The organism is Streptomyces sp. NBC_00984, from assembly GCF_045162475.1.
In the GTDB taxonomy this organism is placed as follows: Bacteria; Actinomycetota; Actinomycetes; order Streptomycetales; family Streptomycetaceae; genus Streptomyces.
Map to the genome: position 1 here is coordinate 4347438 of NZ_CP108734.1, position 114868 is coordinate 4462305.

101 protein-coding genes, 3 tRNA genes, 5 pseudogenes and 2 CRISPR repeat arrays (2 of these 111 only partly in view) are annotated in these 114868 nt (G+C 70.9%); of the genes and pseudogenes, 62 read left to right on the plus strand and 47 right to left on the minus strand.

Going from position 1 to position 114868, the window contains the following annotated elements; all coding sequences use genetic code 11:
• Positions 1-133, minus strand: the 5' portion of a protein-coding gene (locus OG520_RS19270) for a hypothetical protein (RefSeq protein WP_406013978.1). Its footprint begins 110 nt before the window's first position; 133 of the gene's 243 nt are visible here — the first part of the coding sequence; it begins with the start codon at positions 131-133; the stop codon falls past the left edge of the window.
• Positions 134-146: 13 nt separating this feature from the next.
• Between OG520_RS19270 and OG520_RS19275 the strand changes: the two genes are divergently transcribed.
• Complete coding sequence (locus OG520_RS19275) at positions 147-1439, plus strand: IS256 family transposase (RefSeq protein WP_331737304.1); 1293 nt, start codon at positions 147-149, stop codon at positions 1437-1439.
• A 331-nt stretch (positions 1440-1770) separates the two neighbouring features.
• On the opposite strand, the gene OG520_RS19280 is transcribed toward OG520_RS19275, so the two are convergent.
• On the minus strand, positions 1771-3102 hold the full coding sequence (locus tag OG520_RS19280; RefSeq protein ID WP_406013979.1) for a helicase-associated domain-containing protein: 1332 nt from the start codon (positions 3100-3102) through the stop codon (positions 1771-1773).
• Positions 3103-3141: 39 nt separating this feature from the next.
• Entirely contained in the window at positions 3142-3864 is a 723-nt protein-coding gene (locus OG520_RS19285) for a hypothetical protein (RefSeq protein WP_406013980.1), read from the minus strand.
• A 119-nt stretch (positions 3865-3983) separates the two neighbouring features.
• Here OG520_RS19285 and OG520_RS19290 point away from each other — a divergent pair, with 119 nt between their 5' ends.
• On the plus strand, positions 3984-5228 hold the full coding sequence (locus tag OG520_RS19290; RefSeq protein WP_406013981.1) for a plasmid pRiA4b ORF-3 family protein: 1245 nt from the start codon (positions 3984-3986) through the stop codon (positions 5226-5228).
• A 134-nt stretch (positions 5229-5362) separates the two neighbouring features.
• On the opposite strand, the pseudogene OG520_RS19295 reads toward OG520_RS19290, so the two are convergent.
• The 4 genes and pseudogenes from OG520_RS19295 to OG520_RS19310 all read right to left on the minus strand — a co-directional run.
• Positions 5363-5536: pseudogene (locus tag OG520_RS19295) on the minus strand (DNA-binding protein); the annotation flags it as partial.
• Between the two features lie 39 nt (positions 5537-5575).
• The gene (locus tag OG520_RS19300) at positions 5576-5782 is read right to left on the minus strand and encodes a hypothetical protein (protein WP_399332153.1); all 207 of its coding nucleotides are present in this window, start codon (positions 5780-5782) and stop codon (positions 5576-5578) included.
• 309 nt (positions 5783-6091) lie between these two features.
• Positions 6092-7267 (minus strand): serine hydrolase domain-containing protein, encoded by a 1176-nt coding sequence (locus tag OG520_RS19305; protein ID WP_406013982.1) that lies wholly within the window; start codon positions 7265-7267, stop codon positions 6092-6094.
• A gap of 62 nt (positions 7268-7329) precedes the next feature.
• A complete protein-coding gene (locus OG520_RS19310; protein WP_406013983.1) occupies positions 7330-8508 on the minus strand; it encodes a serine hydrolase domain-containing protein in 1179 nt (392 codons plus the stop codon).
• A gap of 140 nt (positions 8509-8648) precedes the next feature.
• Between OG520_RS19310 and OG520_RS19315 the strand changes: the two genes are divergently transcribed.
• Entirely contained in the window at positions 8649-9890 is a 1242-nt protein-coding gene (locus OG520_RS19315) for a sensor histidine kinase (RefSeq protein ID WP_406013984.1), read from the plus strand.
• 23 nt (positions 9891-9913) lie between these two features.
• On the plus strand, positions 9914-10594 hold the full coding sequence (locus OG520_RS19320; RefSeq protein WP_399332298.1) for a response regulator: 681 nt from the start codon (positions 9914-9916) through the stop codon (positions 10592-10594).
• Positions 10595-10790: 196 nt separating this feature from the next.
• Here OG520_RS19320 and OG520_RS19325 read toward each other — a convergent pair.
• Positions 10791-11230: pseudogene (locus OG520_RS19325) on the minus strand (transposase); the annotation flags it as partial.
• A gap of 132 nt (positions 11231-11362) precedes the next feature.
• On the opposite strand from OG520_RS19325, the gene OG520_RS19330 reads away from it, so the two are divergent.
• Positions 11363-12124 (plus strand): maleylpyruvate isomerase family mycothiol-dependent enzyme, encoded by a 762-nt coding sequence (locus OG520_RS19330; protein ID WP_406013985.1) that lies wholly within the window; start codon positions 11363-11365, stop codon positions 12122-12124.
• 4 nt (positions 12125-12128) lie between these two features.
• On the opposite strand, the gene OG520_RS19335 is transcribed toward OG520_RS19330, so the two are convergent.
• Positions 12129-12254 carry a hypothetical protein gene (locus OG520_RS19335; RefSeq protein ID WP_406013986.1) on the minus strand — a complete coding sequence of 42 codons (126 nt, stop codon included), beginning with the start codon at positions 12252-12254 and terminating at the stop codon, positions 12129-12131.
• Between the two features lie 359 nt (positions 12255-12613).
• On the opposite strand from OG520_RS19335, the gene OG520_RS19340 reads away from it, so the two are divergent.
• The 14 genes from OG520_RS19340 (at position 12614) to OG520_RS19405 (ending at position 28151) form a co-directional block, all read left to right on the plus strand.
• The gene (locus OG520_RS19340; RefSeq protein ID WP_406013987.1) at positions 12614-13507 is read left to right on the plus strand and encodes a phosphorothioated DNA-binding restriction endonuclease; all 894 of its coding nucleotides are present in this window, start codon (positions 12614-12616) and stop codon (positions 13505-13507) included.
• Positions 13508-13694: 187 nt separating this feature from the next.
• The gene (locus OG520_RS19345) at positions 13695-14381 is read left to right on the plus strand and encodes a Crp/Fnr family transcriptional regulator (protein ID WP_406013988.1); all 687 of its coding nucleotides are present in this window, start codon (positions 13695-13697) and stop codon (positions 14379-14381) included.
• A gap of 150 nt (positions 14382-14531) precedes the next feature.
• A complete protein-coding gene (locus tag OG520_RS19350) occupies positions 14532-15440 on the plus strand; it encodes a hypothetical protein (RefSeq protein ID WP_406013989.1) in 909 nt (302 codons plus the stop codon).
• Positions 15437-17491 carry a hypothetical protein gene (locus OG520_RS19355; protein WP_406013990.1) on the plus strand — a complete coding sequence of 685 codons (2055 nt, stop codon included), beginning with the start codon at positions 15437-15439 and terminating at the stop codon, positions 17489-17491. Before OG520_RS19350 ends, OG520_RS19355 begins: the two co-directional genes overlap by 4 nt.
• On the plus strand, positions 17488-18399 hold the full coding sequence (locus OG520_RS19360) for a hypothetical protein (protein ID WP_406013991.1): 912 nt from the start codon (positions 17488-17490) through the stop codon (positions 18397-18399). Before OG520_RS19355 ends, OG520_RS19360 begins: the two co-directional genes overlap by 4 nt.
• Positions 18400-18832: 433 nt before the next feature.
• Positions 18833-19330, plus strand: a complete 498-nt coding sequence (locus OG520_RS19365) for a SigE family RNA polymerase sigma factor (RefSeq protein ID WP_399332172.1) — start codon at positions 18833-18835, stop codon at positions 19328-19330.
• A complete protein-coding gene (locus tag OG520_RS19370; RefSeq protein ID WP_406013992.1) occupies positions 19323-19751 on the plus strand; it encodes a hypothetical protein in 429 nt (142 codons plus the stop codon). Before OG520_RS19365 ends, OG520_RS19370 begins: the two co-directional genes overlap by 8 nt.
• Before the next feature lie 182 nt (positions 19752-19933).
• Positions 19934-21124: a mannosyltransferase family protein gene (locus OG520_RS19375; RefSeq protein ID WP_406016519.1), complete on the plus strand. Its 1191-nt coding sequence runs from the start codon at positions 19934-19936 to the stop codon at positions 21122-21124.
• A gap of 132 nt (positions 21125-21256) precedes the next feature.
• The gene (locus tag OG520_RS19380; protein WP_399332176.1) at positions 21257-21916 is read left to right on the plus strand and encodes a hypothetical protein; all 660 of its coding nucleotides are present in this window, start codon (positions 21257-21259) and stop codon (positions 21914-21916) included.
• Positions 21917-22007: 91 nt separating this feature from the next.
• Complete coding sequence (locus OG520_RS19385) at positions 22008-22244, plus strand: ferredoxin (protein WP_399332178.1); 237 nt, start codon at positions 22008-22010, stop codon at positions 22242-22244.
• On the plus strand, positions 22234-23628 hold the full coding sequence (locus OG520_RS19390) for an NAD(P)/FAD-dependent oxidoreductase (RefSeq protein WP_406013993.1): 1395 nt from the start codon (positions 22234-22236) through the stop codon (positions 23626-23628). Before OG520_RS19385 ends, OG520_RS19390 begins: the two co-directional genes overlap by 11 nt.
• A gap of 22 nt (positions 23629-23650) precedes the next feature.
• A complete protein-coding gene (locus OG520_RS19395) occupies positions 23651-24907 on the plus strand; it encodes a cytochrome P450 (RefSeq protein ID WP_406013994.1) in 1257 nt (418 codons plus the stop codon).
• Between the two features lie 7 nt (positions 24908-24914).
• Complete coding sequence (locus tag OG520_RS19400; RefSeq protein WP_406013995.1) at positions 24915-26624, plus strand: PucR family transcriptional regulator; 1710 nt, start codon at positions 24915-24917, stop codon at positions 26622-26624.
• A gap of 180 nt (positions 26625-26804) precedes the next feature.
• The gene (locus OG520_RS19405; protein ID WP_406013996.1) at positions 26805-28151 is read left to right on the plus strand and encodes a diaminopimelate decarboxylase; all 1347 of its coding nucleotides are present in this window, start codon (positions 26805-26807) and stop codon (positions 28149-28151) included.
• A gap of 7 nt (positions 28152-28158) precedes the next feature.
• Here OG520_RS19405 and OG520_RS19410 read toward each other — a convergent pair whose 3' ends face one another.
• From OG520_RS19410 to OG520_RS19470, 13 genes are all read right to left on the minus strand, one after another.
• On the minus strand, positions 28159-28746 hold the full coding sequence (locus tag OG520_RS19410) for a discoidin domain-containing protein (RefSeq protein WP_406013997.1): 588 nt from the start codon (positions 28744-28746) through the stop codon (positions 28159-28161).
• 509 nt (positions 28747-29255) lie between these two features.
• Positions 29256-29789 carry a phage tail protein gene (locus tag OG520_RS19415; RefSeq protein ID WP_399332190.1) on the minus strand — a complete coding sequence of 178 codons (534 nt, stop codon included), beginning with the start codon at positions 29787-29789 and terminating at the stop codon, positions 29256-29258.
• Between the two features lie 5 nt (positions 29790-29794).
• A complete protein-coding gene (locus OG520_RS19420; protein ID WP_399332192.1) occupies positions 29795-31753 on the minus strand; it encodes a putative baseplate assembly protein in 1959 nt (652 codons plus the stop codon).
• Positions 31750-32163 carry a GPW/gp25 family protein gene (locus tag OG520_RS19425; protein WP_072488546.1) on the minus strand — a complete coding sequence of 138 codons (414 nt, stop codon included), beginning with the start codon at positions 32161-32163 and terminating at the stop codon, positions 31750-31752. Before OG520_RS19425 ends, OG520_RS19420 begins: the two co-directional genes overlap by 4 nt.
• A gap of 6 nt (positions 32164-32169) precedes the next feature.
• Positions 32170-32463 carry a PAAR domain-containing protein gene (locus tag OG520_RS19430; RefSeq protein WP_399332194.1) on the minus strand — a complete coding sequence of 98 codons (294 nt, stop codon included), beginning with the start codon at positions 32461-32463 and terminating at the stop codon, positions 32170-32172.
• Between the two features lie 36 nt (positions 32464-32499).
• Complete coding sequence (locus OG520_RS19435; RefSeq protein ID WP_406013998.1) at positions 32500-34503, minus strand: VgrG-related protein; 2004 nt, start codon at positions 34501-34503, stop codon at positions 32500-32502.
• On the minus strand, positions 34503-35306 hold the full coding sequence (locus OG520_RS19440) for a peptidase M23 (protein ID WP_399332198.1): 804 nt from the start codon (positions 35304-35306) through the stop codon (positions 34503-34505). The genes OG520_RS19435 and OG520_RS19440 overlap by 1 nt, the downstream gene beginning before the upstream one ends.
• A 5-nt stretch (positions 35307-35311) precedes the next feature.
• The gene (locus OG520_RS19445) at positions 35312-35749 is read right to left on the minus strand and encodes a phage tail protein (RefSeq protein WP_093549687.1); all 438 of its coding nucleotides are present in this window, start codon (positions 35747-35749) and stop codon (positions 35312-35314) included.
• Between the two features lie 75 nt (positions 35750-35824).
• Positions 35825-37594, minus strand: a complete 1770-nt coding sequence (locus OG520_RS19450; RefSeq protein ID WP_406013999.1) for a hypothetical protein — start codon at positions 37592-37594, stop codon at positions 35825-35827.
• Positions 37595-37623: 29 nt separating this feature from the next.
• Positions 37624-37767 carry a DUF6760 family protein gene (locus OG520_RS19455; protein ID WP_093896703.1) on the minus strand — a complete coding sequence of 48 codons (144 nt, stop codon included), beginning with the start codon at positions 37765-37767 and terminating at the stop codon, positions 37624-37626.
• Positions 37764-38222, minus strand: a complete 459-nt coding sequence (locus tag OG520_RS19460) for a hypothetical protein (RefSeq protein ID WP_406014000.1) — start codon at positions 38220-38222, stop codon at positions 37764-37766. The genes OG520_RS19455 and OG520_RS19460 overlap by 4 nt, the downstream gene beginning before the upstream one ends.
• Positions 38222-38665: a phage tail protein gene (locus OG520_RS19465; protein ID WP_072488539.1), complete on the minus strand. Its 444-nt coding sequence runs from the start codon at positions 38663-38665 to the stop codon at positions 38222-38224. Before OG520_RS19465 ends, OG520_RS19460 begins: the two co-directional genes overlap by 1 nt.
• Positions 38666-38742: 77 nt before the next feature.
• The gene (locus OG520_RS19470; protein WP_406014001.1) at positions 38743-40293 is read right to left on the minus strand and encodes a phage tail sheath family protein; all 1551 of its coding nucleotides are present in this window, start codon (positions 40291-40293) and stop codon (positions 38743-38745) included.
• Positions 40294-40525: 232 nt separating this feature from the next.
• Between OG520_RS19470 and OG520_RS19475 the strand changes: the two genes are divergently transcribed.
• The gene (locus OG520_RS19475; RefSeq protein WP_406014002.1) at positions 40526-43882 is read left to right on the plus strand and encodes a hypothetical protein; all 3357 of its coding nucleotides are present in this window, start codon (positions 40526-40528) and stop codon (positions 43880-43882) included.
• 59 nt (positions 43883-43941) lie between these two features.
• Here OG520_RS19475 and OG520_RS19480 read toward each other — a convergent pair whose 3' ends face one another.
• From OG520_RS19480 to OG520_RS19490, 3 genes are all read right to left on the minus strand, one after another.
• Positions 43942-44373, minus strand: a complete 432-nt coding sequence (locus tag OG520_RS19480; RefSeq protein ID WP_406014003.1) for a hypothetical protein — start codon at positions 44371-44373, stop codon at positions 43942-43944.
• A gap of 338 nt (positions 44374-44711) precedes the next feature.
• The gene (locus tag OG520_RS19485) at positions 44712-45971 is read right to left on the minus strand and encodes a cytochrome P450 (protein ID WP_406014004.1); all 1260 of its coding nucleotides are present in this window, start codon (positions 45969-45971) and stop codon (positions 44712-44714) included.
• Positions 45968-46780 carry an alpha/beta fold hydrolase gene (locus OG520_RS19490; protein WP_406014005.1) on the minus strand — a complete coding sequence of 271 codons (813 nt, stop codon included), beginning with the start codon at positions 46778-46780 and terminating at the stop codon, positions 45968-45970. The genes OG520_RS19485 and OG520_RS19490 overlap by 4 nt, the downstream gene beginning before the upstream one ends.
• A gap of 433 nt (positions 46781-47213) precedes the next feature.
• On the opposite strand from OG520_RS19490, the gene OG520_RS19495 reads away from it, so the two are divergent.
• Together OG520_RS19495 and OG520_RS19500 are read left to right on the plus strand one after the other, a co-directional pair.
• The gene (locus OG520_RS19495) at positions 47214-47579 is read left to right on the plus strand and encodes a type II toxin-antitoxin system RelE/ParE family toxin (protein ID WP_406014006.1); all 366 of its coding nucleotides are present in this window, start codon (positions 47214-47216) and stop codon (positions 47577-47579) included.
• Positions 47576-47893: a helix-turn-helix domain-containing protein gene (locus OG520_RS19500; protein ID WP_383765750.1), complete on the plus strand. Its 318-nt coding sequence runs from the start codon at positions 47576-47578 to the stop codon at positions 47891-47893. Before OG520_RS19495 ends, OG520_RS19500 begins: the two co-directional genes overlap by 4 nt.
• A gap of 69 nt (positions 47894-47962) precedes the next feature.
• Here OG520_RS19500 and OG520_RS19505 read toward each other — a convergent pair whose 3' ends face one another.
• From OG520_RS19505 to OG520_RS19520, 4 genes are all read right to left on the minus strand, one after another.
• On the minus strand, positions 47963-50011 hold the full coding sequence (locus OG520_RS19505) for an ATP-binding protein (protein WP_406014007.1): 2049 nt from the start codon (positions 50009-50011) through the stop codon (positions 47963-47965).
• The gene (locus OG520_RS19510; protein WP_406014008.1) at positions 50008-50820 is read right to left on the minus strand and encodes a DUF4255 domain-containing protein; all 813 of its coding nucleotides are present in this window, start codon (positions 50818-50820) and stop codon (positions 50008-50010) included. Before OG520_RS19510 ends, OG520_RS19505 begins: the two co-directional genes overlap by 4 nt.
• A gap of 28 nt (positions 50821-50848) precedes the next feature.
• Entirely contained in the window at positions 50849-52939 is a 2091-nt protein-coding gene (locus OG520_RS19515) for a VWA domain-containing protein (RefSeq protein ID WP_406014009.1), read from the minus strand.
• A 193-nt stretch (positions 52940-53132) separates the two neighbouring features.
• The gene (locus tag OG520_RS19520) at positions 53133-53759 is read right to left on the minus strand and encodes a response regulator transcription factor (RefSeq protein WP_266416590.1); all 627 of its coding nucleotides are present in this window, start codon (positions 53757-53759) and stop codon (positions 53133-53135) included.
• A 210-nt stretch (positions 53760-53969) separates the two neighbouring features.
• Here OG520_RS19520 and OG520_RS19525 point away from each other — a divergent pair, with 210 nt between their 5' ends.
• Entirely contained in the window at positions 53970-55292 is a 1323-nt protein-coding gene (locus OG520_RS19525) for a hypothetical protein (protein ID WP_406014010.1), read from the plus strand.
• A gap of 131 nt (positions 55293-55423) precedes the next feature.
• Here OG520_RS19525 and OG520_RS19530 read toward each other — a convergent pair whose 3' ends face one another.
• The gene (locus tag OG520_RS19530; RefSeq protein ID WP_399332232.1) at positions 55424-56233 is read right to left on the minus strand and encodes a DUF4157 domain-containing protein; all 810 of its coding nucleotides are present in this window, start codon (positions 56231-56233) and stop codon (positions 55424-55426) included.
• A 210-nt stretch (positions 56234-56443) separates the two neighbouring features.
• Here OG520_RS19530 and OG520_RS19535 point away from each other — a divergent pair, with 210 nt between their 5' ends.
• Positions 56444-57061: an HhH-GPD-type base excision DNA repair protein gene (locus OG520_RS19535; protein WP_399332234.1), complete on the plus strand. Its 618-nt coding sequence runs from the start codon at positions 56444-56446 to the stop codon at positions 57059-57061.
• Between the two features lie 40 nt (positions 57062-57101).
• Here the strand turns inward: OG520_RS19535 and OG520_RS19540 are convergent, their stop codons facing one another.
• Positions 57102-58928, minus strand: a complete 1827-nt coding sequence (locus tag OG520_RS19540) for a helicase HerA-like domain-containing protein (RefSeq protein ID WP_406014011.1) — start codon at positions 58926-58928, stop codon at positions 57102-57104.
• A 102-nt stretch (positions 58929-59030) separates the two neighbouring features.
• On the opposite strand from OG520_RS19540, the gene OG520_RS19545 reads away from it, so the two are divergent.
• Positions 59031-59327, plus strand: coding sequence for a type II toxin-antitoxin system VapB family antitoxin (locus OG520_RS19545; RefSeq protein WP_072488263.1), 297 nt, complete (start codon positions 59031-59033; stop codon positions 59325-59327).
• 213 nt (positions 59328-59540) lie between these two features.
• Entirely contained in the window at positions 59541-60137 is a 597-nt protein-coding gene (locus OG520_RS19550; RefSeq protein ID WP_406016520.1) for a LytR C-terminal domain-containing protein, read from the plus strand.
• A 73-nt stretch (positions 60138-60210) separates the two neighbouring features.
• Here the strand turns inward: OG520_RS19550 and upp are convergent, their stop codons facing one another.
• Positions 60211-60846: a uracil phosphoribosyltransferase gene (upp, locus tag OG520_RS19555; protein ID WP_266416595.1), complete on the minus strand. Its 636-nt coding sequence runs from the start codon at positions 60844-60846 to the stop codon at positions 60211-60213.
• Positions 60847-60919: 73 nt separating this feature from the next.
• Between upp and OG520_RS19560 the strand changes: the two genes are divergently transcribed.
• The 5 genes and pseudogenes from OG520_RS19560 to OG520_RS19580 form a co-directional block, all read left to right on the plus strand.
• The gene (locus tag OG520_RS19560; RefSeq protein WP_406014012.1) at positions 60920-61177 is read left to right on the plus strand and encodes a hypothetical protein; all 258 of its coding nucleotides are present in this window, start codon (positions 60920-60922) and stop codon (positions 61175-61177) included.
• Positions 61178-61372: 195 nt separating this feature from the next.
• Positions 61373-61951, plus strand: coding sequence for a hypothetical protein (locus OG520_RS19565; protein ID WP_406016521.1), 579 nt, complete (start codon positions 61373-61375; stop codon positions 61949-61951).
• A gap of 81 nt (positions 61952-62032) precedes the next feature.
• Positions 62033-62461, plus strand: coding sequence for a tRNA adenosine(34) deaminase TadA (gene tadA / locus OG520_RS19570; protein WP_406016522.1), 429 nt, complete (start codon positions 62033-62035; stop codon positions 62459-62461).
• Positions 62462-62506: 45 nt separating this feature from the next.
• Positions 62507-62594 (plus strand) — tRNA-Ser (locus OG520_RS19575).
• 604 nt (positions 62595-63198) lie between these two features.
• Positions 63199-63626: pseudogene (locus tag OG520_RS19580) on the plus strand (transposase); the annotation flags it as partial.
• Positions 63627-63886: 260 nt separating this feature from the next.
• Here OG520_RS19580 and OG520_RS19585 read toward each other — a convergent pair.
• Positions 63887-64186 carry a 4a-hydroxytetrahydrobiopterin dehydratase gene (locus tag OG520_RS19585; protein WP_399332307.1) on the minus strand — a complete coding sequence of 100 codons (300 nt, stop codon included), beginning with the start codon at positions 64184-64186 and terminating at the stop codon, positions 63887-63889.
• A gap of 23 nt (positions 64187-64209) precedes the next feature.
• Positions 64210-65385: a Twin-arginine translocation pathway signal gene (locus OG520_RS19590; protein WP_406014013.1), complete on the minus strand. Its 1176-nt coding sequence runs from the start codon at positions 65383-65385 to the stop codon at positions 64210-64212.
• Positions 65386-66145: 760 nt separating this feature from the next.
• Here OG520_RS19590 and OG520_RS19595 point away from each other — a divergent pair.
• From OG520_RS19595 to OG520_RS19660, 14 genes are all read left to right on the plus strand, one after another.
• Complete coding sequence (locus tag OG520_RS19595; RefSeq protein WP_406014014.1) at positions 66146-66349, plus strand: hypothetical protein; 204 nt, start codon at positions 66146-66148, stop codon at positions 66347-66349.
• A 26-nt stretch (positions 66350-66375) separates the two neighbouring features.
• Complete coding sequence (locus OG520_RS19600; RefSeq protein ID WP_406014015.1) at positions 66376-66594, plus strand: DUF397 domain-containing protein; 219 nt, start codon at positions 66376-66378, stop codon at positions 66592-66594.
• A 113-nt stretch (positions 66595-66707) separates the two neighbouring features.
• A CRISPR array of direct repeats spans positions 66708-69552; the repeat unit is 29 nt; unit sequence GTGGTCCCCGCGCATGCGGGGTTGGTCCC.
• A gap of 229 nt (positions 69553-69781) precedes the next feature.
• On the plus strand, positions 69782-74449 hold the full coding sequence (gene casA, locus OG520_RS19605; RefSeq protein ID WP_406014016.1) for a type I-E CRISPR-associated protein Cse1/CasA: 4668 nt from the start codon (positions 69782-69784) through the stop codon (positions 74447-74449).
• Positions 74446-75201: a type I-E CRISPR-associated protein Cse2/CasB gene (casB, locus tag OG520_RS19610; RefSeq protein ID WP_406014017.1), complete on the plus strand. Its 756-nt coding sequence runs from the start codon at positions 74446-74448 to the stop codon at positions 75199-75201. Before casA ends, casB begins: the two co-directional genes overlap by 4 nt.
• 90 nt (positions 75202-75291) lie before the next feature.
• A complete protein-coding gene (gene cas7e, locus OG520_RS19615) occupies positions 75292-76539 on the plus strand; it encodes a type I-E CRISPR-associated protein Cas7/Cse4/CasC (protein ID WP_406014018.1) in 1248 nt (415 codons plus the stop codon).
• Positions 76536-77267 carry a type I-E CRISPR-associated protein Cas5/CasD gene (gene cas5e / locus OG520_RS19620; RefSeq protein ID WP_406014019.1) on the plus strand — a complete coding sequence of 244 codons (732 nt, stop codon included), beginning with the start codon at positions 76536-76538 and terminating at the stop codon, positions 77265-77267. Before cas7e ends, cas5e begins: the two co-directional genes overlap by 4 nt.
• Positions 77267-77995 (plus strand): type I-E CRISPR-associated protein Cas6/Cse3/CasE, encoded by a 729-nt coding sequence (cas6e, locus tag OG520_RS19625; protein ID WP_406014020.1) that lies wholly within the window; start codon positions 77267-77269, stop codon positions 77993-77995. Before cas5e ends, cas6e begins: the two co-directional genes overlap by 1 nt.
• Complete coding sequence (gene cas1e, locus OG520_RS19630; RefSeq protein WP_406014021.1) at positions 77992-78951, plus strand: type I-E CRISPR-associated endonuclease Cas1e; 960 nt, start codon at positions 77992-77994, stop codon at positions 78949-78951. The genes cas6e and cas1e overlap by 4 nt, the downstream gene beginning before the upstream one ends.
• Positions 78948-79310, plus strand: a complete 363-nt coding sequence (cas2e, locus tag OG520_RS19635; RefSeq protein WP_406014022.1) for a type I-E CRISPR-associated endoribonuclease Cas2e — start codon at positions 78948-78950, stop codon at positions 79308-79310. Before cas1e ends, cas2e begins: the two co-directional genes overlap by 4 nt.
• 140 nt (positions 79311-79450) lie before the next feature.
• Positions 79451-80455: a CRISPR direct-repeat array (repeat unit 29 nt; unit sequence GTGGTCCCCGCGTGCGCGGGGTTGGTCCC).
• 527 nt (positions 80456-80982) lie between these two features.
• Positions 80983-81147: a hypothetical protein gene (locus OG520_RS19640; RefSeq protein ID WP_176729265.1), complete on the plus strand. Its 165-nt coding sequence runs from the start codon at positions 80983-80985 to the stop codon at positions 81145-81147.
• Between the two features lie 9 nt (positions 81148-81156).
• Complete coding sequence (locus tag OG520_RS19645) at positions 81157-81450, plus strand: Dabb family protein (protein WP_385331171.1); 294 nt, start codon at positions 81157-81159, stop codon at positions 81448-81450.
• A gap of 204 nt (positions 81451-81654) precedes the next feature.
• Positions 81655-82536 carry an RNA polymerase sigma factor SigF gene (locus OG520_RS19650; RefSeq protein ID WP_399332257.1) on the plus strand — a complete coding sequence of 294 codons (882 nt, stop codon included), beginning with the start codon at positions 81655-81657 and terminating at the stop codon, positions 82534-82536.
• A 235-nt stretch (positions 82537-82771) separates the two neighbouring features.
• Positions 82772-83638, plus strand: coding sequence for an RNA polymerase sigma factor SigF (locus tag OG520_RS19655; protein ID WP_399332259.1), 867 nt, complete (start codon positions 82772-82774; stop codon positions 83636-83638).
• Between the two features lie 66 nt (positions 83639-83704).
• A complete protein-coding gene (locus OG520_RS19660; protein WP_406014023.1) occupies positions 83705-84520 on the plus strand; it encodes a hypothetical protein in 816 nt (271 codons plus the stop codon).
• Between the two features lie 41 nt (positions 84521-84561).
• Here the strand turns inward: OG520_RS19660 and OG520_RS19665 are convergent, their stop codons facing one another.
• Complete coding sequence (locus OG520_RS19665) at positions 84562-84771, minus strand: hypothetical protein (protein ID WP_148837043.1); 210 nt, start codon at positions 84769-84771, stop codon at positions 84562-84564.
• A gap of 546 nt (positions 84772-85317) precedes the next feature.
• Here OG520_RS19665 and OG520_RS19670 point away from each other — a divergent pair.
• The 4 genes from OG520_RS19670 to OG520_RS19685 all read left to right on the plus strand — a co-directional run bounded on the left by OG520_RS19670 (position 85318) and on the right by OG520_RS19685 (position 89827).
• Positions 85318-85839 carry a MarR family winged helix-turn-helix transcriptional regulator gene (locus OG520_RS19670; RefSeq protein ID WP_385331161.1) on the plus strand — a complete coding sequence of 174 codons (522 nt, stop codon included), beginning with the start codon at positions 85318-85320 and terminating at the stop codon, positions 85837-85839.
• Between the two features lie 23 nt (positions 85840-85862).
• Entirely contained in the window at positions 85863-88349 is a 2487-nt protein-coding gene (locus OG520_RS19675) for an MFS transporter (protein ID WP_406014024.1), read from the plus strand.
• A gap of 150 nt (positions 88350-88499) precedes the next feature.
• Positions 88500-89315, plus strand: coding sequence for a YceI family protein (locus tag OG520_RS19680; RefSeq protein ID WP_399332266.1), 816 nt, complete (start codon positions 88500-88502; stop codon positions 89313-89315).
• Positions 89316-89356: 41 nt separating this feature from the next.
• A complete protein-coding gene (locus tag OG520_RS19685) occupies positions 89357-89827 on the plus strand; it encodes a PPOX class F420-dependent oxidoreductase (protein ID WP_399332268.1) in 471 nt (156 codons plus the stop codon).
• 39 nt (positions 89828-89866) lie between these two features.
• Here the strand turns inward: OG520_RS19685 and OG520_RS19690 are convergent, their stop codons facing one another.
• Positions 89867-90625 (minus strand): TetR/AcrR family transcriptional regulator, encoded by a 759-nt coding sequence (locus OG520_RS19690; protein ID WP_406014025.1) that lies wholly within the window; start codon positions 90623-90625, stop codon positions 89867-89869.
• Positions 90626-90725: 100 nt separating this feature from the next.
• Entirely contained in the window at positions 90726-92255 is a 1530-nt protein-coding gene (locus OG520_RS19695) for an MFS transporter (protein WP_406014026.1), read from the minus strand.
• Between the two features lie 138 nt (positions 92256-92393).
• Here OG520_RS19695 and OG520_RS19700 point away from each other — a divergent pair, with 138 nt between their 5' ends.
• On the plus strand, positions 92394-93263 hold the full coding sequence (locus OG520_RS19700; protein WP_406014027.1) for an endonuclease/exonuclease/phosphatase family protein: 870 nt from the start codon (positions 92394-92396) through the stop codon (positions 93261-93263).
• A gap of 60 nt (positions 93264-93323) precedes the next feature.
• Here OG520_RS19700 and OG520_RS19705 read toward each other — a convergent pair whose 3' ends face one another.
• The 6 genes from OG520_RS19705 to OG520_RS19730 all read right to left on the minus strand — a co-directional run bounded on the left by OG520_RS19705 (position 93324) and on the right by OG520_RS19730 (position 101183).
• Positions 93324-95498 (minus strand): ArnT family glycosyltransferase, encoded by a 2175-nt coding sequence (locus OG520_RS19705; RefSeq protein ID WP_406014028.1) that lies wholly within the window; start codon positions 95496-95498, stop codon positions 93324-93326.
• Positions 95495-96835, minus strand: a complete 1341-nt coding sequence (locus tag OG520_RS19710) for a glycosyltransferase (RefSeq protein WP_406014029.1) — start codon at positions 96833-96835, stop codon at positions 95495-95497. Before OG520_RS19710 ends, OG520_RS19705 begins: the two co-directional genes overlap by 4 nt.
• Before the next feature lie 26 nt (positions 96836-96861).
• Positions 96862-98568 carry a sensor histidine kinase gene (locus OG520_RS19715; RefSeq protein ID WP_406014030.1) on the minus strand — a complete coding sequence of 569 codons (1707 nt, stop codon included), beginning with the start codon at positions 98566-98568 and terminating at the stop codon, positions 96862-96864.
• Positions 98561-99304, minus strand: coding sequence for a response regulator transcription factor (locus tag OG520_RS19720; protein WP_399332282.1), 744 nt, complete (start codon positions 99302-99304; stop codon positions 98561-98563). Before OG520_RS19720 ends, OG520_RS19715 begins: the two co-directional genes overlap by 8 nt.
• An 83-nt stretch (positions 99305-99387) precedes the next feature.
• Complete coding sequence (locus tag OG520_RS19725; RefSeq protein ID WP_406014031.1) at positions 99388-100266, minus strand: amidohydrolase family protein; 879 nt, start codon at positions 100264-100266, stop codon at positions 99388-99390.
• Between the two features lie 38 nt (positions 100267-100304).
• On the minus strand, positions 100305-101183 hold the full coding sequence (locus OG520_RS19730; protein WP_406014032.1) for a DUF2797 domain-containing protein: 879 nt from the start codon (positions 101181-101183) through the stop codon (positions 100305-100307).
• Between the two features lie 148 nt (positions 101184-101331).
• On the opposite strand from OG520_RS19730, the gene OG520_RS19735 reads away from it, so the two are divergent.
• Positions 101332-101874 (plus strand): hypothetical protein, encoded by a 543-nt coding sequence (locus tag OG520_RS19735; RefSeq protein ID WP_399332288.1) that lies wholly within the window; start codon positions 101332-101334, stop codon positions 101872-101874.
• A gap of 33 nt (positions 101875-101907) precedes the next feature.
• On the opposite strand, the gene OG520_RS19740 is transcribed toward OG520_RS19735, so the two are convergent.
• Complete coding sequence (locus tag OG520_RS19740) at positions 101908-102327, minus strand: MarR family winged helix-turn-helix transcriptional regulator (RefSeq protein ID WP_406014033.1); 420 nt, start codon at positions 102325-102327, stop codon at positions 101908-101910.
• A 503-nt stretch (positions 102328-102830) separates the two neighbouring features.
• Between OG520_RS19740 and OG520_RS19745 the strand changes: the two genes are divergently transcribed.
• On the plus strand, positions 102831-103364 hold the full coding sequence (locus tag OG520_RS19745) for an NUDIX hydrolase (protein ID WP_406014034.1): 534 nt from the start codon (positions 102831-102833) through the stop codon (positions 103362-103364).
• Here OG520_RS19745 and OG520_RS19750 read toward each other — a convergent pair.
• On the minus strand, positions 103342-104688 hold the full coding sequence (locus tag OG520_RS19750) for a hypothetical protein (protein WP_406014035.1): 1347 nt from the start codon (positions 104686-104688) through the stop codon (positions 103342-103344). The genes OG520_RS19745 and OG520_RS19750 overlap by 23 nt on opposite strands.
• Before the next feature lie 123 nt (positions 104689-104811).
• Here OG520_RS19750 and OG520_RS19755 point away from each other — a divergent pair, with 123 nt between their 5' ends.
• The 6 genes and pseudogenes from OG520_RS19755 (at position 104812) to OG520_RS19780 (ending at position 107504) form a co-directional block, all read left to right on the plus strand.
• A complete protein-coding gene (locus tag OG520_RS19755; RefSeq protein WP_406014036.1) occupies positions 104812-105012 on the plus strand; it encodes a hypothetical protein in 201 nt (66 codons plus the stop codon).
• Positions 105013-105032: 20 nt separating this feature from the next.
• Positions 105033-105338, plus strand: a complete 306-nt coding sequence (locus OG520_RS19760; protein ID WP_406014037.1) for a hypothetical protein — start codon at positions 105033-105035, stop codon at positions 105336-105338.
• Between the two features lie 179 nt (positions 105339-105517).
• A pseudogene (locus tag OG520_RS19765) lies at positions 105518-105754 on the plus strand (4Fe-4S cluster-binding domain-containing protein); the annotation flags it as partial.
• A gap of 109 nt (positions 105755-105863) precedes the next feature.
• The gene (locus OG520_RS19770; protein ID WP_406014038.1) at positions 105864-106445 is read left to right on the plus strand and encodes a hypothetical protein; all 582 of its coding nucleotides are present in this window, start codon (positions 105864-105866) and stop codon (positions 106443-106445) included.
• Positions 106442-106579 (plus strand): hypothetical protein, encoded by a 138-nt coding sequence (locus tag OG520_RS19775; RefSeq protein WP_406016523.1) that lies wholly within the window; start codon positions 106442-106444, stop codon positions 106577-106579. Before OG520_RS19770 ends, OG520_RS19775 begins: the two co-directional genes overlap by 4 nt.
• 103 nt (positions 106580-106682) lie before the next feature.
• On the plus strand, positions 106683-107504 hold the full coding sequence (locus OG520_RS19780) for an aminoglycoside phosphotransferase (protein WP_406014039.1): 822 nt from the start codon (positions 106683-106685) through the stop codon (positions 107502-107504).
• Between the two features lie 130 nt (positions 107505-107634).
• Here OG520_RS19780 and OG520_RS19785 read toward each other — a convergent pair.
• Positions 107635-107707 (minus strand) — tRNA-Arg (locus OG520_RS19785).
• Between the two features lie 757 nt (positions 107708-108464).
• Between OG520_RS19785 and OG520_RS19790 the strand changes: the two are divergent.
• Positions 108465-108893, plus strand: a pseudogene (locus OG520_RS19790) (DUF11 domain-containing protein); the annotation flags it as partial.
• A gap of 85 nt (positions 108894-108978) precedes the next feature.
• On the opposite strand, the gene OG520_RS19795 reads toward OG520_RS19790, so the two are convergent.
• Positions 108979-109069: transfer RNA gene (locus tag OG520_RS19795), tRNA-Ser, on the minus strand.
• 228 nt (positions 109070-109297) lie between these two features.
• Here OG520_RS19795 and OG520_RS19800 point away from each other — a divergent pair.
• From OG520_RS19800 to OG520_RS19810, 3 genes are all read left to right on the plus strand, one after another.
• Positions 109298-109753 (plus strand): SSI family serine proteinase inhibitor, encoded by a 456-nt coding sequence (locus OG520_RS19800; RefSeq protein ID WP_399328756.1) that lies wholly within the window; start codon positions 109298-109300, stop codon positions 109751-109753.
• A 180-nt stretch (positions 109754-109933) separates the two neighbouring features.
• Positions 109934-113881 carry a PAS domain-containing protein gene (locus tag OG520_RS19805; protein WP_406014040.1) on the plus strand — a complete coding sequence of 1316 codons (3948 nt, stop codon included), beginning with the start codon at positions 109934-109936 and terminating at the stop codon, positions 113879-113881.
• Positions 113882-114024: 143 nt separating this feature from the next.
• Positions 114025-114868: the 5' portion of an IS1182 family transposase gene (locus OG520_RS19810; RefSeq protein WP_266815641.1), read on the plus strand. It continues 743 nt past the right edge of the window; only the first 844 of its 1587 coding nucleotides appear in the window; it begins with the start codon at positions 114025-114027; the stop codon falls past the right edge of the window.

Genomic DNA, 114868 nt, shown 5'->3' on the forward strand with positions numbered 1-114868 from the left:
GGGCGCTGTTCCGGAGCTTGGCGGCCTCGGAGAGGAGACGCTGCACCTCCTCGATGTCGTACGGCTCCACCTCCTCTTCCTCAATCCTCGGCGGAACCGGGACTGTAAAACGTTCGGTGTAACTCCCGATCATGGAAGATGCATCGATGACCAGCAATAACGTGACCGAGGCCGAGTCCGTCGAGCCGTCTGAGACGGTGCCGGCGAAGTCTGTGGACGACCGGCTGATCGATGAATTGGTGGGACGGGCTCAGGCCGAGGGCCTTCAGCTGACCGGCGAGGGCGGGCTGCTCCAGCAGCTGACCAAGCGGCTCCTGGAGTCCGCTCTCGAGGGCGAGATCACCGACCACCTCGGCTATGACAAGCATGATCCGGCCGGGAAGAACGGCGGTAACTCACGCAACGGCACCCGGGCCAAGACCGTGCTGACCGATGTCGGCCCGGTCGAGATAGTCGTGCCCCGAGACCGGGAAGGCAGCTTCGAGCCGAAGATTGTCAAGAAGCGGCAGAAGCGTCTGTCCGGCGTGGACGAGATGGTCATCTCGCTCGCGGCCAAGGGCCTGACGACCGGTGAGGTTCAGGCCCACCTGGCCGAGGTCTATGGCGCCGACGTATCGCGCCAGACGATCTCCACGATCACCGACAAGGTCCTCGAGAGCATGGCAGAGTGGCAGAACCGGCCCCTCGACGCCGTCTATCCCATGATCTTCATCGACGCCATCCACGTGAAGATCCGCGACGGCGCGGTCGCCAACCGGCCCATTTACGTGGCCCTGGCGGTCACGACCGAAGGCCGGCGGGACATCCTCGGCCTGTGGGCCGGCGACGGCGGCGAGGGCGCCAAACACTGGATGCACATCCTCACCGAGATCAAGAACCGCGGCGTGAACGACGTCCTCATGCTCGTCTGCGACGGGCTCAAGGGCCTGCCCGACGCCGTTGAGAACGTCTGGCCCCGCACGGTCGTGCAGACCTGCGTGGTCCACCTGCTGCGGAACTCCTTCCGCTATGCCGCCCGCCAGGACTGGGACAAGATCGCCAAACTCCTCAAGCCCGTCTACACCGCGGCGACTGAGGAGGCCGCCCTCGAGCGGTTCGCCGAGTTCGCCGACGCCTGGGGCCGGAAGTATCCGGCGATCGTGCGGCTCTGGGAGAACGCGTGGGAAGAGTTCACCCCGTTCCTCCGCTTCGACACCGAGATCCGCCGCATCGTGTGCACGACGAACGCGATCGAGTCCGTGAACGCCAGGATCCGCCGGGCGGTCAAGGCCCGCGGCCACTTCCCCAACGAGCAGGCCGCGTTGAAGTGCGTCTACATGGCGATCATGTCCCTGGACCCCACCGGCAAGGGCCAGGCCCGCTGGACCATGCGCTGGAAGACCGCACTCAACGCCTTCGACATCACCTTCGACGGCCGCCTCTCCGCAGCCCGTCAGTAACTCCAACAACCTGAGTTACACCGTTCCTTTGACAGACCCCGCTCACGAACAGCCACTCGCACAGTTGGAAAGCGTGTTGGGGGCAACCCCTCACGAGTTCGAATCTCGTATCCTCCGCCATTGCTCTCACCGGGCAATACGTTGAAGGGCCCCACCGTTCGCGGTGGGGCCCTTCGACGTTGGTGGTCTCAGTCTTGGTCTCGGTTATTTCCGACATTCAAGACATTTAACCCATACGGCGAACGCGCCCTCTGCCGACAATCAGTGGTCACTCAACGACGTGCGGCCCGGCCTCGGCCAGAGGGGCCCCGAAGCGGCTCTCCTCGTGCCATCAGGCCAGCGGGTAGCCCAGGGCCAGGGCGGCCTTGCGGAACGCCGGCAGACGGTCGGGGGAGACCGCAAGGTGGCGCTCGCCGATTCGGGTACACAGCACGCGCAGGCGGCGGTCGCTGACGACGAGGGCTGCCAGTGTCTCGTCCGCGCATTCGATGAGATGGGTCTGACCTGCATCGCGGAGTCGGCCGGTGCGACGGCCAGTGTCATCGAGCAGGGTGGTGACGGTCTGGGGCACGGGGTGCGAGGCGGCCTGGTCCAGGTAGCCACGGAGCTCGTCGAGGGTGTGCCCGCGGTCGAGGGCGTGCAGAAGAGAAGCGGTGGTGAGCGTCCAGACCCGTTCGGTTTTCCGGTCGGAGAAGGCGTCCAGGAGAAGTGTGTCGGCGGAGGGCAGCCCGTCGAGGGCGACGATGTCGAAGTTCGCCAGGACGGTGACGCTGCCCGTCGGGACGGCCGAGCCGGGGTCTTGGGCAGGGGCGTAGTCGCCCGTGAGGCCGGCGGCGTGGGCGCCCAGGGGATTGAGGCGGAGTGCGGACAGGCCGTCGTAGCGGCTGAGCTGGTCGAGGTAGTCGCCACCCCAGTTGTCCCGGTAGTCATCGCGGGCGCCCGCCGGGGGGACGTACTCGATGTCGATGAGGCCGAGCGTGGCGGCGTACTCGAAGAGCACCGCCAGGGTGTACCGGCCCTGGAGGAGGGACCAGCCGTGGTGGCCGTCGTAGCCGAGGCTGCCGTATTGCGGATCCTCCAGGTACAGCTTCCACAGGGCGCGTTCACTGCGGTGGACGGCTGGATCCAGTCCGGCCGCGCGCATGTCTGTGAACAGGCCGTCGATGGACATCCACTCGCCCGGGGTGAGGCCGGCCAGCGCTTGGCCGACGAGCTTGCGGCGCGGTTTGGCGGCGCTCAGGACGTTCGCCGAGCGCTGTCCCTTGATCTCCTCGACGCGGGAGAACTCGTCCAGGAGGCTGTTGTTCAGCCAGCGTTGCCACAGCTGAGGAATGGTCAGGTGCGGTGGCCGGGTCAGCGCGGCCCGTCCGCGCGTGGTCAGCACGAGCCGACCGCCGGTGAGCTGGGCGAGGCCGCCTGCCTGGAGCAGCATCGGCCAGGCGAAGGCGGCGATGGCGTCGTGCGGATAGAAGTCGCCGCCGTCCAGGACGTCGGCGACCGCCGAGACGGTGGCGGTGCTGGGGCGGCGGGTCTTTTCGCTGCACCGCAGCTTCTGCGTCATACACAGGCGCAGCACCGCCAGCAGGTTGACCTGCGCCTCGTGCTCGGTGCGCCGGACCCGTGGAGCGCCGCTGGGCTCCTTTTGCTGTTCGACCGGTATCACTGCTCGTGCTCCCCGCTTCGTGCCGCTCGCGTCCCGTTCCTACAGATGGGCAACGTAGTCGTAGTTGCCCGGACCGCAGGTGCGCTCGAGGGTCTGGACCATCTCGCGCGGGTTGTCGTAGGGGCCGGAGCAGTAGAACGGCTTGCCGTCCCTGCCGAAGCCGATGACGGGCCGGTCGCCGGGCGGGGCACCCAGGTGCACTGCTGCGTCCGCGAAGCCGCCCGCGGGCTCGAAGCCAAGACCGCGGGCGTAGGCGACCGCATCGTGCACGATCGTCTGCGCCTGCTCCACGTCGATCGGCAGCGGCCGATGATCGAAGGCCGAGTAGTACATCGGTACGTAGGTGGTCAGGGATCCGGTCCCCATCGCCTCGGGGTCGGTGACGTTCTTGACTCCCAGGCAGTAGACGTCCACCAGGAACCCGGTGACTGTCACCCTGCTGGCACGTTCCTGGCGGGCCAGGAGAATCTGGGCGAAGCCGCCCGTTCCCGGGTCCGGCTCCTGGCCGAGGGGGTCGGCCGCCGCCCAGTCCGGGGCTTTGGCCATGTCCAGTCCCGCGCTCCAGCCCGCGTTGACCCAGCAGCCCACCACCGGCCGCTCATCCGGCGCGATATTCGCCAGTGCCGCCTCGGCGACCCGTCTGACCAGCGCGGTGGCCTGGGCCGGACGCAGCCACAGCGCCTTCGCGATCTGCTTCGGACCGCTGCCGCGTTCCCTCATCTCCCGGACCCGGGCCAGCAGTTCCTCGTCGCGTGTTGTCACCGTCACAGTCTGGCACCTCCGTGTCGCCCCATGCGAAGCACAGGGTGCGCCGGCGGTGCTGCCATCCTGGGTTCGGGTGATACGGGATACGGGATACGAACCGGAAAAGGCAGGTCGGCGTGGGTGAGACAGTGGGCGGGACCGTCGAGCAGGTGCGAGCGCTGGTCGGTTGGGTCGGCGCGGGCCGCAAGCTGACCCAGACCGGCCGTGTGACGCTTGCCGACGCGCGAGCACTGGTGGAGGTTCTGGACACCGGCGACCGGATGGACCCGGTGATCGGGGACCGTACGTTCAAGACGAAAACCAGCGAGGAGCTGTACCACCTCACACTGCTGGTCGAGTGGGCGAAGGCAGCACGACTGCTGCGGACCGCGGGCGGGCGCCTGCTGCCGGTGAAGAAGAACGCCAGGCTGCTGGACCGCCCCGACGAGCTGCGTGGCACGCTGTTCGCCGCACTGCCGCGCATCGGCCCGGCTGTGACGGTCTCCGGCTGGCTGGAATCCCTACTCTCGCACGAGTACGGCCGGGGTCTGCGGGCGTTGCTGCAGCGGCTGTACGCGACCACCGTCCCGGTGCCACTCAGCGACCTGTACAAGGTGGTGTGGCAGGCGGTCAGCCCGCTGTACGTGCTCGACGACCTGTCTCCCGACCGTCTGGGGCATCTGCGTACCGCCAACGACCACGACATCCAACGGGTCCTGAAGGCCCTGGTCTCCCTGGGCGCTGTCCATCTCGCCGATGAATGCGCCGAGTTGACGGCGGACGGCCGTACCGAGACGGCCCGGATGCGCGGCGAGCCCGAGCCCGGCGACGCGGTGTTGCGGATCCTCGTCGAGCTCGCCGACGTGGACGACCCCCCGGTTTGGCGGCAGTTGCTGGTGCCCGCCGCGATCCGCCTGGACCGGCTTCATTCCGTGATCCAGGACGCGATGGGCTGGCAGAACTGCCACATGCACGCGTTCACCATCGACGGTGTCCAGTACGGCTGTCCCGGCGGCGAACTCGGATTCCGCGACGAGCGCACCGCCACACTGGCCGCCCTGCTCAAACCGGGCGCCCACTTCGTGTACACGTACGACTTCGGGGACTCCTGGAAGCACCTCATCACCGTGGAGCAGGTCCAGACAGCCTCAGCCGGGCTTCACTATCCGTACTGCATGGACGGTGCCGGGACGTGCCCGCCCGAGGACTGCGGCGGCACCCCCGGCTACAGCGATCTCAAAGTGATCCTCGCCGACCCGGCACATGAGGAACACCACGCCATGCTGGTGCGGCTCGGACTTCGGTCCGCCACGGAATTCGCCCCGGACCGTTTCGCACCGGACGAGGCCAACGCGCGGCTGCTGCGCCTCACGGCACCATGAAGGACGAGCCGTCCGGCCACGCCACCGCTCGCGGCCCTGGACACTACCGGCTGGTCCACCGAGCCGGCTACGCCGCGCCGAGACAAGACGTACGGGCCGACCTTGCATCCTGACGTTCAGGTCTTGGGCATCGACTACACGGCGACGAGGCGCACTCTGTCGCCGCACAGCTTCGTCATGTCGTCAATGTCCGAGGTGAGCATGACGACCGGGCGGCGCTGCCGCAGCGCCATCTCGGCCACGGCAGCGTCGATGGCGTATTTGTGACCATGAAGCCCAGCATTGATCAGCATGGCTGACGCAGCTTGCTGTGGGGCCCTTCGACGTTCGTGGTCTCAGTTTCCGTCTCAGTTGGGGTCTGCGGCCCGCTCTGCGGGGTCCGAGCCGGTGTCGGGGCCTGCCTCCTCGGTTGCGTCACCGGCCTGCTTGGCAACGTTCTTCAGCATGGGACCGGTGACGTGCAGGTACCCGGCGCGCATCCGCGCCGAGCCGCCGGGCTCCCAGCCCGTGATCGCGTCGACCACCACATCGGGGACTCCCAGCAGCAGGAGCATGGTCCCGGCGCTGTGGCGTGCGTCATGAAGACGGCCGTCCCGCACGCCCGCGTCGTCCAGAGCTTCTTCCAGTACTGGTAGTCGGTATTCGGAATGAGCGGGCCCCAGTTGGCTGCGCGAAGACGCACCCCTTGTCCTCCCACTCGTCCCCGGCTTGCTTCCGCTCCCACGCCTGGGCGTCCTGGTGCTCCCGGAGGAGCTTGATGATCGGGTCCCGAAGCCCGATGCTGCGGCGGCCGGCACGCGACTTGGTGTTCTTGAACTCGCGGCGTCGGTCGTTCTGCTTCACGGAACGCCCTCGGCGGGGTTTCAGCGGCACAAGGCGGTGTCCACGGCGCGTTCGAGATTCCTCCGGCCCGCCTCGTCGGTGAGCTGCATGGTGACCGCGACGTTGATGGCGCGGCCGTCGTCGGTGGCGCCGCCCCGGGTCTCGTACCCCGGGAAGCTGCCGCCGTGGCCCCAGGAGAGGCCGCCGCACGGCAACGGCCTGCTGACAAGTCCAAGTCCGTAGCGGGCACCGGGGCCGAAGGTCGCTTCGGCGGGGACGGTGGAGCGCATCTGGGCCAGCTGGGCCGAGGGCAGGAGGCGACCGGCCAGGAGTGCGCTGAAGAAGCGGTTGAGGTCGGAGCCGGTGGAGACCATCTGGCCTGCCGCCCAGCCCCAGGAGGGGTCGATCTCCGTGATGTCGCGCAGCGGCGCGTCCGCCGACTCCCGGTAGTAGCCGTGGGGGTGGGGCTCCCGGATGCTCGCGTCACCGGGGGCGGGGAAGTAGGTGTGGCGCAGCCCGGCGCGTCGGACGACGCGCCGGTCGATCTCCTCGGCCAGGGGGCGGCCGGTGACCTTCTGGACGATCAGGCCGGCGAGCACGTAGTTGGTGTTGCTGTACTTCCAACTCGTCCCGGGGGCGAAGTCGGCCGGGTGCTGGAGGGCTGTGGCGAGCAGTTCTCGGGGGGCGTAGTACCGGACGTCGTCCCCGAGGTAATTGCTGTAGTTGGGAAGTCCGCTGGTCTGCTGGAGGAGCTGGCGGACGGTGATGCGCCGTCCGTCGATCCCCTCCCCGCGGACGAGGCCGGGCAGGTAGGTGTCGACGGAGGCGTCCAGGTCCACCCTCCGCTCCGCGACGAGCTGGAGGACGACGACCGCGACGAAGGTCTTGGTGTTGCTGCCGATCCGCACCTGCCCGTCGACAGGTACCGGTGCGCCGGTGGCCAGGTCGCCGAGCCCTGCGGTGTAGGTCCGGGTGCGGCCGTCACGGTCCTTGACGCTCGCCAGCGCGGCGGGCATCCCGTCGTCGCGCACCAGCGCGTTCAGGCTCTGCTGGACGGCGTCCGGCCTGGCGGCGGCAGCAGCGGAGGCGGCGGGCGGGGCGAGGGCACCCAGCGTCATGACGCCGATGGCCACCGCGACCGCGGCGGGCAGGGCCCGTCGCCGCGTGCCCTGCTGCCGGCCCGGCGAGCGAAGCCCTTGCCGTGTCTGTCCACGCATGAGTCAACTCCTGAGGAATCGTTGGATCGTCGTTCGGGTTGCCGGGTTGCCGGGCGCGTGATTCAGCCGCACAGGGCCCTGTCCACGGCGTCCTTCACGTGCTGCGTGGCCGCCTCGTCCGTCGGGATGCTGGTGACCGCGACGTTGGCGGCGCGGCCGTCGTCGGTGACACCGCCCCGGGTCTCGTACCCCGCGATGTCGCCGCCGTGGCCCCAGTAGACGCCGCCGCACGACAGCGGCCTGCTCGTGAGCCCCAGCCCGTAGCGGAGGCCGGAGGTCCCGGCGGGGACGGTCGTGCGCATCTCGGCGAGCTGGGCCGCCGGGAGGAGGCGGCCGCCGAGGAGCGCGGTGAAGAAGCGGTTGAGGTCGGAGTTGGTGGAGATCAACTGGCCTGCGGCCCAGCCTGCGGAGGGGTCCATCTCCGTGAAGTCGCGCAGCGGTCCGTCCGCCGGGTTGCGGTGGTAGCCCTGGGGGTGCGGCTCTCGGATGGTCATCTCGCCGGGGGCGGGGAAGTAGGTGTGGCGCAGACCGATGCGCTTGATGATGCGCCGGTCCATCTCCTCGGCGAGGGGGCGGCCGGTGACCTTCTGGACGATCAGGCCGGCCAGGACATAGTTGGTGTTGCTGTACCCCCACGTCGTCCCCGGAGCCGCGTCGGCCTTGTACCGGAGGGCGATGTCGAGCAGCTCGCGGGGCTCGAAGTACCGGTTCCTGATCTCGTCGTCGTCGACGTGGATGCCGTACTCGGGGAGTCCGCTGGTGTGCTGAAGGAGCTGGCGGACGGTGATGCGGCGCCCGTCGATTCCCTCTCCGCGTACGAGGCCGGGCAGGTAGGTGTCGACGGTGGCGTCGAGGCCGATCTTCCCTTCGCCGACCAGCTGCAGGACCACGACCGCCGTGAACGCCTTGGTGTTGCTGCCGATCCGTACCTGGCCGTCCCTGGGCACCTTCGAGCCGGTGGTCAGGTCGCCGACTCCTGCGGTGTAGGTGCGGGTGCGGCCGTTCCGGTCCTGGACGCTCGCCAGCGCGGCGGGCATCCCGTCGTCGCGCACCAGCGCGTTCAGGCTCTGCTGGACGGCGTCCGGCCTGGCGGCGGCAGCAGCGGAGGCGGCGGGCGGGGCGAGGGCACCCAGCGTCATGACGCCGATGGCCATCGCGGCCGCGGCCGACACGGCTCGTCGCCGCCTGCCGCCCTGCTGCCGGGTCGAGGAACGAAGGCCCTGCCGGGTCTGAGCACGCATGAGTCAACTCCTGGAGAATCGTTTGGTCGGGGCACGATCCTGGTTCCCAGGGCCCTCTGACCGCATCGCGGGAAGGCGGGAGAAATCGCTCCCCCGATCGGGGGAGGCTGCTGGTGGGTTGCCCGGCAATACTGGCGACCATGATCAGGGGAATTCGGCCGCTGCTGCGCGGCTCCACGTATTCGGGTGTGCTGTTCGCCTATTGCGGCGCGCTGGCGAGCCTTCCGCTGCTGCCTTTCGCCCTGTTGCCGGCGCTGTCGTGGCGATCCGCTCCCAAGAGCGTGCAGTTGGTCCTGGTCCTGCTGTTCTGGGCGGTACTGGTCGGCGTGGTCGGACTGGCGCGCCCCGTACGGCGGGCGCTGGTCGTGTCCGCCCGTCGGCTGCTACGGGTGCCGCTGCCGGATCCGGTGGCCGGTCGCCGGACCTCCGGTTCACTCGGCCTTGACCGCTGGCGGACCCCGCTCTGGCTGGTGCTGCACGTGGCCGTCGGGTGGACGGGTGCGCTGGCGAGCGGGGTGCTGTTCATCATGGGCCTCTCCCTGCCGGGGAACTGGCTCGGCGGCGAGGCGCGGGCGAGTCTGTTCGGCACGTCGGTCCGGGTGTCGGGCGGGTGGAGCTGGGTGGTGGCGGCCGTGTGCATCCTGCTGGCGGTGGCCGTCTGCGTACTGGTGACGAAGGCTCTGCGGTGGTCGGCGCCACGGCTGCTGGGGCCGTCGGCGGCCGAACGGCTCGCGCTGGCTGCCGCGCGGGAACTGCTGCTGGCCGAACGCAACCGGATTGCCCACGAGTTGCACGACTCGATCGGGCACACGCTGACGACGGCCACCATCCAGGCGGCGGTGGCGGACGAGGTGCTCTCCGCCGACCCGGCGGCGGCGCGGGCCGCCATGCGCAGCATCGAGGAGTCGACGCGGGCCGCGCTGGAGGACCTGGACTACGTGCTCGGAGTGCTGCGCGAGGAACAGTCGGGGACGGCGCCGACCCGGACCCTGGCCGACCTCCCCGAGCTGCTGGACCGCCTGCGGCACGCGGGGGCGGTGGTGGAACCGGAGCTGTCGGGCGAGCTGGCGCAGGTGCAGGGGACGCTCTCCCGGGCGGCGTACCGGATTCTCCAGGAGGGGTTGACGAACGCGCTGCGCCACGGGGCGGGCGGCCCGATCGAGGTCCGAGTGGCGGCCGGGCCGGACGGACTGGATCTCACGGTGGTCAACCGGACCGGGGCACGGATGGGCCCGGGCCCGGGGGTCTTCCCGACCTCCGGTCACGGTCTGCCCGGACTGGCCGAGCGCGTCCGGCTGCTGCATGGTGAGTTCCAGGCCGGCCCGGACGGGGCGCAGCACTGGCGACTGGCCGTCCGGCTGCCGGTACGGGTGTCGGCGTGAGTGGATCCGACGCGAGCGAAGGCATGGCCCTCCCCGCCGTCACCAGCCCCGCCGTCACCCTCCTGATCGCGGACGACGACGAGGTGACCCGCAGCGGCCTGCGCATGCTGCTCGCCGCACAGCCGGGGATCACGGTGGTCGGCGAGGCCGCCGACGGCGTCGAGGCGGTCGAACGGGCGCGGAGCCTACGGCCGGACGTGGTCCTGATGGACGTCCGGATGCCGCGTCGCAACGGGATCGAGGCCACCCGCGACCTCCTTGCCGAAGCGGCCGAACCGCCCAAGGTCGTGGTGATCACCACCTTCGAGAACGACGGCTACGTCACCGCCGCCCTCAGCGCGGGCGCCAGCGGCTTCGTCCTCAAGCGCCTCCCGGTCCGCCAGATCGCCGAGGCGGTCCGGGTGGTGGCGGCGGGCGAAGCGGTCCTCTTCCCGGCCGCACTGGGCCGCATGGTCGCCGCCCGCCCGCTGGGCTCCGCCGAGGTCCTGCCGCAGGCCGCCCTGACCGGCCGGGAAGAGGAGGTGCTGCGCCTGATGGCCACCGGGCTCTCCAATCCGGAGATCGCGGAGTCCCTCACGGTGAGCCTGGAGACGGTCAAGACCCACGTCGGAAACGTGCTGACCAAGCTCGGCGCGCAGAACCGGACCCATGCGGTCGTGATCGCGTACGAGTCCGGCCTGGTGGTCCCGGGATTCGCCGGCTGACCGGCTTCCGCTCCTCTTCGCGGTCGCCCGCAGGCTCAGTACTGGCCGCGACGTGGCCCCGCCTTGAAGTCCACGGTGTCAGCGATCCTGGCCTCGATGAACGCGGCCGTGGCACCGGGATGGGTGCAGTTCAGCCCGAGTGAGCGGTGTTGTCAGGCTGCGAGGCTGAGTCTGTCCTGGTAGCGGGACTGGTGGACGGGGTACCGCCTGCGTCGGTGATGACGTGGTGCTTCGAGCCGGGCCGGGCACGGTCGACCGGGCTCGGCCCGGTTTTGGGCCGCCCCGACGGGCCTGGTGGTGGGAGCCGTCGATCACCGCCCGGGACCGGTCCAGCTTCCCGGCACGGTGCAGCTCGGTCAGCAGCACCTGGTGCAGCCGGTCCCACACCCCGGCCTCGTGCCAGTCCCGCAGCCGGCGCCAGCACGTCATCCCGGACCCGAAGCCGAGCTCCTGCGGCAGCCACTCCCACTGGATCCCGGTGTGCAGCACGAACAGGATGCCCTGCAGGCAACCACGGTTGTCCAGTGGCAGCCGGCCGGGATGGCGCGGACGCCGCTGTCTGACCGGCAGCAACGGCTCGATCCGCCCCCACAGGTCATCCGGCACCATCCACGGAGGACCGTTCCCCCTCCCCATGACTCGTTCAACGGGCCAGCCAGGAAGGGGATATGGCTACGACCAGGCTTTCCATTAGGTGCTCTGACTCCCGCAGCTGACGGCCTGGGAAATAGGGTGCAGTCGGCTGAGCTGGGGTGATAGGTAAGCGATGTGACAGAGAGTCTTGAGTATTCCGCCCTGCTGCAACTGATCGACGAGCGGTCGGCCGCGTTCCGGAGTGCGGTTGCCGCCGCGCCCAGCCTTGACGCGCCGGTGCCATCCTGCCCCGAGTGGACGTTGTTCGATCTGGTGCAGCACCTGGGTACGGGCCAGCGCTGGTGGGCCGCGATCGTCGCCGCGGGCCCGGCCGAGGCTCCGCCGGCCAAGGATGCCGCGGAGGTGCCGCGCGAGCTCGAGGCGCTGCTGGCCTGGTACGCCGAGTCGAACGAGCTGCTGCTGAGTGCGCTGCGCGAGGCTGGCCCGGAGCACGAGTGCTGGGCGTGGTGGGGCGCCGGCGTGTCGCCGGCGAATGCCTGGGGCGTTGCCCGGCGCCGGGTGCACGAGCTGCTGGTGCACACCTACGACGCCCAGCTCGCCGCAGGCGCCGTGCAGCCGATGCCGGCGGACGTCGCGATCGACGGCGTGGCCGAGTTTCTCGACACCTGCAACTCCACCCCGGCGGCCTGGCCGCACGAGGCCGCCACCATCCACTACCACGCCACCGAGGGCCGCTCCTGGCTCCTCGCGCTGGACGGCACCGGCGCCTGGCCCGCACCCCTCACGGACGACGCCGCGCCCGCCTCCGCTTCGGCCACAGGCACGGCCGAGCAGCTGCTCCTCTTCGTCTGGGGCCGCCTCACGCTGAGCGACCTGAAGATCGAGGGCGACCAGCAGGTGTTCGAGCAGCTGATCGCCTGGGAGCCCGAGGAGTAGCCAGTCAATACCGCCGGCGGACGGCCTCGATGACGTCCGCGTCGGTGAACATCGCGAACAGCTCCGCCTCCGCGCGGCGGACGGCCAGTACGGCCACGTACAGCTCGGGCCCGAGCGCCTCCCACAGCACTGCCGACTCAGCCAGGAAGGGGATATGGCTACGACCAGGCTTTCTGTCCGGTGTGGACGTGGCCTATCGCAAACCGGTGCTCGACGTTCACGGCCGAGTACCCGAGGACATCGACGCCGTGATCCAGGAGACGTCTCGCGATCAGGGCTGATTCGATCAACCACGCCTCGCCTCGGGGATCAGCCGTAGTCTCACTTCTGGTCTCATTCGCCTGCGTCCTGGGCCGTTCAGTAACCACAGGGATCCCGGCCCCGGCAGCAGGCGGATTCGCGGGGCCCTTCGACGTTGTTTGTGTCGCTCTTCCCCGTCCCGGTCGGCTGCCCGCGCCCCTCCCGGTGACGTCGCTACGATCGCCGGTCATGGACTGGCTCGAACGCGCGGCGAAGCTGAGGCAATGGACCGGGAACGGGATACGGGCTCCACACAAGCCCCTGTTGCTCCTGTACGCCCTCGGCCGGTTCCGGGAGGATGCCGACGGCGAGTTGCGGTACAGCGTGGTAGAGAAGGATCTGAAGCGGCTGCTCGCCGAGTACGGGCCGGCCAACCGGACAACGCCCGCCTACCCCTTCCACCATCTGGTCAGCGACGGGGTGTGGGAAGTACGGACCGATCGGGGGACCGGCAGTCCCGGCACCGGGGTGCTGGAGCTGCGGGCGACGGGCGCGGCGGGGCGGTTGGCGCCGGAGCTGCGGGCCGCCCTGCGACGTGAGCCGTCGCTGCTCGGCCGGATCGCCCGGGTGCTGCTCGATCAGCACTTCCCGCCGTCGCTCCACGGCGAACTGCGCGAGGCGGTGGGGCTGGAGCTGGAGCCGGTGGAGTCCGGACCGCTCCCGGCCTGGCGGCGGCAACGGGACCGGCGGATGCGGGAGATGGTGCTGACCGCCTACGAGTACCAGTGCGCCTTCTGCGGCTACGACGGCAGAATCGGCGCGGTGCCGGTCGGGTTGGAGGCCGCGCACGTGCGCTGGTGGGCGTTCGACGGTCCGGACGACGTCGACAACGGGCTGTGCCTGTGCGCACTGCATCACAAACTGTTCGACAAGGGCGCCCTCGGCGTCGGCGAGGGCCACCGCATCCTGGTGTCGCAGGAGTTCGTCGGGCGAAGCCCGGCGGCCCGCGAGCACGTGACAGCGCTGGCGGGCCGCCCCTTGACCGGCCCCCAGCCGGGCACGAGCCCGATCGCGGCGTGCCATCGGTCCTGGCACACCAGGCAGGTCTTCCACGGCGTCCCGCGCCCTGCCTCCGGGGCGTGATCGTCCGGCCCCGCGTGCCCGTGCTCGGGCGACAGCCGATATCGGACAAGGTCGCCTATCGGACAAGGTCGCCCGAATCGCGGTGGAAACGGTCGGGGCAACGTAGAACTCATGGAGGCGGGCGGCTCAGGAGGTCGCGTACGCGGCAGGGCGGGGCCGCGTACGGGACGCACGGGGAAGGCGACGGGTGCTGTCGGACGAGACTTGGCGCGAGATACGGGGCCAGGGGGCGACCCGCACCTTTCGCGAGCGCAGCGTGATGCTGAGGCAGGGGTCCGCGGGGACACACCTGCTCGCCCTCACCGACGGGCTCGCCAAGGTGGTGTGCCGGGAGCCGGGCGGGGCCGTGACCTGGCTGGCCTTCCGGGGGCCGGGCGACCTGCTGGGCGAGGTGTCCGTCTTCCACGGCACCACGCGCACGGCGGAAGTGGTCGCGCTCACCCCCTGCACGGCCGTCGTACTGGAGGCCGAGCGGTTCCGCCGGTTCATCGAACAGCGCGGGCTCGTCATGGACTTGATGCGCCAGGCGCTCTCCAGGCTGCGGGAGTCCGACGCACACCGCACCGAACTGCTGACCCTTCCGCTGGTCGCCCGGCTGGCGCGGGCACTCCTGAGACTGGTCGAACTCACCGCGCCGGGCAGCGAATCGGAGGTCGTACGACTGACCGGCCTGAGCCAGGAGGAAATCGCCCAGGCGACCGGAGTCACCCGCAACGCGGTCATCACCGGACTGCAACGGCTGCGCGAATCCGGGGCTGTGGAGACGGCCCGCAGAACGATCGTCATCAAGGACATGAAGACGCTGCGCGACTGGGCGATGACCAGCCCGGGAGCCACGCCCGCGGTGTCCTTCTCGCCGCCCCCGGCCCGGTGAGCGCGCCCACGCTGTGACGTGGGACACCCGCGGACTGCCCTGCGCTGTGCAGTCGGGCGGACGGAACCGGCGGAACCTCGAATCAGCCGGCCACCGGCTTCGTGACCGTCCCGCCGTCCCGCAGTCCCGCCCTCCACGAGGAGATCACGCATGTCCAGTCCCGTCCCCGCCCCGTACGCCGAGAGCCGTCCGCTGCCTCCCTACCGGGCCCTGTTCGCCGTCGACGCGAAGGACTTCACCGGCCTTCCCGCCGTGCAGCACGGTCCGGTGAGCCAGTTGATCCCCGAACTCGTGGACCAGGCGCTGGACCGTGCCGGGCTCCACGAGCTGCGCGAGGCCAAGCGGTTTTTGGCCAACACCGGGGACGGTGTGGTGTTCGGCTTCGATCCGGCGTTGCTGCCCTTCGTCCTCTGGCCGTTCCTGGGCGTGCTCGACGACACGCTCGGCGCGTACAACAAGCAGTGCGTGGGCCCCCGCATCCGGCTCCGGGCCAGCGTCCACGTCGGACCGCTGCCGGACGCGGACCGTCCCGGCGACGGCAACGGCACCGCCCGCAACGACACGCACCGGCTGCTGGACTCCCGTCCGGTCAAGGCCATCCTGACCGCGGCGAGCGAGCAGGTCACCCACCTGGCGGCGGTCGTCTCCCAGCGCGTCTACGAGGACGTCGTGCTCGGCGGGTACACCGGACTGCACCCCGACCGCTGTGTGGAGGTCCCGGCCACCGTGGAGGGGAAGAACTTCTCGCAGCGGGCATGGCTGTACGTCCCGTCGCCGTCCGGAAACCTCGTGCAGGCCGGCGTGCGACCGCGCGAGGAACCCGCGCCGCCGGCCGGCACCTCCGCCGACCGGGAACAGGACCCGGCGGCGTCGCCCGGCACGCACTACAGCGGCAACACGCAGCACGTGGGCGAGGGTGCCGCCGTGATGGGAAGCGTCGGGCGGGACGTCACGTACACCGGCGGCTCCACCACGTACCACGGCACCAACCAGCACTGGGGCGGCGGCGACAACGTTTCGGGCGACAAGCGGGTCGGTGGCGCCGGGGACCCCCGGTGAGCGCCGGCGCGGACACCACCACCCCCGGCCCGGACGACGAGGATTCCGAAGGCGGCCCCGGCCCGGGAAGCTCCTACCGCGACAACCAGCAACGGGTGGACCAGGGCCTCGCGATCATGGGCGGAGTCATGGGCGACGTGTTCTTTGGAACCCCCGACGAGGACGTCAGCGAGCGCATCCGCAAACCCCGGCTGCGGGAGGGCCCGTACCCCGCGGACGACGTGCGCGCCCGTCTGCGCGGGTTCGTCGAACCTCCGACCCACACCCGGTGCCGGAAGGTGCTGGACAGCCACCTCCTGGTCCTGCGGGCCGGGAGCGGCACGGGGGCGGGCACGGCCGCGTTCGCGCTGCTGGAGGAGCGGTACGGGGCCGACGGCATCACCGGTCTGGACTCGCCCGACGACCTGTCGCGGTGGAGTCCCAAGGAGCGGCGCGGCTATCTGCTCCAGGGACTGTCCCCGAAGGCCGCCGACCTGCTCGGTGAAGTCGCGCTCACCGCCCTGGCCTCGCTGCTGCGCCGGTCGGGCGCCCATCTGGTCGTCACCGTACGGATGGAGACGGCGCTGCCCGGCGACACGCTGCCCTGGCAGGTCACGCACCGCCCGCCGCCGCCGGCCGAGGTGGCCGTGAAGCGCCTGAGCACCATGGCCGAGGCGGGTGAACTCACCGCCGGTCAGGAGGCCGACGCGCTGCGGCACCTCGCTTCGCCGGACTTCACCGGTCAGCTGGACGCGCACCCGCTGCCGGGGGACGGTGTCGCGGTGGCGCAGGGGCTGCGCGACCTCGTCGTTGCGGGGAAGTCCGCCGCTTCCGTACTCGCCGACCTGCGCACCGGCAGCCCCGCGGCGGCCCGCAAGGCCCTCGCGGAGGCACGCGACCGGGCGGACCTGATCTCGCTGATGGCGGCGATCTCGCTGCTGCCCGACCAGGACCGTACGATCGTCGAGCGGTTCGGCGCGATCCTGCGCCCCCACATCGACGGCCGCGGCGGCCCGGCACCGGCAGTGGCCGGGGGACCTGGGCACGGCAAGGGGGCGGCGGCCCGGCACGATGTGCTCGGGCCGGCCTTCGAGGACCGGCTGGCGGCCGTCGGCGCGCGCCTGCTGCCGCCCCGGTACGGAGCGGCGCAGCGCTATCCGGTCCAGCCGGTCGACTTCTCCGGACGGCACCGGTCGGACGCCCTGCTCCGGTCGCTGTGGCTGGAGTACGAAGGCATGGCGGAGCTGCTGTGGAAGAGCCTGGACGAGGCTCCCCATCATCCCGGCGTCGAACTGGCGGCGGGCGAGGCGATCGGGAAGGTGCTGGCCCACGCGACCGGTCCGGACACCCTGCGCCAGCTGCACCCCTTCGCCGCGTCGGACAAGCGCTGGCGCCGCCGCCTGGTGGCCAACGCGCTCGGCGAGATGGTCCAGCACCCCGCCCTCACCGGAGCGGTACGGGAGCAGTTGCGGCAGTGGAGCCGGGCCGCCCCCGTCGCTCTCCGCTGCACCGTGGCCGAGACCTGTGGGGGCAGTTACGGCCTGGCCCGCCCCGCCGCCGCTCTGAAGCTCCTGGACACCGTGCTCGGCAGAGCGGGAGAGAAACTGGAGGTCCCGATGCGCACCGCGGTGTCCTTCGCTCTCAGCGCCCTTCTCTCCGAGGACGCCAACCATGCGCTCGTCCTCGACCTCCTGCGGGAGTGGCAGGGAGCCGGTCCGGGCACACCACGTCATGGCCTGGCCGTTCACGCCGTCGAATCGATGAGCAGGGACTCCTTCCCCCTGCCCAAGGCTCCGGGCGTGCGGCGGGTGCGTCTCGCCGAGCTGCTCGCGATCCACCCCGAACGGGCCCGCGGCCTCGTGGTCGCGGCCCTGGACGACCCCGCCACCCACGAAGCGGTGGCGGCGGGCCTGTTCCTGATCGAGAGCGATCCGGAGCTGCGGCGGCGGACCGCCTTCCCGCAGGTCCTCGCCGACCTCGCCGCGTCGGCCCGGAACCACCGCGGCGTCCTGCGCTTCGTCCTGCGTCACCACCGTTCCCGTACGGCCTCGACGGAAAGGCTCGCCTCATGACCGGCCCGCTCATCTCGCCGCTGGACTCCTCGGTGGCCTGGCAGTTGTTCCGTCTCCGGTTCGGGGCCCCGGAGGGCCGGGCCCTGGTGTTCCTCGCAGACGGCGGGGACGACGCGATGGTGCCGCCCCGGGACGGTGACTACTGGGGCTATCCCCGGCCCACGCGGCGCGAGGTGCGTGAGGGGGAGTTCTTCGACATCGTGTGGGTCTCGCTCGCGGAGCGGCGGATCTCGGTCGACATCCCTCGCCGACCGCCGAAAGCCCCGGCCCGTTACGGAGTCGTCTGGAAGATCAGCAACCCGGTCGTCGCGGCGAGGAACCGGCTCACCGAGGAGCGGGCCCGACAGCTGGTCGTCGGCCACATCAACGGGAACGCCACGTTGCCCGGTGTCCCCGACCCGTTGCGGACGCCGCCGCCCCACTTCGGCACGACCGAGGTGGAACCTCCCGGCCGGCCGAGGGCGATCGACGGCTCCGGCCTCACCTACTGGTTCCTGGACCCGCCGGCCGCACTCCTGCCCACCCCCGGCACCGGCGCGGCACCCACTCTTCCGTCGGGCTTCGGCGAAGCCCATCGTGAGGCGTACCGCTTCTACCGGGAGGTCGTCGCGGGCGGCCCGGTCGGCCTTGCGGCCCTCTGGCTGCTGCACCGGCCGGAAGAGGCGAAGGACGTGCTCGACTGGACGGTGACCCATCGGGGTTTGCTCTCCGACCGGAACGACTGGGAACACACCCTCGCGGCGGCGCTCCAGTCGCTGACACCGGAGGACCGGAGCTTCGTCGGCGCCAACATGGCGCGGGTCCTGAGCGACGTGGGCGTCCCGCAGGGCGACGAGGTGCTGCGCAGGATCGGCCACACCGATGCGGCGCGGGACGAGGGGACGGACCCGTACGGGAAACTTCGGTGATCCCGCGCCCAGCGGCCCGATGAACGGGTTCGCGTCGAGAGCACGAAGGGGGACACAAAGGCACGGGCACGTGGGTACGTCACGTGGACACATGCAGTCCCCGGTAGTCCTTCTCGGTGCCGGGACTTCCAGCCGTCGCTGAAAGCTCCGTGCCCGGAGGAGCTGCCGGGGGCCTGGCCAGAGCCGACGAGGGGGTCACTCGGTCGACGGGACGTCTCCGTCGGCGGTGCGGCTCGCTCTGGTTTTCTGGTGTATTGAAGATTCTCCTCCCAATTTCTCGCTGGTCAAGGGGTTTGATAACTCTTTCTCAGGTATGGCCGGGATCGAGAGGGTGTGTGATCACCGTCACCTCGTTTCTTCGGGTTCGGTGTCGTCCGGATGCGGGGTGCCGGGCGTATGCCGGGTGAGACCGAGGAGATCCAGGAGTTGTTTGTTGACCGTCGAGGAGTTCGAAGAGTTCTACGCGCAGACGGCTGCCCGGCTGACCGGGCAGCTGTTTGTCATGCTCGGCGACCAGCACGAAGCGCAGGACGTGGTGCAGGAAGCTTTCGTCAAGGGCTGGAGCCGGCGGCGCCAGCTCGACCGTGACGGGCAGCCCGAGGCGTGGATCCGTACGGTCGCCTGGCGGCTGGCGGTGAGCCGGTGGCGGGGGCGGCGCCGTACGGCGGATGCCTGGCAGCGCAGTGGTGCCCCGCCGCATACGGAGGCGCCCGGACCGGAGTCGGTGGCGTTGGTGGAGGCGCTGCGGGCGCTGCCGCCCAAGCAGCGCCGCACGCTGGCGCTGCATTACGTGTGCGATCTGACCGTCGAACAGATCGCCGCGGAGACCGGTCTGGCGGCCAGCACCGTCAAGACGCATCTGGCCCGGGGCCGGGCCACGCTCTCTCATCGTCTGCAGGATCCGCGTACCGAGGAGTGGCCCTGTGTCTGAACCCCATGACCCGCTGAGGTCCCTGTTCAAGGAAGCCGCCGCCGCCGGCCAGGCCCGCGCGCGGTCCGCTCCGTCCTCGGTCATCACCGAGCGCGGGGAACGAGTGCGCAGGCGCCGGATCGTCGCGCTGGCCCTGGGGGCCTGCCTGGCCTTCTCGGGCACGGGCGCGGCCGTGGCCTCGCTGGTGCCGGACAGCACGGGCACCACCGTCCCCGCCACCACTCCCTCGCCCGCTCCCTCGCCCCGGCTCTCTCCGTCCCCGGTCTCTCCGAGCTCCTCGAGCTCCTCAAGCTCCTCAAGCTCCTCGAGCTCCTCGCCCTCCTCGCCGCGGACCAGTCTGCCGCCGTCGGGCACACCCTCCGACCGCCCGACCACATCACCGCCCTCGCCCACCAGGAGCGTCACCTTCCCGCCTCCCTGACCTCCCGCCGCTCCCCCGACTTCGTGTGCCCCCGGTGCCGCCCTGCCGGGCCATGCGGTGTGCACTGAACCGACCCAGGAGATTCTGTTGTGATCCTTTCGACCCCACAGCGACCGCGCGAGCATCCGCCCGTCGGGGCCAGGACCGCTCCCGGCGTGCCCCGCGACGCCCCGTCGCCGGGCATGGAGCCGGACATGGAGCCGGGCACGACCCCGGGTACGAACCCCTTCGCCCGGCTGTTGCTCCGGATCGGGCCCGCCGACCGCGAGGTGCTCTGGCTCTACCTGCTGACCCGGGTGGGCATCTGGACCATCGCCTACTGCACCCGCTGGATGTTCCCCGACGAACCGGGGACCCATCACGCCGCCTCGTTCTTCTCGTCGTGGCAGCGGTGGGACTGGTGGCACTACCTGCACATAGCCCAGCAGGGCTACTTCCCGGGCCAGTCCGGCCCCTGGACATCCGGCTGGGACAACAGGGAGGCCTTCTTCCCCGGCTTCCCGTTCCTGCTGCGGGCCGTGCACACCGTCGTACCGAGCTGGCCGGCCGCCGGTGCGCTGATATCCCTCGTCGCCGGCGGCGTCGCCGTGCTGGCCCTGGCCCGTATCGCCCGGCTGCACCTGCCCCAGGCCGAAGCCGGGCAGCGCGCGGCCCTGTTCTTCCTGCTCTCCCCCTGCGCGGTCTTCCTGGCCGTCGGCTACACCGAAGCGCTCTTCCTCGCCCTGGCCCTGCCCGCCTGGCTGGCCGCCCAGCGCCTCAACTGGCCGCTCGCGGCCGTCCTGACGTGCCTGGCCACCACCGTCCGGGTCAGCGGCCTCTTCCTCGCCGCGGCCCTCGCGGTCCACTTCCTGATGACCGCGCGCACCCCCGCCCACTGGCGCCGTCTGCCCTGGCTGGCGCTGCCCGCCCTGCCACCGTTCCTCTACAGCTGGTACCTGCACGCGCACACATCCGACTGGATGGCCTGGAAGCACGCCGAGGAACGCGGCTGGTACCGCGACTTCCACGCCCCCTGGGAAGCCTGGAAGAACACCTGGCACGCCGCCTTCGGACACTCCCAGGCCACCGGGTACGCCCTGATGTGCCAGGCCGAACTCCTCACCATGCTGGTCGGCATCGTCCTGTGCGGCCTGCTGGTCCGGCGGCGGCGCTGGGCGGAAGCCACGTACATCGCGCTCAGTCTGTGGGCGCTGGGCACCTCCTACTGGTACACCTCCATTCCCCGCGCGACCCTCCTGTGGTGGCCGCTGTGGACCGGTCTCGCCGCCTGGAGCCTGCGAAGTCCCCGCGTCAAGACCGCCTATCTCGCCGTCGTGGCACCCCTGATGACCGTCTTCGCCGTCACCTTCCTCTCCGGACGCTGGGCCGGCTGACCCGCCCGCGGCCGGGGCGGCTCACCCTCCCGGCCGGTCCGGGTGGCACCGGGGCCCGCGCGGGTGCTTGCTGGTCCCGGGGTGTGCCGGTCCGTCGGCCGCCCCGGAGCCGGAGGAGGCGAGCGACCGCCCATGGAGACGCGAGGCCGGGCTCTGCGCACGCCGCGGGCCGCGGGAACGGCCGGGGTGGTCTTCGCCCTACTGCTCGCCGCCGCCATCGTCATGATCCGGCTGGCGATTCCGTCCGGGCAGGGCAAGGGCTCCGGCGAGTGGCTCACCGACCCCTCGCGCCGGCGCACGGTGCGGACGGCGCTCGAACTCGTCCCGTTCGCGGGCATCGCCTTCCTGTGGTTCATGGGGGCCGTACGCGCCCGGATCGGGGACGCCGAGGACAAATTCCTCGCCACCGTCCTCCTGGGCAGCGGACTGGTCTTCGTGGCGACCCTTTTCGGGGCCGCGGCGGCGGCCGGAAGCCTGCTGGCGACGGCCGACGTGTCCGGGGCCGATCCCGGGCAGCAGCTGTGGTTCTTCGGCGGGCACTTCACGTACGGCCTGCTGACGACCTACGCGATGCGCATGGCCGCGGTCTTCGTCTTCTCGACCTCCGCCATCGGGCACCGGCTCGGCATCCTGCCGCGCCCGCTCACGGTTCTCGGCGTCCTCGTCGGCCTGAACCTGCTTCTCGTGACCGGCACCGTCGCCTGGTCCGAGCTGGCGTTCCCGCTGTGGGCCCTGGTCGTCGGCCTCCACATCCTCGTACGCGCCGCGGCGAACCCGCCGGCCCGCCGATGACCGCATGACTCCATCGGTCCGCCTGTGCTCGCGGATCCGGAACGGCCCTCGCACGCTGATGCGGGGGTACTACTGGAAGGGCGGCCCCTTGATGAGGCTTGTCGTCGATCTCAACCGGTGTCAGGGGTACGCACAGTGCGCCTTCCTGGCACCCGATGTCTTCGCCATGCACGGCGAGGAATCGCTGTTGTACAACCCGCACGCCGACGAGACGCAGCGCGAGCAGGTGCTGCGTGCCGCCACCGCGTGCCCGGTGCGGGCCATCCTGGTGGAGGACCCGGACGGCGCACCGGCCTCGGTGGAAGAGGGGCTGTCCGGTGTCCGGTGACGGTGCCCTGGAGAAGCTGAGGCGCGAGGGGCGGATCGTGATCGTCGGCGCCTCCCTGGCCGGCCTCCGGGCCGCGGAGACCCTGCGGGAGGAGGGCTTCACCGGTTCGCTCACGCTGATCGGTGACGAGCCCCATGAACCGTACGACCGCCCGCCGCTCTCCAAACAGGTCCTGCTGGGCCACGCGTCCGCCGATCGCACCGAGCTGCCCCGGCGGCACGGGCTCGACGCGGACTGGCGGCTCGGGGTCGCCGCCGCCGGGCTGGACATGGCGGCCAGGCGGGTACGGCTGGCCGACGGCGACGAGGTGGAGTACGACCGGCTGCTGATCGCGACCGGTGTACGTGCCCGGCCGTGGCCACATCCGATGGAGGCCGAACTGGACGGGGTCTTCGTGCTGCGCACCCGCGACGACGCGGCCCGGCTCCAGCGGCGGCTGGCCGCATCGCCCCGCCGGGTGCTCGTCATCGGCGCGGGCTTCACCGGCTCGGAGATCGCCTCGGCCTGCCGCGAGCAAGGGCTGCCGGTGACCGTCGCCGAACGCGGGGCCGCTCCCCTCGTGGGCGCGCTCGGCGGTGTGATCGGCCAGGTGGCCGCGGAACTGCAGCGCGAGCACGGCGTGGACCTGCGCTGCGGAATCATGGTCACCGGGCTGGAGGGCGACTCCGTGGGACGCCTGCGGCGTGCCCATCTGTCCGACGGCACCACCCTCGACGCGGATGTCGCCGTCGTCTCGCTCGGCGCCACCCGGAACACCGAGTGGCTGGCCGGATCCGGGCTCGGCGCCGGTCCGCGCGGAATCGCGTGCGACGCGGGCTGCCGGGCCTTCGACGTCCGCGGCATCGTGACCGACGACGTCTTCGTCGCCGGTGATGTCGCCCGGTCCCCGCACGCGCTCTTCGGCTACCAGTTCCTCTCCCTGGAGCACTGGGGCAACGCCGTCGCGCAGGCCGCGACCGCGGCGCACAACATGATCAGCAGCAGTTCCGAACGCCGCCCGCATCTGTGGGTCCCCGCCTTCTGGTCCTCGCAGTTCGGGGTCAACATCAAGTCGGTCGGCGTCCCGTCCCTGGGCGAGGAGGTCATCGTCGCCCAGGGCTCGCTCGCCGAGCACCGCTTCACCGGCGTGTACGGGTACCAGGGCCGGGTCATCGCCGCGGTCTCCTTCGACCAGACGAAGTGGCTGGAGTTCTACCAGCGGCAGATCGAATCGGCCGCCCCGTTCCCCCCGGAGTACTCCTCGGTGGACCGCCGCCCCGAAGGTCTGCGACCGGTCCCGGCCGACTTCCCGGACCCCTCGCTGCCCACCCACGGGCCGTCCGTCACCGTCAGCGGCTACTCGCCGACCGACCAGCGGATCACCTTCACCCCCGCCCGCGCCTGACCCCAGCAAGGACCCCGCCACCATGACGCAAGACACGCTCCTGCGGCAGATCACCGACTACGCCAACCGCGCCGACCCGTACCCGCTGTACACCGAGCTCCGCAAGAAGCCGGTGCGCCAGGAGGGGGACGAGCTGTTCGTCGTCAGCACGTACTGGGAGATCAAGAGTCTGCTGCACGATCCGCGGATCAGCTCGGACGCCCGCAACCTCTCCCCCGGTGCCGCGGGCACCCTGCTCCAGGAGGAGGAGGCCTCGTCCCTGCCACCCGCCTTCCTGCGGCTGGACCCGCCCGAGCACGACCGGTTGCGCCGTATGGCGATGCGCCCGTTCGGGCCGCCGGAAACGCCCCGGCGCGTCCACGACATGCGCGGCGAACTGGCCCGCATCGTCACCGACCTCATCGACGGTTTCGGGGACCGGAGGCAGGTCGACATCGTCGACGACTTCTCGTACCCCTTCCCCGTCACCGTGATCTGCCGGCTGCTGGGCATTCCGCGCGAGGACGAGGCCCGCTTCCACTCCTGGGCCGACATCATCGCCGCCGGCCTCGACCCGGACCCCGGCCAGGACCCCGGCGAGCGGCGCCGCTTCACCCAGCAGGCCCGCACCGAACTGGGGATGTACCTGTCCGGGCTCATCGACGAACGCAGCGGGGCGCCCGGCGACGACATGCTCTCCGAGCTGGTCACCCGGCACGGACCGGACGGGCAGATGACCCGGATGGAAGTGCTCAGCACCGCCGCCCTGCTCCTGATCGCCGGTCATGAGACCACGGTCAACCTCATCACCAACGGGATGCTCACCCTGCTGCGCAACCCCGACGTCCTCGAACGGCTGCGCAACGACTCCCGGCTGGCCGTCCCGCTCGTGGAGGAGCTCCTGCGCTTCGAGCCCCCCGTGCAGTTGCTCCCGCAGCGCACCACCCTCGCGGACATCGACATCGCGGGCACCACCATCCCCGAGGGCGCCTCCGTCTGGCTCGTCCTGGCCTCCGGCAACCGGGACCCGAAACGGTTCCCCGACCCCGACCGCTTCGACCCGGACCGGCAGGACATCCAGCATCTCGGCTTCGGCAGCGGCATCCACAACTGCTTCGGCGCACCCCTGGCACGACTGGAGGCGCAACTCGCCCTGACCGAACTCGCCCACCGGCTCGACGGCCCGCGGCTGGTGGCGGACCCTCCCCCGTACCGGCAGAACGCCGTGCTGCGCGGGCCCCGTCATCTGAACGTCGCGTTCGACGGCCTCCGTACCCGGGGCCGGTTGTTTGGCACATGATGGGCGGATGCCGACGCACGAACCGGACCGGCGCGACCCCGGCCCCTCGCTGGAGCAGATCCTCGGGCTGATCGCCCCCGGGATGCTCGATGTCGTCGTGGCGCCGCGCGGTACCGGTGTGCCGGTGACCGATGTGGCGCTGCACGACCCCGGCGAGGAGCGGGACGACGGCACCTGGGCGGCGGCCGGGCTGATCCTGCTCGTGGTCGGGGTGGAGGTCGCCTCGCCCGACGCCGTCGACGTGCTGCGCGGCGCCGACCGGGCCGGGGCCGCGGCCGTGGTGATGCGGCGGGGCGGCCGGGGGCCGCGGGCGGCACTGCTGGAGGCGGCGGGCCGGGGGCGTACGGCGCTGCTGACCCGGCGGCCGGATCAGGGCTGGACGGAGGTGCTCGGCCGGCTGCGGACCGCGCTGGTGCACAGCGCCCCGGCCGGGGCGGGCGGAACGGCCGGGCTGGCGGGGCTGCGGCTCGGCGATCTGTCCGGACTGGCCAATACGGTGGCGGACCTGGTCGGCGGAGCCATCACGATCGAGGATCCGCAGTCGCGGGTGCTGGCCTATTCGCGGCTGGACCACGAACCGGATCCGATGCGCCGGCTGACGATCCTGGGCCAGGAGGTCCCCCGCTGGCGGGTCGTCGAGCTCCGCGAGAGCGGCTTCTTCCAGGCCCTGTGGAGCACCGAGGACGTGGTGCGGCTGCCCGCCGACGCCCGGTACGCCGAGCGGCTGGCCATCGCGGTGCGCCACGGGTCCGAGGTGCTCGGGTCCCTCTGGGCCGCCGCCGACGGGCAGCCGCTCGCCGAGGACGCGGCGGCCTCGCTGCGCACGGCGGCGCGGGCCGCCGTACCCCATCTGTCCCACCACCAGACCTGGGGCCGGGCTGCGGCCAGGGCCCGGGAAGGGGCGGTGCACGCGCTCCTGAGGGGGGACGTCCGGGACGCGCAGGAGGCCGGGGTCGCGACGGACCGGCCGTACGCGGTGGTGGTCGCGGAGGCGTACGACGGGCGGGCATCCGGTGCCGGTGAGGCGTACGACGGGCGGGAGTCGGGTGCCGGCAAGGCGTCCGGCGTCGCCGGGCAGCGGGTGCTGGATGTGCTGGCGCTGCAGGCCGCCGCGTACCGGCCGGGGTGCGTGAGCGCGCGGTCCGGGCGGCTGCTGTACGTCCTGGTCCCGGCCGGTGACGGTGAGACCGATCCGGCCCGCACCCTGCTGGCGACCGCGCGCTCGATGCCGCGCGGCGTGGTCCTCGCGGGCGCCGGACCGGTGGCGGCCGGGCCGTCGGGGCTGTCCGCCTCGCGGGAGACCGCGGAGCTGGTGGTGCGGGTGCTGCGGGAGCGGGCCGCGGGGCTGCCGGCCGGGGAGGCGGTGTCGGCGGTGGCGGCGTACGACGAGGTGGTCCCCGGGACGACGGTGCTCCGGCTGCTCGACCGGCTGGAGCCGTTGTGGGGGTCGCTGTCCGGGCCGGTGCACGCGATGGTGGAGCACGACCGGGCACACGGTTCGGCGTACGGCGATTCGGTCGCCGCCTACCTCGACGCGTCCTGCGACACGGGCACGGCCGCGCGGCGCCTCAATGTGCACCCCAACACCCTGCGGTACCGGCTGCGCCGGGCCCGGGAGCTGTTCGGCGTCGATCCGGCCGACCCCGCCGTGCGGCTGCTGGCGGAGGTCGGACTGCGGCTCGCGGCCCGTCGGCCGCCCGGGGCGGACGGGCGCTGATCGTTCGGCTGTCCGGTACGGCAAAGGAATCGGGCAGGCGTCGTCGTGTCGGTCGAAGACGCACCGCCCCCTCCGCGCCGAAGCTGTCCGTACAGCCGATTCGAAGCTGTCCGTACGCACCCGGCACGAAGCCGTCCGTACGGACCAGGTGGCAGATGGAGGGGTGTTGTCGTGGTTCGCATGACTTCAGGCTCGGCGGCCCGGCAGCGCGGTGACCGCCGCACGGCGGCACTGGCGCGTGCCGTCGAGGTCGGGCTGCTCGGTCCGCACGCGCCCGTGGTCGGGCTCCTCGACGTGGACGGTGTGCTCGACGCGGTGGACGCGCTGAACGAGGCCTTCGAGGGGCCCGCCCCGGTACGGCACACCTTCGCGGCGAAGGCGTGCGGTCTGGTGCCGGTGCTGCGGCTGCTCGCGGACGCGGGGATGGGGTGCGAAGTGGCCTCGCCCGGTGAGCTGGAGCAGGCGCTGGCGGCCGGGTTCGCGTACGACCGGCTGGTCTTCGACAGCCCCGCGAAGACGGTCGAGGAGCTGGAGTTCGCGCTCGCCCACGGCATCGCGATCAACCTGGACAACTTCCAGGAGATGGCCCGGGTGGACCGCCTGCTGGCCGGCCGGGAGGCCGCCGGACCCATCGGCCTCCGGGTGAACCCGCAGGTGGGGGCGGGGGCCATCGGCGCGATGAGCACCGCGACCGCGACCTCGAAATTCGGCGTCGCGCTGCGTGATCCGGGGGCCGTCGACGCGGTGGTCGAGGCCTTCGAGCGCCGGCCCTGGCTCAACCGGCTGCACGCGCACGTCGGTTCCCAGGGCTGCCCGCTGCCGCTCATCGCCGAGGGCATCCGCGCGGCGTACGAGCTGGCCGAGCGGATCAACACCCGGCTGGGCCACGCCCGGATCACCGGGATCGACATCGGCGGCGGCCTGCCCGTCAACTTCGCCGACGAGGACGACCGGCCCACGTACGCCGACCACGTCGCCGGACTCCGCGAGGCCGCACCGGGTCTCTTCGACGGCCGCTACACCCTGGTCACCGAGTTCGGCCGCTCCCTGCTCGCCAAGAGCGGGACGATCGGCACCGTCGTCGAGTACACCAAGTCCGCGGGCGGACGGCAGATCGCGGTCACGCACGCGGGTGCCCAGGTCGCCACCCGTACCGTGTTCATGCCCGGCTCCTGGCCGCTGCGCGTCGGGGTCTTCGACGCCGCGGGCCGCCCCAAGCAGGGCCCGGCCCAGGTCGTCGACATCGCGGGCCCCTGCTGCTTCGCCGGGGACCTCACCGCGAGCGGGCTCGAACTCCCCGTCGTCGAACCCGGCGACGTGGTGGCGCTCTACGACACCGGGGCGTACTACTTCTCCTCGCACTTCTCGTACAACTCGCTGCCCCGGCCCGCGGTGTACGGATACCGCACCGGCGCCGACGGACAGGTGCGCTTCGCGCTGGTGCGCGAGGCGCAGAGCGTGCGCGGGGTCGTCGAGGAGAGCGGCCTCGCGCAGGCCGACAATCTGGTGGCGCTGTCCGCGAGGTGAGCTCCCGTCAGGACCTCCGGCCGAAGAACTCGATCTCGGCGACGGCGAGCCGGCGGCCGGGACCCGCTCCGTAGGTGGTGTCGGTCGTGAGCCGGGCCCTGACGATCTCCGATCCGCGCAGGTCGAAGGTCTGCTGGCCCGGCTGGTCCTTGACCCGCAGCTTCTTGCTGACACTGGTTCCGTCGGCGGAGGTGAGCAGGACGGTGATCCTGGCCGGGCGGGCCTGGGTGAGGAACTCGTCCATCTTGGCCGACGTGCCCGAGAAGACGACCAGCTTCAGCACCCGTACCGGCTGCTCGAAGTCGCACTCCAGGTACTGGCCCACCCCGGTGTCGGGCCCGGCGGCCGAGGGCGCCCAGTAGCGGTTGTTGAAGCCGTCGAACGCCGCACCCGCCGGGTGCCCCGCAGCCCGGCTGGAGGCCCGGAACCGGGTGGGCGGCACCGCCTCCGGCGTCCCGGTCTCGTCCTTGGCGAAGCCGAACCAGCCGGACACGTGCGGAAGGGCGAACCAGACACCGCACGCCAGCACGATCAGCACGATCGGCAGCGCCAGACCGGGGCGGCGCCACAGCCGGCGCCTCGGCCGGGTGCCCACGGTGGGTGCCTGACGCGGTCGCCGCCGGAAGATCCGGCGCCACCAGGGAGGCCGGACACCGGGCGGCGGGCCCGGGTCCAGGAGCAGCGCGCAGCGGATGCACAGGGTGCGGTCCGGGGCGTTCTCCGTACGGCAGTTGGGGCAGCGGACGGGCGGGGCGGGAGGCGGGCCCGGGGGTGTGCTCGGCGGGCCGGGCGGTACGTCGGGCAGCGCCTCGGGCCCCGGGACCGGCTCGTCCGGGTCGTCGCCGGGGCGACGCGGGGCGGCTGCCGCGACAACAGGGGGAGGAGGCTGAGGGGACGGCTGGGGTGGGTGATGCAGCTGAGGTGAGTGGGGTGGCTGGTGTGGCTGGTGTGGCTGGGGCGGCTGGGGAGCTGGCTGCGGCCGGGGCGCCGGGGTGGCCGGAGGCGCCGGGGAACCGCTCTGCGGCGCCTCCCACTCCAGGAACGCCTGGCACGACGTACAGAACTGCGTCCCCGGCGCGTTGTTCTGGCCGCACGTCCCGCAGATCACAAGACCTCCAGGTCGAAGCCCACGTGCGCCGGGATCTCCGTACGGATCAGCTCCTCCAGCCGTACCCGGTCGACCTGGTACGGCTGCGCGGCCCGGACCCGGACCGTGACCCATGGCCGCGGGCCGCCCGGGAACCGGGTGTGCGGCGTCGTCGACCACGCCGTGCCGCCACTCTCCACGATCTCCGGCTCGATCCCGGTCTCCAGGAACACCGCCTCCGCGAGACCGCGCCGGGTGCCTCGCCGGCTGTGCCGCTCGACCGCGCCGCGCACCGTCGCGCGGCGCTGCTCGACCGGGCGGTCCGCGCGGGTGTCGACGGCCACCCACTGGGCCAGCCAGGCCAGGAAGTCCTCGGGCGCGCTGCGGGGGTCGAGGTGGGCGGGCAGATTGTCGATGGAGAGCAGGACCGGGGCGAGTACGTCGTCCAGCGCCGCGAGGAACCGGCGCAGGAAGTCCTGCTCCAGGTAGACCGCCGGGAGCTGTTCGATCAGCGGGTGCGGTGTCGGCAGGCCGGTCACGGCTGTGCGCATGGCGGTCAGGCCTCCCGTACCCGGAGCTGGTGCTCGTAGCTGAAGACCAGCGCGTGCCGGTCCAGTGCGATCTTGGTGGTGGGCTCGCCGCGCTGCCCGTTCACGGGGTCGGCGGGGAAAAGGCGTACGTCCTCCACCAGGTCCACGCCCGGCACCTGTTGCAGTACGGCGAACGCCTCGCCCGACTGGATCGGCCGGCCGAACGGCCAGCCGTCGCGACCCGGTCCGCCGCTCAGCGGGTTGAAGTAGCTGTAGAGGGCGGTCAGCGCCTCCTCGCGCACCTGCTCCAGCACGACACCTCTGCGGGCCTGGACCGAGGCGACCACGGTGACCCCCTGGTAGAAGGGCCGCTCGACCACCAACCGGGCGCCGATGGGCCTTCGTTCGTCCAGATGGCCCGCGATCAGGGCGAGGGTGTGCTGCGGCGGGATCAGCTCGTCGAACTGGATCCGGCCCTGCTCGTCGCTGCGCCCGGCCGGCACGACGAGCAGCCGCACCCCGCCCGCCTCGACGTCCGGGTCCCCGCCGGCCGGGATGCACTGCACCCGGGACGCGTCGGGCGCGACCTCCCGGGCGAGCAGTTCGTAGTCGTGCGGCACGACGGCCCGGTGCAGGGTCCGCAGCGTCATCGGGCCGCGCACCCGGGCGCTCTCCACCGTCTCGCCGTCGACCCCGCCGAGCGCGGGGCGGCGGTTCTCCACCCGGGCCACGTACGGGATGGCGCTGCGCAGCACCCGGAGCGTGGCGCGGGCGACATTGCCGCGCAGCCCCCCGCCGGTGCGGTACGAGCGCACGCGCACGGCGGCGCCCTTCGGCGGCACCTTCCCGTAGTAGCGGATGGAGCCGTCCCGTTCCCGTACCGCCGGACCGAATTCGACCCGCCCCGAGTTGGGGTCGAGCGTGATGTGCCGGTCCTCGGGGCCGGAGTGCGCGAAGTCGTCGACCCGGGTCCACTCCGTGCCCTGCGGGTCCCCCGCCGGGTCCGCGACCTCGACGACGAAGTCGCCGGGGACGACCGGCGGGCGGCTCACCGTGAAGATCTGGCCGGGTACGCCCTCGGCCGGGCCGAGCACCTCGTCGGTCACGGTCTCGGCGTGCACGGCTCCGACGGTCGCGCCGATCGTGAACGCGGTGATCCGGCGGACCACCGGGGGCGCCATGTAGGTGGGCTGGCCCGGGACGGCCTCCACCAGGCGGCAGCGCAGCCAGCCGCCGGTCCGGCGTACGACGACGGCGGGCGTGTGACTCTCCGGGAGGTGCAGGATCAGCTCTCCGGACCGGTTGAAGCCGCCGGTGTCGTCCTTCTCGATCTCGCAGGCCGTCCAGGCACTGCCGTCCCATGCCTCCCAGAGCAGCGGCGGCCGCAGCGGGTCCACGCCGACGCCCTCGACCGCGCAGTCCAGCCGCAGCACGACGACTCCCGAGGGAACGGCCGCGGACAGACCCACGTAGAGGGCGTCGCCGGGTGCGGGCGTGCCACCGAAGCAGGGGACGGACCGGCCGAGCGCGAGTTCCTCGGTGCGGTCGACCGCGTCGCCGGACGTCGGCCAGGTGGCGAGGTGGGCGAACTCGCAGGGAACTATGGACAGTTCGCCGACAGTCGTGAAGACCACCGCCTCCTCGGTCTCCGTGCGTACGGTCGCGACCTCCGTACCGGCCCGTACCCGCACCGGTTCGGGCTGCGGCGCGGAGAGCCGGAACGTCACATCGGTGTGGGCGGCCGTGGGCGGGTGGAGCCGGACCCCGATCAGGTCGAGGAAGGTCAGATAGCTCTTCTCCGGGACCCGGTTCACCCGGTAGACGAGCTGGTCGACCATGGTCGCGAAGGCCTCGATGAGGGTCACGCCCGGGTCCGACACATTGTGGTCGGTCCACTCGGGGCAACGCTGCTGGACGAGCCGTTTCGCCTCGTCGACCAGGCCCTGGAAGCGGCGGTCGTCCAGATACGGGCTGGGCAGCGTCACGCGCCGTCCACCTCCTCGTGCTGCGGGATCACATAGAACGGAAAGACCAGGTTCCGGGGGTCGTTGGCGCCCCGGACGGTGTAGCCGATGTCGATGTACAGGACCCCGTTGTCCACCTCGTCGAACCGGACGACGACCTCGGTGACCTCGATCCGGGGCTCCCACCGGTCCAGCGCGAGACGCACCTCGTACGCCAGCTGTCCGGCCGTGCCCGCGTCCGCCGGGGCGAACACGTAGTCGTTGACGGCGCAGCCGAACTCCGGCCGCATCGGCCGCTCGCCCGGTGACGTCGCCAGGATCAGCCGGATCGACTCCTCCAGCTCGTGCTCCCCGCGCACCAGGGCGATGGAACCGGTGGCGTCGGTACGCGGCGGGAAGGCCCAGCCCGCGCCGATGAACTCCTGACCCATGGACGCTCAGCCTCCGATCAGCACCGTCAGGCACCCGGACACGATCGGCGCGCCGCAGGCGGCCCGGTCCCCGACGCGTGCGGCGGGCTGCCCGCCGATCAGCACCGTGGTGCTGCCGGGCGGCGTGATCGCGGACGGGGCGTGCACCGCGGGCGGCGGCGACGCGCACAGGTGCGGGGTGCCGACCGTGGCGGCGGGGAGCCCGCCGATCAGCACGGACGGGACGCCGGGGGGCCCGACCGTGCCGGGGTGTCCGGTGGGGTCTCCGACCCGTGCGGCGGGCGCCGCGGCTGCTGACATGGAAGTCCGTTCCTCTCGCTCAGCGCGTCCGCGCGGTCAATTGATCTTCACCATGGGTGCGTTGATGGCCAGGGAGGAGCCGCCCTTGATGTCGGTGCGCTGCGTTCCGTTGACCGCGACCTGGGCGCCCCGGACGTCCACCGTGCCGCCGGTGGAGAGCTTGACCTCGCCGGTCCCGCCGTCGACGCTCACTCCGCTGCGGGACTTCAACGTGACGCTGTCACCGCTCAGTTCGAGCGTGCCCTGCCCGCCGTCCAGCGCGACCCCGCGGGCCGCCTTGATGGACACCTGCTGCTTGGCCTCGATGTTCACGCTGCCGTCGCTGTTGATCACGATCACGGTGCCCTTGCGGTCCAGATCGATCTTCAGCTTTCCGTCGCCGGTGAGCAGGCGTACGCCCTGCGGCCCGTTGGCGTTGTCCAGGATCTCCAGCTGGTTGCCGCTCTTGGAGGCGATCGAGCGTCGGTTGACGGCCCCGCTGGTCGGGTCGACCAGCGGGTCTCCCGGGCCGGACTCCGAGGCGGGTCCCGCGGTGGACGGTGCGCCGGAGACGGCCCCGGGCACCGCACCGGCCGCGCCTCCAGGTCCACCGCCGGCCGGGCCCCCGCCGCCTCCGCCTCCACCGCCCCCGCCGCTGCCCTGGGACGGCCGGTCCTTCCCGTTGTACAGACCGGCGAGGACGTACGGATGGTCCAGATGCCCGTGCTCGAACCCCACCAGCACCTCGTCCCCGACCTCGGGGATGAACGCCTCGCCGCCGCTCGTCCCGCCCGACTGGGCCGTACGCGCCCAGTCGCTCGCGTACTCGTCCGACAGCCAGGGGAACCGCACCTTGACCCGGCCCGAGCCCTCCGGGTCGTGGGTGTCCGTGACCGTCCCGCTGACCAGCCCCGCACAGCGCGACCCGCCCCCGCCGGCTCCGGACCCGCCGGACCCCGGCCCTCCGCCGGTCAGCCCGAACAGCGAGCGCTCCTGCTGACCGGAGACGGTGAGCCAGGTCTCGTACCCGCGTACCGGGTCGAAGACATGCCGCGACGACGTGACCGTGTACCGCCCCTCGAACGGCGCCCCCACCGCGTTGAGCGCCACCGCGCTGCCGGCCCGCACCTCCGGGTTCCCCCGGATCACCGCCTCCAGCTCCGCGAACGACCCGGCGATCCGCTCGGCCAGCGCCTTCGCCGCCTGGTCCACCTGCGCCTGGGCCCCGTACGCCGCGTCCGTGACCACGAAGCGCGCCTCGCCGAACGGGGCGGACACCTCGGCCGCGCTCACCCCCAGCTCCAGCGTCGCCGACTTCCCGGCGGGCGCCCGCCCGACCAGCGGCTGCTTGGCCTTGATGTCCCAGCCGCGCACCTCGACCTCGGAGACCTGCTCGGCGGAGGACACCCCGGCCCGGCAGCGCAGCAGATTGCTGCCCATCTCCAGGACCAGCGGATTGCGGTCGGCCCGCGCCGAGCCGTCCGGTGCGCCGCTCGCCTCCGCGGGCCGGGTGATGTGCAGCTGCCCGTCGAGCACGTACGCCTGGGCGCCCGCCTCCTCGGCCAGGTCCCGGATGAACTCCCAGTCGGTGACGTTGGGCTGGGCGATGTGTTCGAGCACGGGACCGGCCACGTCGACCGTTCCCGGCTTCAGTCCGGCGCGCTGGGCGACCTGGGCGCAGATGTCGGCGAGTGTCATGTTCTGGTAGCTGGCCACCCGGCGGCCGCGGAACAGCCGGTGCGACTCGTCGAGACCGCGTACGACGGTGAAGGTGCCGGTCTCGTCGAGCTCCACCTCCAGCGCGGTGACCACCCCCTTCAGCAGCGGTTTCGGTGCCGGGTCGCCGCCCGCCCGAGCCAGCAGTCTGACCTCGCTGCCGATCTTCAGCCCGGTCTGCTCCAGCAGCACCCGGTCCGGATCGCGGAAGCGCAGGAGGAACAGGTCGGGCAGCGTCCGGCTGTCGTCGACGTACCCCTCGACCAGCGTGTTCACGAACTTCGCCGGCAGCGGACTGCCACCGAACTCCACCACCAGCGCCGTCGCGACGCCCGGCTGCGCCATCAGGACCGCCCTCCGTCCCGGCCCTCTTCGAGCCGGCTCAGCTCGTCGAGCGCGGGGAGCAGCAGCTGCCGGCCGGGGGCCAGCCGCATCGGGTCGTCGATCCCGTTCGCCTCCGCGATCACCCGCCAGGCCGCCGGGTCGCCGTACTCGCGCTGGGCGAGCGACGGCAGCGAGTCCCCGGCGTCCAACTGGTGTACCCGGCGGGCCGCGAGGGCGCCCGAGGTCGGGTTCTGGCCCGGGGTGTCGCCGCTGATCTCCTCCATCGTCACCTGGCAGACGGCCCGGATCGGCACGCCCGATGTGGTGAACAGGGTGTATTTCGCCTGTACTTGACTGACGTAGCCGGGGAATCCGGTCAGCCCGCCCCAGTGGAAGACCACCCACGGCGGCGAGGAGCGCTGCTGCTGCCGGGTCTCGTTCGTCGGCACGCAGCACGCGAAGAGCTGTTCCACGGAGGTCACCACGCGGGTGTCCTGGGTGTCGCTGGCGTCGAAGAACATCTCCACGGTGAGCTTGCTGGGCTGCGAGCCCTGGTACTCCGGCGGGCCGGAACTCTTCGCGCCCTTGGCCGGGCTCCGCTTCCAGGAGGCGGCCTTGGTGAGGCTGAGCTCCTTGGGGTTGAACTGGAAGTCGATCCGCCCGCACGGGCCGCCGGGGGTGAGGCCGCCGCCGGTCGGCGGGGTCCGCAGTTCCAGATAGGCGTGCTCCAGCTTGGGCCTGGCCGAACCTCCCTTGCCCGCCTTCGCGGCCGACGCCCCGGACGTACCGGCGGCGCTGAAGGCGATGGGACCCGCACCGCTCACGACGCTCAGCCCTCCATCACATAGCCGTGATGGGCGATCTCGATCGTCTCCATCGCGACCTTGGGCGATTCGGGGGTGAAGGAGGGGCCGGTCCAGCGGACGGGCACGACCTCCAGCAGCCCCCACTGGGCCACCTTCTGCCCGTCCCCGGTGCGCGCCTCGATGTGCGCCGTCTTGCGGCTGAACCCGGTCGTCATGGTGGCGAACCAGCGCGCCACCTTCTCGGTCTCCTTGGTGAGCGGCCTGGACAGCTTGACGTTCGAGTACTTCAGGCGGGTCGGCAGCTGCCACAGATGCCCGTTGTTGCCGCCCTCCTCCCGTGTTTCGAGCACCACTTCGCAGCCCAGCCCGTCGCATGTGTTGAACGATCCGAGCTCGATGTCGTCGATCGTGACGACGAAGCAGACACTGACGGCGGGATCGTTGTCCTGGGCGGTGGCCATGGCGCGTACCTCTCGATTTCAGTGCCTGATGGCGATTTCAGTGCCTGGTGTTGATCTCAGTGCCTGGTGTTGATCTCAGTGCCTGGTGTTGATGAGGAATCCCGCTCGTTCGCGTTCCAACCGCAGATCCGCCTTGAAAAGCCTGCTGAGCGGCGCATACAGGGCGCGTACCAGCTCGTCGGTGACGACGGGCGCTCCACCTGGGGCGGTGGCGTGGGCAGGAGCGCCCGGCGCACCGTGGCCCTCGGCCGTGGACCGGGGTTCCGGCTCCGGCCGGGGCTCCGGATCGGGTTCGGGCGAGGGCTCCTGGGGCGGATCCGGTGGCGGTGGCTCCTCGGTCTCCGTCTCGCGCTGGACGACGGGCGGCGCGTACGGCGGGGGCGGCGACCCGAAGACCACACTGCCGTCGGCCATCCGCTGAGCCACCCCGGCGGCCACGGCGACCGAACCGGCCGAAGTGAAGGAGGGCGCGGACGGAGTGTGGGCGGCGGACGGCGCGGTACGGCTACCGGAACCCGGCAATGAACGCGGCACCGGCGGCCCCCCGGCTGCCTGACGTTGCAGGGCGGGAAGCGGCGGGGAGGGCGCACCCGTGGCCTGCCCCGGAGTCGTGGCGGTACGTTGCAGCGCCGCCGGTACGGATGGTGTCGCCGCCGCCATCGACGGCGCACCCCGCCCGGCGGGCGTCCAGCGCACCGGTACGGCATCGGGCAGGGACGGCAGCCCGGGGCCCGGCACCGGCCCCGCAGCGGCCGGCGGCGACAGCGCCACCCCGTCCGCGGCGGAACGCTGCACGGCGCCCGCCCCACCGCTCGGACCGTTCTGGAGCGTCACGGGCCGGTCGGCGAGCAACGGCGCGACCGGAGCGGTGGTCGGGGGCGGCGCCATGGGCGCCTGCGGCGGCACGGCGGGAGTCCGCTGCACGGCCGGGGCGGGCGAGGGCGCCGGTACGGACTCCGACGCGGCGGGGCGCAGGGGGGAGTCGCCGAGCAGCGGTGCGGTGGGCGTGTCGGAGTCGGCGGCCGTCTCCGTGGCCGCGGGCACCTGAGGGGCCTCGGGTACCTCACCGGCACCACCGTCCGTCACACTCCGGGCGACCGGAATCGCTCCGGCCGCTCCGGCCGCTCCGGCCGCCCCTTCCGCCTCCGGACCGGCGTGGGCAGCCTGTCGCTGTGCCGTGGGCGGCAGTGCGGGCATCGGCGCGCCGAGTCCGGGCGCCCGCCGGGGCTGGTCCGGGACCGGCGGCCGCACCGACCGCTGAACGGGCGGGGCCGGGGTGGCCGACCGGGGCGCAGCCGCCTGGGGCGCGGCGGATTCGGGCACAGTGGATTCGGGTGCCGCGGATTCGGGTGCCACCACCAGGGGCTGCTCGCCCACCAGTTGGCGTACCGGCAACTCCGCCACGGCCGACTCCCCGGCCGACGTCATCGCGGGCTCACCACCCGGGACAGCGCGCTGCACGGGCACGGACAGGGGGACGGACCTGGCGGGGACCGGCAGCTCCACGGACCGCTGCACCGGCGAAGGTCGGTCCGCGGTCGCCGGGCCGGCCGGGCCGGTGATCCCGTGCACCAGTCCGGTGGGCGCGTCCGGGCTGACCAGATGCCCCAGCGGTGTCCCGAGCGAGGCGTCCTGCCGGGTGGAGAGCGATCCCTGGAATCCGGAAGGGTCGATGACCAGATCCTGAGTGCCCAGGGTCCGCTGGATGGGCGGCAGTTCGGCCAGATCGACCCGCTCGCGCGGCACGGCCGGCACAGCGGCGCCCGCGCTGCCCGCCTCCGCGGCCGTACTGCTCGTACGCGTCTCCGTGCGCCCGCCACCGCGCAGCCAGGACATCAGGCCCATGGATTCTTCCGCCCTCCCTGCGCTGTTCGCTACTGCCCGTTGAGGCGAGCGATCTGTGCGACGAACCTCAGTCGTTCCGGGTGCTCCAGATCCAGCAGCTCATCGAGCGGCCAGTGGAAGTGATAGGCGAGGTACGCGACCTCCTCGTAGAGCAGGTCGGCCGCGTACGTCACGATTCCCCCAGGCGGCCACCGGCGAGATTCACCGCGAACTCCTCCTGGCAGGCCGGACAGGTGACGGCGGCGCGGGTGTGCCCCTCGGCGTTGATCCGCCGGTAGAAGTCCTGGAGAAAGGCCAGGTCGGAGGCGAAGAGGTCCTCGATGATGCCGGGGTGGATGTCGTCGATCGTGCCGATCCGGGTGACGACCCGGGCGATGAGCACGACCGAGAGGTACGCGGAGTTCTCCCGCACCCGGTCGTCCCGCAGCGGTACGAGTTCGTCGCGCGCGGTCGCGAGCCGCATGACGCCCGTATGGTGCACGACGCCCGCATCGTCGACGTACCCGCGCGGCAGCTCGAAGGTGAACTCGGTGCGGAGCGTGTCCCGTTGGCCGGACCGTCCGCTCCCGCCGGCCGGGAGGTGCGTGTCCGGCCGTTCGACGGCCTCCGCCGGAGCCGTACGTCGCATCAGTCGAGTTCCATGCTCTCGTAGGTGATCGCGAGCTTCTCCGTCAGGACCGAGGTGTCACCGGCCTTGAGGGTGCCGATCTCCAGGGACTTCGGCCAGGCGTTGATGAGCTTGTAGCGCTTGATGGCGATGCCCTCGTGGTCGTACACGATGACCGCGCCGTTGCGGCGGGCCGCGGTCATCCGGCCGAACCGGGAGTCCTTGATCCACCGTTCGAAGCTGTTGTCCTCGGTGAGACCGCGGGTCACGGTCACCTCACCGGCCTTCGGCCTGCCGGGGAGCTTCTTGATGGCGTAGCGGCCGTCCGCGGTGTTCTGCTTCAGCTCGATGACGTCCTGCTCCATCTTCAGACCGCTGACCTCGGTGATCTGCTTGATGACGACGCTGTCGAATTCGAGGCCGAAGGAGGCCCCGACGGTGCTGTCGAGATCGGGAAGTGGCACAACAGGCTCCTTTACCGCTTTAACCGCTTGGTGGACCTCAGGACGGCCGCGCTGCTACGGCCCGGCTCCCGGCGGCGCTACTCGTCGACACCGCCGGTGCCCCCGGTCAGCTGGGAGAGGCGGAAGACGACGAACTCGGCGGGCTTGACCGGTGCCACCCCGATCTCGCAGATGACCTGGCCCGCGTCGATGCTCTCCGGCGGGTTGGTCTCGCGGTCGCACTTGACGTAGAACGCCTCTTCCGGGGTGAGCCCGAACAGCGCCCCCTTGCGCCACTCGTTGACCAGGAACGCCGAGACGGTGCGCCGGATACGGGCCCACAGGGCGTCGTCGTTCGGCTCGAAGACGACCCACTGCGTACCGGCGAGGATCGACTCCTCCAGGTAGTTGAAGAGGCGCCGGACGTTCAGATAGCGCCAGGCCGGGTCGGAGGCCAGCGTGCGCGCGCCCCAGACCCGGATGCCGCGCCCGGGGAAGGACCGGATGCAGTTCAGCCCGATCGGGTTGAGCAGATCGTGTTCGCCCTTGGTCAGCTGGGTCTGCAGGGCGACCGCCCCGCGCACGACCTCGTTGGCCGGGGCCTTGTGCACACCGCGCGACTCGTCGTTGCGCGCCCAGACCCCGGCGATGTGGCCGCTCGGCGGGACGAGCCGGGCGCGCCCGGACGCGGGGTCGGCGACCCGGATCCACGGGTAGTAGAGCGTGGCGTACTTGGAGTCGAAGTTGGCACGGTCGGTGCGCCAGGCGCGGATCTGCTGCGGGCTCAGTCCCGGCGGCGGGTCGAGGATGGCGACGCGGTCGCCCATCAACTCGCAGTGGCTGATCAGCCCCTGCTGCACGGCGATCACCGACTCCAGGTCCAGCAGCCCGCGTTCGTACGCGCTCATCAGGTCGGGCACGGCGATGGTCGTGACCTCTTCGACCGCTTCGAGCCCGCCGAACCCGGTCCGGCGGTCGGGGTCGCCCACGTACAGCTCGGGGGTCAGTGCCCCGGCAGCGGGTGAGGCGGGCGCGGCGGGGGCCAGGGTCACGCTCTGCGGCCCGGGTTTGGCCGGGGCGGCTCCGCGGGCCGTCTCGCGTATCTCGATGAGCTCCGACTTCGCGTTGACCCGGGTGGCGACGTTCTCCTTGCTGCGCTTGGTCGTGACGCTCGGGTACGTCTCCGCAACCTGCCCGTCCCGCTTCACGATCAGCTGGAAGACGTCGGAGGGCGGATCGTCCCCCTCCGCCTCGGCCACCTCGACGGTCACCTCTCCCGTCACACCGGGGCGGGGCTTCACCGCGTACGGCCCGAGCTGTGTCTCCGACCCCGCGGGCAGCTGCCCGACGGCCTGGTCGTCCTCCCCGTCCGCCGGGGGCTCGGTTCCGTCACCGATGCGCACCACGTAGCAGACACCCCCGCCGTTGGCGAAGAACCCGTACACGGCCGACGCCAGATACGTACCGTCGACGAAGTCACCGAACGTCCCGGCGAACTGGCTCCAGTTGGTGATCAGCGTCGGCTCGTCGAACGGGCCCTTCTGGGCGAAGCCGACGAAGGCGGTGACCGAGGTGCCCACCCCTTCGATCGGCCGGGACCCGGACTCGATCTCTTCGACGTAGACGCCCGGGGACAGGTACGACGGCATGTGAGTCTCTCCTTGGCCGGGGAACGCCCGCAATTCTTGCGAGAGCGGCGATCACCGGGAACGGACACTCGGCCGCCCACCCGTGCACCGGCCGCTGCCCGATCAGGCAATGCCCCCGCGCTGTACGTGCCGCCGGGCGCTGCCCCGATCGCGGTGCTCCTGCCCTGCGTATCTCGCGGGCCCCGCGCACACCCTGGGACGCCGACAGGGACATCTGCGGCCGGGAGGGCGGATGAGGGAGGTTCCGGAGAAGGGCCCCGCCTCTGGCCGTACCGGCGACGCTTCCTCTCGTACAGCCGGCCCGCGTACGGACGTCTCCCGCACGACGACCGCACCGGAGCGCCCACCGGGCGACCGCCCGGCCCCCGCCCCCCGCAGCCTGCAACGCCTGCAACGCGCGGCGGGCAACAGGGCCGTCTCCCGCCTGGTGGCCCAGCGCTACACGGCCCCGGTGAAACCGTCCCCGGCGCAGGCGCCCGGTTTCCGGAAGGTCAAGGCGGATGTGGCGGCGAAGAGGGGCCGTCTGGCCGCGCACGCCCCGGCCGCCACGGAGTCGAAGTCGGCACAGGACGCGGCGGTCGCGCCTCCCGACGACAAGGAAGCCCAGGGCAAGGCGGCCAACGCGGAGAAGATGAACGCCGCGAAGCCGGGTGAGTTCAACAAGCAGGCGTTCATCGACGCAGTGAACAAGGCGATCGACGCGCAGGCACCGAAGAACCTGGACCAGGCGGACAAGTTCTCCAAGTCGGGCAAGGCAGATCAGATCAAGGGCGAGGTCGACGGGAAGGTCAAGGACGGCAAGGAGTCCTCCGCCAAGGACATCGACACGGCGACCAAGGCCCCGCCGGACACATCGGCGGCCAAGGACAAACCCGTCACCCCGATGACCCCCGACCAGGCACCCGTCAACCCCGGCGCCCCGTCGCCGGCGGATGCCACTCCCGCCCAGCAGCCCGCCTCCGTCACGGACTTCTCCGAAGGCCCGGCCGCCAACGACCAGACAATGGCGGACGCGGAGGTCACCGAGGACCAGCTCGCCAAGGGCAACGAGCCCGAGTTCGACCAGGCCCTCTCAGCGAAGAAGACCGCAGAGACGGACTCCGCGAAGGCCCCCGCCAAGGGCAAGGCGGCCGAGGCCCAACAACTCTCGACCGCCAAGGCCGGGGCGGCGGCCTCCGGCACCCAGGCCATCAACGCCCTGACGGCGACCAGGGCCTCGGCGGGCAAACAGGTCGACGGCGGCAAGGGCGAGACGAAGTCGAAGGACGAGAAGAAACGCGCCGAGGTAACGGCGAAGCTCCAGAAGGTCTACGACGGAACGAAGAAGGACGTCGAGGCCACCCTGTCCGGCCTCGACAAGAAGGTGGATGAGGCATTCACCCAGGGCGAGAAAGCGGCCCGGGACGCCTTCACCGCCGACCACAAGCGCCGGATGAAGAAGTACAAGGACAAGCGCTACTCCGGGATGCTCGGCCCGGCGAAGTGGGCCAAGGACAAGCTGATGGGCATGCCGAAGGAGGCCAACGACCTCTTCCAGGAAGCCCGCAAGCTCTACGTGGCGAAGATGCAGACGGTCATCTCGTCGGTCGCCGACATCATCGGCGCCGAACTCGGCAAGGCCAAGGCCCGCATCGCGAAGGGCCGCACCGAACTCAAGGCCGAGGTCGACAGACTCCCCGCAGACCTGAAGCAGTTCGGCCAGGAGGCCGCCGCCGACTTCGCGGGGAAGTTCGACGACCTCGAAGCCACGGTCAACGAGAAGTCCGAGCAGCTCGTCCAGGATCTCGCGCAGAAGTACACCGCCGCGCTGAACAAGGTCGACGAGGAGATCAAGAAGCTCCAGGAGGCCAACAAGGGCCTGATCGACAAGGCGAAGGACGCGATCGTCGGCGTCATCAAGACGATCAACGAACTGAAGAACCTCCTCCTCGGCATCCTCGCCAAGGCCGCCTCCGCCATCATGAAGATCATCAAGGACCCCATCGGGTTCCTCGGCAACCTCGTACGCGCGGTCGGCGCAGGCCTCAACCTCTTCGTCACCAACATCGCCGAACACCTCAAGACCGGCGTCGTGTCCTGGCTGCTGGGCACCGCCGTCAAGGCCGGCCTCGAACTCCCCCAGAAGTTCGACCTCAAGGGCATCATCCAGCTCATCGGCTCCCTCCTCGGCCTGACCTGGGCCAACATCCGCGCCCGCATCACCCGCAAGGGCATCCCCGACCAGGCCCTGACCGCCGTCGAACAGTCCGTCCCCGTCGCCAAGAAACTCGCCGCCGAGGGCCCCGCAGGCGCCGTCAAGGAAATCGAGTCCGAGGCCGGCGACCTCAAGGCCACCATCCTCGAAAAACTCACCAGCTACCTGATCCCCACCGTCATCATCGCCGGGATCACCTGGATCATCTCCCTCCTCAACCCCGCCTCCGCCTTCGTCCGCGCGGTCAAGGGAATCATCGACATCGTCACGTTCATCGTGAACCAGGGCGCCCAGATCGTCGAATTCGTCAACGCCGTCCTCGACGCGGTCATAGCCATCGCCAACGGCGGCTCGGCAGGCGTTCCGAAGATGGTCGAAGCCGCCCTCGCCGCCAGCGTCCCCCTCCTCATCGGCTTCCTCGCCTCACTCCTCGGCATCGGCAACCTCGCCAACAAAGTCAAATCCGTCTTCCACGCCGTCGCCAAACCCGTCAACCGCGCCATCGACAAAATCGTCAACTTCATCACCAAGAAAGGCAAGGCCCTCTGGAACAAACTCAGAAACAAGGACCGCGCAGATCCGAAAAATAAAGACAAAGGCCCGGACCAACGGACAGACGCCCAGAAGCGAAATGATCTACATGCAGGCATGACCGCCGCCGAGGCGATCGCGAAGAAGGACACTGAAGAAAAGGAGAAAAGGGAGCAACTTCGCCCCATCAAGAAGCGTTACGGGATGAAAAAGCTATCCCTAACTATTGAGATAACTGCCGATGGCGTCGAGAACTATACCATCGAAGGTGAAGTAAACCCTAAAGAAGAGAAGAATGGCTCCAATGGACCCAAGAGAGGTGACCACGTTTTTGCCCTAGGACTTTCAGGAACATTGAAAAAGATACACAACATTGCGACCGACGGCCTGAATCACTTGAACACGCCCCACGCAAAAACGGCCTCGCTCTTGCTGGCATCCCTGGACAGTGCACAGGGAAAGGCTGAAAACTTACCCGAGATAGTAGTCAGAAAAAAGGCAGGCCACGAACCAGAGGGCGATGCTCACTCCAAGGCTTACGGGAAAGCATCCCAAGAAGCAGTCCTCGCCTTTACGACACTGATCCACAGCATCGCACAATACTATGATGAAACCCGAGGCGGCGAAGAAGACTCCTTGAGGATGATTGGAGCCTTAGAAACCTCATCGGTCTATGCAATTTTCGCCGTCGAAGAGTGGCTGGACAATGTGGTGGACAGGGATTCCGTACCACTCATATCTAATAAGAGGGAATTCTATAAAGGCGAGCTACAACTTGAGGAGATTCGCCAAATTCTTATCCTTGCCTGTGAGCGCACGCTCCCCCGACTTCCGTCGGGGTGGCGCAAGAGAGGACACAACTGAAGCCGATCAAGGCCTCTTCGTCTACATCATGCCGGACCCCACTCACCCAGAGAAGGTGATCACGACCTGCTCCTCAGAAAATCTGCCTGCCCCAACACCTCCGCAGCCGAATACAGGAATCCGACATATGCTTTGTACGTCGCCCCGTAGGCATTCTTGGCATCTTGTACGCATCTCTCCCTGCGGGCCGCTTCCACTTTGATCGCTTCGAGCACCAAAGCGCCGTAACGGACCAATGCACTCGACGCCGCCTGAGCGCTTTCGGAGACAGCATCAGGGCCTTCCCCGGTCACCGCGTCTTCCAGAGGCGCCAATTTTTCCTCCGGCGGACGCCAATCCGCACGCAACGCCGCAAGTCCGCTTTTCGTCTCCCTGTCATCCAGGGCTTCAGTCAGAGCGACATCGATATAGGCACCACGGATACGATCCAGGTTCTCCCTGTAACAATCCGCATATGCACCGTAGATGCCTTCGCGTGATTCGCTACCCATGCGATCCCAATCGACTCGACGCCGCCTGCCGGATAGATGAGCTCAACAGTTCACAACGCAGCAATTCTTCCCAACCGGGCGACTCTCATCCCAGGATCACTGCAAATTCTTTTGATCACGGGAGAGTACGGCCCGGCTGAGGCCAAGCAGCTTTAGGAACATTCATGGGAGCAATCTGCGGAGTCCATACTGCAGGCACCGACTGGCCAAGACGCACCAGCTGTGTCACAGCGAGCAGGTCATCCATGTCAGGCCTGGCGAGATGCCTGTCGAGTACCTGCATTGCACCGGTAGCTGCCACCCTGCCGGGGTACCGCCTCTCCCTGACAGTTCGGCTGTCAGGCGTCGACCACCCGCACCAGCAGTGACTTCAATCCATTGATGAAGTTCGACACCAGACGGCGCGGCGGGCCCGCGGGTTCGAGGGAGCCAGGCAAAGCACGGCACATCTCCTCGTACAGCGCACGCAGTTGCAGCCGCGCGAAGTGCGCGCCCAGGCAGACGTGCGGGCCGTCGCCGAAGGAGACGTGGGGGTTCGGGGAGCGGGAGAGGTCCAGGGTGAACGGGGCGGGGAAGACGCGTTCGTCGTGGTTGGCCGAGGCGTGGAAGACGACCACCTTGTCGCCGCCCCGGATACGGGTGCCCGCCAGCTCCGTGTCCTCGGTGGCCGTGCGGCGGAAGGTGAGGACCGGGGGGTGGCGGCGGAGGAGTTCGTCCACGGCCGTCGCCAACCCCACCTCGCCGTTGCGCAGGCGACCGTACGCCTCGGGGTTCTCCGCCAGGAGGTGCAGGCCGCCGGGGGCCGCGCTGCGTACGGTGTCGTTTCCGGCCACCACCAGGAGGAAGAAGAACATCTCCAGCTCGGGGGCGGTGAGTTCGGGGTCTGTCGCCAAGGACGTCATCACGTCATCGGCGGGGTGGCGGCGCTTGTGGGCGGCCAGGGCATGGGCGTAGTCGAACATGTCGCGCAGGGCGGACGGGGAACGGGGGTTGAGCGGTTTGCCGTCCGGGCCGAGTTCCGGGGTTCCGGCCTCGTCGGGGTCCTGGTAGCCGATGACGCGCTGGGTCCAGTGGAGGAGGAGAGCGCGGTCGGTGTCCGGTACGCCCAGCAGGTCGGTGAGATTGAGCAGGGCGTAGTCGTCGGTGACCTGGGTGACGAGATCGCAGGTGCCGTCGCCGGCCCGCGCCTCGGTGACCGCGCGGGTGAGCAGGGACCGGGCGCGTTCGCGTACGACCGTTTCGAAGCGGTCGATCCGCTTCGGGGTGAAGGCGCGGCTGACGAGTACGCGCAGGCGCCGGTGGTGCGGCGGGTCCTGGTTGAGCATCATGCGGCGGATGAACGGGAGGTCGGCGGGGTCCGGGTCGCGGATCTGGGTGGCGCCCAGGTACGAGGAGTACGTCGAGGAGTCCTTCAGGACCCGGACCACGTCCTCGTGTCGGGTGACCGCCCAGAAGCCGGGGCCCGCCGGCCAGCCGAGCACCTCCGGCTCCTCCTGCCACGCCACGGGGTGGTGGTCGCGCAGATGGCGGTAGTGGTCGTGAGGGATGCCCTGCCCGTACTGCCTGGGGTCGAAGACGTCCGGTACGGACCCGGTCACGCGTTCGCCCCGACGTCCTCCGCGCCCCCGCCGTCCTCCGCGTCCGCCCGCAGGAAGTCCTCCATCACGCGGATCAGATCGAGCGGGGTCTCGTCCATCGCGTAGTGGCCGCACGACGGCAGCTCCACCAGTTCGGCCCGCGGGAACCAGCGCATCCAGGTGGCACGCTGCAGCTCGGCGGACAGGGCCGGGTCCAGCGCGCCCACGACGGCGAGAGCGGGCACGGGCGAACCCTCGATCCGGTCGTGGAAGTCCTCGCCCGCCCAGGAGTCCAGCCAGGCCCGGAACGCCTTGGCGTCACTGCGTTCGACCGAGCGGCGCACCATGCGGTCCAGCCAGCCCGCCGGGCGGCGGCCCCCGGTGGTGGTGTCGAGGATGATGCGGCGGTTCTGCGGGGTATGCGCCGCCGCGGCGAAGAGTTCCCACTGCTCGGGCGGGAGGGGCAGGCCGGACGCGGGGACGGGCGAGACCCCGACGATCCTGCGCACCCGCTCCGGCGCGGCGACCAGTGTCCGCTGGATGACGGACCCGCCCATCGAGTGGCCGATCAGCGAGAACCGCTCCCAGCCGAGCCGGTCGGCCAGCGCGAGCACGTCCTCGGCCCCCTCGGCCGTGGTGTACGCGCCGTCCACGTCCCGGGCCTCGCCGTATCCCCGCAGGTCCACCACCGCGTACTGGAACGAACCGAGGTCCAGATCCGGCAGCACGGGGGCGTACGCGGAGCGGTCGGCGAGCCAGCCGTGCACCGCGATGACCTTGTGCGGGCCGTCGCCGTGCAGTTCGTGGGGCAGAACAGGCAATGCGGTCACGCGGACTCCTGTCGCCGTACGGAGTGGCCCGGTCGGTCACCGGCCCGGCCCTGACCACGGTGGCGGCAACCCCGATCTCGCGCAAGGCTCCACGCAAATGCCCCTGAAGCCAGGCCGCCAGCATTACTCCGGCAACCCCAGGTACGGCCCGGCGCATCCGGACGGAGCCACGGGCTGACGTCGACCGCCAGGGGAAGCCGTTCGAAGCCCGATGGTGAACAGCGAACTCAGTCGGGCAGTGCAATGGTGAGGTCCACCTCGACGAGCAGGCCCGACACAAGGGCACAGAGACCGTGCCAGCCTCTGCGAGGCTCGGCGCGCCACCCGTTTGAGGGACAGCTAACACGTTTCGGCCTCACCTCGCCCACAGCATGGCAGCGTACTAGTATGCATACGTACTGCACGGCGAGGGAATATGTCCTGGAGCCTTGAAATGGTGGGCGAGGTTCGCGAGTGGCTGCTCGGCTTGCGAAAGGATGATCGGGACACGGCTCGGCTTGTGGGGCAGGCACTCCAAGCGCTTGTCGAGGAAGGGCCCGACCTTGGACGCCCTCTGGTGGACAGGATCAAAGGGTCGTCGATACACAACCTCAAAGAACTGCGGCCCGGCTCTGGCGGGACAAGCGAGATTCGCATCCTGTTCGTCTTCGACCCTGACCGCAACGCGGTTCTCTTGGTAGCCGGCAACAAGTCGGGAAGGTGGCATGAGTGGTACAGCCAGTCGATCCCCGTGGCCGAGGGGCGGTACGACGACTGGTTGGCACACTTGGCTCAGCGGCAGAAGGGCACATCGAAATGACTACTTTCCACTCCTGGGACGAAGTGAAGAACGAGGTCTTCGATGCCGAGGATCTTGAGGAGATCGAGCGCGGAGCCCATCGCATGGTGGCCGAGGCGCGAGCGCATCGACTGGTCGAAATGCGGAAACAACTGGGCCTGACCCAGAGCGAAATCGCTGACCGCATGCACGTGCGGCAGGAGCGGGTGTCGGCCATTGAACGTGGGAGGACAACAGCCACGGAAGTCGGAACCATCGCTGCCTACATCGCCGCGCTCGGTGGGCAGTTGGAGATCGTTGCCAACTTCAACGGCTCCCGTGTCGTGATCGCCTGACGCTGAGCCCAACCGGCTCGTCCGGGCACAGCGAGCCGATCTTCCACGCGATCGACAGATGTCGGGCGCTCAGGCCAGCAGCCCCAGATACGGGCCGAACTCCGACGCCAGGGTCAGCCGGCCCAGCTTCTGGTACTCGCGCTGGATCGCGTGGATCAGCGTCGGCATCGTCACCGGCTCGTCCGTGTCCGCCGCCAGGTACGCGGACGTCACCGCGATCGAGCGGATGTTGCCGCCCGCCAGCTCGAAGTTCTCCGCGCAGAAGGCGAGGTCAAGGTCCTTGCCCCGGGGGAGTACGGGGCCCAGGCAGCGCTCCCAGAGGACGAGGCGCTGTTCGGGGTCGGGGACCGGGAAGTCGATGACGAGGTCCAGGCGGCGGGTGAACGCGTCGTCCAGGTTGGCCCGGAGGTTGGTGGCCAGGATGGCCAGGCCGTCGAAGGACTCCATGCGCTGGAGGAGGTACGCGCTCTCGACGTTCGCGTAGCGGTCGTGGGCGTCCTTCACGTCCGAGCGTTTGCCGAAGATCGCGTCCGCCTCGTCGAAGAGCAGCACTCCGTTCACGCCCGCCGCTTCGGAGAAGATCCGTTCCAGGTTCTTCTCCGTCTCGCCCACGTACTTGTCGATCACCGTCGCCAGATCGACCGTGTAGAGGTCAAGGCCGAGATCGGCGGCGATGACCTCCGCCGACATCGTCTTGCCGGTACCGGAGTCGCCCGCGAAGAGGGCGGACACGCCCCGTCCCCTGCCGCCGCCGGGGCGCATGCCCCACTCCCCCAGGACCCGGTCGCGGTGCCTCGCGCGGGCCGTGAGTTCGCGGAGCTGGGCGTGGGTGTCCGGCGGGAGGACCAGGTCGTTCCAGGTGACGGTGGGTTCGATGCGGCGGGCCAGGCGGTCCAGGCCCGCCGCGTTCTGTGCGCGGGCGCCCTGGCGGACGTGGTCGGGGGTGAGGGTGCCGCCGTCCAGATGGGTGGTCTGGGCGGCGCCCCGGGCGGCGCGGGTGATCTGTTCCGGGGTGAGGAGGAACGGCGAGAGCAGCCGGTCCACGTCGATGGTCCCGGGGACGGGGGCGTCGTACGCGTCGGTCCAGAGGGCCGCTCTGGTCGAGGGTTCCACGCGTGGGGCGTGCAGGAGGAGGGGCGGGGCGGCGGACCAGGCCGCGTCCCAGGGAGCCCGGCCCACCAGGATCGTGGGGACCGGGGTGCCGGTGAGCAGCCGGAGGAGCTCCGGGTGCTCGCGGGAGACCGCGTCGAGCGGGGCGCAGACCACGCCCGCACCCGTCAGCCGGGCCTCCCGGACCAGGGAGCGGACCGCCTCGGCCGGGGACGGGTCCTCGGCGAGGCGCGCCAGGTCCAGGCCCAGGACCCGGTGGCCCGCACGGGTCAGCGCGGAGGCGGCGAGCGCCGTGCCCGCGCCGCCCTGGTCCTCGCGGAGGTAGGCCAGCGAGGCGCCGTGGGCGAGCGCCCCGGCGAGCGGGGCCGGGTCGCCGACGCCCGGTACGGCATGCCAGGGGGCGAGGAGATCGGCCAGCCGCGGGTCGGGGGTGTCGTCGCCCAGCAGGTGCGCGGTGACCCGGTCGGGGACGCGCAGCGCCCGGCTCAGGAACGGGCGGTCCAGGTCCTCGACCAGGAGGAGGCGGCCCTCGCGGAGCGGGGCACGGGCCGACAGCCGGCCGCGCGCCACCTGGTCGGCGGGGGACAGCCCGCACAGGCCCAGCGCCAGGCCGCTGGAGGGACGCCGGCGGGTGACGTCGTCGTTCAGGTAGCCGTAGAACGCCTCGAACCGGTCGTCGAGATCCGGTACGAGCGCGATGAGGAGGATCTCGACGTCCAGGGCGGTGAGTCCGAACTCGGCGGCCAGGGAGGTGAGTCCGGACCGCTCCTCCCATGCCTCACCGGAGTCGGGAGCGGAGGGCGGCGGAACGGGGAGCGGGAAGGCGCGGGCCTCGTCCTCGTCCAGCAGGCGGGCGATGTTCTCGTCCGTGAGGTAGAGGCCGCGGAAGGCGTCGTCCGGGTCCGGATCGGTGAGCTGCCGGGCCTCGACCGCCCGTCGGATGCGCTGCTCCACCGCCACCGCGCGTGCGAGGAGATGGCGCAGGTTCGAATCACCCGCGGTGGTCATTCGGCGCCATCCTCCGTACGGCCCTTCCGGGTTTCCGCGCGAGTGTCCCGGCCCTTCCGGGTCTCCGTGATGCGGAGGGACAGGCCGCGTCGTTCCGCATCGGGAGCACGCGAGGCGGCGTCCCCGCCCGGCCGCCCCGGCCGCCCCGGACGCCCCGGACGGCCCGGACGGCCTCCGTACACCGGGAGGCCCCCGCGGCCCGGCATCGGTTCCGATACGGGCTCGGTGCCCTCGGGCACGTCCCCGAAGCGGGCCTGCAATCCCTCGTCGCCCACCGGCGGCCCGACCACATAGCTCGGCGAGGCCGTCACCGGCACACTGATGACCAGGTCGAGCGAGGGTTTCAACTCCCCGCCCAGCGCGCTCCATACGTCGGCGAACGAACGGTCCTCCGGCGGCGGCAGCGCGATCGACATCGGTACGGGTGCCCCGATCTCGGCCAGGGTGCCCGCCAGCCGCTCCGGCGGCAGCGCCTCGTAGCGGAGCAGACAGCCGAGCAGCGACGAGAGCAGCCGGTGTTCGTCCTCCGGGCGCTTCGTCCATGCCGTGATCAGGTACGACAGCTTGAAGAACCGGGGCGGGCGACGGCGCGCGACGATCGTGCCCCGCTCGTCGTAGTCGTTGTGCAGACCCCGCTCGCGCCTGCGCATGTCCTCGCGGATGTCGTAGAGATACAGGTTGACCATGGGCGCGTTGACCTTCGCCGCCCATTCCCGGGTGGGGGCGTCGAAGACCACCGCGATCTGGCCGCCTTCGAGCACCTCCGCCCTGATCAGCGCCCGCAGTACGTCGTCGACCTCGTGGATCACCTGATCACTCCCGTGCGGTCGCCGGCGCTCATGCGCGGCCCGCGAAGTCCGGTGGCTGGAGATTCCGCTGCACCACCAGGACCGGTTTCTGCAGCCGGTCGAGGTCGCGTGAGTCCGCCCTCAGCTCGCGCGGACCCAGCTTGTCCTTGCGCAGGACCAGAACCTGCACCTCGAAGGTGCCGTCGCGACCCACCGTGGCGGTGGCTCCCCCGGGGGTGATGCCGGTGTTCCACGTGAAACGTACCGTCGCGCCCGGTGGGTAGTCCTTGCCGCGGGCCAGCACCGGCTGGCCCGGCTTGGCGACCTGCGGGGTGACGGTCAGCGAGGGCTTCAGGACGCGCAGCCGGTCGCTGTCCTGGTTGTTGGCCTCGCGGCGGTCCGGCAGCGTGCCACGCACGGTGGCCCGTACGTCCCCGGTGATCGCCGCGCGGTACGTCGCGGTCTGGATCACCTCGATGCGGCCGCCGGCCGGGACGGTGCACGGTTTCGCCGTCGTGCAGCGGGTCAGGGCGGGCAGGCTGCGGTCCTTCCCCGTGGACGGTTTCGGCCAGGTGGAACCGATGACCACGCCGGTCGCCGGGTCCGGACCGGCATTGGTGATGGTGAAGCGGGCACGGGCCGGGCGGCCGGTGTAGGTGCGGTCCGGGCTGACGTCGACCTTCATCGCCACATCCGCCGAGGGCGGGACGGGGGCTTCCATGACCTCGATCTCCGCCGCGTCCGTCCCCGTGTTGCCCGCCGAGTCGGTCGCCGAGCAGCTCACCGTGGTGCGGCCGACCGGGAAGAGCGAACCGGAGGCAGGGGTGCACGTCACCGGAAGCGTGCCGTCGGTGGCGTCCTCGGCGGTGGCGGCGTACGTCACGCGCGCGCCCTTCTTGTCCTTGGCCCGGACGGTCAGATCGTCCACGGTGACGACGGGCGCGTCGATGTCGTTCACATCGATGTTGATCTGTTCCTGGAAGTCCGGATCGGCCGCCGCGGCCGGCCCGATCGTCTCCGCACCCGGGGCCTGGGTGCCCATCAGGAACTGGACGGTGCAGCTCAGCCGGGTGCCCTGGGGCGCGTCCGCGGAGACGTCGATGTTCTCGGCGAAGTGCGCGGTGTCGCCGCTGGTGAGCTGCTGGGTGGGCGGATCGAGGCTGACGGACAGATGCGGATCGCAGTTGTCCAGGCGGTAACTCACGTTGGTGGGGAGGTTGCTGAATCCTTCGGCGATGGCCTCCGCCACCCTGTCACCGTCGATCCCCTCCAGCAGGCGGCCGTTGGTGGCGTTGATGATGCGGGTCGCCTGGTCGGGCGTGGTGAGCGGGTCCTCGACATATTCGGGATCACCGGCGTCACCGTTGCCGTTCAGACCGTCGCCGATCTTGCTCGCGACATCGACACCGATCACCCGGACCCCCTTGTCCTGGAGATCGAAGATCGTGTCGTCGATGCTGTGACCATTGCTCGGGGCGTGGCTGGAAGCATCGCCGACCAGCACGACGACCGGGCTCGCCCCGTCACGGAAGACCGTCTGGCCACCGGCCCCGTTGGCGATCTGCCACAGCCCGTTGATCCAGTCCTCGGACGGGCCCCGGCTCTTGCCGCCCAACGCGGTGTCCAGTTTGTTGACACCTGCCTGCACCGCTTCGAGGTCGTCCGTCAGCCCCTGGAGCACGCTGAAACCGGCATTGGGGTCGCCCTCCTGATCGCCGAACGTGGCCACGGCGAACCGGGAGTCGGGCTGCTCCGCGAGGATCTTGTCGGTGATCTTGGGCAGGTTCTCCTGCACGCTCTTGATCGGATCGGCCATGCTGGCGGTACCGTCCACCAGCAGGATCACATCCGGCCTCGGCGGAATCGCGGGCGTACGCACCTGCTTGGCCACTCCCGTGGAGCCGCCCGGGTCGACCGCGTCGGTGAACTCGGCTGGCGTGACCCAGGGTTCGGGCACCGACACCGCCGACGCACCGGTGGTGACGGCCGAACCGGGCGCGATGCCGGTGGCCACGAGAAGCAGCGCGAGGGCCGGGACACGGAGCGCGGTGAGCGCGCGGCGCGAGGAGGACGGTCCGGCCCGGCCCGGCCTGCCCGGCCGCGACCGCGGCACCCGCCGAAGCGGCTGGAACCAGCGCACGGAAGTCCTCCCCCACCCTCGCCCGATCGGCACACCGGACGTCAGGGTCCTGCACCGGCGGCGGACGCACAGCGGTACGGGAGTCACACCCTCGGGAAGGCCCCGCTGCCCGAAAGGGCAGCGGGGGCTCTACGGGACAGCCCTCAGCGAGGCGACGTACGTAACCGCGCCGCACGCACCCGCGCGGGTCGGCTCAGATCAGCCCCTGCCGCATCGCGTACGCCACCGCGTGCGAGCGGTTCCGCAACTGCAGCCGGGTCATCACCGAATGCAGCACGTTCTTTATGGTGCGCTCGGAGTAAGCCAGCTTCGTCGCGATGTCCGCGGTGTCGTACCCCTCCGCGACCAGCCTCAGCACATCCACCTCGCGCGCCGCGAGACCGGTGAAATGCAGCCCGCGGGGGCCGAGCACCTGCCCCTGGAGGCGGCCCACCTCCTCAAGCAGCCTTCCCAGCAGGTCGGACGGGAGATGGCCCTCGCCCCGCGCCACCGTCCCGATGACCTGCACGAGATGCTCCGGAGTCGATTCGGAGCGCCTGACCACACCGGCGACACCGCACTCCGCGGCGCTCACCAGCTTCTGCTCGTCGATGTCCGTGGTGACCAGTACGGTGCGTGAGGTGCTGGTGCGCTGGATGTGGCGCAGCATCGTCAACACCGCCTCGTCGACCGTGTCCACGACGACGATCACGATCTGGGGGGAGGCGTCGCCCTCCCCCCACTCCATCACGCTGACTTCGGGTCGGGTACGTAACTGACTGGCCACGCCCGCTTGCGAGATCGGATCCTGGGCCCGTAATGCGACAGTGGTGCGCTCCATGGCAATGCTCCCCCTGGGCAACAGCCGATGGCGTCACGTCGAACACAACCAACACGGCTGTTTTCGTTTGCCTCACTCGTCTGAGGCGGTCAAAAGATGCCCGCGTTTCCTTACAGGGAAACAAAAAAGCCGATCCGGGCACGGAATCTGCCCGGAAGTGTTCCTTCACGGTCGATGTCGGGGTTCGGTGGCGAACCTACGGTGCGCCGTATGAGTCTCACGGCAAGCCTCGACGAATCGTCCGTCACTGCCGCACCGGGCGAGGAGACGGCCCTCCCCCTGCGGATCCTGAACTCCGGCAGCACCGTCGAGGAGTACCGCTTCGAGGTGATCGGTGCGTGTGCCGCCTGGTCGACGGTCGAGCCGGCGACGCTTTCCCTGTATCCGGGCGACTCGCAGACGGTCTCCCTCATGCTGCGTCCGCCCCGGGACTCGACCGTACTCGCGGGGGAGACGCCCTTCGGCATACAGGTGGTGCCCACCAGCGAGCAGGGCGACACGGTGGTGCCCGAAGGCCGGGTGACGGTACTTCCCTTCACCGAAACGACCGCCGAACTCGTACCGCGCAGCTCGCACGGTGCCTGGCGCGGCAGGCACCAACTCGCCGTCGACAACCGGGGGAACGCCCCGGTCACCGTACGGCTGGGGGCTCAGTCGGGTACGGAGCGGGCGCGGGTCTCGTTCGCGGCGGACACACTGCAGATCGCCCCCGGGCGGGCGGAGTTCGGGAAGGTGCGGATCCGGCCCGCCAAGCGCGTGTGGCGCGGCATCCCGATCACTCATCCCTTCCAGCTGGTCGCCACCCCGGACGTGGCCGAGGACCAGGCCCCGGTCGCCCCGGTGGTCGTGGACGGCTCGTACCAGCAGGAGCCGATCCTGCCGCGCTGGCTCCCCCGGGCGCTGATCACCGCGGCCGTACTGCTGATCGCGCTGGTGGGGCTCTGGTACGCGCTGCTGCGCCCGGCCGTGAAGTCCGCGGCCCGGGAGGCGATCACACCGGACGCGGTACGGTCCGCGGCCGCGGCCGACAAGAGCAAGGCCCCCGACAAGGGCTCCTCGGCCGGCGCGGCGTCGGGCGGAGGCGACTCCTCCGGGGCGAACGGGGGCTCGCCGAAGCCCAGCCCCTCACCGAGCCCCGATGCGTCCTCCGACGCGTCGGCCGCGGCCCCGACCAGTGCGCAGGTGCAGGTCAGGGACTCGGTGGGCGGCGGTTCGAACACCTCGACGGCCCTGCAGGTGCCCAGCGGGCACACCTTCCAGCTGACCGACATCGTGGTCCAGAACCCGCAGGGCGACGCGGGGACGCTCGTGGTCTCCTCGGGCCGGGACGCGCCCGTGCTCCGGCTGGCGATGGAGAACTTCCGCGACTCCGACTACCACTTCGTCACCCCGATCATGGTGCCCGCCGGTGGCAAGGTCACCATGACCGTCGACTGCCGGAAGGTGGGCAAGCCGGTGAACGCGCCGACGCCTTCGCGATGCTCGGAGTCACTGTTCCTCGGCGGCACGATGAAGACGGACACGGCGAACTGACGCGACGGACTGACACGGCAAACGGGCGCGGCGGACGGATACGGCGGGCTGACACGACGGGCGAACGGGCGCGGCGGACTCGCGGACGGATACGGCGGACGGGCCACGAGGCACCGTCCGCCGAAGGCCCGTCACTCGGGCGGGGCCTCTTCCTCCTCCTCGGCGCCCTCCTTCGCCCGCTGCACGAAGGAGCCCTGTACATCGGCCGGTTGCTCGTCCTCGTCCTCCGTCGCGGCGCGCTGCACAGCAGCCGCACCCGCTGCCGGAGCCGAAGCGGGAGCCGGAGCCGGGTCCGAAGCCGGGGCCGGGTCCGACAGCACCCGGTCGGCGTTCGCGACGGCCTCCCGCTCGAAGCGGTCGGAGGGGTCGCTCACCCGGATCCCGCCCGCCGCCTCCGTACCCTCCACCGGGCCGTTGCGCTGCTGGATCACATGGGTCAGCTCATGGGCCAGCGTGGTACGGCCCTGCGGCGAGGACGGATCGTAGGCGTCCCGCTGGAAGACCACGTTGTTGCCGACCGTGTACGCGTGGGCGCCCACGCCCTTCGCGGACTCGTGTGCGGCGGAGTCCGTGTGGATCCGTACGTCGGAGAAGTCCGCGCCCATCCGGCCCTCCAGATCGGCCCGGGTGTCGGTGTCCAGGGGCTGCCCTCCGCCCGACGAGACCACATCGTGCACGGGGGAGCGCTCTTCCTCCTCCTTGCGCTGGAGCATCGACCCCACGGCGCTGTTGCCGACCGCTCGCTGGAGCACGCTCATGCCGCCGGCCCCGACCACATCGGCCCGACCCGCGGCCGCCGCCCGGTAGAGGTGCGGGGTGTCCGCCGCCTCCCGGCCCTCGGACGCCCTCGACGCGTGCACGGGCTCGTCGTGCTCATGCCCGTGTCCGTGATCCCGCTCGTGGTCGTGCTCCTGGTCCCATTCCTGTGCGTGCATCGTCATCTCCCCTGCCCGCGCCCCGGTCGAAGGCGCGTCGTGATGGCCTCACCACTCCACCTTCACGACGCCCCGCTGCCCCGTCCAGCCCGGACCCCGCCGGCCGGGGGCAGCCGGTCCTGCCCCTTCGGGCACCCGATCCGTCCGTACGGCAAACGGCTGCACCGGCGGCCGGCGGAGTGGCCGGGCCACTCCGCCGTCGGGATGATCGAAGGCATGACCAAGAGCGACAAGGACCAGCACATCACCCTGCGGATCGCCCAGGAGCCGAAGGCGGACGAGCTCCTCGCGCGCAGCCCGCTCGCCGCTCTGGTGGGCATGCTGCTGGACCAGCAGGTGCCGATGGAGTGGGCCTTCTCCGGCCCGTACTCCCTGGCGCAGCGGATGGGCAAGGACGATCTGGACGCGTATGAGATCGCCGCCCACGACCCGGAGGCGCTCACCGAGCTGTTCACCGCGAAGCCCGCCCTGCACCGCTATCCCGGTTCGATGGCCAAGCGGGTCCAGCAGCTGTGCCAGTACCTGGTGGCGGAGTACGACGGCGACGCGAGCGCGGTGTGGACCGATGTCCCGGACGGGGCCGAGCTGCGGAAACGGCTGAACGCGCTGCCCGGGTTCGGCACCCAGAAGGCGCAGATCTTCCTGGCGCTGCTGGGCAAGCAGTTCGGGGTCCGGCCGACGGGCTGGCGAGAGGCGGCGGGACCGTACGGGGAGGCCGGCTCGCACCGGTCGGTCGCCGACATCACGGGCCCGGAGTCGCTCGCCGAGGTCCGCGCGTACAAGCAGCACGCGAAGCAGGCGGCCAAGGCGGCCAAGCGCGCCGCCGAGCAGTAGCGCCGCGGAGCAACAGCGGCCCCGAAGCACCGGACCCCGCCTACCGCCGGCGGCGGGCCGTACCGAAGAGCGACCGCGAGATCTCCCGCCCCAGCTGCGTCCCGACGGACCGGGCCAGCGACCGGAACATCCCACTCGCCACCACCTGCTCGACCAGCGAGGTGTCCTCCTTGGCCGCCCTCTTGGCCGCCTTCCCGGCCCCGCGCGCCTTCTCACCGCGCACCGCTTCCTCCACCGCCGCCCGGTCCGCGGCCTCCGCCTCGGCGGCCCGGCGCTGCGCCTCCTGACCGGCGCTCAGCTTCTCGTAGGCCGACTCCCGGTCCACCGCCTGTGCGTAACGCCCGTACAGCGGAGAGCCCTTCACCGCCGCGTCGAGTTCCGCCGCCGGGTACGGCCCCATCAGCGACTGCGGCGCCCGCAGCCGGGTCGCGGCGACCGGAGTCGGCGCGCCGTTCTCGTTCAGTACCGTGATCACGGCCTCGCCGATGCCCAGCCGGGTCAGCAACTCCTCCAGTTCGTAGGGCGAGTTCGGGAACGTCTTCACCGTCGACCGCAAAGCCTTCGCGTCGTCCGGGGTGAAGGCGCGCAGCGCGTGCTGCACCCGGTTCCCGAGCTGTGCCAGCACCTCCGCGGGCACATCGCGCGGCGTCTGCGTGACGAAGAAGATGCCCACGCCCTTGGACCGGATCAGCCGCACGGTCTGGGTGATCGATTCCAGAAACGCCTTCGAGGCCCCTTTGAAGAGCAGATGCGCCTCGTCGAAGAAGAAGACGAGCTTCGGCCGGTCGAGGTCACCGACCTCCGGCAGATCGTGGAAGAGGTCGGCGAGCAGCCACATCAGGAAAGTGGAGAAGAGCTGGGGCTTGTCCTGCACCGCCGCCAGTTCCAGTACGGATACGAGCCCGCGCCCGTCCGGCGCCTGCCGCAGCAACTCGGCCGTGTCGAACTCGGGTTCCCCGAAGAAGTCGCCCGCGCCCTGCTGCTCGAAGGCGGTGATCGACCGCAGGATCACTCCCGCGGTCGCCGTGGAGAGTCCGCCGATCTCCTTGAGTTCGGCCTTTCCGGTGTCCGAGACGAGGAAAGCGACCACGGCCCGCAGATCCTTGAGGTCCAGCAACTCCAGGCCCTTGGCGTCGGCGTAATGGAAGATCAGGCCGAGCGACTGTTCCTGCGTCCGGTTGAGCTGAAGCACCTTGGACAGGAGTACGGGTCCGAAGCTGGTGACCGTCGCGCGCAGCGGGATGCCGGGGCCGATGCCGCCGAGCGCGTAGAACTCGCACGGGAAGCCCTTGGCCTCCCACGCCTGCCCCACCTGTCCGGCGCGCCCGGTGACCCGGTCCCCCGGCGCGCCGGGGGCGGCGATGCCCGAGACATCGCCCTTGATGTCGGCGAGGAAGACGGGGACACCGTCGGCCGAGAGCTGTTCGGCGATCAGCTGGAGCGTCTTGGTCTTCCCGGTTCCGGTGGCGCCCGCGACGAGCCCGTGCCGGTTGAGCATCGCCAGCGGAATCCGGATCTGAGCGTCCGGCAGGCAGGCGCCGTCCCAGAGCAACGCGCCCAGATCGAGGGCGGCCCCGGAAACGGCGTACCCGGCGGCGATCTCCCGAGCCGGCTCCGGCAGAGCACCGGCCCCCTCGGCCCGCACACCGCCCTCCTCGGCTTGCGCGCCGCCTCCCCCGGCTTGCACACCGGCCCCCGCAGCTTCCCGCACTCCGGCGCCCGCGCCTTGCGCACCGGCGCCCGCGGCCCGCACATCGGCGCCCGCCCCTTGCGGCGCATCCGCGTCCGGACCGCCGGTCGTGCCCGGAGTCGTGGCTCCGCCCATGCCCGCGCCCGTGCGACCGCCCGTGCTGTCGCTGTCATTCATCGAGGCCCCATTCCGGAATGCCTGCTTTTGTGGCGTTCTTGCCAGCATTGCAGTCCGGCCCCGTGGCTGCGCCCGGAGGCTCTTGCCCGGTAGGCTTTCCGTGTGATCTTCAAGCGCATCGGAAATGGGCGGCCTTATCCCGACCACGGCCGGGAAAGCACCCGGCAGTGGGCGGACGTCGCGCCGCGCCCGGTCCGTCTCGATCAGCTGGTGACCACCAAGGGCAACCTGGACCTCGAAACCCTCCTCGCCGAGGATTCGACGTTCTACGGTGACCTGTTCGCGCACGTAGTGAAGTGGCAGGGCGACCTCTATCTGGAGGACGGACTGCACCGCGCGGTCCGCGCCGCACTTCAGCAGCGCCAGGTACTGCACGCCCGCGTGCTCGAACTCGGCTGACCGAAGCGGGTCCCTCCACGGACCGGCAGGACGAGCGGGACCGGCAGGACGAGCAGGACCGGCAGGACCCACGGCCCCTGCGACACCTTCGGGTGCTCCGGGGTTCGTTCGGGTGCTTTCGCACCCGGACGGGTGCGATCCATTGATCATTTAGTAGGCATCATCACCGGGTCGCACTACGCTGCGCCCATGAGCATGCTCACTCCCCCCGGCATGGGCGGAAAGTACCGCATCACGGGCGACAAGTATCCGAAGATGCGCCGCCCCCGGCGTCGCGGCAAACTGATCCTCGCTGCCACCGCTTCCGTGGTCGCCCTCGGGCTGGCCGGATGGGGCACGATGCAGCTCATCGACGTCTTCACCGGCGGCGACCGGAAGGCCAGCGCCGCCGACCACAAGACGGACTGCGCTTCCGCCAAGCCGTCCGCGCCCGCGAAGGTGCTGCCGAAGCCCGCGAAGATCACCGTCAACGTCTACAACGCGACACCGCGCAGCGGGCTCGCCAAGCAGGCGGCCGACGAACTGAAGAAGCGCGGCTTCACCATCGGCAAGGTGGGCAACGCCCCGGCCGCGTACGACAAGAAGGTCCCCGGACCCGGGGTGCTGCTGGGCGCCCCCTCGGCCACGAACGGCTCGTTCCCGGTCCTCGGTACGCAGTTGCGGGGCGCCACCCCGAAGACCGACGCCCGCAGGACGTCGGACGTCGATCTGATTCTGGGTACGAAGTTCAAGACGTTCAGCACGCCCCAGTCGGCGGCCGCGGCCCTCGCCGCCCTGACGAAGCCGGCCCCCGCACCGTCGTCCTGCTGACGGCTGCCGGGGCGGCCCGGCGCGGCCCGGCAGCCCGGCGCGGCCCGGCAGCCCGGGGCGACTCGCTCGGGTCCTAGTCGACCGTGCCGTACATCCGGTCGCCCGCGTCACCCAGGCCCGGGACGATGTAGCCGTTCTCGTTGAGCCGCTCGTCGACCGAGGCGGTGACGACGGTCACTGGCGTACCGGCCAGCTCACGCTCCATCACCTCGACGCCCTCGGGCGCCGCGAGCAGCACGACCGCGGTGACGTCGTCCGCACCGCGCTTGATCAGCTCCTGGATGGCCGCGACCAGCGTGCCGCCGGTGGCCAGCATCGGGTCCAGGACGTACACCTGGCGGCCGGAGAGGTCCTCCGGCATCCGGGTGGCGTACGTCTCCGCCTTGAGCGTCTCCTCATTGCGGATCATGCCCAGGAAGCCGACCTCGGCGGTCGGCAGCAGCCGCACCATGCCGTCGAGCATGCCGAGACCGGCCCGCAGGATCGGCACGACCAGCGGCCGCGGGTGCGACAGCTTCACACCGGTCGTCGGTGTGACCGGGGTCTCGATGTCGACCTGTTCGGTGCGCACATCCCGGGTGGCCTCGTAGGCGAGCAGGGTGACCAGCTCGTCGGCGAGCCGCCGGAAAGTCGGGGAGTCGGTGCGCTTGTCGCGCAGGGTGGTGAGTTTGTGCGCGACCAGTGGGTGGTCGACGACGTGGATCCGCATGGGTTCAACAGTAACCGTGCCTCCCGCACCCGTGCGCTGGCATCAACCGCATGTTCGGGGGGAAGGTGGGGGCATGCCGACCCAGCCTTGGGGTGATGAGCCGATGCCGGACGGGGAAGAGCGGAAGCGGGACCAGCCGGACGCGCCGGCCCCGCAGGACGCACAGGTCCAGCAGGACCCGGAGGAGAACGACGCGGCACGCCGTAGGCGGCGCGCCCAATTCCTGCGCGAGCTCCACGAGGCGAAGGCGCTCCGCGACCGGGTACAGCCCCGCCGCGCGAGGGCGGCCCGGATGCGCCAGGCCATGCGCATGCGCACCTTCCGCTGGTAGCCGGACGGCCGTCCGGCATCCCCGGCGTCCCCCTGGTGGCGGCGTCCAGGAGAACTGGTGGCCGACGCAACGGCCGAACTCCTCTCGCGGAGCCCATGTTTCTGCCACGATTCCGATGGGCGGGACGCAGGACAGCCGGGCCACCGACTGCCCTCCCGCCGGACCTGCAGCCCTATGACCAGTGGGAGAGTCACGGTGTACTTCGCCGCACTGCTCGCGCGCACCGAAGACGGGTGGGAAGCGAGCGATACGGAGCTCGACGATGTGGAGACCCTGTCCGACCTGACGGATCTGGCCCGCGAGGCCTCGGTGGACGAGGACACGGTGCTCGTCTTCATCGAGCAGGAGGACGCCTGGTTCGGCGTCGTCCGGGTGGATGGTGAGGACGACCCCCGTATTTTCGTCTCGGACGCCACCGCCGCAGCACGCTCCTCGTACGGGGAGATCCTGCTCACCGATGAACTGCTCGGCCGCGAACCCGGGGCCGAGGACACGATTGCCGCCCTCGAAGAGCTCGTCGGCCTCGACGGTACGGAGGACGGCGACCCGGACACCACCCCCGACAACGACACCGACACAAACACCGACACCGACGACGACGATGACGACGACGGACTCGACGCCGACGCCGTACCGGCGGGCCCGCTCGGCGACACTCGGATCCTGGCCGACCTCGGGCTCCCCGAGGCCGAGCTGCTGATGCTGCGCACCGACGCGATGGTGGAGATCGCGGACGCGCTGGGCGCGGCCGAGGTTCTGGAAACCGTCCGTTAAGGTCCGCGGGTGAGCGAACCACCGCACCCGCAAGGACCGCCGGAACCGTACGACCCCGTACGGGACCCGTGGCGGGCGCACATGCGCCGCGCCCTGGCCGAGGCCGATCTGGCGGCGCTGGCCGGCGATGTGCCGGTCGGCGCCGTCGTGCTCGGCCCGGACGGCACCCTGCTCGCCACGGGCCACAACGAACGCGAGGCGACCGGCGACCCGACCGCGCACGCCGAGGTCCTCGCCGTCCGCAGGGCGGCGGCGGCCCTCGGCCGGTGGCGGCTGTCCGGATGCACCCTGGTCGTCACCCTGGAGCCCTGCACGATGTGCGCGGGCGCACTGGTGCAGTCCCGCGTGGACCGGGTGGTCTACGGCGCCCGCGACGAGAAGGCGGGCGCGGCGGGCTCCCTCTGGGACGTCGTACGCGACCGCCGGCTCAACCACCGCCCCGAGGTCATCCAAGGAGTCCTGGAGGACCTCTGCGCCGACCGCCTGACGGCCTTCTTCCGCACCCTCTGAGAACCGATTTCTGTCCGCGGCCCGCAATGGTCTAAGCTCTCTCTCGGTAGCGTGTCCGAGCGGCCGAAGGAGCTCGCCTCGAAAGCGAGTGTGGGGAAACTCACCGAGGGTTCAAATCCCTCCGCTACCGCCATCGATGCCCTCCCGGACTGCGGAAACGCAGACCGGGAGGGCGTTCGCGCATCACCAGGCCTGCCGCACCGAAGCCGACGTCGGCTTTTGATCCCCACTCATGCGGGGGTGCCCCTTGGGGCGAACAGTGATGTGCATGGTCCCCGCCCGCGCGGGGCTTAGGGCGCAGCGAGCCCGCTCCCAAGCCATTAAGGAACTGGGGAGAGCAGTGTTTGTGCCCCGCACAGACACTACAACTCGCATCCTTTAGAGAAAGAAGCTTCGCCATCTGACCGTAACTCTCAGGGACACCTGCCGTTGTGATCAGTGTTGGCACACAAGCCGCCCTGCATCCCACGAGGCCTTTGCTGGCCTCCGGTGCATGCAGCGCCCTCGCCCAAGGCAGGAGCCCGCATGACATCACCGCCGCTGGCCAATTTCCTCTACTTCCTGCTCGCCACATGGCCCGCTACTCCGACAGCGCACATCCCATCGCCCCCAGCAGCAGAAACAATCACCGTGGTCTTGGTGCTGGTGTTGGTATTGGTGGTCCCCCGTCGAGAGCGTCGCTGGCACCCCGTGCTACCCCAGGCCACGACCAGCTGATCATGTGTCCTTCCGGCTGATTGCTCGCCGGTTGGGGCGCAGATCTGACGAATCGCGAGTGGTCGCGCATCAAGCCGCATCTGCCGCCGTCGGGCGGACGGGGAGGCCAGTAGCGCGACCACCACACCGTGGTCGACGGGGTCCCGTCCGGGTCCGCACGGGTGTCCCGTGGTGCGATCTGTCGGAAAACTACGACTCCAGGCAACTGTCATGAACGGCATCGCCACTGGTCGGCGGACGGAATGTGGGACCGGATACTGCAGGTGGTCCAAGCCAATACCGATCTAGTCGGACGGATCGGTTATGGCATGGTCAGTGTCGACTCTCGGCACCCTGCTGTGCCCACCAGCACGCGGTCGGCGCCTGCAGGGCCGGACCGTGGGTCCCGGGAGGGGCGACGCCCCGAAACCACCGCCCCGACGAGGGAATCGGACGGTCGCGGGGCGGCCGAGAACGCATCCAGGGACGACAGATACTCGGCCCTCGCGTGCGGGGGTGGCACTGACCGGTGCCGCGCCGTGTCCGGCACCTGGCAGCGGCCCCCACGCATGCGGGGTCCCCCGACGGGCGGGTACGCATCGGTCGACGCGCTCTACTCCCCGTACACACGGGGATTTCGCTCTACCGCGCCCACTGCCCAACTTCCGTCGGCGCGAGGGGCGGTTTCGCGCGTCCGGAGGTCAGCCGTCGCCCTCGGCCCCGGCGCAGTCAGTCGGCCACTGGCTCGGCCCCGTGGGCTGCCGCAATCTGATCGATGCGCTTCGCAAGGTCGAAGTCGGCGTCGGTCAGCTTGTGGCCCGCGTCGTGCGTGGTGATCCCGAACCGAATCCGATCCCACCGCAGGTCGATGTCTGCGTGGTGCCCGATGAGGCGCTCCACATCAGCGACGTGCACGATCATTGCGACGCCACCGTGATACCGGATACCGAAAGAGCGTGTGATCTCATCACCCACCCGCGACCAGTCGCGGAGCTCCAGAAGCCGCCCCTCGATCGCACTGTCCGTCAGTGGTGCAGGTTCCCTGGCCACGCTCAGCTCCCCTCGGTCACGGGCCCCAGGAGCTCCGCAAGATCCCGGCCGACTGGGGCATCCTGCCACGGCCGCATCGCCCGTTCCAGGGTGACCAACTCCCGCCGCATCCTGGCCGAGCGGGTCTCCACCGCGATCGTCGCCACGCTCCGGGTGATCTCCACCGCCTGATCCGGTTCCTGAGCAGCCGCCGCCGCTGTCGCCTGTCGGGCCATGTACACCCCGCGGTCACGGCGGGCGGTCTCCGGGACAACAGCGAGGACCTGCGACCACAGGGCACCCGCCTCAGCGCCGAGTCCGAGCCGTCCGTAGCAGGTGGCCCGCTGCACTTCGAGGTAGCCGGGGGTCCGGCGGCAGGCGTTGCCCCAGGGAAGGTCGTCGTCCACGCGCGGCAGTAGTCGGTCGGCCTGGTCGATGAGCTGGTCGACCAGACCACGTTCTCCAGTCAGGCTGGCGCCGTGCGCCTGCTGCTGCATGGCCATGATCCGTACCTTCGGGATAAGCCGGTCGGCGTCGTCGAGCGCGGCTTCGCAGAGGTCGACGACCGCGTGCCCGTCACCGAGGTCTGTGCGCACCTGAGCTTGATTGACCAGCGAGTAGCCGATGAGGTGCGGGTCGCGGGAGCGCGTCGCGATCTCCTGCGTGACGCCTCGCCAGAACGCCGCACCGTCCATGTCACCTGCGTCCTGGTACAGCCAGCCGACGAGCGCCGCGTAGGCCGCACCGATGCGAAGGAGGCCTCGGCGGGTCTCACCCTTCGCGGAGCGGACAAGCTTGTCGATCAGCTGGTACTGCGCGGACACGGTGCCGATCAGGTCGTGCGGGCCGAGGAGCATGTCGGCCCGGTAGTGGCCCTCCAGCTGCTGCTGGAAGTAGTCGATCAGGGCAGGGTCAACGTGCTGCGGCGCGACGGGGCCCGCAACGAGCGCTGCGGCGGTGACTGAAACGAAAGGCTGGCGGCGCACCTGCTCCTCTTCGTGGTGCTCGGGCCGGATCCAGCCCGGCGGAGTCGTGAACCCGAGATCCTCCGGCCAGCGGCCGAACGCGTCGTGGATGACGATCGCGGTCTCCTCTGCCGGCCAACCGGGGCGATCCCCCTCCCAGCGCCGCCAAGTCCTCGCGGACACGGTGAACTGCCTGTCGTCAAGAAGCTGTTGCCCCTGCTCAGTCATGGCCATGGCGGCTGCTTCGATGGTCCGCCACCCCTTGCGTAGGCGGGCGGCTCGAAGCGCATCGTTGCGGCTCATATGCCCAGTCCGAGGTGTCATCGTGTGCGCTCCTGGCCATGGCCGCTACGTGGCCACGCGTGGCCATCCGGCGACCTATTCGCTGCTCCCCGTGCACACACATCATCAGGATGTAAAGGCGGGCGGTACAGCGATCTGGCTGGACGCCCCTCAAACGACGTAGGCCAGGGGCACGTCCATGATGACGATCAAGGTGTACGAGGTAGACCGATACGGCCGCACACGCGTTGTGCGCCCGGAGGCCGAAGTCACCCCGCTCGAAACTGTGGAAGAGACGTCCGCGTACCCGGCCTGCGAGTGCGATCAGTGCAAGGCCAAGCAGCCGTGACCATCCCCACTCGCCCACTCCCTGCCCCAGGAACGTTGACGTGGGGCCAGGCCACCGGACGCGCCTGCATCTGGTGCAAAACGCCCCTCACCACCGGTGCCGTGAGTGCCGGCACCATCCGCGACCGGCTGGGCGCGCACGTCCTGGATACCGAGGTGTGGGCCGGGCCCTGCTGCGTGGGCGAGGTGTCCTGAGGGACTAGGTGTCGGAAACGTCGTGCCTCCCAAGTCGGCGGCGAGCTGCCGGTCCTGATCATCGACGAAGCCGCACTTCGCACGCGCTGCACCGACTTCCAGATCCTGTACGACCAACTAAATCGCCTGGTCACCAGGTCCGGCTGGCCGACCGACGATCACTATCCAGGTGCTTCCGTCGAACGCGGCACCGCACGCGGGGCAGATGGGGGCCTTCTCCATCCTCGGATACAGTGCGCACGCCGACCTGCCGGTCGGGCGCCGAGTCGCTAACCAGTGTGTTGTACGTCGAGGAACGCACCGACGTAGCCGTCTTCAGGGCGCGGTTCAGCAGCTTCGCGCGGCGGCACTATCCGTTGACGAGCCCAGGTAATTGATCAAGTAGATAAGGGACCAGCAATGAACACCAGCCCTGCCGTTGGCGTTGCTTCGGACCTGCGCGTGAGCTGGTGGAAGTCCAGCGCGTCCGGCGCCCAGTCCGACTGCGTGGAGTGCGGCGTCATCGACACCGAAAGCGTCGCTGTCCGCGATAGCAAGGTCCCGAACCGCCCGGCTTTGATCTTCGGCCGCGATGCCCTCTCCGCCATGGTTGACGCGGTAGCCGGCGGCCTTGTGTGATCCGGCCTCGCCTGCCCCGTGCGGTGAACACGCCAGAATTCATCGAAATGTCCGAATCTCAAGAAGTAAGTAAAAACAGGTTCCGCCCCACATAAACCAGCAGGTCAGTAGCTGTGGTCCCCGCGCATGCGGGGTTGGTCCCCTGCGGACGGCGCGCTCCCTGGGGGCGGCCGGGTGGTCCCCGCGCATGCGGGGTTGGTCCCGGCCTGGGCGATGTAGCCCTGGGGGTCATCGGGTGGTCCCCGCGCATGCGGGGTTGGTCCGAGGGTGGGGAACATGTCGGTCCTCTCAGATGTGTGGTCCCCGCGCATGCGGGGTTGGTCCCTGGGCGTACGTCGCGGCGGCGAGCTTCGCGGCGTGGTCCCCGCGCATGCGGGGTTGGTCCCTTGAGAGTATTAGTGATGTCGGAAGGGGGCGGGTGGTCCCCGCGCATGCGGGGTTGGTCCCCCCTGGGAGACGGCCCTCCAGTGGTGCTCAGTGTGGTCCCCGCGCATGCGGGGTTGGTCCCCGGCTCGGCCTCGTCTACAAGCGGACCCCCACGTGGTCCCCGCGCATGCGGGGTTGGTCCCTTCCGACGCTCATCAAGCTCGCATATAGCTGGGTGGTCCCCGCGCATGCGGGGTTGGTCCCGTTCGCCGCCGTCCAGGTCTGGGCCCTGCGCGGTGGTCCCCGCGCATGCGGGGTTGGTCCCTCGCGGGCGAGTGCCGGAGTCAGGAGGCTCGTGTGGTCCCCGCGCATGCGGGGTTGGTCCCTTCCAGAGCTGGGGGGCCTGGTGCGGGGTGACGTGGTCCCCGCGCATGCGGGGTTGGTCCCTTCTTTCGGTCCGGGCGGCCGTCCCCCACTCGGTGGTCCCCGCGCATGCGGGGTTGGTCCCTTCCCGGACGAATTCATCTGGGGAGTGGTCGAGTGGTCCCCGCGCATGCGGGGTTGGTCCCGATCCCATACCTCAGCCGCATGGCCATTTCGTGTGGTCCCCGCGCATGCGGGGTTGGTCCTCCAGTTCGGCTCCCTGCTGCAGCCAGCCTGGCGTGGTCCCCGCGCATGCGGGGTTGGTCCCCGCACTCCCTCGCCCTGGCGAAGATGCCGGGGGTGGTCCCCGCGCATGCGGGGTTGGTCCCCGGACGGCGAGACGCAGGAGAACGGCGCCCCCGTGGTCCCCGCGCATGCGGGGTTGGTCCCAATCTGGTGGTGCCGTCGGCCCCGGAGCTGCTGTGGTCCCCGCGCATGCGGGGTTGGTCCCTGCCTGAGTGGCGCGCACAACTCGTCGACTTCGTGGTCCCCGCGCATGCGGGGTTGGTCCCGTCTCCGGTAGCACTCTCCGTAGTGGGTGGTCCCCGCGCATGCGGGGTTGGTCCCGCTCAGCGTCCGGGCCTCCTGCATGGCGTTGAGTGGTCCCCGCGCATGCGGGGTTGGTCCCACCTCCGGCACGGTGGACCTGACCGCCGCCGCCGTGGTCCCCGCGCATGCGGGGTTGGTCCCGGGCGATCCGGGCCGCGGTCGCTGATGCGGAGGTGGTCCCCGCGCATGCGGGGTTGGTCCCGGTGGCCTCGGAGGCGCCCTCGGGGGCGTCCGTGGTCCCCGCGCATGCGGGGTTGGTCCCGAGCACTGGGACGAGCGGCTGACGATCGTCAGGTGGTCCCCGCGCATGCGGGGTTGGTCCTCTCACCAGCCTTGGCGACAGCGCAGTTCGAAAGTGGTCCCCGCGCATGCGGGGTTGGTCCCGGCGCCTTGCGCTCCCGTTTGGTGCATGGAAAGTGGTCCCCGCGCATGCGGGGTTGGTCCCGACAGGCCGGACAGGCCAAATTCACTACCCGGGTGGTCCCCGCGCATGCGGGGTTGGTCCCACAGTGCCAGATCACTGCTGAGCCGATGGATAGTGGTCCCCGCGCATGCGGGGTTGGTCCCGCCGGAGCCGGGATCGAACCGGACCGCGATGAGTGGTCCCCGCGCATGCGGGGTTGGTCCCAGGGCGGCGCGGTCTTCGACGTCCGGGCCCGGGTGGTCCCCGCGCATGCGGGGTTGGTCCCGCCCGGCGCGACAATGCCCGCATCGCCTGGGTGTGGTCCCCGCGCATGCGGGGTTGGTCCCGCGATCTACCACCTCGCCGCGGCGGGCCTGGTGTGGTCCCCGCGCATGCAGGGTTGGTCCCAAGTGCGCCAAGTGGTCCTGTGTGGCGCGCTTGTGGTCCCCGCGCATGCGGGGTTGGTCCCGCCCCCGCCCACGGCCTCACGCTCGGGGTCAGGTGGTCCCCGCGCATGCGGGGTTGGTCCCTGCTCCGCCGTCGTGTCGGCGGCTGCCCGGACGTGGTCCCCGCGCATGCGGGGTTGGTCCCTCCGCATGACCTCCCGCACCGTCAAGCTCTTCGTGGTCCCCGCGCATGCGGGGTTGGTCCCAGGCGGAGCCCCATGAACAGGGCTGCAGCAACGTGGTCCCCGCGCATGCGGGGTTGGTCCCTTGCCTCCGGGCTTGCCGTACAACTTGCCTCCGTGGTCCCCGCGCATGCGGGGTTGGTCCCCGCCCCGGTCAGCGTGCACGCAGCGATGATCGGTGGTCCCCGCGCATGCGGGGTTGGTCCCCCAGCGGGCCATGCCCTCGTAGGCGTCCAGGGGTGGTCCCCGCGCATGCGGGGTTGGCCCCGCGGGCCGCGACTGGCGCGACGCGAAGAAGACGTGGTCCCCGCGCATGCGGGGTTGGTCCAAGCTTGACCGACCAGCTACAGGAAGAGCGGAAGTGGTCCCCGCGCATGCGGGGTTGGTCCCGCGCAGTCTCCTGTGCCGACTGCACGGACTGGGTGGTCCCCGCGCATGCGGGGTTGGTCCCGAACGGGTTGGTCCCGAACCAGGAAACTACGAAGGCGTACCGCAATTGTGGTCCCCGCGCATGCGGGGTTGGTCCCGTCCACGCGTCGGCCGTTGCGTCGCGCTCGACCGTGGTCCCCGCGCATGCGGGGTTGGTCCCGGGTCACGGCGGACCGTCACGTTTGGCTTGGCGTGGTCCCTGCGCATGTGAGGTCACCACCGCCCAGAGCAAGCCCAGCAAAGTCCACACAGGGCACCCCACGCCCCCAGCCCGTAGCCATCACTCGGAAAGTCGATCACTCAGGGGCCTCATGCAGTCAAAATCGATCACTACACATCTATTCCGGAATCCGACACATGAACGCCCCCCACTCATGTCAAATACAGCCATGCTTCATGACCACCCCGAAGTCGCCACGGCTTATGCCAAGTTGTCGCCCGCAGCGCGGACACCCTGGGGCAAGCACGACCGGGCGACCGAGGAGTGGCTCCCCTTGTGGCGGCACATGGCGGACAGTGCCGCTGTCGCGGGGCGATTGTGGGATGTGTGGGTGCCGGAGAGTGTGAAGGCGCTCGTTGCCGAGGCGCTGCCCGAGGGTGCGGTGGATGCTCGGCGGCTTGCTGTTTATCTGGCGTGTGTGCATGACATTGGGAAGGCGACGCCGGCCTTCGCGTGTCAGGTGGAGGGGCTTGCCGACCGGATGCGGAGGGCCGGGCTCGATATGCCGGACCAGAAGCAGTTCGGCGAGGACCGCCGGATGGCACCGCACGGGCTGGCCGGGCAGCTGATCATTCAGGAATGGCTGGCCGAGCGGTTCGGCTGGAGCGGGCGGGCCTCGGGGCAGTTCGCGGTGGTGGCCGGTGGGCATCACGGGACGCCTCCGGATCGCCAGCAGATCCGTGCTCTCGGGCTGCATCCCCGGCTGTTGCGCACTCAGGGGGACAGCGAAAACGTCTGGCGCTCGGTGCAGTACGAGTTGATGGACGCGTGCGCGCGGCGGGCCGGGGTGGAGGAGCGGCTGGCCCAGTGGCAGGCCGTGCGGCTGCCGCAGACCGTCCAGGTGGTGCTGACGGCAATCGTGATCGTCTCCGACTGGATCGCCAGCTCCTCCGAACTGTTTCCGTACGACCCCGCCTCCTGGTCCTCGCTGGGAGGAAAGGACGGTGAGGTCCGGCGGCTCGATGCCGCCTGGGCGGGGCTGGATCTGCCGGGGCCGTGGCGGCCGGAGGTGCCGGAGCAGAGCGCGGACGAGCTGTTCCGGGACCGTTTCGAGCTGCCGGACGGCGCCCGGATCAGGCCCGTGCAGGAGGAAGCCGTACGGATGGCCCGGAGCATGCCCGCCGCCGGGCTGCTGATCATCGAGGCGCCGATGGGCGAGGGCAAGACCGAGGCGGCGTTCGCGGCGGCGGAGATCCTGGCGGCCCGTACCGGAGCGGGTGGCTGTCTGGTCGCGCTGCCGACCCGGGCCACCGGCGACGCCATGTTCCCCCGGCTGCTGAGCTGGCTGGAGCATCTGCCCTCGGACGGTCCGCTGTCCGTGGTACTCGCCCATGCCAAGGCCGCGCTCAATGAGGTGTGGGCCGGGATGACGAAGGCGGGGAACCGGACGATCGCCGCCGTCGAGCTGGACGGGGCCGAGGAGATTTCACGTCCTGGGGTGGCCGATCCCGCCCACCCTGCCGAGCTGCACGCCCACCAGTGGCTGCGCGGACGCAAGAAGGCGCTGCTCTCCTCCTTCGCGGTGGGCACCATCGACCAGGTGCTCTTCGCGGGGCTCAAGAGCCGGCATCTGGCGCTGCGGCATCTGGCCGTCGCGGGCAAGGTCGTCGTGATCGACGAAGTCCACGCCTACGACGCGTACATGAATACGTATCTCGACCGGGTACTGGAGTGGCTGGCCGCCTACCGGGTGCCGGTGGTGATGCTCTCCGCGACTCTTCCGGCCTTGAGGAGGCGGGAGTTGGCAGCCGCGTATGCCGGGGAGGAGACGGCCGAGCTGGCCGATGCGCTGCACCTCCCGGACGACGCCTACCCGTTGATCACCTGTGTCGGGCCCGGGGGCGTCGTCCGTACCGCTCGGCCCGAGCCCGCCTCGGGGCGGCGTACCGAAGTGGCGGTGGAACGGCTCGACGACGACCTCCCGACGCTCGCGGAGCGGCTGGGGCGCGAGTTGCGGGGCGGGGGATGCGCGCTGGTCGTACGCAACACCGTCGACCGGGTGCTGGAGGCCGCCGCATGCCTGCGGGAGCGCTTCGGTGCGGAGGCCGTGACCGTCGCCCACTCCCGGTTCCTCGCCGCCGACCGGGCGCGCAAGGACACGGACCTGCGCGAACGGTTCGGGCCCGGCGGCGACCGGCCCGCCGGGCCGCACATCGTCGTGGCCAGCCAGGTCGTCGAGCAGTCGCTCGACATCGACTTCGACCTCCTGGTCACCGACCTGGCGCCCATGGACCTGATGCTCCAGCGCATGGGGCGGCTGCACCGCCATCCCCGTGCGCGTCCACCGCTCCTGGCGAAGGCCCGCTGTCTGGTGACGGGGGTGGAGGACTGGGGCGCCGATCCGCCCGTACCCGTACGCGGCTCGCTCGCCGTGTACCAGGGGGCGCACACCCTCCTCCGGTCGCTCGCCGTGCTGGCTCCGCACCTCGACGGCGCCCCACTGGTGCTGCCGGACCACATCAGTCCGCTGGTGCAGGCCGCCTACGACGATCGGCCCGCCGGACCGAACCACTGGGCGCCCGTACTGGCCGACGCCCGGCGGGAGTACCTGAAGAAGCTCACGGACAAGCGGGTGCGCGCGGACGCGTTCCGGCTCGCTCCGGTACGGCGGGCCGGGCGGGCGGTCATCGGCTGGCTGGACGGCAATGCGGGCGACGCCGACGACAGCCGCACCGGGCGGGCCCAGGTACGGGACAGCGAGGAGACCCTGGAGGTGCTCGTCGTCCAGCGCCGGGAGGACGGCCGGCTGACCACGGTGGGCTGGCTCGACGGCGGACGCGGCGGGCTGGACCTTCCGGAGCACGCGCCTCCGGTGCGCCGGGCCGCCGAGGCAGTCGCTGCAAGCGCGCTGACGCTGCCTCGCGCCCTGACGCATCCGGGCGTGATCGACCGGACCATCTCCGAGCTGGAGCGTTTCGTCGTTCCGGCCTGGCAGGTGAAGGAATGCCCCTGGCTGGCGGGCGAGTTGCTGCTCGTGCTCGACGAGCATTGTCAGACCCGCCTGTCAGGCTTGGAAATCCACTACAGCGCCGATGACGGACTCCGGGTGGGTTCCGTCGGCACGCGCAGAGCAAGCAGAACAAGCGGAACCAAGGGGCTCGAACCGATGACGCCTTCCTTCGACCTGGTCTCCCGGCCCTGGCTGCCCGTACAGCGGGATGACGGCACGACGGACGAGCTGTCGCTGACGGACGTCTTCGCGCAGGCCCACACGCTGCGGCGGCTGGTGGGTGATCTACCCACCCAGGAGTTCGCCCTGCTGCGGCTGCTGCTCGCGATCCTGTACGACGCGTTCGACGAGGCGGGCGACGGGAAGTCCGGGGCCGTCGAGGAGCTGGAGGACTGGGAGGAGCTGTGGCACGACGAGAAGTCCTTCGCCGTCGTCGCGGACTACCTCGACCGTCACCGCGAGCGCTTCGACCTGTTCCACCCCGAGCGCCCGTTCTTCCAGGTCGCCGGATTGCACACGGCGAAGCACGAGGTCGCCTCGCTGAACCGGATCGTCGCCGACGTACCGAACGGGGAGGCGTTCTTCTCGATGCGCCGCCCGGGAGTGGACCGGCTGAGCCCGGCCGAGGCAGCCCGATGGCTGGTCCACACCCATGCCTACGACTCGTCCGGCATCAAGTCCGGGATGGAGGGCGACGACCGGGCCAAGGGTGGGAAGGTCTATCCACAGGGCGTCGGATGGGTGGGCGGGCTCGGTGGCGTCCATGCCGAGGGGCACACGCTGCGCGAGACGCTGCTGCTGAACCTGGTCCCGACCGGGGAAGACATCGTGGAGTTCATGGCGGATCCGGCCGCGGACCTGCCGGTCTGGCGCCGCGAGCATCCGCCCGGCCCCGGGGTGCTGGAGGACGACCCGTCCGTCCCCCGGCCCGCCGGTCCGCGCGACCTCTACACCTGGCAGTCACGACGGCTGCTCCTGCACACCGAGGGCGATGACGTCACGGGCGTCGTGCTCGGTTACGGCGACCCGCTCGCCCCCGCCAACCGGTGGAAGGCGGAGCCCATGACCGGGTGGCGGCGCAGCCGGGCACAGGAGAAGAAGCTGGGCCGTCCGCTGATCTACCTACCACGTCAGCACGATCCGGCCCGGACTGCCTGGCGTGGTCTGGCGAGCCTGTTGTACCCACAGGAGTCGGACAGCGGAGCAGCGGGCCGGGGTACGGACGAGAGCAAGCCGTCCGGGGTGGTGCGGTGGCTGGCCATGCTCTCCGATCCGAGCGAAGGTGTTCTGCCGGAGAAGTCGCTGTTCCGGACCCGGCTCGTCGGTGCGGTGTACGGGACGCAGCAGTCCGTGGTGGACGAGGTGGTGGACGACGGGATCACCCTGCCGGTCGTGCTGCTGCACGAGCACCGTCCGCTGTACGGTGCGGCGGCGGTGGGTGCGGTCGCGGACGCCGAGCGGGCCGTGGCCTCGCTGGGGCACCTGGCGGGGAATCTCGCGCGTGCGACGGGGGCGCCGCCCGGTCCGGCCACGGACACCGCACGTGATCTGGGGTTCGGTGCGCTCGACGGGCCGTACCGGCACTGGGTGGTGAGCCTGGGGGAGAGCGCGGATCCGGACGCCGCGCGCGCCGCGTGGCAGGCCGATGCCCGCCGGATCGTTCTCGCCCTCGGCCGCGAGCTGCTCGACGGCGCGGGCCGGGCGGCGGCGGAAGGACGCGTGGTGGAGCTGCCCGGGGTCGGCAAGCGCTGGATCGATAGTTCGCGGGCGGACCTGTGGTTCCGGACCGGGATCAACAAGGTTCTGCCGAAACCCCCCTCCGTCCCTCCCGCTGACGGCCTTCGACCCGACGACAACAGCCCGGAAGGACCGGAAGAGACTGTATGAACACCACCTCGACGCCAACCGATCGCCTCGGCGGCAAGGACGAACCATCGGTTCGTGAACTGGTCGAGCGGGCGACGCACACATACATCGCACAGCTCCAGTTCCGGTACTTCAAGGACGATCCGGCCGCGGTGGCGGAGATGGCCCAGCTGCGGCGCGGCGCGGGCAGGAGAGCGCACGAGATCCCGGAGCTGTGGGGAATCGATGCCCTGGAAAAGCTTGCCGAGCTGATAACGAAGGGGAAAACGGACTCTGGTCACCGGGAGGACGCCGAGGAGGCGGTCTTCCTCGCCTCGACGCTGTGGGCACTGCACCAGCAGTCCCGTCCCGGCCAGGACAGCCACGTCAGAGGGAAGGACCTCGGTGGTGCGGTCCGTGCGCTGATCCGGTTGAAGAAGGCGGAGTCCACGGACGAGGAAGACTCCACACTGCGCAAGCGCCTGGTCCGTGTCGGTACGGCCGAGTCGTTCCAGTCCGTCGCCGTGCGGCTCAGGGAGATCGTGATGCTCCTGCGCACCGTGCCCGAGCCCCCGCCCCTCGACTACGCGCGCCTGGCCGGTCAGCTCTACCGATGGCAGGACCGGAGCGCGCGTGCCGGCGTGCAACGCGAGTGGGGGCGCGAGTTCCACCTGGCCGCGTCCGCTCCTCGTACCGGGAAGGGGAAGATCCCGGACGCCGAGGGCGACGCGATCGACCCGGCGTTGGGTGCGGACGAGGACGGCACGTACGGCGGGTACGCGGCCGGGGAGTGAGTCCGCAGCCGCCTTTCGCCATCTCCCCCATCTCGACGAACTGACTTCCGCTCCACGCACCGCCCTACCGAACAAAGGACTTGAAAGCACGTGACCCGGACGATTCTTGACATCCACATCCTCCAGACCGTCCCGCCGAGCAATCTGAACCGCGACGACACAGGGGCGCCGAAGTCGGCGACGTACGGCGGTGTGCGGCGTTCCCGGGTGTCGAGCCAGGCCTGGAAGCGGGCCACGCGCAAGGCGTTCGACGAACTGCTCGACACGTCGGAGCTGGGTGTCCGTACCAAGAAGGTCGCCGAGGAGCTCGCGGGGCGTGTCCAGGTACTCGATCCGTCGCTGACGCGCGCCGCCGCCCTGGAGTTGGCCGCCGAGACGATCTCCACGGCGACGGGCTCGAAGCTCTCCGTGCCCAAGCGCAAGAGCAGGGACGCCGACGCCGACTCCGAGGACCTTGCCGGGGAATCCGGATATCTCATGTTCCTGAGCGACCGGCAGTTCAGCGCGCTCGCCGCGCTGGCGGTCGAGGGCGGCAAGGGCGGTGACGTCAAGGCGCTCAAGGACTTTCTCGGGGTCAAGGCGAACAAGAGCCGGGTCAAGCAGGCCGTCAAGACCGAACACTCCGTGGACATCGCACTGTTCGGGCGCATGGTCGCGGACTCCGCCGATCTGAACGTGGACGCGGCGGTGCAGGTCGCCCATGCGCTGAGCGTGCACCCGGTGGAGGTCGAGTCGGACTACTACACGGCGGTCGACGACAGGAACACGGCCGCCGAGCCGGGCGCCGGGATGATCGGCACCGTCGAGTTCAACTCCGCGACCCTCTACCGGTACGCGGCAGTCGACGTGAACCGCCTCCAGGAGAACCTGGGCTCCGGCGGGGACGACGAGAAGCAGCCGGCGGAACCCACCCGGCTCGCGGTCACCGCGTTCCTCGAAGGCTTCATCACCTCGCTCCCGACCGGGAAGATCAACACCTTCGGCAACCAGACGCTGCCGTCCGTCGTGATCGTCAAGGTCCGTTCCCGGCGGCCGATCAGCTATGTCGGAGCCTTCGAACGGCCTGTCCCGATGGAGAAGAACGGCGGGTTCCTCCACGGCGCCTGCGATCGGCTCGCCACGTTCGTACCGGAGCTGGAAGGCCGGTACGGGCTCTCCGGGAACGATCAGGGCTGGGTGCTGAGGGTCGGCGACGAGACGAGCGCGCTCGACGGGCTGGGCACCGAGGTGAACCTCACCGAGCTGCTGGCGGCCGTGGGGGACACCGTGGCCGCGAGGCTGGCGCCGGAGACGACGGCCGCGGGGCGGGACGGGGCGTCTTCGGAGACCGGGGCATGAGCGTGCTGCTGATGCGGCTCGCGGGCCCCCTGCAGGCCTGGGGGTCCGCGGCCCGCTTTGCGCGCCGCACCACGGAGAACGCACCCACGAAGAGCGGAATCACCGGGCTCCTCGCCGCGGCCCAGGGGCGCAGGCGGGACGCGGACCTCTCCGATCTGGCGGCGCTGGAGTTCGGTGTCCGTATCGACCAGCCCGGCGCCCGGCTGCGGGACTTCCAGACGGCGCATCACAGCGACACGCTCAAGGCGATGCCGCTGTCGGAGCGCTTCTATCTGACGGACGCCGTGTTCGTGGCCGGTGTGAGCGGCGAGTCGGCGCTCGTGCAGCGGCTGTACGAGGCGCTGCTGGAGCCCGTCTTCCTGCCGTACCTGGGGCGCCGCTCCTGTCCGCCCTCGGAGCCGATCACGATCGGGGAACCGCTGGACAAGGGCCTGGAGCAGGCCCTGCGCGAGGCGGAGTGGGAGGCGTACGAGCGGTATCGGAAGCGCCGTACGGCGTCCGGCGCGGTGCGTCTGGATCTGCTGCTGGACAGCCCGCCCGAGGCCCGGCCGGACTTCACGCTGCGCGATCTCCCGGTGAGCTTCGACCCGCGGCACCGGCGGTACGGGCTGCGCGGGATCCGCACGCTCCAGGTCCCCGCGCCCGGCACGGCCGAGGCCCCGCAGCCGTCTCCCCCGCCCCACGAACCCACCGATCTACTCACGCCCGTCACATCGAGGAACGTCTGATGTACCTCACCCGATTCCGTATGAACACCGGACGATCCGATGCCCGGCATCTGCTCGGTTCACCGCACCGCATGCATGGCGCGGTGAACATGTCCTTCCCTGTTCCGCCGTCCAGGGAGGGGACCGGCCCCCGGGTGCTGTGGCGGGTGGACCGCAACGGAGCCGCCGAGACGCTGCTGTACATCGTCAGCCCCACCCGCCCCGACCTGACCGGCCTGGTCGAGCAGGCGGGCTGGCCGGCCTCGGACGAGCCGGGGTGGACGACGTTCGCGTACGAGGACTTCCTCGCCGCTCTCCACCCGGGCGACACCTGGGGGTTCAGGCTCACCGCCAACCCCGTGCACAACATCCGGCACGAGTACGTGAAGGAGGGCGAGCGGACGAAGCGGGCCGCGCACAGGACGCCCCCGCACCAGATGGACTGGCTGCTGAAGCGGCAGGAGCAGGCCGGTTTCGAGATCGTGGAGAAGCCGGTGGAGCGCAGGCTGCTGCCCGAGGGCGACGAGTACGAACTGCTCGTCCGCGACCAGGTCCCGATGAGGTTCCGCCGTCCCCCGGCGAAGGCGGGCGGGCAGGACGTGCAGATCACAAGGGTCACCTTCGACGGCCGCCTGCGCGTCACGGAGCCGGACCTCTTCCGTCGCACGCTCACCCACGGTCTGGGCAAGGCGAAGGCGTACGGCTGCGGCCTGATGACCCTGGCCCCGGTAGTACGGGAGACGGCATGAGCACGGTCGGCCGCAGGGGTGCCTCCTCACCACGCGAACTCACCCGGGTCGGGGACCGTCTTTCCTTCGTCTACCTGGAGCGCTGCACCGTGCACCGGGACTCCAACGCGATCACGGCGGAGGACGCGGACGGCATCACGCACATCCCGTCCGCCACCATCGGCACGCTGCTGCTCGGTCCGGGCACCCGCGTCACCCACCAGGCGATGGCTCTCCTCGGCGAATCCGGTGCCGGCGTGGCCTGGGTGGGCGAGCACGGCGTGAGGTACTACGCAGGTGGGCGAGCGCTGACGCGTTCCTCGGGCCTGATCGAGGCGCAGGCCACCGCCTGGGCGAACCGGCGCATCCGGCTGGACGTGGCGCGCGCCATGTACCGCCTGCGTTTCCCCGGCGAGGACACTGCGGGCCGTACCCGGCAGGATCTCCTCGGGATGGAGGGCAGCCGCCTGAGGGACTGCTACAAGCGGGAGTCGTTACGCACGGGCGTGCCCTGGCGCCGGCGTGAGTACAACCGCGACGACTTCTCGGCCGGAGACGCACCCAACCAGGCGATCACGGCCGCCGCCCAGTGCATGTACGGGGTCTCCCACTCGGTGGTCGCGGCCCTCGGCTGTTCCCCGGGCCTGGGATTCGTGCACTCCGGGCACGAGCGCTCGTTCGTCATGGACGTGGCCGACTTCTACCGGACGGAGATCGCGATCCCCGTCGCGTTCGACGCGGCGGCCGAGGGCGAGGAGGACGTGGCGACGCGGACCCGTCGCATGCTCCGGGACCACATCAACCGGACCGGCCTGCTCGACCGCTGCGTCCGGGACATCAAGGACCTGCTCGGCTACGACGGCACCCGCGACACCGCAGAGGCGAACGGCACGCCACAGGACCGGGTCACTCTCCAGTCCGACGGCGACCGTCATGTGGAGAGCGGTCGCAACTACGGGGACGAGATCATCTGGTGACCGTCATCGTCCTCACCAACTGCCCCGTCGGCCTGCGGGGGTTCCTCACGCGCTGGCTGCTGGAGATCTCGCCGGGTGTCTTCCTGGGCGCACCGTCGGCACGCATCCGCGAGGTCCTGTGGAACGAGGTCCGCCAATACGCGGGCCAGGGGCGGGCGTTGCTCGCCTACCAGACGAACAACGAACAGGGCTACACCTTCGAGACCCACGACCACGCCTGGCACCCGACCGACCACGAGGGCCTCACCCTGATCCACCGCCCGAACCCGGGGGCACCACGCGCCACGCAGAAACCGTCCGACGTTCCTCGCCAGGGCTGGAGCAAGGCCGCGAAGCGAAGAAAATACGGCAGCAAGTAGCGCGGAGCGATGACGGGGGACAACGACATGGGGCGGCACTCTTCGTTCATCCGGAATGAGGCAAAAGAATGACTTTGCCGGTATCGAAGGAAGTAAGCAAAAACAGCCTCCTGCCCGCATAAACCCCCAGGTCAGTTGCTGTGGTCCCCGCGTGCGCGGGGTTGGTCCCGAACGAGACCGATGGATGGCGAGCCTTCAGACGTGGTCCCCGCGTGCGCGGGGTTGGTCCCTTCGGGTCCCCGACGTGGGCCACACCCGCGACGTGGTCCCCGCGTGCGCGGGGTTGGTCCCTTGGACGAACTCGCGTCGCTGGAAAAGGCGTTGTGGTCCCCGCGTGCGCGGGGTTGGTCCCGACTGCGGCTCAGTGGTCATCGGCACGACGACGTGGTCCCCGCGTGCGCGGGGTTGGTCCCCGCCGGCAGTTCCTGGAGAGCATGGGCGCGCGGTGGTCCCCGCGTGCGCGGGGTTGGTCCCCGTCATATGGCTAAGGGCATGAGTAGCGAGGAGTGGTCCCCGCGTGCGCGGGGTTGGTCCCTGGAACGGCGGCCGGGGCGAGACCTCGGCGGTGTGGTCCCCGCGCGCGCGGGGTTGGTCCCCCCGTCCGCACCCACGTGCACGTCAAGACCGGGTGGTCCCCGCGCGCGCGGGGTTGGTCCCTCGGCGCCCTCGATGAGCAACGCCTCGTTGTCGTGGTCCCCGCGCGCGCGGGGTTGGTCCCGCGTCCGCAGCCAGACCGGTCTCGCCCTGAGGGTGGTCCCCGCGCGCGCGGGGTTGGTCCCTCTCCAAGGCCCTGGACTGGATGCGCGAGGGCGTGGTCCCCGCGCGCGCGGGGTTGGTCCCCCAGCCGCCGGCGTGCACCGAGGAGTCACCGTGTGGTCCCCGCGCGCGCGGGGTTGGTCCCCACATCTCGGCGCTGGGGTCGTCGGGTAGGTAGTGGTCCCCGCGTGCGCGGGGTTGGTCCCCCGGCGCACGCGTCCCTCGCGGTCAAGGCGGAGTGGTCCCCGCGTGCGCGGGGTTGGTCCCTGGGCGAGAATCCCGGCCCCGGCGCCGAGTACGTGGTCCCCGCGTGCGCGGGGTTGGTCCCCCGGCGATCGTCAGTACACATCCGCCGCTTGCGTGGTCCCCGCGCGCGCGGGGTTGGCCCCGCGAGGATGGCGACGTTCGCGGCGATGGCGGTGTGGTCCCCGCACCCGCGGGGCCAGCCCCGCGCAGAGGTCAAGGTCGGGCTCCGGGGGCGAAGGTGGTTCAGAGGTGCCGCGTACACGGCTGTGGCCATACGGCTGTGGCCCCGCACGACGGTCGTCGTGCGGGGCCACAGTTCACCCACGCTCAGGTCGGGGGAAGCGGCATCGGGGGGACAAGCCGCTTCCCCCGGTGAGAACGGGGCCCTCAAGCCCTCGCCGCGGTCAGGGGGACGGCCTGCGGCGAGGACCCCACAGTGGGGGCCCGTCCCGAGCCCCTCGGATTCCTGCCTCATCCGCCGGGCTCACCGTCCATCCTGCTCCCTCGCAGAGGCCGTGCGGGCGGGCGAAGGACCCCGATCGCCGGGTCCTTGGTCCTTAAAGGCCGCGTGAGTGGTCGGAATCCTCCACGGGGTACGACCATCCGTGCGGATAGAATCGCCCGACTGCACAGGAGATCGAAACAGGGGATCGAAGGGGAGGCAGGGGCTGTGGTGCAAGCGAAGAAGATAGCTCTCTACGTGATAGTCGTCTTCGTGCTGTACACGATCATCACCTCCCCGGCTCGGGCGGCTGATCTCGTCCAGGTAGGGTTCGAGGGCGTTTCGAGTGCCGCACAGGGCGTCGGCGACTTCATGTCCGAGCTCGTGAAGTAGGAGTACACCGTGATCCGCCATCTGGTCCTGTTCAAGCTGAACGACGGCGTCGAGCGGGACGACCCGCGGGTCGTCGCCGGGGCACAGGCCTTCCGGGAGCTGGCGGGGCAGGTCCCCGAGCTGGAGTTCTGGGAGTGCGCCTGGAACATCACCGACCGGCCGATCGCGTACGACTTCGCCATCAACTCCGCGGTCGCCGACCAGGACGCCCTGAAGCGGTACATCGAGCACCCCGCCCATCAGGCCGCCGCCGGGCAGTGGCGTGAATTCGCCACCTGGGTGATCGCCGACTACCCGTTCTGATCCGACCGGTCCGGCTTTCGTTCCGGTCCGGACGGCCCCCGAGCCCCTCACCATCACGGTGAGGGGCTTTTTTTGGTGTTTAAACCAAGTTGAACCCAACACGACGCTATACGGTGCTTGCACACAGTGGACATGTCTTGTGATGCTATGACCGCTTTTGACGGATGAGTTGACCGAAGTTGACTGCAAAGGGGTGGCCTCATCGTGCCGGCCAGTACAGCGCCTCAAGTGCCTCCCCAGTCCGTCCAGACGAGCCAGGTGGCCGAGCCCAGTCAGGCGATCCAGACCGAGACGCCCGACAGCACGACGACGCCCGCCAGGACCCGGGGCGCGGACACCAGGGCGCTCACCCAGGTGCTCTTCGGACAGCTCAAGAACCTGGAGCCGGGGACCTCGGAGCACGGCCGGGTGCGGGCGGCGCTCATCGAGGCGAACCTCCCGCTGGTGCGGTACGCCGCGGCGCGGTTCCGCAGCCGCAACGAGCCGATGGAGGACGTCGTTCAGGTCGGCACGATCGGCCTGATCAACGCCATCGACCGGTTCGACCCCGAACGCGGCGTCCAGTTCCCGACGTTCGCGATGCCGACCGTCGTCGGCGAGATCAAGCGGTACTTCCGGGACAATGTACGGACCGTCCACGTCCCCCGGCGGCTTCACGAGCTGTGGGTCCAGGTCACCGGCGCCACCGAGGACCTGACGACCGCTCATGGCCGTTCACCCACCACCGCGGAGATCGCCGAGCGGCTGAGGATCTCCGAGGACGAGGTGCTCGCCTGCATCGAGGCCGGGCGTTCCTACCACGCGTCCTCGCTGGAGGCCGCCCAGGAGGGCGACGGGCTGCCCGGACTGCTGGACCGGCTCGGCTACGAGGACCCGGCGCTCGCCGGGGTCGAGCACCGCGACCTCGTCCGGCATCTGCTCGTCCAGCTCCCCGAGCGCGAGCAGCGCATCCTCCTGCTGCGCTACTACAGCAATCTGACCCAGTCCCAGATCAGTGCCGAACTGGGAGTCTCCCAGATGCATGTGTCAAGGCTGCTGGCCCGCAGTTTCGCCCGACTTCGATCCGCAAACAGGATCGAGGCCTAACCGGATCGGGTAGAGCGCTCGAAGTCCGGTTCACGCGACCCAAATGCCTCGCACCCCCCGTTAACTGCGCAGACGCCACAAAGACTTGTCGACATGTCACTACAGCGTGTTGCCGACATGTGACATTCTGCGGGAACCGCGTTTGCCGTGGCCTCGCCTCCGGTATTCAGGTGGAGGCTGCGTTCCTCCGATGGTCGCGGCTCCACGCGACCGTCCGCGACCTCAAGGGGGTGGCATGTCCGCAGAACAGGGCAGCTCGAAGGTGCTCACGCTCACGAAGAGCGAACCCGCACCCGTTGCGCTCACCAGCTCGTCGGAAGCCATCGACACCCGCACTCTGTCCCGCTCCCTGTTCCTGCGGCTCGCCGCGCTGGGGCCAGCACCAGGCTCTGAAGGAACGGACAGCCCGGAACGTGCCTACGTACGGGACACACTCATCGAGCTCAACCTCCCGCTGGTGCGGTACGCCGCGGCGCGGTTCCGCAGCCGCAACGAGCCGATGGAGGACATCGTCCAGGTCGGCACGATCGGCCTGATCAAGGCGATCGACCGGTTCGACTGCGAACGGGGCGTGGAATTCCCGACGTTCGCGATGCCGACCGTCGTCGGGGAGATCAAGCGGTTCTTCCGCGACACCTCGTGGTCGGTGCGCGTCCCGCGCCGGCTCCAGGAGCTGCGGCTGGCGCTGACCAAGACCAGCGACGAGCTCGCGCAGAAGCTCGACCGCTCGCCGACCGTGCCCGAGCTGGCCAAGGCGCTCGGGGTCTCCGAGGAGGACGTGGTCGACGGTCTGGCCGTCGGCAACGCGTACACCGCCTCCTCGCTGGACTCGCCCTCACCCGAGGACGACGGCGGCGAGGGCTCCCTCGCGGACCGGCTCGGCTACGAGGACTCGGCGCTGGAAGGCGTCGAGTACCGCGAATCGCTCAAGCCGCTGCTGGCCAAGCTCCCGCCGCGCGAACGCCAGATCATCATGCTGCGGTTCTTCGCCAACATGACCCAGTCGCAGATCGGCGAGGAGGTCGGCATCTCGCAGATGCATGTCTCGCGCCTGCTGACCCGTACGCTCGCCCAGCTCAGGGAAGGGCTCATCGCCGACTGACGCCGTGGACTCCCGTACCGGAGCACAAGGGTTCCGATTTGACGGACCGTCAGCCACACTGGCGCGATGCGACGTCAGATGCTCGGCTCGAACGGCCGCCGGGGCACCGTGATCGCCGCCTCGGCGGCCGTGCTGTGTCTGGGGGGCGTGCTGGCCGCCTGCGGCGGTGGTACGGCGGACGAGGGCTATGTGGCGCTCGGCGCGGCGGGAACGGATTCCGGGAGAGCTCCGACGGGGGCGGTGGCACCGTCGGGGAGGGTGACGCTGGTCCCGCTGGACCGGGGCGGCGGCAAGGGCCGTGGCGACGGCCGCGGCGGTGGTGACGGTGAGGGCGCTGGAGGGCGTTCCGGGGGGCGCGGGCCCTCGCCGAGCGCCTCCGGCAGTGCCGACGGCGCCGGAGCCACGGGCGCGGCGAGCGGTGGAGCTCCCAGGCCGTCCGGCACGCCCGGCACATCGGGCCCCGGCAGCGGCAGCGGCAGCGGTACGGGTGGCGCATCCGGCGGCGCGGGCGGGCCCGGAGAGGGCTCCACCGGGCCCACGGCCCCCTCGGCGCCCGGATCTCCCGCACCCGGCGGGCCCGCCGAGCTGACGGTGGGCGCCCCCGTGCGGGCGGCGGCGGACGAGCGGTGGTGCGAGAAGGTGACCGTGGAGTTCCGGAACACCGGAGGATCAGCGGCGCGCTCGGGAACCGTCACCTTCGCCACGCACGTGATCGGCGGGCTGGGGATCGACTGGGCGACCATCGAGTCGACCGGGCCGCTGCCCGCGCCGATCGACGCGGGAGCGGCGCGGACGAAGACGTACACCGTCTGCGTGGACGCCTGGCGGGTGCCCCTGGGCATGCATGTCGAGACCCGGGACGTCACCGCCGTATTGAAGTGACGGGTGGACGTGTTGCGCGGTGCCGGTGACCGGGGGGCCGGTCAGCCGAGCGCGAGCCAGGCGACCGCTCCGAGGACGACGACCACCGCGACGACGGCGGCGATCACCCCGACCTTCGGTCCGGACGAGGCGGCCGGCTGCTGCCTGCGCTGCGGCTCGCCCTCGTCGACGAAGGCGCGGAACATCTGGGTGCTGCCGGCCGGGTCGTGGTTGCCCTCGGGGCCCTGCGGGGCGTGGGGGTTGTGTGCCATGGGCCAGGACCCTAGCGAACTCGGCGTTCCGGCCCAACCCCCGGGTCGGTGAAGGGCCGAGGCCAGGGCCGGGGGACCGGTGCGGGAGCGGCCGGTGCGCCACGGCGGAGCGGGGCTCGGGCAGCGGGGTCGCGGGGGTGCTCCGGGGCGGATTCAAGTGCGTGCACAGGCCAGTTGCGGGGTCCGGTGCAGATCGGTTCGGGCAACTCACCCTTTCAGCCCGGCACTTGAGGTGCGCCCCGTGTCCGGATCGGGCGCGGGCCCGTACCCCGTACATACGGCGTGGCCGCACTCCGTACGGGCGGTGTGCCCGCTCCTTCACGCAGTCGCACCCGCCCCCGGAGCGGGGTCCCGTCCGCCTCGGCTGTGGCACGACACACACCCCGCACCACCCGCACCCCACACGCTGGGGCTTTGACCGGAGACGTACGCAGCCTTTTGCTTTCCTTTACTTCTGCAAGCCCCTTTTCGTTTGCCTGCAGCAACCAACGGCTTCTATGGTTGCCCTAAGCAACAAGATGAACCGGTGAGATGTCTGGGGGTCCCGTGGCCGCACGGAGTCAGTACGAAGAACTGGCCCGGCAGCTCAGTGCCGTCGGGGCCGTCAAGCGCGGTCTCGCCCGAATCCTGCCCGCCGAATGTCCGGGCGGCTCCGCCGCCGTACTGGCTCTTCTCCGGCAGCACGGCGAGATGCGGATCAGCCGGCTGGCCGAGCTGCTGGACGTCGACATGTCGGTGACCAGCCGTCATGTCGCCCATGTGGCAGAGCGTGGCTGGATCGAACGGTCGCCGGATCCGGCGGACAAGCGGTCCCGCATCCTGCGGCTGACCCCCGACGGACGTGACGTACTGGCCGACCTGAACCGACGGACGACCGAGATGTTCGCCCACAACCTCTCCGACTGGTCGGACGACGAGGTCGGACAGCTCAACACGCTGTTGGCCCGGCTGCGCGACAGTTTCGCCTGTCGCGGGCCCAGCGGGTGCGGCCCCGGAAAGCACAGCGGCGACTGCCGTTCCCGGCATGCCGACAGCGACAACGACGCGCACACCCGTACACCCGTGTAACAGAAGCAAAGACAAGGACTTAAATGGCTACGACCACACCGACCGGTGTGCGGGGCGGCCACGCCAAGCACGGGGGATCGTCCGATCCCTCGTCCGGCGCGCCGATGACACACCGGCAGATCATGGAGGCACTGGCCGGGCTGATGCTCGGCATGTTCGTCGCGATCCTGTCGTCGACGGTCGTCTCGAACGCACTTCCCGAGATCATCTCCGACCTCGGCGGCGGCCAGAGCGCCTACACCTGGGTCGTCACGGCCTCGCTGCTGGCGATGACCGCCACCACTCCCCTGTGGGGCAAGCTCTCCGACCTGTTCAGCAAGAAGCTGCTGGTCCAGATAGCCCTCGTCATCTACGTCGCGGGCTCGGTCGTCGCCGGTATGTCGACCAGCAGCGGCATGCTGATCGCCTGCCGTGTCGTCCAGGGCATCGGCGTCGGCGGTCTCTCCGCCCTCGCGCAGATCGTGATGGCGGCGATGATCGCCCCGCGTGAGCGCGGTCGCTACAGCGGATACATCGGTGCGGTGTTCGCCGTCGCCACCGTCGGTGGTCCGCTGCTCGGCGGTGTCATCACCGACACCAGCTGGATGGGCTGGCGCTGGTGCTTCTACGTCGGTGTGCCGTTCGCCGTCATCGCGCTGGTCGTGCTCCAGAAGACGCTGAAGCTCCCGGTCGTGAAGCGTCAGGTCAAGGTCGACTGGTGGGGCGCGTTCTTCATCAGCGCCGCCGTGTCGCTGCTGCTGCTCTGGGTGACCTTCGCCGGTGACAAGTACGACTGGCTCTCCTGGCAGACCGCCGCGATGCTCATCGGCTCCGTCGCGCTCGCCGGGCTCTTCGTCGTCGTCGAGTCCAAGGCCAGCGAGCCGATCATCCCGCTGCGCCTCTTCCGCAACCGCACCATCACGCTGGCCTCGCTGGCCTCGCTGTTCGTCGGTGTCGCGATGTTCGCGGGCACCGTCTTCTTCAGCCAGTACTTCCAGCTGGCGCGCGGCAAGTCGCCGACGATGTCGGGCGTCATGACGATCCCGATGATCGCGGGTCTGTTCATCTCCTCGACGGTCTCCGGCCAGGTCATCACCAGGACCGGCCGCTGGAAGGCCTGGCTGGTCAGCGGTGGCTTCCTGGTCACCGCCGGGCTCGGGCTGCTGGGCACCATCCGGTACGACACGGAGTACTGGCACATCGCGGTCTTCATGGCCGTCATGGGTCTCGGCATCGGCATGATGATGCAGAACCTGGTACTCGCCACGCAGAACCAGGTCGCTCCGTCCGACCTCGGCTCGGCCAGCTCCGTCGTCACCTTCTTCCGTTCCCTCGGCGGTGCGATCGGCGTCTCGGCGCTGGGCGCCGTCATGGCGAACCGCGTCACCCACTACGTCAAGGACGGCCTCGCGGAGCTCGGCCCCAAGGGTGCGGCCATGGGCCACGGCGGCACCGGCGGCGGGGGCATCCCCGACCTGGACAAGCTGCCCGCGCCGTTCCGTACGGTCGTCGAGAGCGCCTACGGGCACGGTGTCGGCGATGTCTTCCTGTACGCGGCTCCGGCCGCGCTGATCGCCTTCCTGGTCACGATCTTCATCAAGGAGGTCGCCCTGAAGTCGAACGCGTCGAGCGAGGCCCCGGCCACGGCCGAGACCCCCGTCGCCGACGCGGTGGAGGCCGCGGCCGCCACCGCCGAGCCGGTCTCCGAGGCAGCGGCCGGGATCACCGCGGTCGACACCCTGGAGGCCCCGGTCGCCACCCTGCAGGGCACGGCCGTGCACGGTGTGGTGCGCGGTGCCGAGGGCGCACCCGTCGCCCGTGCCGCCGTCACGCTGATCTCGCTGGCCGGCCGGCAGCTCGGGCGCTCCGTCGCCCAGGCGGACGGCAGCTACGGTCTGGACGCGCCGGGCTCCGGCTCCTACGTCCTGATCGCCTCCGCCGACGGCTTCCAGCCGCAGGCGTCCACGGTGGTCGTCGGTACCGAGCCGCTGGCGTACGACATCCTGCTCTCCGGTACGAGCGGACTGGCCGGCGTCGTGCGGGCCGCGGAGTCCGCCGCCCCGGTGGAGGGCGCCATGGTCATCGTGACCGATGTGCGCGGCGATGTGCTGGCCACCGGCAAGTCCGGCGAGACCGGCGAGTTCACCTTCGGTGAGCTGGTGCCCGGGTCGGTGACCGTCGCGGTGAACGCCGCCGGGTTCCGTCCGCTGGCGCTGCCGGTGGAGATCGGCGGCCAGGGCGTCACCCGGGTCGAGGCCGCACTGCAGTCCGGTGCGCTGGTCCAGGGCGTCGTGCGGGCCGGTGCCGTCCGTCGACCGCTGCCGGACGCACGGGTCACACTGGTCGACGCGGCGGGCAATGTGGTCGCCACCTCGACGACCGGGGAGGACGGGGCGTACGCCTTCGCCGACCTGGACGCGGGTGAGTACTCGGTCATCGCGACCGGCTACCCGCCGGTGGCAAGCGCGCTGACCGTGGCCGGCCGCGGGGCCGACGGCCACGACATCGAGCTCGCCCACCCCGGCGAGTAACAGACCCCCGGCGGGTCGGCGCTTCGAGCGGAGACGTCGTACCGGCAGGTGGAAATGGGCCCCGGTGGCGGGGACGGCAGGCAGGGGACGGCCTGCCGTCCCGCCCCGGGGCCCGACTCATTGAGTCATGGAGCAAGGAGAGAGAACGGGATGGGACTTCGCGCACAGGTACGGACGCGGGACGGCTGGGCGGTCCAGCACGCGGTCGTGACGGTCACCGACATGACCGGCACGCAGGTGCTGCGGGCCACCGCCGACGAGGACGGGGCGGTGCGGACCGAGACCTCCCTGGAGGCCGGCGCGTACACGGTGATCGTCACGGCGGTCGGGTACGCCCCCGCCGCCTCCACCGCCCTCGTCACGGCGAGCGGGCGGGTCGAGGCCGGCACGGTGGTGCTGGCCCGCCAGGGCGGTGTGGAGCTGCCGCCGCCGGGCGCCTGGTCGCTGGACCCGGCGCACTCCTCGGTGGCCGCGGTCGCGCAGCACCTGGGGATCTCCAGCGTGCACGGCCGGTTCACCGAGTTCAGCGGCCGGATCGAGATCGCGGAGGAGGTCCACCGCTCCCGGGTCGACGCCGTCATCAGCGCGGCAAGCGTCGAGACCGGCAACGGCATGCGCGACAAGCACCTGCGTTCGCCCGACTTCCTGGACTCGGACCGGTTTCCGGAGATCACGTACCGCTCGAACGGACTGACCCCGGCGGGCCCGGACCGCTGGCTGGTCCACGGCGAGCTGACGATGCACGGTGTCGTGCGCCCGGTCGACCTGAACCTGAGCTACCTCGGGACGGGCCCGGACCCGTGGGGCGGGGTGCGTGCGGCATTCAGCGCAACGGCGGAACTGCGCCGCGAGGACTTCGCCATGAACTACAACCAGGTGGTGCAGGCGGGCATCTCGGCGATCGGCACGACGCTGCGGGTGGAGCTCGACATCCAGGCCGTGCAGGGTGAGTCCCTGCCGTCGTAGTCACCGTGCGGGGTGAGTCCCCGCCGTCGTAGTCTGCGGACATGGCACCCAATATCGCGACGAACACGGCCGTGGAACTCGACGAGTTGCTGGCCTTCGTACGGCCCAGGCACCGGGCGATCCTGCTGACCACCCGGTCCGACGGCCGCCCCCAGGGCTCCCCGCTGACCTGCGGGGTCGACGACGCGGGCCGGATCGTCGTCTCGACCTACCCCGAGCGGGCCAAGACCCGCAACGCGAAGCGGGACGAGCGGGTCAGTGTCATCGTGCTGTCGGATGAGTGGAACGGGCCCTGGGTCCAGATCGACGGTTCGGCCGAGGTGATCGACTCACCGGACTCGGTCGAGCCGCTCGTCGAGTACTTCCGGAACATCTCGGGCGAGCACCCGGACTGGGACGAGTACCGGGCGGCGATGGTGGAGCAGGGGAAGTCGATCATCCGGATCACTCCGGAGCGGTGGGGGCCGGTCGCCACCGGCGGCTTCCCGGCCCACCTGGCCTCCGACGGCTGATCACGCAGGTACCGAGGGGCGAACGGGGCGGGCGGGGCCTCAGCGGTCCCGCATCGCCTCGATGCCCGCGATCAGCAGGTCCAGGGCGAAGGTGAAGTCCCGCTCGCGCATCTCCTCGACCGTGTCCCCGCCGCGGGCGTCCATCAGGTCCTGCGAGGTCTCGGCTATATGCCGGAGCTGCGGCTGGGCCCGGATCGTGCCCATCGCCTGCTGGTAGTAATCCTCCTGGCTGAGCCCCGCCGCCGCGCTGCGCTGCGCGAAGTGGCCCTCGATGGTGCCGAACCCGTACACGAACTGGAAGACCGCGGAGAGCGCTCCGGTCTGGTGTCGCAGCGGCAGGCCGGTCGCCCGGATCACGTCCTGGACGGCGTACGACATCAGCATCGCGTGCGGGCCGATGTTGAGGAAGTGACCGCCGAGCGTCGACACCCAGACGTGCCGGACCAGCAGCTCCCGGTACTCGGTGGCCAGCCCGCGCAGCCGGTCGTGCCAGTGCGCGTCCTCGCGAGGCGGTGTGAATTCGCTGTACACCCAGTCGAGGGCCAGCTCCAGCAGGTCGTCCTTGGTGTCCACGTACCAGTACAGGGACATCGCGGTGACGTCGAGCTCGGCGGCGAGCCTGCGCATGGAGAACTTGGCGAGCCCCTCGGCGTCCAGCAGCCGGACCGAGGTCGCGGTGATCCTGTCCCGGTCCAGGCCCGCCGCCTGGTCCGGTTTGCGGGTGCGCGACGGTGTCCGCCGATCCAGCCACACGCTGGTCCTGGCAGGGCTCTTCACACGGTCGGCCGCGGACACCATGGCGCACTCTCCTCGTCTTGCCTGCGGGGCGGACCGGCCACGCACGCGTGGATCACGCACGGAACCGATGCGTACGGTCCGGTGCGCCCCGTCCCCGATGCTATGCCGCCGCGGCGGTCCCGGCGGAGTCCGCCCGAACGGATTCCGTCCGCTCCGCGCGACGCAGCAGCACGGCGGCGAGCAGGCCGCCGACCAGCACGGCGACCGCTCCGAAGAGCTGGCTGGTCTCCAGTCCGGAGGCGAAGGCGTCGGTGATCCGCGCCCGCTCGTCGGCGTCGGTGGCCGAGGCGAGTGCGGCGGGCAGCGACGCGGCCCCGACGGCCGCCGGCACGAGCGCCGCGAACCGCGAGTTGAGCACCGCGCCGAGGACGGCGACCCCGAGGCCGTTGCCGAATTCGGCGAGTGTGCCGTTGACCCCGGCGCCCACGCCCGCCTTCTCCGGCGGAATGGCGCCCATGATCGCGTTGGCCATGGCGGGCATGGCGAGCGCGATGCCCGCGCCCATCACGACCAGGCCGAGCAGCATGCCGCCGTAGCCGTCGCCGCCGAGCAGCGCGATGGCGGCGAGACCCGCGGCCAGCAGGCTCATCCCGGACGCGATGGTGACCGGCGTGCCCAGCTTGGGCACCAGCCTGGCGCCCAGTCCGGTGAGGTTGAGCGCGACGACGCTCAGCGCCAGCGGAGCCGTGCGCAGACCGGCCTCCAGCGGTTCGTAGCCGAGGACGAACTGGAGTTGCTGGGTGAGCAGGAAGAGCGAGCCGCCCATCCCGAAGGCGACCAGGATCGCGCCCGCGACCGCCCCGACGAACTTCTGGTTCCGGAAGAAGTGCATGTCCAGCATCGGGTACGGGATGTGCAGCTCCCACAGCGCGAATCCGGTGAGGACGGCGACCCCGACGAAGGCGGTCAGCAGCACCTGGGCCGACGCCCAGCCGTGTGCCGGGCCGGAGATGATCGCGTACACGACGGATGCCATGCCGATGGTGGAGAGCAGTGCGCCGAGCAGGTCGGGGCGCTCGCCGCTCGGATTCTTGGACTCCGGGACCAGCCGGGCCACGGCGACCAGCCCGATGACCGCGACCGGGATGTTGATCAGGAAGATCGCGCCCCACCAGAAGTGGTTGAGCATCACTCCGCCGATCAGTGGTCCGACGGCGAACCCGAGCGAGCTGACGGTCGACCAGATGCCGATCGCCTTGACCCGCTCGGTCTCGTCGAAGATCTGCACGACGACGGCCAGCGTCGTGGTCATCAGCAGCGCACCGCCGATGCCCATGCCCGCGCGGGCGGCGATCAGCTGTACGGAGGTCTGGGCCAGTCCGGCCACCAGCGAGCCGATGCCGAACAGGGCGAGCCCGGCGATCAGCATCTTCTTGCGGCCGTAGCGATCGGCGGAGCTGCCGGCCGTGAGCAGCAGACCCGACTGGACCAGCGAATAGGCGTTGATCATCCACTGCACATCGGCGGTGGAGGCGTCCAGCTCCCGGGTGAGGGAGGGGATCGCGACGTTGAGAACGGTGTTGTCGAGCAGCACGGTCAGCTGGGCGAGGCAGATGACGCCGAGGATCAGCCAGCGTTGCGGATGGCTCGGCGACGAGAGGTGGTTCTGCTCGGCGACGGTCGCCGTCATACGGACTCCTGATCCCTTATACGGTGTACGAGTAGCAGGCGCTGTACACCGTATAGCAGATCCTGTACGGCGTACAACGCATTTCCGCTTTCCGCGCGGTACCGTGCTCGCCGCTGATCCGACAAGGGCTGGAGTGGTATGTCACTGCGTCGTCGTACGGTGGAAGTGCTCGTCGCGGCAGGGCTGTTGGGGACCGCGCTCGCGCCTCCCGCAGTAGCGGCCGGGGAGGGGCAGGGGCGCGCGGTGCCGCTGCGCGTGGCCACGTACAACATCCATGCGGGCGCGGGCATGGACAACGTCTTCGATCTGGACCGGCAGGCCGCCGAGCTCCGCTCGCTGGACGCCGATGTGATCGGGCTCCAGGAGGTCGACGTCCACTGGGGCACCCGCAGCGAGTGGCGCGACCTGGCGGGCGAGCTGGCCGAACGGCTGGACATGCGGGTGTCGTTCGCCCCGGTCTACAGCCTCGACCCGCAGACCCCCGGTGCGCCGCGTCGCGAGTTCGGGGTCGCGGTGCTGTCCAGGTACCGCATCGTGAGCGCCGAGAACCACGAGATCACCCGACTCTCCACCCAGGTCCCGGACCCGGTACCGGCCCCGGCGCCCGGCTTCGGCGAGGTGGTCGTACGGGTGAAAGGGTTGCCCGTGCATGTCTATGTGACGCATCTGGACTACCGCGCCGACCCGTCCGTACGGAACGCCCAGGTCGCCGACACCCGCCGGATCATGGCCGAGGACCGGGAGCCGGGGGCGGGCCGTCGGCAGGTGCGGCAGATCCTGCTCGGCGACTTCAACGCGGCGCCTGCCGCTCCGGAGCTCGCCCCGCTGTGGCAGGAGCTCACGGACGTCGAGCCCGGCGGGCTCACGTACCCGGCGCAGGATCCGGTGCAGCGGATCGACTACGTGGCGGTGTCGAAGGATTCCGTGCGGGTACGCGACGCGGCGGTGGCCGAGACACTCGCCTCGGACCACCGCCCCGTGGTCGCCGACCTGTTGCTGCGGCGCTGAGAGGCTGTCGGGTGACCGCGTCCGCTTTCCGATCAGAGGTCACCCGACAGGCTCTGAGCCCTACGCTCCGCTCTTCGGCCGGGTCAGGTCGTAGAAGGTGGCGCTGCCCGCGGCGACCTTCTCGAAGTTGTCCTCCACCCAGGAGGAGATCTGCGAGGAGGCGCCGCTGTCGCCGCCACCCCCGCCCATTTTGCCCGCGATGAAGTAGTGGACCCTGCCGTCCTCGACGTACTGCTTGAACCGGGCGAGCGTCGGGGACGGGTCGCTGCCGTTGAAGCCGCCGATCGCCATCACCGGGTCGCCGGTGGTGAGTTGGTAGCTCGCGGCGTTCTGGGATCCGACGGCGGCGGCGGCCCAGGTGTAGTCCCCGGCGTCCTTCTCCAGGAGCGCCTCGGCCTCGGCGCCGACGGACGCGCCGTTGAGCAGTCCGCCCATGCCGCCGCCGTCGCCGCCTCCGAAGCCTTCGCCCATGCCGGGCTTGGCACCGGGCTGCTGCCCGTTCTGCGACGTGCCGGGCCCGCCCTGCATCTGGCCCTGGCCCTGGCCCTGGCCCTGGCCGGGCGGGGTGCCGGTCGGCGGTCGGCCCATGCCACCGCCCTGCTGGTTGTTGCCCTGCTGGTTGCCCTGCCCCGGGGGACGCATGCCGCCGCCGGGACCACCGCGACCGCCGCCACCACCGCCGGGGCCGCCCATGCCGCCGGAGGACGGGCCGGCCGTGACGATCGAGCCCTGGTGTCCGGTGTTCAACGTGCTCACGGTGTACGCGGCCGGCCCGGCCAGCGACACGACGAGGCCCAGGCCCACGGCGACGAGCGCCGGTCGACGCCCCAGCCGGGACGCGAACAGCAGACCCAGCGCGCCGGCGATCCCGGCGACGAGCACGACCGTACGCAGCCACGGCAGGTGGTCCGGGGTCCGCCCCAGCAGCACGTACGACCAGTACGCCGTCACGGCCACCGTGCCGCCGAGCGTCGCACCCGCCCACCAGCGGGAGCGCTCCTCCCACAGGACCGTGGCGCCCATGCCGATCAGCGCCGCGACGTAGGGGGCCAGGGCCACCGTGTAGTACTGGTGGAAGATGCCGGCCATGAAGCTGAACACCGCCGCGGTCATCAGCAGCGAGCTGCCCCAGGCGAGGAAGGCCGCGCGGGCCGTGTCCGTCCGCTTCGCCCGCCAGGTCAGCCAGACGCCCGCGACCAGCAGGATCAGCGCGGCGGGCAGCAGCCAGGAGATCTGGCCGCCGATCTCGGAGTTGAACATCCGGCCGATGCCGGTCTCGCCCCACTGACCGCCGGAGCCGCCGCCCGGACCGCCCCCGCCGCCGACGCTGCCGGTCTCCTCGCCGTTGATCCGGCCGAGCCCGTTGTAGCCGAAGGTCAGCTCCAGGAAGGAGTTGTTCTGCGAGCCGCCGATGTACGGACGCGAGGAGGCGGGCCACAGTTCGACGATCGCGACCCACCAGCCGCCCGCGACGGCCATCACGAGGGCCGAGAGCCCGAGTTGGCCGAGCCGCCTGCGTACGGGGACCGGCGCGAACACCGCGTACAGCACGGCCAGCGGCGGCAGGATCAGGAACGCCTGGAGGGTCTTCGCCAGAAACGCGAACCCGACCGCGACACCCGCCCACACCAGCCACTTGGTGCGGCCGTGCTCCATCGCGCGCAGCACGCAGTAGACGGTGACGGTCATCAGCAGCGCCAGCAGCGCGTCCGGGTTGTTGAAGCGGAACATCAGCGCGGCCACGGGCGTGAGCGCGAACACCGCCATCGCGATCAGCCCCGCCACGGCGTTGAAACGGCGGCGTACGCCCGCGTACAGCACCCCGGCCGTGGCCACCCCCATCAGCACCTGCGGGGCCAGGATCGCCCAGGAGTTGAGGCCGAGGATCCGCACCGACAGGGCCATGGGCCAGAGGGCGGCCGGGGGCTTGTCGACGGTGATGGCGTTGGCCGCGTCCAGCGAGCCGAAGAAGAAGGCCTTCCAGCTCCGGCTGCCCGCCTGGGCGGCGGCGGAGTAGAAGGAGTTGGCGTATCCGGAAGCGCTGAGGTTCCACAGGTACGCGAGCCCGATGACCAGCAGCAACGCGAGAAAGGCCGGCCTCGCCCAGCGCGGGTCCTCGGGCCTGCCCCGCCACACGCGGTGCGCCAAGGGCCGGTTCGGGCGTCCGTGCGCCGGTGCGGTGGGCGGCGCGGGCGCCGGCGAGGCCGGGAGGTGGTCGGGATGCAGCGTGGTCATCGGAGGTTCCCCGTTTCGTGGTGGGTGTCATCGGCGGGCCCGGCCGGAGAGGCGGCGGGGGCGGCCCCGGGGCAGGCGGGGTTCCGGTCCGTCCGCTCCGGGAAGACCCAGGCGCGGAAGAGCAGGAACCGCAGCACCGTCGCCGCGAGGTTGGCCGCGATCAGCACGGCGAGTTCCGTGGCGTGCGACGGCGATCCGGACGCCGCTCCCAGCGCGGCCAGTGAGCCACTGGTCAGCGCGAGGCCGATGGCGAAGACGACCAGGCCCTGCGCCTGATGGCGTACGGCCCCGCCCCGGCCCCGTACGCCGAAGGTGAGCCTCCGGTTGGCAGCCGTATTGGCGACGGCCGACACCAACAGCGCGCCGCCGTTGGCGATCTGCGGGCCGGCGCCCAGCCGGAACAGCGAGTACAGGGCGAGGTAGCAGAGCGTGGAGAGCGCGCCGACGACACAGAACCCGACGAGCTGCCGGGCCAGTCCGCCCGGCACCCCGCTCAACGCGCGGTCACGCGGATCGTCCCCGAAGGACCGGGCCAGCCGGTCCAGCGGCAGCGCTCCGACCGCCAGCGCCCGCCCCACCCGCCACACGCCTTTCAGGTCCTCGGTCGCCGTCCGCACGATGTGGACGGTGGAGTCGGGATCGTCCACCCAGTCGACCGGCACCTCGTGGATGCGCAGCCCGGCGCGTTCGGCGAGCACCAGCAACTCGGTGTCGAAGAACCACCCCGAGTCCTCCACCATCGGCAGCAGCCGCTCCGCGACATCGCGCCGGATGGCCTTGAACCCGCACTGCGCGTCGCTGAACCGGGCGGCCAACGAGGAGCGGAGGATGAGGTTGTAGGCGCGCGAGATGAACTCCCGCTTCGATCCGCGCACCACCCGCGAGCTGCGGGCCAGTCGGGAGCCGATGGCCAGGTCGGAGTGGCCCGAGATCAGCGGGGCGACCAGCGGCAGCAGCGCGTTGAGGTCGGTGGAGAGATCGACGTCCATGTAGGCCAGCACCGGTGCGTCCGAGCCCGACCAGACGGTGCGCAGCGCCCGCCCCCGGCCCTTCTCCTCCAGCCGGTACGACCGCACCCGGGGCAGCGCCGCCGCGAGCCGCGCCGCCACTTGCGGCGTCCGGTCGGTGCTCGCGTTGTCCGCGACGGTGATCCGGAAGGCATACGGGAAGGTGCGCACCAGATGGTCGTGCAGGCGCAGCACACACGGTTCGAGGTCCTTCTCCTCGTTGTAGACGGGTACCACCACATCGACTACGGGCGCACCCGCCGCATCGACCGCTCCGGCGAGGAGGTGGTCCCGGGCCGGCAGGGTGCTCCAAGGAGTGTCGGTTCGCATGTGACCGACATTCGCCAACTCGGCTGTCACGCCGGTGTGCTGAGCCTGTCCCCATGCTGTGAGTGCGGCCCGGCCGCGGGCCCGCCCGAAGGCCCGACCGCAGACCCAGCCGCAGGCCCAACCGCAGGCCCAACCGCAGGCCCGACCGCAGACCCGGCCGAAGGCCCGACCGCAGGCCCAACCGCAGACCCAACCGCAGGCCTGACCGCAGGCCCGACCGCAGCCTCCGCGGGCAGATGGACGGCGAACACCGTGCGTCCCGGCACCGAGTCCACCTCGACCCGGCCGCCGTGCGCGGCGACGACGGCCTGCACGATGGCGAGCCCGAGACCGGTGGAACCCGCGCTGCGGGAGCGCGAGGCGTCACCGCGCGCGAACCGCTCGAAGACATGCGGCAGCAGTCCGGGCGGAATGCCGGGCCCGTCGTCCCCGACCTCCAGTGTCACCCATGGCCGGCCGGCCGCGGACCGCACCCGCACAGTGACGGTCGTACCGGGCGGGGTGTGGGTACGGGCGTTCGCCAGCAGGTTGACCAGCACCTGAGGGAGCCGGGTCGGATCGCCGTGCACGGTCGCGGGCTCGTCCGGCAGTTCCAGGCGCCAGTGGTGGCCGCGCTCCCCGGCGGCGCGGGCATCGCTCACCGCGTCGACGACGACCGGGGAGAGATCGGTGCTCTCCAGGCTGAGCGGGCGTCCGGCGTCCAGCCGGGCGAGCAGCAGCAGATCCTCCACCATGCCCGTCATCCGCTCCGCCTCGGACTCGATCCGCCCCAGGGCGTGCCGGGTGTCGGGGCCGGTCTCCTCGTGTCCGCGCCGGGTCAGTTCGGCGTATCCGCGGATCGAGGCCAGCGGGGTGCGCAGCTCGTGGCTGGCGTCCGCGACGAACTGGCGCACCCTCGTCTCGCTCTTCTGCCGCGCCTCCAGCGCCGAACCGACGTGGCCCAGCATCCGGTTGAGCGCCGCGCCCACCTGGCCGACCTCGGTCCGCGGATCGGCCTGGGCCTGCGGGACCCGCTCCAGGAGGGCCACCTCACCGCTGTGCAGCGGGAGTTCGGAGACCAGGGTCGCGGTCGCGGCGACCCGGCGCAGCGGCCGCAGCGCGACCCCGACCATGGCGGCGCCCGCGAGCCCGGCCGCGATCAGCCCGGCCCCGGTGACACAGACCTCGACGACGATCAGGGTGGTGAGGGCACCGCTCACCTCGGCTGCGGGGATGCCGACGACGATCGTCGTCCCGTGCGGGTCCGTGACCGCCTCCACCCGGCTGCCGCCCAGCCCCGGCAGGTCGACGCTCCTCGCCCCGCTCCCGGCGGTGACACCCGCCGCCGCCAGGGCGCTGCGCTGGGCGCCGGTCATCGGCTGCCCGCTGTCCTCGGCCCCGGGCCCCGGCGTGGTGGCGCTCTCCACGACCACCCGCGAGGCGGTGACCGCGCCGTCCGTCACCACGGCCCCGAAGGCGCCGACGGGCAGCCCGCGCGCGTCGACGAAGGCCAGCGGGTCGAGGCCCTGCGGCAGACCGCCACCGGGCATCGGTCCCCCGCCGGGCGGCTTCGCGGCCCGCACGGCGATGGCGGCCAGCTGGTCGTCGAGCTTGCCGTACATGTAGCTGTGGAACGCGATGGTGGTGACCGATCCGATGACCGCGGCGACGACGGCGATCAGCGTGACCGCCGAGACCACCAGCCGGGTCCGCAGCGTCCACGGCCCCCGCCACCGGTACGGGCGCCTACTCACCGGGCTTGATGAGATATCCCGCCCCGCGCCGGGTGTGGATCATCGATGACCGCCCCGCGTCGATCTTCTTGCGCAGATACGAGATGTACAGCTCGACGACGTTCGCCTGCCCGCCGAAGTCGTAGTTCCACACCCGGTCGAGGATCTGCGCCTTGCTCAGCACCCGCCGCGGATTGCGCATCAGGAAGCGCAGCAGCTCGAACTCGGTCGCGGTGAGATGGATGGACACCCCGGCCCGGCTCACCTCGTGGCTGTCCTCGTCCAGGGCCAGATCGCCGACGACGAGGGTCGACTCGCTGCGCACGGCCGCCGCCGTGCCGGACCGCCGGATCAGCCCGCGCAGCCGCGCCACGACTTCCTCCAGGCTGAACGGCTTGGTCACGTAGTCGTCGCCGCCCGCCGTGAGACCGGCGATCCGGTCCTCCACCGCGTCGCGCGCGGTCAGGAACAGGACGGGGACCTCGGAGAGCTCCCGCCGCAGTCTGCCGAGCACGGCGAACCCGTCCGTGTCGGGCAGCATCACGTCGAGGATCACCACGTCGGGCCGGAAGTCGCGCGCCATCCGGACGGCCCCGGCACCGTCCCCGGCGCTGCGCACCTCCCAGCCCTCGTAACGCAGGGCCATGGACAGCAGCTCGGCGAGCGGAGCCTCGTCGTCCACCACCAGCACACGGACGGGGGTACGGTCCGCCCTCAGCAGTTCGGTACGCCCCTGGGGCGAGGTCGTCGTCGTCATGCCCCAACCCTGTGAGGCTCCTCTGAAAGGGTCCTTACCCGATTCTGTGAATTCCCTGAGAAAGCAGCACCGCCGACGGACCGTCAGCCGACCTCGAACAAGGCGCTCGCGTTTCCGTGACAGACCGCCCGCAGCCAGTCGTCGCCCAGCTCCAGCCGTTCCAGCGCGTGCAGCTGGTGCGCGTACGGATACGGAATGTTCGGGAAGTCCGTGCCCAGCAGAATCCGGTCCCCGAGCGCGGCGAGCCGCCCCCGCTCGGCCGGCGGGAACGGGGTGAAGTCCTCCGTGAAGTCCGTGAACGCCATCGTCGTGTCGAGCCGCACCCGCGGATACGTCTCCGCGAGCGCCAGGAACTCCGCGTACTCCGGCATCCCCATGTGCGCCACGGTCAACGGCAGCCGCGGATGCCGGGCGAGCAGCCGGCCGACCGGCTCGGGGCCCGTGTACTTGCCGGGCGCCGGCCCCGAGCCGCAGTGCATCACCACCGGGATCCCGGCCTCCGCGAGCAGACCCCAGACCGGGTCCAGGAGCGGGTCGTTGGCGTCGTACGCGCCGACCTGGAGGTGCGACTTGAAGACCCGCGCCCCCGCCTCGACGGCCTCGCGCACATACCGCTCCACGCCCTCCTCCGGGAAGAAGGTCGCGGTGTGCAGGCAGTCGGGCACCCGGCGCGCGAAGCCGGCCGCCCAGCCGTTCAGCCAGGCGGCCATCCCGGCCTTGTGCGGGTAGAGCATCGAGGTGAACCGGAGCACGCCGAACGAACGCAGCAGGGCGAGCCGTTCGTCCTCGTCGTGGCGGTACTCGATCGGCCACTCCATCCCGGTCAGCGGCCCCGCGGAGTCGAAGTACGCCCAGACCTTCCGGAGCACCCGCTCCGGCATGAAGTGCGTATGGACATCGATGATCCCGGGCAGCCCCAGCCGCTCCCAGAACCGCACGACGTCATCGGCGTCACCACTCATCCCTCGCCCCTCTCACCGTCCGGACGGATCCGACGATCTCAGAACAGCCCGCCCTGCACGCCACCGCCCCCGATGTCGGCCACCGGCACCCCGACCCCGGCCCGCGCGTCCGCCGCCACCAGCTCCCACCCGGTCATCAGCCGGGTGTCCAGCACCACGACCCCGTCCGCCGTCGCCAGATGCAGATCGGGCCCGGCCGCCGCCACCAGCCGCCCCGCGACCGCACCCCCGGCCACCAACTCGGTCACCGCCCACGCCACCTCGACCGCGCCGTCGAGCCCGAACAGCCCGGCGTGATCGACGGCCTCGAACGGCAACCGCTCCAGCGACTCCGGCCACCCGGCCCCCTCCAGCGCCGCGGCCCGCCCGTAGAGCTCCGCCACCTCGGCACCACGCTCCGCCGCCCCCGGCAGCACCCCGCGCACGGCCCGCTTCCTCGCGTACGGAATCCGGTCCGGCACCCCGAGCGCCGAGCGCAGCAGCTCCTCGGTCCGCCGGCACGCCATCAACGGCCCCCGCCCCAGCCAGCTGAACACCACGGCTCCCTGCTCGCGCAGCCGCGCCGCTTCCCGCTGCTCGGCGGTGATCCCGACCTTCACCATCCCCGGCCCGAACCAGGCCAGATACACGCGGTACGTCCTCGGGTCATCGGCGATCGTGTCGGCGGCCACCGAATGCGCCCGGTCCAGCCGCGCGCACTCCGGACACCGCGCCCCCGTGCTCCGCCCCGACACCACGGCCCCCACCGGACACGCGTTCCCGCGCGCCCCGACACAGCCCCGCTCCCCCTCGGCCCGGAACCCGAACTCCGCCCCGTACACCTGCGCACTCGCCCGCACGGCCCCGCCGCGCCGCCAGCCGAGCACGGGCGGCCCCTGCGCGTCGGGCCACCGCAGCCCGGTGCACTGCCACCCCATGACCACCACCATGAACGAACCCCCGGAGCGACGTCAGCGGACGGCCTCGGCGGCCCCGTGCCGAGACCGGAAAACCGGAGGCCGTCGGAGAGCCGCGCTAAGTATCCTGATCAACTGCTTTCCAAACATGACTGGTTGGAGAATCCACGTGTCCGACTCCGGCGACACCCGCACCACCGGTGACACGGCCGGAAGGGCCGATCGCAGCCACCGGACAGTGATCATCGCGGCTGTCATCACCGGCGCGGCCACCATCCTCGCCGCCGTGATCGCGACCACGGTCGCGGGCGGCACCTCCCCGAAGGCACCCGCCGCCGCGGCACCCCCAGCCTCGGAGCACACCTCGGACACCCCGCGCCCCGTGCAGAGCCTTCCGTCCACACCACCGCCCCCGGCACCGTCCCCCACGGCCGCCCGCATCATGGCCGGCCCCGACTCGGCCGCCATCGGGGCCACCGTCACGATCACGGGCTCCGGTTTCGCGGCCGGGGAACAGGTACGCATCACATTCAACGGAACGTACGGCGCCACACTCGATCTCCGTGACGTCACGGCCGGACCGGACGGCGACTTCGCCGCCGAGGTCACGGTCCCGGAGGACAGCGTCAATTCGGACCAGCAGCAGTCGTTCGAAGTCCGCGGTCTGGACAGCGACAAGCGCGCCGACACCCCGTTCCACATCACGGGCTAGGGCGGTGCTGTAGCCGAACACGCAGAGGCGTCCTCAGTCGGATGCGAGGAACTCGGCCAGCCGACGGGTGTCTTCGAGGTAGCGCTCGTAGGGAAACCCGGCCGCGACCAGCCCGGCGCGGAGCTCGTCGTAGAGCGGCTTTCCGGCGGCATGGAAGGCGTTCCGGCCGGCCTCGGTGAGGCGGACCAGCCGCCGCCGCGCGTGTGCGGGGTCGATGGTGATCTGCACCAGGCCACCCGCTTCGAGTGGTCGTAGCGCCCGGCTGATCGCCGGGTCCGACACCGACAGCGCCTGCGCCAGCCGATGCTGCGTCACCGGCTCGATGTCCTCCAGCGTGCCCAGAAGTCGTATCTGGCTGTAGGTCAAGCCGTCGGGGTCATCGGTGCGCTGTCGGGTCGCCTCACCCAGCAGCATGACCACGCGGTGCAGCAGGTCTGCGAGTCCGTCATCCACACCACCACTATACCCAACTCTTGACCAGTTAATATTAACTAGGTAAGACTGATCCCGGCAGTCGTGATCATCCTGGCCGTGCGGTCCCGGCGACTGGCGGCCACACCCCGACCGGCCTCGGACATCGCCGCCTGACCGGCCTCACCCCTGCACGGCTGTTCATGCAGGCCCTGAAGGAAAAAGCCAGAGGCCCTGTGGACTGATCCACAGCTCCCGAGTACCTACCCCCACGCCGCCTCCGACTCCGCCAGATGCTCGCCCGGCTCGACGCAGCGGAGCCCCCGTCCACGGAGAACTCCGGCTGCGGACCCTCCCGCTGAGGTGGATCGCAGCCAGGGCCTCTGCGACTGACCAGGCGTCCTCACACCACAAGTGCGACGCTCTCCGCTGCTGCGAGTATCTGAGGCCGCCTTTATTCGTCAGATCGACGTTAAATCCGCGAACCCTGCTGTCTCTCAGCTTCGTTCTGCCATGCTGGAGCTCGATCGAGAGGGGCCGCAGCAATGCAGTGGAAGATCCACGGGGAACGCCCGATCTACGAGAACAGCTGGGTGAACCTGTGGCTCACCGATGTCGAGACGCCGGACGGGAACCGCTGGGAGCACCACGTCGTCAAGCTCCGGCACCTGGCCGTGGCCGCCGTCGTCAACGAGCGGCGCGAGGTGCTGATGATGTGGCGGCACCGCTTCATCACGAACGTCTGGGCGTGGGAGCTGCCCATGGGGCTGGTCGAGGAGGGCGAGAGCCCGGCGGAAGCGGCGGCCCGTGAGGTGCTTGAGGAGACGGGCTGGCGACCTGGCCCGATCAAGCCGCTGATCTACGCCGAGCCGGCCAACGGCATCACCGACTCCCAGCACCACGTCTTCCGGGCCGACGGGGCGACCTACGAGGGACCGCCGACCGAGAAGAACGAGTCGGACCGGATCGAATGGATCCCGCTGGCCGACGTGCGGGGCCTGATCGACCGCCGCGAGATCGTCAGCAGCGGTTCCCTCGTCGGGCTGCTCTACGTGCTCATGGACGAGGCGGTCCGCTGACCTGGCGGGGCAACACTTCCCGGAGCCGGCACTCGAATGCCACCGCGGCCGGTTCCCGGCGGAAAGGCTCCAGCTGCTCGTAGAACTCCCGCAGATGGCCGGCGACTCGTTGCGAGCTGACGGCCGCCGCAGGAGCCAGGGCATCCACGGCGGTACGGCAGGCTTCGTCGAGTTTGCCGCGCTGGAGCTGGGTGCGGGCGAGCCAGAAGGCGTGGAAAGCGCGGCCTCGGTGGTTCGATGCGTGTTCGCGGCGGAGGGCGTCCGCGATGAGGGGTTCGGCGAGGGCGACTTCGCCCAGGCGGCCGTGTGCGATGCCGGTGTCAACGATCAGTTTTGGCTCGTCGAAGTAGGCGACCCAAGCCGGGGCCGGATCGCCGGTGCTGATCTGGCCGAAGTAGGTGTTGGCTTCCGAGATCGCGGTGTGGGTCGCGCCGTGGTTGCCCAGGGTGGCATGGGCGAAGGCTTCGCGCATCGCGAGCATGGCCAGCACGCGTGGCGTCGTCCCCGCCGCTGCTCGGGCCTGGTCCTGGGCTGCGGTGACGAGTGCGAGAGCATCTCCGGGCTTGTCCTGGTAGGTGGCCTGGAGGCTCATGCAGGCGAGGACGTTGGCCATGAACTGGTGGTCGTCGATGGCCTTGGCCAGGCCGAGGGATTCGGTGAAGTAGGCGCGTGCCTGGTTGTACTGGCGGGCGTCGAAGTAGATCCATCCGGTGAGCCGAGCCAGCTCGGCCGCGATGCTGTGCAGGCCGTCGCGCAGAGGAGCTGGCCGCTGCTCTCTGAGGAGATCAACGACGTAGCGGAGCTGGCCGACGACCGCCGGCCGTAAGGTCTCGCCGCCGTGCTCGTCGTCCCGGCGCCAGTAGTCCACGATCGACGAGTGCAGCGCGTCCAGTGTCGACGGGCTGAGGTCCCGCTCGGCGGCAAGGGCGAGGATGGTGTCGACGTCGGCCCCAGGTAGTCCGGCAGCCAGCGGCTCGTCGGCTGAAGCCGGCACCTCGGCCGGTTCGCGGGGCGTGACGGTCAGGCTGGGCGGCGTCTCCCAGGAGCGGCGGGCGAGACCGAGCATGTGCCCAGGGATGCGCAGTCCGTCCGAGATTCGTTCGATCACGTCCATGTGCAGCAACTGCCGCCGTCCGGCGATCACCTCGCCCACGCGGCTCGGGGTGAGGTCGCAGCGGCGCGCGATCATCGACGGATAGATACCTGCTCGTCCTCTGACCAGTTGGAAGATGCGGCCGAAGTCCCTGGCCTGGCATGCCTCGATCATCACCGGGTCCGTGAGCAGGCCGACCGGAAGTTCCTTCGAGCGAGGTGGCTCGGGCATCGGGCACGCTCCGGCATGAGGACTACGGATCGCTGCACTTGGTCAACCGAGGGTGATGTTACCCAAGTTGGGTAACCCGCTGGGCCTTTCTGGTCAAGCCCGCGAATCGCAATGCTCCTGACCATGACGAACGGACAGAACCATGTACGGATGACGTTGCGGGTCTCCCACGACTCCGGCCAGACGTGGGGGCCTCTCACGGAGGTACGCGTGGGCGACGACCCGGTGGTCCCTGACGACCCGGGCCGCTTCCCTCCGTGCGTCTGCCCCCGGTGCGCGAAGCAGGAGCGGAACGCCCTCGCGTCCTTCCGGATGGTGTCGTGATGCGGTGCGCTTGGCGCCGGGTGCCCCTTGACCTGACACGGCAGGCACGGGAGAAGTCGGCCGCCACGTACATCGACAGGGCTGTGCAGTGCCAACTGACCGCGCACGACGACGGTGAGCACTTCGGCCTCCTCACCGACGCCTGCGCGTACGGGACCGCGCTGTGGCTCCGCTGGCACGGAACGACCGAGGCGGAGATCGTCGTACGGCCGGACTGCCCGGTGGCCGCCCCGGGGCCCGATGGTGAGGGCTGTTGTCTGTTCGCCGATCACGCCAAGCAGCACACCTGGGAAGACACCCTGGAGGAGGTCCCGTGCACCAGCTGATCGCGAGCCCGTACAACGGAGCGTTCCTGATCGCCCGCCCCGGCTCCAAGGGCGGCATGCGTATCCCCCGGACGTTGTACGAAGAGCTGGCCTCGACCGCCGAGAGCAGCAGCCCTCTTCCGGCCTGGCTCCTCGACCAGGCCCGCACCGCCTGGGGTGTTGACCTGGCGGGCGCGGTGATGCGGGACGCCGTTCTCGTACGGTCCGAGACCGGCCTCCGCTACGGCCGGGCCACGTACGAGATCAACAAGGGCTGCAACTTCAACTGTGAGCACTGCTACCTGGCGGAGCGGAAGTTCGAGGGGCTGCCCTGGCCGGACAAAGTCCGGCTCCTGCACCTGCTGCGGGATGCCGGGGTGCTGTGGCTCCAGTTCACCGGTGGCGAGCCGCTGATCGACCGGGACTTCGTGGACGCGTACGCGCTCGCTCACCGCTCCGGGATGCTGATCGAGATCCTGACCAACGGCTCTCGGCTCCCACCGCCCCGAGATCATCGGCCTCCTGCGCGACCTGCCGCCGCACAAGGTGACTGTCTCCCTTTACGGGGCGACCCCGGACAGCTTCGACTCGCTCACCCGCAAGCCGGGCGCGTTCAAGCTGGTCGAGAAGGGGCTCGTCGCGGCGCGCGAGGCCGGCATCGCGCTGGAACTGGCGCTGATCATCACCCGGCACAACGCCCACGAGCTGGACGCCATGCGGGCCCTCGCCGAGCGGTACGGGGCGGGCCGCCAGGAGTACGGCGCGATCTCCCCCACGTACACCGGCACGCCCGAACCGCTGGCCGCGCAGGCACCCGGCTTCCTGGACAAGACCAGCGTCTTCAAGGGCTGCCCCGCCGGCCACACCTTCTTCCACGTCGCCCCGCACAGCCTGGCGACCATGTGCAAGGTCGGCCGCGAGAACCCCATCGACCTCATGACCGAGGGCCTGGACGGACTCCTCCGTCTGCCCGGCATCGCCGATGCCCAGATGCTTCGCACCGGTGGCTGCGGCGGCTGTCGGCTCTCCGGCACCTGCCGGGTCTGCCGACCGCTCGCCAAGGCGTACCAGGAGGCGAAGGCACCACTGAACACCTACTGCCAACACGGAAGCGAGGAAACGCAATGACCGCTGTCATGGTGGAGATCAGTCCCCGGCCGCCAGCCCCGGAGGAGCCCGAGGGGGTGGTCCTCCTGGACGACCTGGAGGTGCTGACCGAGGGCGCCGTCCCCGCCTGCAACGACGACAACCCGTACCAGTAGGCACCCGGCCGCACAGAATCGCGGGGGCTCCGGGACGTTCTTCCGTCCGGAGTCCCCGCACCACTGCGCGCCCGCACTCGCACCCGTGGAAGAGTGAAGCCCCATGGCGACCACCCGCATCGGCCTCGACCGGCTGCCGCCCGCCGCCCGCGCTGCCGTCGAAGAGCACACCGGCCCCCTCCTCACGGTCGAGGAGACGGCCGAGGGCTTCAACAGCGAGATCGCGGCCCGCGTCACCTCCGCCACGGGCACCTGGCACATCAAAGGCCTGCGCACCGGCCACCCCCGCGTCTGGACCCAGCGCCGGGAAGCCGCCGTCGCCCCCTTCCTCACCGGCCTGGCCCCCGCCCTCCGCTGGCGCGTCGAGACCGCCGGCTGGGACCTTCTCGGCTTCGAAGCCCTCGATAGCCACCACGCCGACTACGCCCCCGGCTCCCCCGACCTCCCCGAAGTCACCGCCCTCCTGTGCCGCCTCGGGTCGACCCCCTGCCCCGGCATCGAACTACGCCACGCCGAACAGCGCCTGGAGCACTACGCCGCCCACCCCGACGACCTCCGCCTCTTCGCCGGGACCCATCTCCTCCACACCGACTTGAACAACACGAACGTCCTCGTCGACGACCACGCTCCGCGGGGCGATCGGGCCCGCCTGGTCGACTGGGCCTGGGCAACCCGCGGAGCGGCCTGGCTCGATGCCGGCTACTGGGTCATCTGGCTTATCGCCGCTGGCCACACCCCCGCATCGGCCGAAGGCTGGGCCGCCGAGATCCCCGCCTGGCACACCGCCCCCGCCGAGGGCATCACCGCCTTCGCCGCCGCCAACGCCAACGTCTGGTCCGAGATCAGCACCGCCGACCCCGACCCATGGACCCTCCGCCTCGCGACTGCCGCCACCGCCTGGAACGCACACCGCAAGGCTGGTTGAACCGAACCCTCGTGCCCGCTTCTCGGGCTTCTGCGTCACGAACGGGCGGGGCCGCCGCAGGCGGTGGCGGAGACGTCATGACATACGACAGAGGCCCTCAGGATTTCTCCTGAGGGCCTCTGGCCTGCTGTGCACTCGGCAGGATTCGAACCTGCAACCTTCTGATCCGTAGTCAGATGCTCTATCCGTTAAGCTACGAGTGCTTGTGCTTCCCGGTTTTTTTCTTCCCGGTCGGCGTTGCGAGAACAACATTACATGACCTGTGCCGTAGCGCGAAATCCATTAGCCACACCCGCCCCGACCTGCGGAAACACCGTGTTCAGCGGTTGCGGGGGCGGGGCGCCGCGCCCCTGTGGGGCGGTCGGCGGACGGGGTGGGTCCGTACGTGGCCGGAGCCCCGCGTCGGCGGGCCGGGCGCCGGGGCGCGTGTCAGCGGCCCCCCTCTCCACGGACGTTCACGCGGTCGCCGCCGCGGCGCCGGAAGCGTCAACTTCGTCGGTGACCGATTCACCCTGAGCGGGGGTGGGCGCACCGGGCGCGGCGCGGGCTTCCGGCCGTGACGGGGTGGGCGGGAGGGAACCAGGAGGCGGGTGCGACGGGCACGGCGCACCGACGGCGGCGCTGGTGACGGTGTGGCGGGAGTCGCCCGGGGGCGGGTTCCGCAAACCTGCCGCGCGGGGTTGGCCGAACCGCCCCGCCCCTCGCTTTACGCGATCACCCGGATGCACTGCGCTACTGAATGCACCGGCTCCGCAACGGCGCACAGTTGTGCGGCCGGACGGCGGTGCGTTCCAGCAGCGTCGACTTGAGGGGAAGAACCATGTCCACACCTCCTGCTCCGCTCCGGTCGCCCTGGCCAACGGCAGCTTCGAACAGCCCGTCGTCACCGGTGTGGAGATCCTGCCGGACTCCTCACAGACGCAGGCGCCCAAGCGGGTCCCGGGCTGGCTCACCACCGCCCCGGAGCCGCTGACGGCCACCTCCAACGAGCAGGTCACACAGGTCAACCCGGCCGTGGTCAAGGCGGCCGACGCGACCACCGTCACCGTCGGGCAGACCGTGACCTACCGCATCACCGTCCACAACGCCGGCCCGAACCGGGCCACCGGCGTCACCGTCACCGACCAGCTCCCGGACGGTCTCGCCTTCCTGTCCGCCGACGGCCCCGGAAGCTACGACCCGGCCACCGGACGGTGGGCCGTGGGCACCCTGGCCGACGGCACCGGGGCCACCCTCGTGCTGCGGGCCAAGGCCACCGAAGCCGGCCCGGTCGTCAACACCGCCACCGCCAACGAAAAGGATCCCGACACCACCGACAACACCGACGCCGTCACCATCTGCGTCGAGCCGGCTCCCTCCTGCTGCGCCCCCTGCGCGACCCGAAAGTAGCCGGGGCCTGCCGTCGGTCGCCGGAACGGCTCCGGAAACGACTCAGGGAGTTCAGCCGAACGGGCTGAACTCCCTGGTCAGAGAGCGGAGGCGGAGGGATTTGAACCCTCGATGGGCTTTAAGACCCAAACCGCATTAGCAGTGCGGCGCCATAGACCGGACTAGGCGACGCCTCCAGCACACCCCGCGCGAGCGCGAGTGGTGCGTGCAGATGATGACACAGTTGAGCGGTGCCTCACCAATCGACGCCTACGGTACTAGGCAGTCGGGTCCGAGGGCAAAGCGCCTGCGGTTGCGCAACGCCGTGGCGTGCGGAGCGTTAGTGATGACGGAGGCGCCGCCCTCCCGTCCTTCCGTCCGTTCCACCGGCACTCCCGCCGAAGTGCACGAGCACAGGAGCCCGCATGTTGCGCCGCCTCGCCCTCACCGCCGTCGCGTCCCTCGCCGCGCTGTCCGCCGCCGCGCCGGCCGCGACCGCGGTCACCGGCCCGCTTCCGCTTCCGCTGCCGCTGCCCCTGCTGCGACACGACGCCCGTACCCAGCTGACGATCACGGTCTCGGGCTCGGAGAACGCCGCGGCCGAGGGTGCCTTCGAATTGCGGTGCGGTCCGGCGGGCGGCAGCCACCCGGTGGCGCGGCAGGCCTGCGGCCGGCTGGACGAACTGGCGGGCGAGGGCGCGGACCCGTTCGCCCCGGTGCCCGAGGACGCGCTGTGCACCCAGCAGTTCGGGGGACCGGCCACCGCCCGGGTCACCGGGACCTGGCGGGGGCGGAGCGTCGACACGGTCTTCAGCCGGACCAATGGCTGCGAGATCGCCCGCTGGAACGGCCTGCGGCCGGTGCTCCCGAACGTCGGCTGACTAGGCCTGCCCGGACGGAGTCGTACACGGTATGCACAGAACCTTGGTGAGAGCTCCCCCTCATCCGCAGCCCCACGCCCCTTCACTGCCTTTAGACTCCTCCAGTGACAGCCCGCGGCCCGAGGGGCAAGATGGGGCCCGCTGTCGGCAAGGTGCGGTAACCAGGGAGGAAGCGTCGTCGTGAGCAGCAGGCCATCCCGAGGCGCTGCTCGCCTCGCAGCCATACTCGATGCACTCCCTGACGGGCTGCTGCTCGTCAACTGCAACGGCACGGTCGTCAACGCCAACACCATCGCGCTCGAAATGTTCGAGACGCCGGGCACCGCGCTCGTCGGTCGCGGGCTCCTCGATCTGCTGCCCGAGTTCGACTCCAAGCTGATCCCGGGCTCGATGCGCCGCCCCGAGACCGCCGACGAGCGCGTCCGTACCAAGCCGACCCGGATGACCGCGCGGCGGACCGACGGCACCGAGTACCCCGTCGAGGTCACCAGTGCCAGCCTGGAGGACGGGCAGGCCGCGTACAACGACTTCCAGAGCACCTACAGCGGCAGCTACACGGGCGACGAGCTGCTGATGCTCGTCGTACGGGATCTGTCGGGCACCGTGGACACCGAGGCCGAACTGGCCCGTTCGCAGCGGCAGACCGAGATGATCCTGCGGGCCGCGGCCGAGGGCGTGGTCGGTACGGACACCGACGGCCGGGTCGTCCTGGTCAACCCCGCCGCCGCGCAGATCCTCGGCTTCCGCGCCAGCGACCTGGGCGGCCAGGAGCTGCATCCGCTGATCCTGCACTCGCGGGCGGAGGGCGAACCGTTCCCGTACGAGGAGTCGCCGCTCGCCGACACCCTGAGGTCCGGGCGCAAGCACCGGGTGCGCGGCCAGGTCCTGTGGTCCAAGAGCGGCGCGCAGGTGCCGGTCGATCTGACCACCGCACCGGTCCGGGACGGCGACCAGCTGGTCGGCGCCGTCATGACGTTCACCGACCGCAGGCCGTACGAGGAGCTCGACGCGCAGCACCGGGCCGAGGTCGCCGAACTGACCGGGAGTCACACCGCCGAGGTCGCCGAACTGACGGAACGGCACAGCACGGAGCTGGCCGACCGGACCGAGCGGTACGCGGCCGAGCTGGAGGCGCAGGCCGACCGGCTGGCGGCGCTGACCGCCCGGCACACCCAGCTCACCGCCGTGCTCGGCGAATCGCTGCGCGGCCCGCTGGAGGAGCTGCGCGGCGAACTCTCCACGCTCGCCGCCGACCCGGCAGGACAGCTGTGGCCCGAGGCGAACCAGATCCTGCACCACCTGGCCGCGGGCTACGCCCGGATGACCACCCTCGTCGACAACGTGCTCGGCTACCAGCGCCTGGACGCCGGCTCCGAGAAGCTGGCCAAGGCGAACGTGCTGCTGGACTCGGTCGTGACGGCCGGTATCGACGCGGCCGTCGAGCTGATCGGTCCCGGGCGCGCCCAGTTCGCCGTGCACGCGCCGCCGATCGAGGCCGAGGTGGACGCGGCCCGGCTGGTGACCGCGCTCGCCCATCTGGTCGCGGACGTCGCCGGGGTCGACTCGACCGGCAAGGCCCGGGTGGTGCCCGGCGGCGGGTACGTCGACTCCACGGTCGTCGTGGCGGCGGCGCAGCGCGGCGAGGTCGTACGGATCGAGGTGCGCGGACCGTTCGCCGGGGGAGATCCGGTGCACGAGCCGATCGTGCGCGGGATCGTGCGGGCGCACGGCGGCGTGCTCCAGACGCACGAGGTGCCGGGGATGAGCGGCAGCGCGTATGTGCTGGAAGTGCCGTTGGGCGCGGGTTCGGGCACGGTGACGGCGTCCGAGCCGGAGCCGGTGGCCGGGGCGCAGCCCGGTGCCGGGCCCGAGACGGCTGCGCAGCAGCCGGGCGGCGGGCGGCGACGGGCGCGTCGGGCGTCCACGGACGCGTTCCTGGAGAGCCCGGTGGGCGGCTCCGGGGCGGACGCCGGGTCCGGCGGTGACACGGCGGCGGCCGAGCCGACGGGGCGGCGACGGGCGCGTCGTGAGCCCGTGGCGCAGGACGAGCAGACGTTGCCGGGGGCGCAGGACACGCAGGGCGGGGGTTCGGGGCGCAGGCGGGGGCGGCCGAGTCCGGCCGAGACCGGGGCCCAGCCCTCGCTTCCGGACCGGTCGGCCCAGTTGCCCGAGCAGGGGCAGGGGTCCGGGCAGGGGCAGGGGTCCGGGCAGGCGTTGGCACTGCCCGCGGCCCCGGCGCCGTCCGAGGGAGCCGTGGTGACGGCGGCCGAGGGCGCGCAGGGTGGCGGCGGCCGGCCGCAGCTCGGCCAGACCGTGCCGCCGCAGGGTGTTCCGGCCGAGGGGCAGATGCCGGTGCCGGTGCCCGCGGGCGGACACCGCGCGCGTCAGGGAGCCGAGAACCAGTTGGCCCTGCCGGCTTCCGCCGGGGCTCCGGCTTCCGCCGCGGCCGGCGACCCCGAGGGGTCCCCGCAGCCCGGTGACGGCTCCGGGCCCGGCGCGTCGCAGGTGCCTCAGCCGACCGGGCGGCGGGCCCGGCGGGCGCTGGCGGCCGCCCAGGAGCGGACCGACCGGGCCGAGCCCGCAGGGCCGCGTACCGCGTTCGCCCTCCCGCCGGCGGAGGCCGACCGCTCCCCGGCCACGGCCGCCGACCCGGACGCCTCGCTGCCGGGACGCCATGACTCCGTGCGCAGCGTGCCGGACGACGACCACACACCGCCGCAGGCGCATCCCGTACCGACCGGCCGTCGCCGGGCCCGGCACTCCGAGGCTCCCCAGCAGCCCGGTCGGCCCGAGGAGGCCGCCGTTCCCGGTGAGCAGTCCGAGGACCTGCCCGGCGACGGTGCGGACCGGCCCGCGGCCGGACGGACCACGCACGCCACCGGCACCACGGCCGTCGCGGCCGCCCCGGGTTCCCCGGAGAGCGAGGAAGGCGCGGAGGGTCACCCGCGGAACATCGCACCCGTGCCGGACGCGCGCAGGCAGCCGCTGCCCGCGGAGGCCCCGATGCCCGGCGGCTCGTCGGACTCGACGCAGGGGCGCGCGTTCAGCGTGCGGACGCTCGGGCAGGGCGTGCCCTTCGCCCAGCACATCGCGCACCAGCAGAACCAGACGCTCGGCGGTGCCGGGCGGCGCCGCAAGCTCGCCGCCCCGCCGGAGGGCGAGCGCACCCCGCAGGCCGCCCCGTCGGCGCCGTCCCCGTCCGCGCCCGTTTCCTCCCCCGCCGGTGGGGCGCAGACCGGCCCCGCGCAGGGCCCGGTGCGTTCGGGGCCGGAGGCCGAGGGACGCTCGTACGCGATAGGGGCACCCGACGAGGGCGCCGAGGGGCCGGAGCCGCTGGACGGTCCGGGTGGTGCGGTCGAGGTCGCCACCCGTCCGTCGCCGCAGCCGGTCGACGACGAGCTGCCCCCGGAGCCGTTGGACAACCCGCGCCGGCTGCTCGTCTGGCCCGCGCCCGACGTCTCCACCCAGCAGGCGCTGAGCGACCGGGGCTACCGGCCGGTGATCGTGCACTCGCGCGAGGAGGTCGACGCCCAGATCGCGGCGTTCCCCGCCGCGCTCTTCGTCGACCCGCTGACCGGCCCGATCACCCGCAAGGCCCTGCAGTCGCTGCGTCAGGCGGCGGTGGCGGCCGAGGTTCCGGTGCTGGTGACGGCCGGGCTGGGACAGGCCTCGCGGGAGGCGGCGTACGGTGCCGACCCCGCCGTCCTCCTCAAGGCGCTCGCCCCGCGCGACAGCGAACAGCATCCGCCCCGGGTGCTGTTGATCGAGGAGCACGAGGAGATCGCGCTGGCGCTGACGGAGACCCTGGAGCGCCGCGGCATGCAGGTGGCGCGGGCCGCCACCGACAGCGAGGCGGTGTCGCTCGCCACCCGGACGCGGCCCAATCTGGTGGTGATGGACCTGATGCAGGTACGCCGCCGCCGGGCCGGCATCGTCGACTGGCTGCGCGCGAACGGCCAGTTGAACCGGACCCCGCTGGTCGTCTACACCTCCGCCGCCGACATGAACGGATCGGATCTGCCGAAGCTGAGCTCGGGCGAGACCGTTCTCTTCCTGGCCGAGCGGTCCACCAGCGAAGAGGTCCAGTCACGCATCGTCGATCTGCTCGCGAAGATCGGTACGAACTGAGACGCGGGACATGACGGGGGCGGTACGGGATCACTCCCGTACCGCCCCCGTCATGTCCACGGCCCTCGGACAGGCCCTAGAAGATTGCTGAAAATCTCGGGTTCTGGCCCCGGCTCGGTGGAGTCGGGGCCAATCTTGTAGGCATGCAGGGGGAATGGGCCGGGGAGATGGTCGGGCCGGATGTGTGGGAAACGTGCCGGGAGTTGATCCCGGCCGGCAGTGCGTTCGCGTTCCTGGCGGAACATCGCGAGGTGCTGTTCCCGCTGGGGATGTTCGCGGACATGTATCCGTCGTCCAACGGCCGTCCGAGTCTGCCGCCGCAGGTGCTGGCCGCGACGGTGGTGCTGCAGAGCCTTCAGGGGCTGTCGGACTTCGAGACGGTCCAGGAACTGCGGTGTGACCTGCGGTGGAAGGCCGCGTGCGGGCTCGGGCTGTACGACACCGCGTTTGATCCGTCGCTGCTGACGTATTTCCGGCGCCGCCTGCGTCATTCGGCCGACCCGATGCGGATCTTCACCAAGGTCAAGGAAGTCGTGGCCGCGACCGGCGTGCTCAAGGGCAAGCAGCGGCGCGCGCTGGACTCCACGGTGCTCGATGATGCGGTGGCCACCCAGGACACCGTCACCCAGATCATCTCCGCGGTCCGCCGGGTGATCCGCGAGGTCCCCGGCGCCGGGGAAGTGGCCGCGGAGCACTGCCAGGCGCATGACTACAGCGACCCGGGCAAACCGAGGATCGCCTGGGACGACGAGACGGCCCGCGCCGCGCTGGTCGACGCGCTGGTCACCGACGCCCTCAACCTGCTCGGACACCTGCCTGAGCAGAACCTGGGCGAGAAGGCGGCGAACGCGGTCGGCCTGCTGGCCCTGGTCGCCGGGCAGGACGTGGAACCCGCCGAGGACTCCGACGGGCGCGACGGACGCTGGCGCATCGCCAAGCGCACAGTGGCCGACCGGACGGTGTCCACCGTTGACCCCGACGCACGGC

What these genes read in the sequence shown, in the direction of transcription:
- OG520_RS19340 (WP_406013987.1), top strand. Translation starts at nt 12,614, where the DNA reads ATGGACTGGCTCGAACGCGCGGCGAAGCTGAGGCAATGGACCGGGAAC.
- OG520_RS19675 (WP_406014024.1), top strand. Translation starts at nt 85,863, where the DNA reads ATGGCTACGACCACACCGACCGGTGTGCGGGGCGGCCACGCCAAGCAC.
- cas1e (WP_406014021.1), top strand. Translation starts at nt 77,992, where the DNA reads ATGAGCACGGTCGGCCGCAGGGGTGCCTCCTCACCACGCGAACTCACC.
- OG520_RS19435 (WP_406013998.1), bottom strand. Translation starts at nt 34,503, where the DNA reads ATGGCGCAGCCGGGCGTCGCGACGGCGCTGGTGGTGGAGTTCGGTGGC.
- OG520_RS19505 (WP_406014007.1), bottom strand. Translation starts at nt 50,011, where the DNA reads ATGACCACCGCGGGTGATTCGAACCTGCGCCATCTCCTCGCACGCGCG.
- OG520_RS19680 (WP_399332266.1), top strand. Translation starts at nt 88,500, where the DNA reads ATGGGACTTCGCGCACAGGTACGGACGCGGGACGGCTGGGCGGTCCAG.
- upp (WP_266416595.1), bottom strand. Translation starts at nt 60,846, where the DNA reads ATGCGGATCCACGTCGTCGACCACCCACTGGTCGCGCACAAACTCACC.
- OG520_RS19320 (WP_399332298.1), top strand. Translation starts at nt 9,914, where the DNA reads ATGGCCCTCCCCGCCGTCACCAGCCCCGCCGTCACCCTCCTGATCGCG.
- OG520_RS19745 (WP_406014034.1), top strand. Translation starts at nt 102,831, where the DNA reads ATGCAGTGGAAGATCCACGGGGAACGCCCGATCTACGAGAACAGCTGG.
- OG520_RS19445 (WP_093549687.1), bottom strand. Translation starts at nt 35,749, where the DNA reads ATGGCCACCGCCCAGGACAACGATCCCGCCGTCAGTGTCTGCTTCGTC.
- OG520_RS19310 (WP_406013983.1), bottom strand. Translation starts at nt 8,508, where the DNA reads ATGCGTGCTCAGACCCGGCAGGGCCTTCGTTCCTCGACCCGGCAGCAG.
- OG520_RS19720 (WP_399332282.1), bottom strand. Translation starts at nt 99,304, where the DNA reads ATGACGACGACGACCTCGCCCCAGGGGCGTACCGAACTGCTGAGGGCG.
- OG520_RS19520 (WP_266416590.1), bottom strand. Translation starts at nt 53,759, where the DNA reads ATGGAGCGCACCACTGTCGCATTACGGGCCCAGGATCCGATCTCGCAA.
- OG520_RS19800 (WP_399328756.1), top strand. Translation starts at nt 109,298, where the DNA reads ATGTTGCGCCGCCTCGCCCTCACCGCCGTCGCGTCCCTCGCCGCGCTG.
- OG520_RS19350 (WP_406013989.1), top strand. Translation starts at nt 14,532, where the DNA reads ATGTCCAGTCCCGTCCCCGCCCCGTACGCCGAGAGCCGTCCGCTGCCT.
- OG520_RS19750 (WP_406014035.1), bottom strand. Translation starts at nt 104,688, where the DNA reads ATGCCCGAGCCACCTCGCTCGAAGGAACTTCCGGTCGGCCTGCTCACG.
- OG520_RS19470 (WP_406014001.1), bottom strand. Translation starts at nt 40,293, where the DNA reads ATGCCGTCGTACCTGTCCCCGGGCGTCTACGTCGAAGAGATCGAGTCC.
- OG520_RS19300 (WP_399332153.1), bottom strand. Translation starts at nt 5,782, where the DNA reads ATGCTCCTGCTGCTGGGAGTCCCCGATGTGGTGGTCGACGCGATCACG.
- OG520_RS19360 (WP_406013991.1), top strand. Translation starts at nt 17,488, where the DNA reads ATGACCGGCCCGCTCATCTCGCCGCTGGACTCCTCGGTGGCCTGGCAG.
- casB (WP_406014017.1), top strand. Translation starts at nt 74,446, where the DNA reads ATGAACACCACCTCGACGCCAACCGATCGCCTCGGCGGCAAGGACGAA.
- OG520_RS19560 (WP_406014012.1), top strand. Translation starts at nt 60,920, where the DNA reads ATGCCGACCCAGCCTTGGGGTGATGAGCCGATGCCGGACGGGGAAGAG.
- OG520_RS19730 (WP_406014032.1), bottom strand. Translation starts at nt 101,183, where the DNA reads ATGGGGTGGCAGTGCACCGGGCTGCGGTGGCCCGACGCGCAGGGGCCG.
- OG520_RS19315 (WP_406013984.1), top strand. Translation starts at nt 8,649, where the DNA reads ATGATCAGGGGAATTCGGCCGCTGCTGCGCGGCTCCACGTATTCGGGT.
- OG520_RS19530 (WP_399332232.1), bottom strand. Translation starts at nt 56,233, where the DNA reads ATGACGATGCACGCACAGGAATGGGACCAGGAGCACGACCACGAGCGG.
- OG520_RS19500 (WP_383765750.1), top strand. Translation starts at nt 47,576, where the DNA reads ATGACTACTTTCCACTCCTGGGACGAAGTGAAGAACGAGGTCTTCGAT.
- OG520_RS19305 (WP_406013982.1), bottom strand. Translation starts at nt 7,267, where the DNA reads ATGCGTGGACAGACACGGCAAGGGCTTCGCTCGCCGGGCCGGCAGCAG.
- OG520_RS19655 (WP_399332259.1), top strand. Translation starts at nt 82,772, where the DNA reads ATGTCCGCAGAACAGGGCAGCTCGAAGGTGCTCACGCTCACGAAGAGC.
- OG520_RS19395 (WP_406013994.1), top strand. Translation starts at nt 23,651, where the DNA reads ATGACGCAAGACACGCTCCTGCGGCAGATCACCGACTACGCCAACCGC.
- OG520_RS19780 (WP_406014039.1), top strand. Translation starts at nt 106,683, where the DNA reads ATGGCGACCACCCGCATCGGCCTCGACCGGCTGCCGCCCGCCGCCCGC.
- OG520_RS19755 (WP_406014036.1), top strand. Translation starts at nt 104,812, where the DNA reads ATGACGAACGGACAGAACCATGTACGGATGACGTTGCGGGTCTCCCAC.
- OG520_RS19710 (WP_406014029.1), bottom strand. Translation starts at nt 96,835, where the DNA reads ATGCGAACCGACACTCCTTGGAGCACCCTGCCGGCCCGGGACCACCTC.
- OG520_RS19700 (WP_406014027.1), top strand. Translation starts at nt 92,394, where the DNA reads ATGTCACTGCGTCGTCGTACGGTGGAAGTGCTCGTCGCGGCAGGGCTG.
- OG520_RS19380 (WP_399332176.1), top strand. Translation starts at nt 21,257, where the DNA reads ATGGAGACGCGAGGCCGGGCTCTGCGCACGCCGCGGGCCGCGGGAACG.
- tadA (WP_406016522.1), top strand. Translation starts at nt 62,033, where the DNA reads ATGCGCCGCGCCCTGGCCGAGGCCGATCTGGCGGCGCTGGCCGGCGAT.
- OG520_RS19400 (WP_406013995.1), top strand. Translation starts at nt 24,915, where the DNA reads ATGCCGACGCACGAACCGGACCGGCGCGACCCCGGCCCCTCGCTGGAG.
- OG520_RS19415 (WP_399332190.1), bottom strand. Translation starts at nt 29,789, where the DNA reads ATGCGCACAGCCGTGACCGGCCTGCCGACACCGCACCCGCTGATCGAA.
- casA (WP_406014016.1), top strand. Translation starts at nt 69,782, where the DNA reads ATGCTTCATGACCACCCCGAAGTCGCCACGGCTTATGCCAAGTTGTCG.
- cas5e (WP_406014019.1), top strand. Translation starts at nt 76,536, where the DNA reads ATGAGCGTGCTGCTGATGCGGCTCGCGGGCCCCCTGCAGGCCTGGGGG.
- OG520_RS19590 (WP_406014013.1), bottom strand. Translation starts at nt 65,385, where the DNA reads ATGGCCATGACTGAGCAGGGGCAACAGCTTCTTGACGACAGGCAGTTC.
- OG520_RS19405 (WP_406013996.1), top strand. Translation starts at nt 26,805, where the DNA reads ATGACTTCAGGCTCGGCGGCCCGGCAGCGCGGTGACCGCCGCACGGCG.
- OG520_RS19495 (WP_406014006.1), top strand. Translation starts at nt 47,214, where the DNA reads ATGGTGGGCGAGGTTCGCGAGTGGCTGCTCGGCTTGCGAAAGGATGAT.
- OG520_RS19430 (WP_399332194.1), bottom strand. Translation starts at nt 32,463, where the DNA reads ATGTCAGCAGCCGCGGCGCCCGCCGCACGGGTCGGAGACCCCACCGGA.
- OG520_RS19385 (WP_399332178.1), top strand. Translation starts at nt 22,008, where the DNA reads ATGAGGCTTGTCGTCGATCTCAACCGGTGTCAGGGGTACGCACAGTGC.
- OG520_RS19540 (WP_406014011.1), bottom strand. Translation starts at nt 58,928, where the DNA reads ATGAATGACAGCGACAGCACGGGCGGTCGCACGGGCGCGGGCATGGGC.
- OG520_RS19425 (WP_072488546.1), bottom strand. Translation starts at nt 32,163, where the DNA reads ATGGGTCAGGAGTTCATCGGCGCGGGCTGGGCCTTCCCGCCGCGTACC.
- cas6e (WP_406014020.1), top strand. Translation starts at nt 77,267, where the DNA reads ATGTACCTCACCCGATTCCGTATGAACACCGGACGATCCGATGCCCGG.
- OG520_RS19480 (WP_406014003.1), bottom strand. Translation starts at nt 44,373, where the DNA reads ATGGGTAGCGAATCACGCGAAGGCATCTACGGTGCATATGCGGATTGT.
- OG520_RS19665 (WP_148837043.1), bottom strand. Translation starts at nt 84,771, where the DNA reads ATGGCACACAACCCCCACGCCCCGCAGGGCCCCGAGGGCAACCACGAC.
- OG520_RS19690 (WP_406014025.1), bottom strand. Translation starts at nt 90,625, where the DNA reads ATGGTGTCCGCGGCCGACCGTGTGAAGAGCCCTGCCAGGACCAGCGTG.
- OG520_RS19375 (WP_406016519.1), top strand. Translation starts at nt 19,934, where the DNA reads ATGGAGCCGGACATGGAGCCGGGCACGACCCCGGGTACGAACCCCTTC.
- OG520_RS19535 (WP_399332234.1), top strand. Translation starts at nt 56,444, where the DNA reads ATGACCAAGAGCGACAAGGACCAGCACATCACCCTGCGGATCGCCCAG.
- OG520_RS19600 (WP_406014015.1), top strand. Translation starts at nt 66,376, where the DNA reads ATGAACACCAGCCCTGCCGTTGGCGTTGCTTCGGACCTGCGCGTGAGC.
- OG520_RS19475 (WP_406014002.1), top strand. Translation starts at nt 40,526, where the DNA reads ATGAGGGAGGTTCCGGAGAAGGGCCCCGCCTCTGGCCGTACCGGCGAC.
- OG520_RS19550 (WP_406016520.1), top strand. Translation starts at nt 59,541, where the DNA reads ATGGGCGGAAAGTACCGCATCACGGGCGACAAGTATCCGAAGATGCGC.
- OG520_RS19705 (WP_406014028.1), bottom strand. Translation starts at nt 95,498, where the DNA reads ATGACCACGCTGCATCCCGACCACCTCCCGGCCTCGCCGGCGCCCGCG.
- OG520_RS19660 (WP_406014023.1), top strand. Translation starts at nt 83,705, where the DNA reads ATGCGACGTCAGATGCTCGGCTCGAACGGCCGCCGGGGCACCGTGATC.
- OG520_RS19275 (WP_331737304.1), top strand. Translation starts at nt 147, where the DNA reads ATGACCAGCAATAACGTGACCGAGGCCGAGTCCGTCGAGCCGTCTGAG.
- OG520_RS19450 (WP_406013999.1), bottom strand. Translation starts at nt 37,594, where the DNA reads ATGGGCCTGATGTCCTGGCTGCGCGGTGGCGGGCGCACGGAGACGCGT.
- OG520_RS19775 (WP_406016523.1), top strand. Translation starts at nt 106,442, where the DNA reads ATGACCGCTGTCATGGTGGAGATCAGTCCCCGGCCGCCAGCCCCGGAG.
- OG520_RS19460 (WP_406014000.1), bottom strand. Translation starts at nt 38,222, where the DNA reads ATGCGACGTACGGCTCCGGCGGAGGCCGTCGAACGGCCGGACACGCAC.
- OG520_RS19725 (WP_406014031.1), bottom strand. Translation starts at nt 100,266, where the DNA reads ATGAGTGGTGACGCCGATGACGTCGTGCGGTTCTGGGAGCGGCTGGGG.
- OG520_RS19685 (WP_399332268.1), top strand. Translation starts at nt 89,357, where the DNA reads ATGGCACCCAATATCGCGACGAACACGGCCGTGGAACTCGACGAGTTG.
- OG520_RS19695 (WP_406014026.1), bottom strand. Translation starts at nt 92,255, where the DNA reads ATGACGGCGACCGTCGCCGAGCAGAACCACCTCTCGTCGCCGAGCCAT.
- OG520_RS19525 (WP_406014010.1), top strand. Translation starts at nt 53,970, where the DNA reads ATGAGTCTCACGGCAAGCCTCGACGAATCGTCCGTCACTGCCGCACCG.